Source organism: Serratia sp. NCCP-200 (genome assembly GCF_059697885.1).
The window spans coordinates 157,310-272,652 of the sequence record NZ_BAAKUJ010000006.1 but is presented as its reverse complement, the minus strand read 5'-3'; the positions used below and the strand labels follow the sequence as shown (position 1 = coordinate 272,652).

The following is a 115,343-nucleotide window of genomic DNA, read 5'->3' as shown; positions in this document are numbered from 1 at the left end:
CCGAAAGTGGGCAAGCAACTGATACGCAGCACGCCTTGCGGAGTCTCGTTTTGCGCTGCCAGTTCGGCGCGGATATCGATGATTTGCGTAAGCAACTGTGAGGCGCGCTTTTTCAGAATTTCACCAGCTTCGGTCAGCACCAGGCCGCGAGTTGAGCGCACAAACAGCATGACGCCAAGTTCACCTTCCAACGTATCGATATGCCGCACCAATGAAGAAGGCACCATACCCAGTTTTCGTGCGGCGGCAGAGAAGCTACCCAATTGGGCAACATCGAGAAAGATCGGCAAATGTTCGGCATAGCGTGCGTCATTCATCTTTGCATTATATGCAAAAGCATTTCTTATGAATACTCAGTTCTCTACCGGCTGAGTTAACGTTACTCTACCCCCTCAGTGAAGCAACGGCATCATGCTAAAAAAATTCAATTATCAAGATAAAAATCCTTAACACATTCTTTATGAGCTAAAAATAAGACATTGTTTAGTGAATTTATCTGCCGCGTTCATTTTCAAACTAATACCACATTAACCGAGAATGTGGTGTGTCACGGTTAAAATCATTAGAAGGTCTTTGTTTTACCTAGACTCTGGTTGAGTCCGGCACGTTGCCTGTTTGTGTCACTGTTTTTTGCCGTTGCCAGCTGAAGGGTTCTAAGTGAGCACTTTAGCAGCGGCAGGTTTGCTCATGTTTTAGAGCATTTAAACGCATCGTACCTTAGGTGCCGTGCGGGTGGAGGAGGTAGTAATGAATGAAAATCATGGCTGTTCATGTGCGCAGCAGCTGGCGCATGGTTTTGCCAGGCAAGTGCTGGATTGTGGTCAGGGGGAAATTTATCAGACCTCATTGATGAGCGCCTTGCTTGATGGTGTTTACGAAGGGGATGTCACTATCGCCGAGTTGCTCAAACACGGTAACTTCGGCCTGGGGACCTTCAACCATCTTGATGGCGAACTGATCGCTTTTGATCGGGAAGTTCATCAGTTGCGTGCAGATGGCAGCGCCCGTGCGGCCAATCTGCAACAAAGAACGCCGTTCGCGGTGGTCACTTTTTTTCAGCCTAGTGTGACGCTAAAGATTGAAAAACCGATCTGCAAAGCCGACCTGCACCGGTACATCGACCAGCAGGTAGCTTCACCTAATCTGTTCTGTGCGCTACGGGTTGATGGTCTGTTCAGCCATGTGGAAACTCGGACCGTACCGCGGCAAGAGCGACCCTACAAACCGATGCTGGAAGCGATCGAAGCGCAGCCGACCTTTGCATTTCAGCAACGCAGCGGCACATTGGTGGGGTTCCGCTCACCTGATTATATGCAGGGCATCAGTGTTGCGGGTTACCACGAACACTTTATCACCGACGATCGCATCGGTGGGGGTCATGTATTGGATTATCAGCTCGATCATGGCCGTCTGCAGTTTGGCGTGATCGCTCGTCTCAATCTTCAATTGCCGCACGATGCGGATTTCCTGCGCGCCGACCTCTGTCCAGAGGATTTGGATTGCGCCATTCGTTCTGCCGAGGGTTAATCGGCGTCGTTTTTTCAGGAGGTGGATTATGGTTGGTTCAGACAATCACTGGCGGTGTGGGGCAGATTTGGTGGTTAAAAATCTGCACGCGCAGGGTGTGAAACAGGTATTTGGTATCCCCGGAGCTAAAATAGACCGCGTATTCGATGCGTTGGAAGATGAACCTGAGATAAAAACCGTGGTGGTACGTCACGAAGCCAACGCGGCGTTTATGGCAGCAGCAGTTGGCCGCTTGACCGGCAAGGCAGGGGTCGCACTGGTGACCTCCGGGCCGGGCAGTTCTAACCTGATCACCGGGTTGGCCACCGCAACCTCCGAAGGGGATGCGGTGGTGGCCTTGGGCGGAGCGGTAAAACGTGCTGACAATCTGAAACAAACACACCAGAGCATGGATACCGTCAGCATGTTCCGGCCAGTAACCAAATATTGTGCCGAGGTACATACCGGCTCCGCCATTTCAGAAGTCATGGCCAATGCGTTTCGCAGTGCTGAATTTGGCCGTCCTGGGGCTGCGTTTATCAGCTTGCCGATGGATATCATCAATGAACCGGTTACGGCACCGGTGCTGACCGGATGCCGCTCACCCCGTCTGGGGGCCGCTTCAACCGAAGACATTCATGAGGCGCTTAAACTGATCCAGCAGGCGAAATGTCCGGTACTGTTACTGGGGCTGCAAGCCAGCCGCCCAGAAAACAGTGCCGCAATACGCCATTTGTTACAGCGTACGCATATGCCGGTGGTAGGAACCTATCAGGCCGCCGGAGTGATTGACGTTAATGATTTTTCCCGCTTTGCTGGCCGCGTCGGGTTATTCAACAATCAGCCTGCCGACCAACTGTTGCAAAAGGCCGATCTGGTGGTCAGTGTGGGTTATAGCCCGATCGAATACGACCCCTGCATGTGGAACAGCCAAAGGCGGTTGATGCTGGTACATATCGATGTACAACCGGCCGAAATTGATACCTGTTACCGCCCAGATGTGGAGCTTATCGGCAATATCAACGCCACTATCAATTTGCTGACCGAAGGTTTCAGCAATGTGCTCAGTATGCCTGCCGAGGTGGAACTGATCTTATCCGATCTCGGCCTACAGCGCGCAGAGCTGGCAGAGCGTGCTGCAGGCCGTGGCGGCATGCCGATTCATCCGTTGCGCATCGTCAAGGAACTGCAGGATATCGTCAGCGATGACGTGACGCTATGTGTGGATATGGGGAGCTTCCATATCTGGATCGCTCGCTATTTGTATTGCTTCCGCGCCCGCCAACTCCTGATCTCCAATGGCCAGCAAACCATGGGGGTTGCCCTGCCGTGGGCCATTGGTGCGGCGTTGGTCCGGCCGGGAGACAAAGTGTTATCCATCTCCGGCGATGGGGGATTTATGCAGTCGAGCATGGAGCTGGAAACCGCAGTGCGGCTGAAAGCCAATATTGTGCATGTGATTTGGGTGGATAATGCCTACAACATGGTGGAGATGCAGGAGGTGAGTAAATATCAACGCAAGTCTGGTGTAGAGTTTGGCCCGATTGATTTCAAAGCCTATGCAGAGGCATGCGGCGCCGTCGGATTTGCAGTGCAATCAGTGGAGGATTTGCGGTATATGTTGCGTAAGGCTATGGAAATTGAGGGGCCGGTGGTGGTGGCGATCCCGGTAGATTATGCTGACAATTACAAACTGATGGCTCAAATGAACTTTAGCCAAATGATTTAATTCGGGCTAGGGAAAACGTTCCCTTAGGCTATCCCTTGGAGACTGTAAACGTCGTTCACCTGACGGTGCACTAGGCTTGGAGGGCATTTGCCTTGCTGTTTCAATAACGTAAGTGCTCTGCTATAAGCCGTGCTTTATGCCGTGGCTATCAACAGCCGGCACAGATCGGTCGGATGGCGTCGGTACCAACACAGACGTTTTCCATCTCAGGTGCATAGCACTGAACCCAATGGTAAATCGTTTTGTAGCACGGAATGTGAGCTGAGTCGCTCGGCGGGCGCAGCCGGTGAAGACTGCGCCCAATCAGTTAAATCGAGTACATTTTACGCAGGTAATGAGGCACCGCGTCGTCAACGTTGGAGCCAATCACTTCCAGCTCCGGTAGTTTGTCTTTCAGACGCTGCTGGGCATCCTGCATGATGCAGCCTTTCCCCGCCATCGACAGCATTTCCAGATCGTTCATGCCGTCGCCAAAGGCGATGCACTCTTTGAGCGAATAGCCGATGATCTTGGCGACTTCTTCCAACGCATGGCCTTTCGAGACGCCACCGGCCATCACTTCCAGGCAGGTTGGGAACGAGAAGCTGACGTTGACCCGATCGCCCCAACGCGCGTTGATGGCATCTTCCAGCGGCAGCAGTTTTTCATGATCGTCGCAGGTGAAATACACCTTGCACACGCCATCGGTTTCCAGCAAGCCCGGCTCAAACAACTGATATTTAAAGATCGATTCCTGGAAAAAGGCTTCCTGCTCCGGGCTTTCACGGTTCATGAACCAGTCGTCGTTGCGGTAGACGTTGGTCAGGATCTCCTGGTTGTCGTGCATCATGTTGTACAGATCGCGGGCGATATCCTCATCCAGGTTGTGGCTGAAGATCAGCTCACCGGCGGTGTTATGTACCCGCGCACCGTTGGAGGTGATCATAAAAGCACTGATGCCGAGATTATCGCGGATCTGGGAAACGTCGATATGGTGGCGGCCGGTAGCGAAAACAAAGTGCACGCCCTGCTGCGTCAGCAGCTGCAGCGTTTCTTTGGCGTACGGTGTCAGGGTGTGCTCAGGGGACAGCAGAGTGCCATCTAAATCGGAAGCAACGACGTGATACATAGCGATATGTTCTAACCTCTAGTGGAATTTTCGGCGGCAGCAGTACCGCCTAAGTGCTGAGCAAAGAATCGCAGGATTGCGTTCAGTGCCTCGGCGCGCATCGCGTCCCGTTCAAACAGGATCTCATGGCGAGCGCCTTTGATAACCCACGGTTTTCCCCCTTCACAAGGGTGCCCCGCGTCTGACAGTGCCTGACAAAAAGCGCGCTGGGAACGGTTGTCTACCACCCGATCCTCACCGGCCTGCAATAATAAAATCGGCGTAGTGATGTTAGCAGCCTGGGCAATGATCTGCTGCCCGGCCTGAATACTTTCCTTAACCCAGTGATAAGTTGGCCCACCGACCCGCAGCTCTGGATGATCGGCGTAATAACGCAGGTTGCGGCGATAACGCTCGCGGCTGTGGGTCAGCGTATTGACCACAAAGGGCAAGGGACGCCAATGCCCGGTGCCTACCGCGTAATAGTCACGCAGCCCTGGGCGCTTTTCCGTCCAGTTCAAAATACCGTTGGCCATCCAGCCCGGCATCGGCAGATAAATACCCAACATCGGCGCGCAGAGTGCTACTGCGGCAAACGCCTGTGGCTCACGTGCCAAAAACTGAGCCAGTATCGCGCCCCCCATCGAGTGTGCCAGCGCGACGTGCTGCCGGTAACCCAAGGGTTTAACCTGCTGATGATAAAACTGGGCAAAATCGTCTACGTAGTCGGCAAAGTTTACCACATGCCCCCGGTGAGTATCTGCCAGCATCCGCCCGGATAACCCCTGACCACGATGATCGATGATCATCACGTCATAGCCGCAGTGAAACAGATCGTACGCCACTTCGGGGTACTTGATATAGCTTTCGATGCGCCCGGGGCTTATCACCACCACCCGCTGGTGTAACGGGGAAGCTAAGCGCACAAAGCGGATGGGTACGCCCCCGACGCCGGTGAACTCCCCTTCCTCACGTCCCCGCCAAAAATCCAGCAGTGGCCCGGTCGCGAAGGCAGAGAACTGCTTTTCACGGTTTAACCATTCAGCTGGATCGAGGGTGATTGACGACATGGCCTACCTTTTAACGGGATGTTCAGAGAGGTAAATGTGATCTCTGGCACGGGAAATCATACTAGCGTATTGTGGCACAAATTGGTGTATTCAGGGAGCATTGCAATGACCTTAGACTGGTGGTTAACCTATCTGCTGACAACCCTCATCCTCAGTCTTTCCCCCGGTTCCGGTGCCATCAACACTATGAGTACCGGCATCAGCCACGGCTATCGCGGGGCAGCGGCGTCAATTGCAGGCCTCCAGGTTGGCCTGAGTATCCATATCGTGCTGGTGGGGATTGGCCTCGGCGCGGTAGTCTCCCAATCGCTGTTGGCCTTTGAGCTGCTGAAATGGTTTGGTGCGGCCTATCTGGTGTGGCTGGGTATCCAGCAATGGCGCGCCGCAGGTGCGTTGGATCTGCACACTCTGGCAGGCACCATGCCACGACGTCGTCTGTTTCGCCGCGCCGTACTGGTGAATCTGACCAACCCCAAGAGCATCGTGTTTCTGGCGGCACTGTTCCCGCAGTTTATCATGCCCAACCAGCCCCAGGCCGAGCAGTATGTCATTCTCGGCGTCACCACGGTGGTGATCGATATTCTGGTGATGATTGGCTATGCCACGCTGGCCACCCGCATTGCCGGTTGGTTAAAGACCCCGCGCCAAATGCAGTTGTTAAACCGGATTTTTGGCTCGCTGTTTATTCTGGTGGCGGGATTACTGGCAACGGCTAGAAAGGCATGATCTACCGGGCCGCAGGGGTCGGCCCGGTAATCATTAACGCGTGAAGATCAGATGCAGGCCAAAACCGGTGAACAACACCCCGGCCAGGCCATCGATCCATTTCGCCATCCGCTGATAGCCCCGGCGCATAGCGGGTAACGCAAAGATGATCGCCACCAGGGTGAACCAGATAAAGGTTTCACCGGTGATCAGAGCGAACAATCCCCAGCGCGCTCCGGCCCCCACATCCTCACAGACAAACAGCGAGAACACGCTACCGAAGTAGATAACGGCCTTGGGATTGGAAAGGTTGGTGAGCAAGCCACGGATAAAGCTGCGGCCCGGCTTGGGTAACGCCACCTTCACTTCTGCTGCCGGAGCAGTTAGCGCATTCTGGCTACGGGCGGAGCGCAGCAGTTGCCAGCCCATCCAGCACAGATACAGACCACCGCCCACCATGATGATCTGGTGCAGCCAGGCCATCTTTTGCAGGATCAGGTTCAACCCCAGCAGCGCCACACCGGCCCAGACCATGACGCCAAGGGAGATCCCCACCACGCCCATCATCGCCTCGCGACGGGAACGGCTGGCCGCGGTTTGCGACACAAAAAAGAAGTCCGGGCCTGGGCTCATCAAAGCAATGATATGCACCATCGCCACCGTTAAAAACAACATCAGCATGAGTGATTATCCTTATTCGTCGTCACCGTCGAGGTGAGCGCGGATCAGCGCCATAAATGGCGCACCAAAACGTTCCAGCTTACGCTGCCCCACGCCGTTGACGCTCAACAACTCGCTGGCCCTGATCGGCATCTGTTCGGCCATCTCCAGCAGCGTTGCGTCGTTGAACACCACGTACGGGGGGATGTTCTCTTCGTCGGCAATCGATTTACGCAGCTTGCGCAGTTTGGCAAACAGCTTGCGATCGTAATTGCCGCCGTAGGATTTCTGATTGGCGCTGCTGCGTACCTTGAAGCTCTGAATACGCGGCACCGCCAGCTGTAACACAACTTCGCCACGCAGCACCGGGCGCGCGGCTTCGGTCAGTTGCAATGCCGAATGCATCGCTATGTTCTGGGTGATAAAGCCCAGATGGATCAGTTGGCGCAGCACGCTGGTCCAGTGTTCGGTGGTCTGATCGCGGCCAATGCCGTACACCGGCAGCTTTTCATGACCAAACTCGCGGATACGCTGGTTATTGGAGCCGCGTAGCACCTCCACCACATAGCCAATGCCGAAGCGTTGCCCAACGCGGCCAATCGCCGAGAGCGCCTTGCGGGCATCCTCCAGGCCGTCATAACGCTTGGGCGGATCGAGGCAGATATCGCAGTTGCCACAGGCCTGCTGCTTGCCTTCCCCGAAGTAGTTCAGCAGCACCAGGCGGCGACAGGTTTGCGCTTCGGCAAATGCCCCCATGGCGTTGAGCTTATGGCGTTCGATATCCAACTGCTGCCCCGCCGGTTTCTCTTCCAGGCAACGGCGTAACCAGGCCATATCCGCCGGGTCATACAGCAGGATCGCTTCCGCTGGCAGGCCATCACGCCCTGCACGGCCAGTCTCCTGATAATAGGACTCTATGTTGCGCGGAATATCGAAGTGCACCACAAAACGGACGTTAGGTTTGTTGATGCCCATACCGAAGGCGACGGTAGCCACCACCACCTGCAAATCATCACGCTGGAAAGCCTCCTGCACCTGGGAGCGGCGTTCGTTGTCCAGCCCGGCGTGATAGGCCCCAACGCTCAATCCACGGCTTTGCAGACGTGCGGTGGTGTCTTCCACCTTGGCGCGGCTGTTGCAGTAAATAATGCCGCTTTTACCGCGCTGATCCTGCACGAAGCGCCAAAGTTGGTCGAGCGGCTTGAACTTCTCCACCAGCGTGTAGCGGATATTGGGGCGGTCGAAACTGCTGATCTGGATTAGCGGCTCGTCTAGCGCCAACAGGCGAACGATATCCCCCCGCGTGGCTTCATCGGCGGTGGCCGTCAATGCCACTACCGGCATGGTCGGGAAACGTTGCTTCAACTGGCCCAGTGCGCGGTATTCCGGGCGGAAGTCGTGGCCCCACTGGGAAATACAGTGCGCCTCGTCCACCGCCAGCATCACCGGCGGGCAGTGATCCAACAGTTCGAGGAAGCTGTCCATCATCAGCCGTTCAGGGGCGATATACAGCATCTTGATCTGGCCGCTGCGGCAACCTGCCATCACCTCAAGCTGCTGCTCGCGCGTTTGCGTCGAGTTATAGCAGGCGGCGGAAACGCCATAGACCAAGAGCTGATCGACCTGATCTTTCATCAAGGAAATCAGTGGGGATACCACCAGCGTCAGTCCATCCATCACCAGCGCCGGGATTTGATAGCACAGCGATTTACCCCCGCCGGTCGGCATCACCACCAGGCAATCCTGGCCGCCGATAATTGCGTTGATAATCGTTTGTTGACCCGGACGGAACTGCTGGTAGCCGAAGGTATCGCGTAATACCTGCTCTGCCAGCAACTCTCTGTTTATCACTGCTGCGGTTGACACACACTTCCCCATTTATCGCTATCACGGTGCCTGACTGACACCGTTATTACCTAAACTACATAATATCGTTAAGCATGACACCAACACCCAGCCGTGTCTGCTTGAAGTTGTAATCAATCATCGATTCGCCGTAGCCGCTGAACACCTGGGTATAGAAACGAACATGGCTGGTAATTGGGTAGCTCCAGCCCACCTGCGCGCCGCCATAACCGCTATTCCAGTTGTACTGGCCTTCGGCACTGAACACGCTTTCCCCCAAGGCATAGCCCACCGTCAGACGGTAATAGCCCATATACTTGGTGATATCCGGGTTATCGTCGTTGCTGTCTCTTTCCGAGAAGCGGAACCAGGGTTTGACCTCGACCTGCCAGTCGCCGTTCTGCGCCATCAGGCGTGCATAGCCACGGTTCCAGCTGCGTGAGGTAGGATCTTCACGGCCATTGGACTCATGATTCAGACCCACTTCGATATCACGCAGCGTCCAGCCAGCAAACTTATACGCCGTAGCCCAGCCGACAAAAATTTGCGGTTCGTAGTTGGTTTCACGGAACGGTGAGGATTCGTCATGGTTGGATAGCTGCCACCAGGACCGCTGGGTGTAAGACGCCCCCAGGACCGAGTTTTCGCCAGCAATGCCACGCCAGATCGGGAAGGCCAGGCTGAGCTGGAACTTCACCTCATCCTTACGGGCATTTTCCGCCCAGCTATAGGATTCGATCGCTTCTTTATTCAGATCGCTGGTGTCGGTATAGATTAGATAGTTCGTTTCATAAGGATACAGAGTGAACGGATTATCATAGTGTTGCAGCATGTTACCGATGATGCTGCCACGAACCGCCGGTTTATTCAGATTCTTTTGCTCGGTGGCCTCATCGGCCTGCACCACTACTGGCGCAAACAGCATCGCCATCACAATCCCAGACAGAACGCGCATAATTTTTTCACTCTCGAAAGATAAGGAAAAACCCGGAAATAAAAGCAGGCTATTTTACACACATTGCTGGTTTTACCGCACTAGTGAATACATTTATCTGCCAGGCCTGGAAAGCAACAAAAGATAAGCATAAAATCCACAAGTCATTAACCTGGACTGACCAGTATATCGGCTGGCAAAACTCAAATGAAGAAAGGAACTATGTCACACACAACTTTGACCCTCGAGGCCGCCCGCCAGAAGATAGGCGAAATCTTCGTCTATCACATGCCGTTTAACCGTGAATTGGGGCTGGAGCTTCGCCGCTTTGAGGATGACTACGTTGAATTGAGCTTTACCAACCAACCTAAGCTGGTGGGTAATGCCGCCCAGAAAATCCTGCATGGCGGCGTGATCGCTTCCGTACTGGATGTTGCCGCCGGGCTTGCGTGCGTTGGCAGCGTGCTGATGCGCCAGGACCCGTTGATCGAAGAAGAGCTGGCGGCCCGTCTATCGCGCATGGGGACAATCGATCTGCGCGTCGACTATCTGCGCCCAGGCCGCGGTGAACATTTCGTCGCGTCCGCCAGCGTACTGCGCAGCGGTAATAAAGTGGCAGTAGCCCGCGTTGAGCTGCACAACCACGATGGCTTACACATCGCCAGCGCCACCGCCACCTACCTGGTGGGCTAAGGTTGCCAGCCGGTTGTGCTCCACAAACCACACAATTGTGGGACACGGCCGGTTATCTTCAGTAAAATCACCGCATCTCCTTTTCCCACCCGGTAACCGTCATGGACGCACAACAAACGCGGCAGGGCATTTTCTTTGCTCTGGCCGCCTATTTTATTTGGGGTATCGCCCCCGCCTATTTCAAGCTGATCCAACAGGTCCCTGCCGATGAAATCCTCACCCACCGGGTGATCTGGTCGTTCTTCTTTATGCTGGGGCTGGTGTCATTGGGCCGCAACTGGCCGCAGGTGCGGGCCGCCTGTAAAAACCGCAAGCGGCTACTGCTGCTGGCCGTCACCGCGCTGCTGGTGGGAGGGAACTGGCTGCTGTTTATCTGGGCGGTGAATAACCACCATATGCTGGAGGCCAGCCTGGGCTATTTCATCAATCCACTGGTGAACGTGCTGCTGGGGATGCTGTTCCTGGGCGAGCGTTTCCGCCGTATGCAGTGGGTGGCCGTCGCCTTGGCCTTTACCGGGGTGTTGGTACAGCTGTGGCAGTTTGGTTCGCTGCCGATCATCGGACTTGGCCTGGCCTTCAGCTTTGCCTTCTACGGCCTGCTGCGCAAGAAGATTGCCATTGATGCACAAACCGGCATGCTGATCGAAACCCTGTGGCTGCTGCCGGTGGCCGCCATCTACCTGTTCCTGATTGCCGATAGCCCAACCAGCCATCTGAGCGCCAACCCCTGGTCGCTGAATTTACTGCTGGTTGCCGCCGGGGTGGTCACCACCGTTCCACTGCTGTTCTTTACCGCAGCGGCCACCCGTCTGCGCCTGTCGACGCTCGGGTTCTTCCAATACCTCGGGCCAACGTTGATGTTCCTGCTGGCAGTCACCTTCTACGGTGAGACCATCGGCCAGGATAAGCTGGTGACCTTTGGCTTTATCTGGGCGGCGTTGGTGTTGTTCCTGTTGGATGCCTTATACCAGCAACGAAAGCTACGTTGATTGTACAGGCTGGGCATGGTTAGAGATGAATCTGGCCATCGCCGGGCCGGTCAGCAAAATAGTAAACAGCCGCAGCGTCTGCATCGCCATCACAAAGGTCATATCAACCCGGCTGCCTGCGGCGATGATCGCCACGGTATCCAATCCGCCGGGGCTGGTGGCCAGATAGGCCGTCAGCAGATCGACCGGCAGGAACAGGGTCAACATCCACCCCAGCCCGCCGCAAAACAGCATCAGCGCGACAATCGAGACCACCATCTGCGGCAAGGTGCGCAATGCCAGCAGGAAGATGGCCCGGGTAAAACGCAGCCCGACGCTCCAGCCAATCAACGTGTAGGCCAACGCCAGCAGCCATTCGGGCACCTGTAATGCCATGATGCCAGTGGAATGTAATGCTGCCCCCGCGATCATTGGCAACATCAGCGCTCCGGAAGGAATGCGCAGGCGCGGTCCTAACCAAGAGCCGATAACGGCCACGGCCAAAGTACCGGCAAAGCGCCAGTCGAGGGCGGGGAACCACTCCAGAGCGGCGCTCCCCTGCCCAGCTTCATCTCCCAGGCCGATACGCGCCACGACCGCTGCCGCCGTCGCGACAAACAGCACGCGCAGATACTGCATAAACGCCACCAGCCGCACATCTGCACCGAAATCTCCCGCCATCGCTACCATCGCCGATGCGCCGCCAGGGGAAGATCCCCAGGCACCGGTAGGGCCGGGCAGACCACTGAAACGCACCAGGCACCAGCCGGAAACGCCGCTCGCCAACAGCGTCGCGATCAGCACCAGCAATACCAGCGGCCAGTCGTCCAGCAAGGGAGTAAGAATATTGGGTGAAAGGCTCTGGGCAATCATACAGCCCAAGATTGCCTGTGCCGCAATAAATAAGGGGCCAGGGATGCGCACCGAAGCGCCGAGCAGCCCCATCGCGACGCCGACAATCATTGGCCCCAGCAGCAAGGCGGCAGGAACATGAAAGGCCTGTAGACCAAACCCCAACACCAGCGAAGCCAGCAGCAGGATCAGCCATTGAATGACGCGTGGAAACTTCTCCATTAAGACGCATGCCTTACGAGCCGATAAGCAGTGGGGATATTCTACCCCGGTTTAACGGGCGAAAGCGGGGATCATTGAAGATAAAATGGGGCGGTGGTGTAGACCACCACCCGAAGCGTACGAGAGCCGGATTTAAAGCCAGTTCTTGCGTTTGAAGTAGAGATAAGGTGCCAGCCCTGCCACGATCATCAGTGCAATCGCCCCCGGGTAGCCGAACGACCAACGCAGCTCAGGCATAAACTCAAAGTTCATCCCATAGCTTGAGGCCACCAGCGTCGGCGGCAGGAACACTACCGATACCACCGAGAAGATCTTGATGATGCGGTTCTGTTCGATGTTGATAAAGCCCATCGCCGCCTGCATCAGGAAGTTGACCTTCTGGAACAGCGATTCGTTATGCGGCAGCAGGGATTCGATATCGCGCAGCACTTCCCGCGCCTGTTCCAGCTGGCTGGTTGGTAAACGCGCCTTGCGCACCAGAAAATTCAGCGCGCGTTGAGTATCCATCAGACACAGGCGCACCTTCCAGCCGATATCTTCCAGCTCGGCCAGCGTGGAAAGCGCTTCATCATATTCGTCGCCCTGGTGCCCTTCCATAATCACCCGGCTGAGCTTTTCCAGATCGCTGTAGACGTTTTCAATCTCGTCGGCCAACTGCTCAATTTTGGTTTCAAACAGATCCAGCAGCAGCTCGTAGGCGTTGCCGTCCACCATTCTTAGGCTGCGCGCACGCATCCGGTAAAGCCGGAAAGCGGGCAGTTCGCGTTCACGCAGGGTATACAGGCGGCCATCGCGGATGGTGAATGCCACGGTAGAGTTGCCCGCGTGATCTTCGGCATCTTCGTAGTAGAAAAAGGAGTGGATATGCAGGCCGTCATCGTCTTCGAAGAAACGGGCCGAGGCTTCGATATCATCCAGTTCGGGGCGTGTCGCCAGGCTTTGGCCCAACTCATTTTGCACGCGCTCGCGTTCGCCCTCCTCCGGCTCGACCAGGTCAACCCACAGCGACGAGGTCAAATCATCTGAGTCATCCAACTCAAGACGGGATAAGCGGCTGTTATCTAATTTAAAAGCGCTTAGCATGTGCCAAAACTCCCTAATGGTAACGGGGTAGACAACGCATTGAAGCACAGAAAGCGAGGGAAGTATGCAATACCGGCTCGTTCCAGACCATGAAGAGATCTGACTCGGAGCGACGCTGGGGAGGGTCGCCGACAACCACGAAGGGTATCAGCGCAATGGGATAGCCTTAGAAGTTGTACCTGGTGTCCAGGTCTGTGAGCCAGTATCTACTGGGTGTGTCCAAGGCGTGTGTCCTCATTGATATTCGTGCGCGCATGTTACGCCGAGAAGAAAAAGCCTGTCAACCGGTTAGGGTGGATAATAGCGCAACAATTCAGCACGCTCGTGGCTGGTTTGTAACACTCCCGCAACCTTGACCACGCCTGATGGAAAACCGCGTCGCGATCTCTGACCGCAGCCACGAATCTTGCTAAGATTAGCGCACAGAAATATTGCGGATTGACGACATGAAACAGATTACCGCCCACGACTTGACGACCATGAGCGAACAGGCAGCCACACTGCCACGCCTGCGTGCCCACCGTACCTTACATGAAGAGTTGAGCGATCCGGTGCAGCGCCTGGCAATTGCCATGGAGCCTGGCACCTATATTCGCCCACACCGCCACCCGCAGACCTGGGAGTTACTCACCCCGCTGCGTGGCCGTTTCGTGGTGCTACAGTTCAATGACGAAGGCGTGGTCACCCAACGTACCCTGCTAGGCGAAGAAACCAAGGTGCTGGAGATGCCGGCGTTTACCTGGCACGCCGTGCTGTCTGTAGATCCGGGTGGCGTGGTGTTTGAAGTGAAGCAGGGCCCTTATCAGGCGCTCGGCGAGGAAGACTGTATGCACTGGGCTCCGCCGGAAGGTGGCGAGGGGATCGAAGCAGTGATGCGCTGGTATGCGACGGCCAAAGTGGGCGATCGTTTCGCACACTGAACCCCTCACCCTAACCCTCTCCCAAAGGGCGAGGGGATCGATCGAGCTGGCCTGAAAGAACGGTGATACATCATGGACTTTTGTTGACTCACCTTAGGTGAAGGTAAACTCAATTTTTGCTGAGATTATCTTCTTACTTCCAACAGAGCAGGGGCTATCAGCTCCCTCTCCCAAAGGGCGAGGGGACCGATCGAGTTGGTCTGAAAAACGGTGATACATCATGGACTTTTGTTGACTCACCTTAGGTGAAGGTAAACTCAATTTTTGCTGAGATTATCTTCTTGCTTCCAACAGAGCAGGGGCTATCAGCTCCCTCTCCCAAAGGGCGAGGGGACCGATCGAGTTGGTCTGAAAAACGGTGATACATCATGGACTTTTGTTGACTCACCTTAGATGAAGGTAAACTCAATTTTTGCTGAGATTATCTTCTTGCTTCCAACAGAGCAGGGACTTTGAGCTCCCTCTCCCTGTGGGAGAGGGTTGGGGTGAGGGGATGTTACACCGTTTCCAGCTTGGCGTAGGCTGCTACCAGCCACTTGATGCCTTCACCCTGAAACGCGATCTGCAACCGGCTGTGTTCACCGCTGCCTTCCAGGTTGACGATGGTGCCCTCGCCAAACTTGGCATGGCGCACGCGCTGCCCAAGCTTGTAACCAGTGTCGTTTTCACTGATCGGCGTCCCCATCCGGCGGTGGCTCACCGAGCGGGAGACGCTGGCACGCAGGCGCACCTCTTCCACACAGTCTTCCGGGATCTCACCGATAAAGCGTGATGGCCGGTGATACACCTCTTTGCCATACAGGCGGCGGGTTTCCGCATAGGTCAGCGTCAATTTTTGCATTGCACGGGTCAGGCCAACATAGGCCAGGCGGCGCTCCTCTTCCAGGCGGCCACCTTCGTCCAGCGACATCTGGCTTGGGAACATGCCCTCTTCCATGCCGACGATAAACACCTGGCGGAACTCCAACCCTTTGGCCGAGTGCAGGGTCATCAGCTGCACCGCGTCCTGATAGGCATCTGCCTGCCCTTCCCCCGCTTCCAACGCGGCATGGGACAGGAAGGCCTGCAACGGCATCAGATCCTGATCTTCATCCTGGTAGCTGTATTGGCGCGTGGCCGTGACCAGTTCCTCAAGGTTTTCGATACGCGCCTGGCCCTTCTCGCCCTTTTCCTGCTCATACATGATAAACAGCCCGGAATCGCGGATCACCCGGTCGGTTTGCACATGCAACGGCATTTCGGCGGTTTCGTGGGCCAGTGAGTCCACCAGCTCCAGAAAACGCTGCAGGGAGGACGCTGCACGGCCCGCCAGCACCTTATCTTGCAGCAGCGCACGCGTAGCCTGCCACAGCGTCAGTTGACGGTCTCGTGCCGCCTGGCGCACCACATCGAGGGTACGATCGCCAATGCCGCGCGTTGGGGTATTCACAACGCGCTCAAAGGCCGCATCATCGTTACGGTTGGCGATCAGTCGCAGATAGGCCAGAGCATCCTTGATCTCCTGGCGTTCGAAGAAGCGCATGCCGCCGTAAATACGGTATGGCATGGCGGTTTGCAGCAAGGCCTCTTCCAGCACGCGCGATTGGGCGTTGCTGCGATACAGGATGGCACAGTCGTTCAGCGCGCCGCCGTTGTCCTGCCAGGCCTTGATGCGGTTAACCACAAAGCGGGCTTCATCCAGCTCGTTGAACGCACAGTAAATCGAGATCGGCTCACCTTCAGCCCCTTCGGTCCACAGGTTTTTGCCCATGCGCCCGTCGTTATTGGCGATCAGGGTGTTGGCAGCCTTCAGGATGGTGCTGGTCGAACGGTAGTTCTGCTCCAGACGCACCGTTTCTGCACCGGGAAAATCCTTCAGGAAACGCTGGATGTTTTCCACCTGCGCACCACGCCAGCCGTAGATCGACTGGTCATCATCCCCCACGATCATCACGTTGGCCTTACCCCCGGCCAGCATGTGTATCCAGGCGTACTGGATGCGGTTGGTGTCCTGGAATTCGTCCACCAGGATATTGGTGAAGCGCTCACGATAATGATTGAGGATATGTGGCTTGTTCAGCCACAGCTCATGAGCGCGCAGCAGCAATTCGGCAAAATCGACCAGCCCTGCACGATCGCAAGCCTCCTGATAAGCCTGATAGATCCGTAACCAGGTGGCTTCCACCGGGTTGCCGTAGCTTTCGATATGCTGTGGGCGTAGGCCATCGTCTTTCTTGCCGTTGATGTACCACATCGCCTGGCGCGGCGGCCATTGCTTCTCGTCAATGTTCAGCGCCCGCACTATACGTTTCAGGAGGCGCAGCTGGTCTTCACTATCCAGGATCTGGAAGTCCTGCGGCAGGTTGGCGTCCATATGATGAGCGCGCAGCAGGCGGTGTGCCAAGCCGTGGAAGGTGCCGATCCACATGCCGCCCTGGCTGGTGCCAATCAGGTGTTCGATACGGTGGCGCATCTCTGCCGCCGCCTTGTTGGTGAAGGTCACCGCCATGATGGAGTACGGTGAGCAGTTCTCCACCGCCAGTAGCCAGGCAATGCGATGCACCAGCACCCGGGTCTTGCCGCTGCCTGCACCGGCCAGCACCAACAGGTTGCTGCGTGGCGCAGCCACGGCTTCACGTTGTTTATCATTCATGCTGTCGAGCAGGTCGGAAACGTCCATAGGCACCATTGATTGGTAAAGGGAAAACCCGTTGCCACGCGCTTTCCACTGGGAATTTATACAGAGTTCTGCTGGGATTATAACAATGCTGTCAGCGATGCCAACTGCGAAATCTCAATATGTGGCAGCAGGCGGCTGTCAGCTACCTGCATCAGGCTCCGCTGACGGTCGTTGATCCAGCAGGCTTGCAGGCCCGAACGCAGCGCCCCGGCAACGTCGGTGGTCAGGTCATCCCCGACGTGTAGGATTTGTTCCGGTGCCACGCCCAACCTTTCCACCGCCAGTTGATACATATCCTGATAAGGCTTGGCGCGGCCATCTGGCCCGGAGCGCAGCACAAACTGGAAGTATTGCTCCAACCCGCACTGGGCCGGATCGGCATTGCCATTGGTGATCGCCACCAGCGGATAACGTTGCCCCAGCGCCCGCAAGGTCGCGTGAGTGGCTTCTGGCACATCGATCCGGCTACGCCACAGGGCAAAGTTCTGCATGGCGGCATCCGCACCGATGGACGCTTCAGCATTGCGCAGCCCCTGACGGCTCAACGCCAGGTGGACCGCCCGCCAGCGCCATTGGGTAACGTCGTGGTAAATCTCCGGATCCTGTTCACGCAGTTCCTGCCGCAAACGGTGGAAATCCGCCGACTGAAAGTGGCTCAATCCAGGATGGTAGTTCTGCAAAAAGGCCACCGACTCATGCTCGGTCTGCTTGATCACCGGACGGTTGTCATACAGCGTGTCGTCCAGATCGAAAGTCAGCGCGGCCAGTGGGCGTAACGGACGGTAAAAGTGCATCAGGATTTCCCTCGTTTGGCGCGTGGATGCGCGGCATCGTACACGTTCGCCAGATGTTGAAAGTCGAGGTGGGTATAAATTTGCGTGGTGGTCAGGTTGGCGTGCCCCAGCAACTCCTGCACCGCGCGCAGATCGCCGCTCGATTCCAGCATATGGGTGGCAAAAGAGTGGCGCAGCTTGTGCGGATGGATATGGCTGTTGACGCCCTGCTTGACGCCCCACTCGGCAAAACGTTTTTGCACGTTGCGCGCCGAGATGCGCTTGCCCTGATTGGAGAGGAACATGGCATCATCCTGCGGTGCAAACAGATCGCGCAGCGCCAGCCAGTGCTCCAGCCAGGTAACCGCCGTACGGCCTATCGGCAATTTACGTTCTTTGCTGCCTTTCCCCAGCACCCATATCTCACCGCCGCCCAGATCGACATGGCGGCAATCCAACCCCACCAGTTCGGCCAGACGCAGCCCGGCCCCGTACATCACTTCCAGCATCGCACGATCGCGAACCGCTAGCGGATCGTTGAGATCGATGTTCAGCAGTTGGTTCATTTCGTCGACGTCGATATTCTTCGGCAAATGACGGCCACTGCGCGGCGTGCGGATGCCTTTGGCGGGGTTGGCGCTTATCACGCCCTGGCCGACCAGCCAGTCCAGAAAACTGCGTAATGCGGAGAGGCGTAGCGCCAGGCTGGAAGACTGTAATCCGGCGCGCTTACTGCGGGCTGCCAGCTGACGCACTCTGGCGGCATCCAGCATCGGCCATTCGCTGATGCCCAGCTCGATTGCCATGGCGATCAACGCCTGCAGCTGGCGCGAATAGCTGATCTGAGTCAGTGGGCTGAGTTGCCGCTCCACCTTTAAATAACGCAGGAAAGCGTCCACCGGCGGTTGCAGGTTGGCCGCTACGCCGGTCATGCCCGTTCTATCCAGCGTTCCAACAGTTTTGGCAACATACGCGCCAACTGGCCGAGCATCACGGTGCCCATCCCCTGTTGATAATGTTGAGTATCGCGGCTGCTGAAGATCACCATGCCAAGATCGCCCTGATCCCCCAGCAATGACAGCGCCACGGAGCCAACCTGTTTGGCCTGCGGCAGCAACAGCAGCAGTTCGGGGCCATTGAGGTTGCCGAGGTAGTGATAGCGATCGCCCAGGCGTTGAATACGCAGCGGCTCAAACGCCGAGCGCGTCAGGCCAAGATGGGTGAAATCCGACGGTGCGCCAATATTCCAGCGATCGGCAAACAGGCGGATATTCGCCCCTGCCAGCCCAAACCCGCGCGCCCAACGCTGCAAGCGGTTGAGCATATCCTGCAGGCTGCTGGCGGTGGCCAGGTCAGCCTGTAGATGCAGCAGGCTGCCAAACAGCGATTCGTTGGCACTGGCCTGCTCCATCAGCAAGGTGATCTCTTCTTCCAACTGGGTGATTTGGTTGCGCTGACGCGCCAGATGCCATTCCACCAACGATACCGTGCCCCGCACCGGGTGAGGCACTCGCATCTGTTCAACCAGCCGTGCATTGCGCATAAAGAAGTCCGGATTCTGCATCAGAAATTGCATCACCGTGTCATCATCAAGCTCAACGCCCGTGGCTATCCGATCGTCAACCTGCTTCATAAGTGAATAAATCCGTCATAAACATGGGTGGCCGGGCCGGTCATAAATAACGGCTCCCCTGGCCCCTTCCAGCGAATATGCAGGCTACCGCCGGGCAGTTCGACATGCACCTCTTCCGCCAGTAGCTCTTGTTGAATGCCCACCGCCACGGCGGCACAGGCACCGCTGCCACAAGCCTGCGTTTCACCGGCACCGCGCTCATAAACCCGCAGTTTGATGTGCTCACGGCTCACCACCTGCATAAAGCCGATGTTGGCGCGTTCCGGAAAGCGATCGTGCCCTTCCAGTACCGGCCCCAGCAGTTCCACCTTGGCGGTTTTCACGTCGTCCACCTGCAACACACAATGTGGGTTACCCATTGAGACCACGCCGCACAGCACCGTATGTTCCGCCGCGCGCATGATGTAGGTTTTTTCCGCTTTGGTGGCGCGAAACGGCACGATCTGCGGATCGAAATTCGGCTCGCCCATATTGACGCACACCAGGTCATCATCGGTGACGCTAAGGATCATGCGCCCGGTCTGGGTGCTGACACGGATATCACGTTTGTTGGTCAAGCCTTTCAAGCGCACAAAGCGGGCAAAACAGCGGGCGCCGTTGCCGCACTGGGCCACTTCGCTACCGTCAGCATTGAAAATGCGGTAATGGAAATCGAGTTCGGGATCGTACGGCGGTTCTACCACCAGCATCTGGTCAAAACCCACGCCCAAATGCCGGTCGGCCAGGCGGCGGATCAGCTCAGGTGAAAAATAGACGTTCTGTGTAACGGCATCGACCACCATAAAGTCGTTGCCTAAACCGTGCATTTTGGAGAACTGCATATCATACTCCGCTATCTGGACGACGTACCGTCTGATATTTATGGTGGCATTAACCACCATAAAGGCTCATTACTGATTGCTCATCGACGGTTGCTGCTGAGTGCCAGCGGGTTCTTGTTGGTTTTTGCTAACGGTGCCAGCACTGGTTACCGGTTGCTCTGCCGGTTTGTCCTGCGGTGGAAAATACAGCGGGCCCTTCAGGCCACAGCCAGAGAGCCCAGCCAGCAAAACGGCCATCAGCGCATAGCGTAGTTGTTTTTTCATTTGCATTAATGCCTGTAATTCATGCGTCCAAGCTCACTATAATCGCAGGTGGATCATGAAAAGCAATAGGAATCGAATATGAACGATAGCGAGTTTCACCAGTTGGCCGACCAACTGATGCTGAATATTGAACAGACCCTAGACGATTTTGATGGTGATGCGGATATCGATTACGAAACCAACGGCGGGGTGATGACGCTAAGCTTCGAAAACGGCAGCAAGATTGTGATCAACCGTCAGGAGCCGCTGCACCAGGTGTGGCTGGCCACCAAGGCCGGTGGCTATCACTTTAGCTATCGTGACGAGAGCTGGCATTGCGATCGCAGCGGCCGGGAATTTTATGAGTTGCTGAGTGAGGCGGCCAGCACACAGTCCGGCGAGACGGTCAGTTTTAGCTGAGTTTTGCTGAGGGGCGCAAGCTACTGCGCCCTCAAGCATTAATGCAGCTGGAACTGTTGCTTCAGAGGCTGTGCGGCATTGCCGTCGGCGACCGAGATACACAGGTTCGACAGCGCATTGCTGCGGAAAGGGATCACCTGAGTACGGCCATCGATATGCACAATCTGATAGAACTGCGGCAGGTTGAAGTTGATAAAGCTGGAGCCGTAGGTAAAGCGATCGTGTGAGGAGGAATAGAAGCGGCTGACGTCACGCACCAACTCCTCTTTGCTCCCTTCACAGTGGTGATAAACCTCAACCCGGTTCGACTCATCCAGAATGTAAATATTGAAGCCTTTATCATCTGTGGTGTCTTCAAAGAAGAACTGGATGATCCCCTCGCTGGCAAAACCATCAACCACCGGTGGCAAATGCACCTGATCGGTTTCCACCTTGATCGACAGACCATGCAGTTTGTTGTTGGAGATCGCCCCGTAGAACTCCACGGCGTTTTCCAGCTTCTGCACCGACACGCTCAGGCGTTCGAAGAACAGGCCCCAGGTTTGCCCGGCCACTCGCACCGCTTTAAACCGGCCCGGCTCCAGGCGAGTGCTGGAAAGACGCAGCTCGATACACTCGGAAACCAGTTGTTGAATGCGGGTACGGATCAGGCCACGTAAGTGCTGGCTATAGCAGAACACCTCCACCGATTCCGGCGGTGCCGCATCCTGATGCATCTTGCCCAGAATGGTCTTCAACGCTTCAAGCACCGACTGCTCACCGCTGAAATGCAGGGTACGCACTTCGTTCCATGAGTTGCGATACAGCAGATCGATACTGCCAACCAGGCATTGTTGCTGCTGGCCAAAGCTGAACACGTCCAGCTTGCGGAAATCGAAATGCACCACCTGATTACGGAAGGCCGCCGTCGGGTCATTTTCCAGGTTGACGATAATTGCCAGATGGCGGATTTCGCACGGGCTGTAGAGCGCTTTCGGCGTTGGAGCGGCCAAGCGCAGCGGGAAATGGTGCGACACGTCGGTAACCAATTCCTGCAGTTTGGCGGTGTCGCAGATATTGCCACTCTTGATATGCAAGCGGGTGCGCGAAGTGAGCAGGCCGTTGAAATAGGCCCAGGCCACCAGCTTGTTTAGATAGCGGTTATATTCCAGCGGCTGATGGCTGACGATCGAGCTCATCTCCGGTGCCTGGTTATACAGGTACCAGCCGGTGCGGTTGGCGCGGCCAATCGGTACGTGAATAAAGGTCAGGTCGTTTTCTGACAGGTCGGGTGAAATTTGCGGGTTCACCAGCGTCACCTTACCCGGCAGTGCCTCGAAGGCCGCGTACAGTTTACGGGTCAATACCCCGATATCCTGCGGGCTGGCACTGACGCTGAGGTTGTTGCGCCGAGCGAAGCGGATCAGGTTGCGATAGCTTTGCATCATCGCATCCAGCAGTTCGTTATGGGCTTCGCGCACCCGTTCGATCTTCCAGTTAGCCCGGTTATCGAGGATCTCCAACCGCTCTTCGTCCCAGCCCCACTCACTGACCAGTTGGCTGAGGATTTCCCGCCGCCAGCCGATAGTGGCGTTGTTGGACTGTGACAGCTTCTCGCAGACCTTCAGATAGAAGCAGCGGCGAACCAGGTCAAGGCGGGTGGTATCGTTGATTTCAGTCAGATAGTGGGTGACGCGCTCGAGCATCATGCAATAGGCATCAAGGCCAAAGCAGACGATCTCCCCCTGGTGCAGACGATGTTTGATCCCCATCGCCAGCAACTGAGTTTTCGGGTATTCCCATGAATAGGCTTCGAGCAGCAGCGTTTTCAGCACCGCCTTGTAGGGCGAATCAATGCTCTTATACAGCTGCCACAGGCTTGCACCGAAGTACTCTTCGGCAGAGAGCGTGCTCAATCCGCCGAGATCCAGCCACTCATTTGGGGTTAATACCCCCTGGGAATAGAGCGAAAGCACATATTCATCGTAATGCGCTTCCTCTTCGCCCGGCACCATGTTCCACAGGATACGTTTCCCTGCCAGGCGCACGGCCGTGCGGTAGAACTCATCAAGCAACAGAATATGTTGGGTTGAGCCGCAGTCTTCACCGCCCAGGCTGCCGCTTTCATTATGGCGGAAGCGGTTTTCGTCGATCAGGAAGAAGCTGACTTCCACCCCCATCGAGGCAGCCCATTTCTCCAACAGGCTGCATTTTTGCTGCAGGCGGCTGCGTTCTTCGTTGTCTAGCCAGGATTGGTGGCAGACCCAGATATCCAGATCCGAGGTGCAGCTCTGGCCGATCGAGGAGGTGCTGCCCATGGAATAAAGCGCCGTAATCGGCAGTTCGCCCGTGGCCATTTTTTCAAACGGGCTGCCCCATTTGTCTTCTAAATCATTGAGATAAGCTTGTTGGGTTTCATCAGGCGTGTAGATACAGATGCCATGGGGAACGTTACCGTTGAGGTAGCCCGGCATCAGTGGATGATGGTGGTGCAATAAGGTAGGCAGCAGACTGTAGACCCGTTGGAACGCGGGCTTCATGGCCGCCAGGGCACGATCGACACGTAGTTGGTTGATCGCATCCAGTCTTTGTTTCAGTGTCTCGATGTAGAGGTACAAGACGTCTCGCCTGATTATCCCGATGCTTGAAAAAAACCCGTATTCCCGCTGCGTCTTTAGTTTAGAAGAATTTTTGACGACTTATTGCTGGAAACGTGATCAATCTAACACCTTGCTGATTGACCGTAAAGGAGGTAAAGCGACACACTTATCCTAGCGCTTCTATAAATGATTTACCCGCAGTGTGAACTGCCACCAACTTCCCCTCACGCCCCTTTGATTCCGTTGTCCTTTCTCCGCCTGTGGCTTCTTGCACTGACAGTTTTGATCCTCAGTGGTAGGATGGACGGCGAATTATAAAAACGGTAACCAGCATGTTAGACAAAATTATTCGAATTGCCACCCGTCAGAGCCCACTTGCCCTATGGCAGGCACACTACGTTCAGCAGCGTCTGATGGCTAGCCACCCTGGCCTGCAGGTGGAACTGGTGCCTATGGTCACGCGCGGAGACATCATTCTGGATACGCCGCTGGCCAAGGTTGGCGGTAAGGGGCTGTTCGTCAAAGAACTTGAGCTGGCTCTGCTGGAAGGCCGGGCAGACATTGCCGTGCACTCGATGAAAGACGTCCCCGTCGACTTCCCCGCTGGCTTGGGGCTGGTCACCATCTGTGAACGTGACGACCCGCGTGACGCTTTCGTCTCCAATAACTTTGCCTCACTCGATCAACTGCCGCTAGGCAGCGTGGTCGGTACCTCCAGTCTGCGCCGTCAATGCCAGCTGCGTCGCCGTCGTCCGGACCTGATCGTGCGCGATCTGCGTGGCAACGTCGGCACAAGGTTGGGTAAACTGGATAACGGCGATTACGACGCCATTATTCTGGCCGTGGCCGGGCTAAAACGCCTGGGTCTGGAACAGCGTATCCGTTCCCCGTTAAGCCCCGAAGAATCCTTGCCTGCGGTCGGCCAGGGTGCGGTGGGTATCGAATGCCGCCTTGACGATGATGTCACCCGCGCCTTACTGGCTCCGCTCAACCATCGCGAAACCGAAATTCGTGTCCGCGCAGAACGGGCGATGAACACCCGCCTGGAAGGCGGATGCCAGGTTCCTATCGGAAGCTATGCCGAACTGACAGGCGATGAGCTGTGGTTACGTGCGCTGGTCGGGGCCCCCGACGGCAGCCAGATGGTTTGCGGTGAACGCCGTGGCCCATCAGCACAGGCAGAGCAAATGGGTGTAGAACTGGCAGAAGAACTGTTAGCTGCCGGTGCCCGTGAGATCCTGCATGATGTTTATCAGGGAAATCCTCCTGCATGACTATTCTGGTAACCCGCCCTTCTCCCGCCGGGGAACAACTGGTGAGCCGCCTGCGCGCACTTGGCCGGGTTGCCTTTCACGCGCCGCTGATCGACTTCGCCCCCGGTAACGATCTTATCCGCTTACCTCAGGGGCTGGCAGAGTTGCAGGCGGGCGACCTGGTGTTTGCCCTGTCGCAGCACGCCGTCAGCTATGCCAGTTCGGTCATCAATCGTGCCGGGCTTCAATGGCCTGGCCAGTTGTCCTATTATGCTATTGGCCGCACCACCGCACTGGCAATGCATCGCATCAGCAGCCTGCCGGTAGACTATCCGCGTGAGCGTGAAATCAGCGAAATGCTGCTGCTGCTGCCCGCGTTGCAACAGCTCACCGGTAAACGAGCGTTGATCATGCGGGGCAACGGCGGCCGCGAGCTGCTAGGCGAGACGCTGGCTGAGCGGGGTGCAGTGGTAAGCTATTATGAATGTTATCAACGCAGCCCGGTGCACTATGATGGCAGTGAGCAAAGCGCCCACTGGCAACGCGCCGGTATCAATACGCTGGTAGTGACCAGCGGCGAAATGTTACAACAGCTCTATACTTTAGTTCCTGATTACTATCGCTCTTCGTGGCTGTTACGTTGCCGCCTGATAGTGGTCAGTGAACGTCTTGCTACCCTTGCCCAGGAGCTGGGTTGGAGCAAGATTCGGGTAGCTGAAAACGCAGATAATGACGCGCTGATCCGCGCGCTACAATAACCTGACTATGGGATGTGCCACTATGACGGAACAAAACACTCCATCCGCCGCGGTTGAAGAATCAAACCCAGCGGTTGAGAGCCCCCAGCAGCCAGCCGCTGACCACCGGAAAGGCAAGAACACCGGCCCGGTATTGGGTGCGATTGCCATCGTGCTGGTCATCGCTCTGGGTGCTGGCGGCTATTATCACACGCACCAGCAGGCTCAGACATTGATCGCCGCCAACCAGGCCTTACAGCAACAGTTGGCCGAGCTTAAACAAAGCCAGCAGCAGGAAAAGAGCGCGCTGGAAGGCTTGCTGCAACAGCAGGGTAAAACGCTGGAGGCCACCGATCGCGAGCAAACCTCGCTGGTGCGTCAGCTCAATGAACTGCAAGATAAGGTTGCCACCATTTCCGGCAGCGATGCCAAAACCTGGTTGCTGGCACAGGCGGACTTCCTGGTGAAAATGGCAGGCCGCAAACTGTGGAGCGATCAGGATGTCACCACCGCGGCTGCGCTGCTGAAAAGCGCCGACGCTAGCCTGGCAGAGATGAACGATCCTAGCCTGATCGATATTCGCCGCGCCATCACCGAAGATGTCAGCACCCTTTCCGCCGTGGCGCAGATAGATTTTGACGGCATCATCCTGAAGGTCAACCAGCTGTCCAATCAGGTCGACGACCTGCGTCTGGCGGATAACAACCGTGACGAACGGCCAATGGATGAAGACGACGGCGAGCTGTCCAGTTCGTTGAGCGAATGGCGTCAAAACCTGACCAAGAGCTGGCACAACTTTATGGCGGACTTTATTACCGTCCGCCGTCGTGATAGCAGTGCTGAACCGCTGCTGGCGCCGAATCAGGATGTTTACCTGCGTGAGAATATCCGTTCGCGCCTGCTGGTTGCCGCACAGGCTATCCCTCGTCATCAGAACGAAGTGTATAAACAGTCGCTGGAAACGGTATCAACCTGGGTACGCGCCTACTTCGATACCACCGATCCGGCTACCAAGGCGTTTCTGGAAGAGTTGGACAACCTGAGCCAGCAATCGATCTCCATGGACGTACCGGGCCAGTTGAAAAGCCAGCCGATGCTGGAAAAACTGATGCAGACCCGGGTACGTAATCTGTTGGCCCAGGCCCCTGCCACTCACCAGGAGGGATAAGCCATGTTACGCGTGTTATTCCTGTTTCTGGTGCTGATTGCCAGCCTGGTGCTGGGGCCGATGCTGGCCGGGCACCAAGGCTATGTGCTGATCCAGACCGACAATTACAACGTCGAAACCAGCGTCACCGGTCTGGTGATTATGGCGGTGCTGCTGTTCCTGGCGCTGTTTGTCATCGAATGGATCCTGCGCCGCGTCTTCCGCACTGGCGCGCGCACCCGTGGCTGGTTCCTTGGCCGCAAACGCAGCCGCGCCCGTAAGCAAACCAAAGCGGCGCTGATCAAACTGGCGGAAGGGGATTACAAGCAGGTAGAGAAACTGCTGACCCGCAATGCCGATCATGCCGAGCAACCGGTGGTGAACTACCTGCTGGCGGCGGAAGCTGCGCAGCAACGTGGCGATGGCTTCCGCACCAATCAGTATCTGGAGCGTGCCGCAGAGGCTGCCGATACCGATCAGTTGCCGGTAGACATTACCCGCGTGCGTATTCAGTTGGCTCAGGGTGAAGCCCATGCGGCACGGCACGGCGTCGATAGCTTGCTGAATCAGGCACCGCGTCACCCGGAAGTGCTGCGGCTGGCGGAGCAGGCCTATCTGCGCACCGGAGCTTATGCCTCACTGCTGGAAATTCTGCCTTCGATGAGCAAAATCAACCTGCACAGCGAAGAAGAGCTACAGGCTTTACAGCAACAGGCCTATATCGGCCTGATGAATCAGGCCATGGCCGATGAAGGCAGTGAAGGATTAAAACGCTGGTGGAAAGATCAGAGCCGTAAAATCCGCCACGAAATCCCGCTACAGGTAGCGATGGTGGAACATCTTATTGAGTGTAATGACCATGAACTGGCACAAAGCATTGTGCTGGACGGTCTGAAGCGCCAATACGACGAACGGTTGGTGTTGTTGATCCCACGTATCAAGTCTGGCAACCCGGAGCAGTTGGAGAAAGCGTTACGCCAACAGATCAAGCAGCATGGCGCGACGCCGTTGCTTAACAGCACGCTGGGTCAGTTACTGATGAAGCACGGTGAATGGCAGCAAGCCAGTGATGCGTTCCATGCAGCACTGCAACAGCGGCCAGATGCCTACGACTACGCCTGGTTGGCAGATGCGTTGGATAAGCTGCACCGCAGCGACGAAGCCACACAGATGCGCCGTGAAGGGCTGATGTTAACGCTTAAGCAAAACGGCGAGTAACCTCCCCGGTTGGCTTGTCAGGGCTCAGCATGCCGTGCTGGGCCCTTTTTTTGCCTGAAACTTTCCTTGGGGCAAAAAAAAACACTTGCCGCGAGACAAGTGTATAAAAGAAGCAATCAGGTCTAGGACAACTGGGGTGGTGCCTCACTCAACGTTTTGCCCGGTGTGTGATGAAGCCGTTGCAAGCAACCCTTTCATCGTTCAGGTGGGCAATAGGCACCCTAAAATCGGCTCTGCATCATTCCTGGGTTTATGAGGCCTAAGGCGAACATAAGAAGTGGAATGAGCATCTACGATAGAGATATTGCACTTGGCGTGCCAACTTTTAACTACTGAGTGCCAACAGGCAAAAAATTAACTCATCATTTTGAATTTAAAAGATTTAAAATCATCTCCATTGACCCCTCTGATTTTTCCCTCCCGTTCGCTGCAATTTGCCCCTCTACGGATCCTGTCGCCTTAAAACGACGGGTTAATGAGAAGTCTTTTTTATTGATTAAAATCATCATGTTAAATGTCTCAAACTGACGACAACAGGCATGCCCATACAGGACAAAAGGAGACAGGTTGAAATTTCGTAGGGTTTGCCAAGATAACGCCGCTCGATAAAACGACTCACGGTAAAATAAAACGTCGGTTTAATATTTTTGTGATATTCATCACAAAATACTTGATCGCTTTGCCGGCCAGGTGTAGCCTGTTTGTGTGACGTGAATCACACTATTAATCACTCTCTGGGGACTACCACTATGAAACTGATCAACAAAATCATCACCGCTTTCAACAACGTAGACTTCTCATTCGGCACCATCAATCTCTGATTGCCGACGTAACGCCTGCCTGAAATAAAACGACTGTTATCTGGGGCAAGAACGGCATGATGCCGATATGCTCCAGAAGTCGTGGCGTTGTTTATCCTCCATTTTTGCACCCTGCCATTTTTCCAGCGCTTATCTCTGCTTCCTTTTGATCATTTCCTTGTAAGGCCAGCTCTAAAGTTGTCTGCTTCCCCTCACCCCAACCCTCTCCCACAGGGAGAGGGAGCTGCCCTGAGCCCTTGATTAGCCCGTACCGCTTCGGAAAGTGATGAGTAAGAAGAAAGGCCGGGCATTACGCAGAGAAATCAACGAACTCGATCGATCCCCAAGTCTGGAGTGCCCGATTAGCCCGTACCGCTTCGGAGAGTGATGAGTAAGAAGAAAAGCCGGGCATTACGCAGAGAAATCAACGAACTCGATCGATCCCCAAAAGAGAGGAAGTTGTCTGGAGCGCCCGATTAGCCCGTACCGCTTCGGAGAGTGATGAGTAAGAAGAAAGGCCGGGCATTACGCAGAGAAATCAACGAACTCGATCGATTCCCAAGTCTGGAGTGCCCGATTAGCCCGTACCGCTTCGGAGAGTGATGAGTAAGAAGAAAGGCCGGGCATTACGCAGAGAGATCAACGAACTCGATCGGTTCCCTCTCCCTGTGGGAGAGGGTTAGGGTGAGGGGCCAGCACGATATCTCAGGTATCGGACGCCCACCCTTTCCGCCAGTATAAAAAGCAAAAAACCCGCTCATTGCTGAACGGGTTGCTGAACGGGCGCGGCATGCAGCGCCCCTACAATAGACGTAAAAAAGCCCGCTTTAAAAGCGGGCTTTCTTGAAATTGGTCGGCGAGAGAGGATTCGAACCTCCGACCCACTGGTCCCAAACCAGTTGCGCTACCAAGCTGCGCTACTCGCCGATTTCTTGTTGCTGATACTACCGAACTTTACAGCCTATGTCTATGTAAATATTAAATTTATCAGACATTTTGTGTGTGGTGCGAAGAGAGGGACTTGAACCCTCACGTCCGTAAGAACACTAACACCTGAAGCTAGCGCGTCTACCAATTCCGCCACCTTCGCACTGTCACAAAACAGCTTTCAATTCTTTTACTTTACCCTAGGTAAAGTGGGGTGGCTAATGGGGCTCGAACCCACGACAACTGGAATCACAATCCAGGGCTCTACCAACTGAGCTATAGCCACCATAACTACTTTATCTACTGCTTACTTCACGCGGTAATCATACCACCGCAGCTCCTGCGCACAAAATTAATGGCGCGCCCGACAGGATTCGAACCTGAGACCTCTGCCTCCGGAGGGCAGCGCTCTATCCAGCTGAGCTACGGGCGCGTAGCGCCGTTGCGGGTGGGGATACTACGGTTTTATGCCCATCCTGTCTAGTGCTTTTTCTCAGAAATGTTGAGTTCGCTGACCCTTTGCTCACTCTTGCAGCAGAAAGGGCCCGGCAAGGCCCTTTTCTTATGGTTAACGCTGACTTTCTGTCCGCTTTTCAGGCTGATGATGGACTTTGTGCATCCCGAAGACAAAGTAGCACAGGCTCACCGCAGCCAGGAAAATCATCCCCACCACCAACGAAATCCGCGTATCCGGATTGATCCCCATGCCAACCAGCACACAAATCAGGAAAGCGATGGTCAGGTAGTTCATGTAAGGGAACATAAATGACTTGAAGCTGTGAGTCTTCATCGCTTCTTTGTGGGCTCGGCGGAAGTAGATCTGGCTGATCAGCACCACGAACCACGGCATCATGCCCGGCAGCACGCTGGCGCTATAGACATAGACGAACACCTGCTGAGGATTGGGAATAACGTAGTTCAGCGCAGACCCCGCCAACAGGCAAATGATGGTGATGGCAATACAGTTGACCGGCACGCCGCTGGCAGAAAGCCTGGTCAATGCCGCAGGCAGTTGACGGTTCTTGGCCAAGGCATAGAGCATGCGGCCGCCGCTATACATGCCGCTGTTGCAGCCGGAGAGTGCGGCGGTCAGCACCACAAAGTTGATGATACCTGCTGCAGCAACAATACCAATCTTGGCAAAGGTCAGCACAAACGGGCTGCCAGCGGTGCCGATACCGTTCCACGGGAAGATGGTGACAATCACGAAGATGGCACCGACATAGAAAATCAGGATGCGCCACAGGATGTTGTTGATCGCCCGTTTGAGCGTTACCTGCGGGTTCTTGGCTTCCCCGGCGGTAATGCCGACCAGCTCAACTCCCTGGTAAGAGGCCACCACGATACACAGCGCAAACAGGAAGCCTTTCCAGCCACCGGCAAAGAAGCCGCCGTGAGCCGTCAGGTTGGCAAACCCGGTCGGCTGCCCGCCGTTGCCGAAGCCGAAGAAGATAACCCCCAAGCCCACCAGGATCATCACGATAATGGTGGTGACCTTAATCATGGCAAACCAGAACTCCAGTTCACCGTACAGGCGCACCGCCGCCAGGTTGGCTAACGCGACCATAGCGACCGCAATTAACGCAGGCAGCCACTGCGGTATCTCTGGGAACCAGAACTGCACATAGACGCCGATAGCCGTGATTTCCGATATCCCCACGGCAAGCCACATAAACCAGTAGCCCCAGGCGGTGAGGTAGCCGAAAAAGGGGTTCATATATTTGTGCGCATAGACGGCGAAAGAGCCCGCCACCGGCTCCAGGAACAACATCTCGCCCATCGAGCGCATGATGAAGAACACAAACAGGCCGGCGATGATATAGGCCAGCAGCACCGAAGGCCCGGCCCATTTCAACGTACTGGCTGACCCCATAAACAGACCCACGCCGATCGTGCCGCCCAGGGCGATCAGCTCTATATGTCGCGCTTCTAACCCGCGATGTAAACCCGGTGGCTTTTCTTTGCTTGCCATAAATCCTCAGTTATATTTTTTATGATGTTGTTTGCCTGCCGATCGGTGCCGGTCATTATTGTTTTAGACAAGTTGAGTGTAATTCCCCCCCGCCGGGCAAAACGGAACTTAAGGAGTCATCCGCACAATTTAATGGCGGAGAAGTGCCGCTGCGGCCTGGGGAAATTTTCGGGCGCTATGGTTTCGCATTTTGCCGCCATAAGCAAACCGCAAATTAAAACCTTATGGAATAAGTGACGAGGGAATGATTAACCGAGGTTATAGCTTTGACCACGTTATGGCCGATAGGGAGATTATTTGCGCAAGACAGACGCTGGAGCAACGGAGTGGCTGCTCCAGCCGAAGGATCACATCTTGCCGGTATAGTAATAACCGACGAACTTGAGTAGCCGAAGTTGGCGGCGAATACGGCTCGGCTGGCTGAGCAGGCGATAGAGCCACTCCAGGCCCAGATTCTGCCACACCTTGGGCGCACGCTTCACATGGCCGGTAAACACGTCATAGGTGCCGCCAACCCCCATATACAGCGCCTGGGGATGTACCTTGCGGCAATCCCGCATCAGGATTTCCTGCTTGGGCGATCCCATTGCCACGGTCACGATAGCCGCGCCGCTGGCACGAATGCGTTCAAACAAGGCATCCCGCTGTTCTGGTTTGAAGTAGCCATCCTGGCTGCCAACCAGATTCACATTCCACTGACTACGCAGCTTCTGCTCGGTCTCTGCCAGCACCGAAGGCTTGCCGCCAACCAGAAACACTGGCGTACCTTCCTGCCCGGCGCGCTGCATCATGGCTTCCCACAGATCGGCCCCAGCCACGCGCGACACCTCCGCGCCAGGATACTTGCGGCGGATGGAGCGCACCATGCTGATGCCATCGGCATATTTGTACTCAGCCTCATCCAGCAAGGCATGTAGCGCCGGATCGGTTTCTGCATTGAGGATTTTCTCGGCGTTCATCGCTACCAGGGTGCCTTGCTTGACCCTGCCACCGTCGAACAGAAAATCCATGCACTGCGCCATGTTGCGAAAGCCCCACAGGCTGAAACCGCGCAGCTCATACTTGGGAACCGAAATGTTTGCTTCCATTGTCACTATTACCTTGGCACAAGGGAGTTGGCTGCTGGAGCCAACGCGCGCTTGCGCATAATTCGAGTCTTGATAAGCCCGGCAGCATCAAACAGCCAGTACAGTAATTTTGCCAATATCAGGCAGGCACCAAAAATGATGCAGAAGAACACTACGCGTGAGACAAACGAATCGACCCCCTCACGCGCCAGCACGATGATATTAAACACCGCACCAAAGCAGAACCCTTGCAAAATCGCCGCCTTAAAGCGGTTCTGTTCACTTTTGCCCAGCTCATACAGCCAGTCGAACCACTTGATGATCAGGCCCACCACAATGGCGCCCAGTGGGATAAACAGCACCCCACCCATCACCACCAGCGAGCCAATCAGCGTTGGGGAAATCGCCAGCCCGGAATGGTTGTCCAACACTTCCCAGGTAAAGTAGTTGGCAGTATTCAGCACCAGATCCGGCCGCCCCGGCCATAGCCAGGCAGGGATAAAGACATAGAAATCACGCACGATTGGGGCCAACCCCTGGAAATCGATCTTGTCGTAATTTTGCAGCAGTAGCCCCAGGTTCTCCCACGGCGAGAAGGTATCACGGGTCAGATACAGGAAAGTGTAGAACGCTTCCGGGCCGCTGACATCCAGGCTATAGCGTTTCAGCGCCAGCCAGAACATGCCGACGATGCCGAACACCCCGGCGGCTACCAACATCCACAGCGAGATCCAGCCGCGCACAATGCCGATAAACAGGAATAGAGCGAACGCGATGATGATGTTGGCACGGGTACCGCCCACGATCACGTAGGTCAGAATGCCAAACGCCACCGTGGCCGCCAGGAAGAAGAACCAGGCGCGCAGATCCTGCTTCAGGAAATAGACCACCAGCATCGCCGGGATGAAGAAGTAGAAGAAGCGCTTGAGCGCCACCCCTGACACATCGCTGGAGAAGATTTGGCTGTAGGAGTTGAGCTTGAACAGCAGGAAGCCGTTCTGCATAAAGAAGATGCCCACGGTGCCGATCGCCACCAGCGCCAGCAATATCCAGGTGATATGCGTCTCAACCCGGTTCATGGTGAACACCGGCTTATGCGGCTGGCCAGTGCGTTTACGCAACCGCGTCTTGTAGCTGACGTAGTAAATCGCGTAGAAGGCGGTAGCCGAAAGGATGGCGTATAGCAGGAACTCTACCGGCACCACGGCCACGTCAAACTGGAACACCAGCAGGCAGGTCAGCGGGAAGCCAAAGTAAAACGTCAGCAGATAGAGCAGGGAAAAGAAGACGTTAAAGTTGAAGCGGACGCGCCGAAACTCCTGATAGGTCAGGGTCAGCACAAACAGCGCCCCGATCAGATAGACGACAAACAGCCCGCCAAACTGTGCCAGCGTCATGGGTTTTCCCCCGCCGCCAGCGCCAATGCCTGCTGCCAGCCATCCACGTAGTTCGGATTGAAAAAGGCGATAGACTGCTTATCCAGCGTTGCCAGTTGGCGCTGTGATTCGCGCACCACGGCTTCATCCAGCGAGTCGCCATAAAACAGCACCGGCAAATGCTGCTCGGCCAAGTCCTGCCAGAACGGATTCTTGCGGCTCAGTACAAAAGGCACGCCAAACTGGATCAACAGGCACAGCGTACCGATCCCCTGCTGGCGATCGAAAATGAAGTAGCCGAGATCGCACTCACGCAGGATATTGAGATAATCGTCAAACGCCACCTGCTGGGTCAGCAGTTGCAGATTCTGTTCGGAGAACAGCTTCAGACCCGCCGCGCGCACCTGGGCAATATAGGCGTCGTTATTGGCCGGATACCCCATCGGCAAAATCACCCGCACCTTGTCACCAAATTGCTGATGGATCGCCTGCAACGCCTCAATATGGCGGTTGGTGGTATCACCAGAGTTGCCCACCAGGATAGTCATCGGCCCAGCCAGGTTCTTTTCGACTTCGATACCTGTCAACGCTGGGTCCATCCGCGTCGGGAAATACAGCAGCGAGGCCGGAACGCGTGCGTGCCGCTGCTGATAGTGGATCAGGTCGCCTCGGGTAGCAAACACGTGTCCCACCCGCCCTTGGGCAATGCGGCGCAGCACGTAGAACAGGCGGTATTTCCAACTGGTGGCGTTTTCATACAGATCGGCCCCCCAGATATGCCAGCTCACCTGGCGCGGCTTGATCTTGCCGCTCAGCAAGGCCAGCCACAACGTTGCGTTAAACTGGCCATGCAGGAACAGGCGAGTGTCACGGTTGGCCTTGGCACGGGCAATCACTGCCTCTGCCAGGCTCTTTTTGCCAGGGAAAGCCTCGATGGTCAGTTTGGGAAAGTGACCCAACGCGGCCACGTCTTTGGCTGCCACCATGAAGTGACACACTTGTTCTGCGGGCAGGCGGTCAGCCAGCACGTCATTAAAGAAGCGCAGCACCGTCTGATTATGATGCGGGATATCAGATCCCAGTACGTGGATTAGTATGGTCATACTCGTCTACGATAAAGAATAAATACGCAGCTACAGAGCGCAAAATACACGATGTAGGTTGCCATATAGGCCTGTGCCGCCCCTAATGCGCCGTGCAGCGGGATCAGCCAGTGCGAGAACAGCGTCAGCAAGGCAAACTGGCTGACCTCTGTCAGAATATAAAAACGGAGCGACGCCTTGGCGATCACCAGGTAACCGAAGACGTAGGCCCCGACTTTCAGCACGTCCCCCACCAGTTGCCAGGCGAACAGATCGCGCATGGCAACGAATTTCTCAGAGAACAGCAGCCAGATGGCGAAGTCACGCAGCAGCCAGACGGTAAAGCTGGCAGCGGCGACCGCAGGCAGCACAAACTTCAGCGAGCGCACGATCTCCCGCGAAATGGCGCTTTTCTCTTGCAGGCGCGACAGCGTTGGCAGCAGGTAAACGGTGAAAGAAGCGGTAATAAACTGCAGGTAGGCATCGGAGATACTGCTCACCCCTTGCCAGATCCCCACTTCGTCCCAGCCGTAATGTTCCGCCAACAGGTTACGCATCATTACATAGGCAACCGGCAAGGTCACGGAGGTGATCAGCGCCATCAGGGTAAACTTACCGAGATGGCTGGCCAGCGCCTTATCCCAGGCCAGCGCCAGATAACGCAGCGGCAGCGCCTTGCGCCGCCACAGCATGAAACCAGCAGGCAACACCACCAGGGCAGGAACCAGAGCCAACCCGGCCAACGCGCCTTCATAACCGCCCAGCTTAAAGCATAGCGTAAAGGCCACCACGCCGATCAGGCTACCGGCGATCACCGCCAGCGCGTTACCCATCGCATCGCGATAACCTTTGAGGATCGCCAGGAACAGGTTGGCGTAGGCAATCCCCATCTGGATAAAGGCCACCGCCCGCACCACGTTCACATAGTCGCCATGGCCAAACAGCCCACGGCTGATCGGCTCGGCAGCAAACAGGAACACCAGCGCCAGCAGGGTTGAGAAACCCAGCACGATGCTGGATGCGGTGCCCACCGCCATCCGCAACCGCTGCGGATCCTGATGATATTCCGCCACATACTTGGTAATACCGTTAAAAATCCCGGCCCCCGACAGCACGCCCAGCACGGTGATCAACTGGCGGAAGTTACCCGCCTGCCCAACCCCGCTGGGGCCGAAGGCCACCGCCAGCATTTTTACCACCAGCAACCCCACGCCAATTTTGATCAGCGTGGAGCCAGCGGTCCAAATCGATGCTTTTGCCAGTGACATATCAGGCGAGGAAGCTCAGGATGGTATTGATCACCGTACGTTGATTGACGTCTGACATGTTAAAGAACAGCGGCAGACGCACCAGACGCTCGCTCTCTTTGGTGGTGAAGCGGTCTTCGCCGGAGAAACGGCCAAACTTCTCACCCGCTGGGCAGGCGTGCAGTGGGATGTAGTGGAACACCGACATGATTTCGGCTTCTTTCAGGTAGTCGATAAACGCGGTACGATCCTGCACGTCTTTCAGCTTGATGTAGAACATATGGGCGTTGTGCACGCAGTTGGCCGGAATGACCGGCAAGGCGATACGCCCTGAGTCCGCCAACGGTTTCAATGCATCGTAATAGTTCTGCCACAGCTTCAGACGACGCTGGTTGATAGTCTCGGCGGCTTCCAGCTGCGCCCACAGATAAGCGGCTTGCAGATCTGACATCAGATAGCTGGAACCAATATCGCGCCAGGTATATTTGTCTACCTGACCACGGAAGAACTGGCTGCGGTTGGTGCCTTTTTCACGGATCACTTCGGCACGATCGATCAGGGCAGGGTCGTTAATCAGCGTCGCGCCACCTTCACCGCCAGCGGTGTAGTTTTTGGTCTCATGGAAACTGAAGCAGCCGATATGGCCGATAGTCCCCAAGGCTTTGCCTTTATAGGTCGACATCACGCCCTGCGCGGCATCTTCCACCACCATCAGGTTGTACTTCTTCGCCAGCGCCATGATGGTGTCCATTTCACAGGCTACGCCAGCGTAATGCACCGGCACGATGGCGCGGGTTTTATCGGTGATCGCCGCTTCGATCTTGGTCTCATCGATGTTCATGGTGTCTGGACGCAGATCGACAAACACCATCACCGCCCCGCGCAGCACAAAGGCGTTAGCGGTGGACACGAAGGTGTAACTCGGCATGATCACTTCATCACCCGGCTGGATATCCAGCAGGATGGCGGCCATTTCCAGTGACGCGGTGCAAGACGGCGTCAGCAGCACTTTCGGGCAGCCAAAATGCTGTTCCATCCACTGCTGGCAGCGACGGGTAAAACCACCGTCACCACAGAGTTTGCCGCTGCTCATCGCAGCCTGCATATAATCGAGTTCCGTGCCAACAACCGGTGGAGCGTTAAATGGGATCATGTAAACCTCTATAGAACCAATACGCGGTGCTTTCTAGGGTGGCACCGTGCCGTTGATAGAGCCGTAACGCGGCAATATTACTTATTTGAGTCGCGATCCGCAGGCGCTGCAGCCGTTGCTGCTGGCACCAGGCGATCGCGGCAGTCATCAGCCGAGAACCGGTCCCTTTACCTTGTACACCTGGGAATGCCGCCAGCAGGCCGATACGCGCCTCTTGCTGGCCAATATCACGCAGGCTGACAAACCCTTCTGGCTCCCCATCGCTACCCAGCACCAGCAGGCACTGATGGTCAAACGTCCCCAGCACCGCTTTTTCAATCCAGGTGGCGTAAAAACGCCCGCTGTCCTGCGGCTCATACCAAGGCGCGCGAAAACGGCTGGCGGCAAAAACCTTGGCCGCCACCGAACGCAACAGTGGAATATCTTCGGGCTGGGCGATGCGGATGGCCGGTAAATTCAATGCACAATCTGTGCCAATTGCCAGGGCAAAGTCCACTTCGCCCTCTACCAGCCGAAACCCCACGCTAGCCAAACCATCGGCCAAATCTAGACGCTGGGCCGGGATCTTGGCCTGAACCAGCGCAAACGCATCCAGTTCAGTTGCCGTAAGCGCAGGAGCAGCATCGTCAAAATGCAATTTGGCGCTGGTGAGTTGGAAATACTCGCTTTCCCAGCCCAAAGGCTCAATATTGGCGTGGACGGACATGCAGTAAATCCAGTAAGTATTTACCATAGCCGGTTTTGGCTAACGCCTGCGCCGAGCGTCTTACGCCATCATCATCCAGCCAGCCGTTACGCCAGGCGATCTCTTCCAGACAGGCAATCTTGAACCCCTGGCGCTTCTCTACCGTCTGCACAAAGGTACTGGCTTCGATCAGGCTGTCGTGGGTACCGGTATCGAGCCAGGCAAAACCACGCCCCAGCAGCTCGACGCTCAGCTCGCCACGCTCCAGATACATCTGGTTGATGCTGGTAATTTCCAGCTCGCCGCGTTCGGAAGGCTTCACCTGCTTGGCGAAATCCACCACCTGGTTGTCATAGAAATAGAGACCGGTGACCGCCCAGTTGGACTTCGGCTTCAACGGCTTTTCTTCAATCGACAGCGCGCGGAAGTTATCGTCGAACTCCACTACGCCAAAGCGCTCTGGGTCCATGACCTGGTAACCGAATACCGTGGCACCTTTCAGACTCTGGACCACGCTTTTGAGTTTCGGGCTGAAGCCCTGGCCGAAGTAGATATTGTCGCCCAGCACCAGGCAGCACGGCTCGCCGCCGATAAACTCTTCGCCAATCAGGAAGGCCTGCGCCAACCCGTCCGGGCTCGGTTGTTCGGCGTAGCTGAGGTTGATACCAAACTCTTCACCGCTGCCCAACAAACGGCGAAACGAGGGCAGATCTTCAGGCGTAGAGATAATCAGAATATCGCGGATCCCGGCCAGCATCAGCACCGAGAGCGGATAGTAAATCATCGGTTTATCGTAAATGGGCAGCAACTGCTTGGAGACGCCGCGGGTGATCGGATGCAAACGCGTCCCCGAACCGCCGGCTAGAATAATACCTTTCATCATGACTCCTGAACTTCCGCTAGCCGCACGGCGCTTATAGCCTTCCGTGCGTTTACCTAGATAGGATTATTGGTTTAGCCCTAAACGCTCGCCTGCATAGGAACCGTCTTGCACGCGGCGCCACCAGGTTTCATTGTTCAGATACCAGGAAACCGTTTTGCGGATGCCGCTTTCAAAGGTTTCCTGTGGGCGCCAACCCAGTTCACGTTCAATTTTGCCCGCGTCGATGGCATAACGCATATCATGGCCTGGGCGATCTTTAACGTAAGTGATCAGATCGCGATATTTCGCCACGCCCTGCGGTTTGTTCGGTGCCAGTTCTTCCAGCAGATCGCAGATGGTCTGTACCACTTCGATGTTTTTGCGCTCGTTGTGGCCGCCGATGTTATAGGTCTCCCCTATCACACCTTCTGTCACCACCTGATATAACGCCCGCGCATGGTCTTCCACAAACAGCCAGTCACGCACCTGCGCACCATCGCCGTAGACCGGCAGCGGTTTGCCGGAGATGGCATTAAGGATCACCAGCGGCACCAGCTTCTCTGGGAAGTGGTAAGGGCCGTAGTTGTTGGAGCAGTTGGTCACGACGGTAGGGAAGCCGTAGGTACGCAGCCAGGCGCGCACCAGGTGGTCGCTTGAGGCCTTGGAGGCAGAATACGGGCTGCTTGGCGCGTAAGGCGTGGTTTCGGTAAACAGATCGTCGGTACCGTGCAGGTCGCCGTACACTTCATCGGTAGAGATATGATGGAAGCGGAAAGCCTGCTTTTTCTCTGCCGCCAGCGCCTGCCAATAATGGCGGGCAGCTTCCAGCATGGTGTAAGTACCCACGATGTTGGTTTCGATAAAGGCCGCCGGGCCGTCGATCGAGCGGTCAACGTGGCTTTCTGCCGCCAGGTGCATCACGAAATCCGGCTGGTACTGGGCAAAAACGCGGTCTAGTGCGGCACGGTCGCAGATATCTACCTGCTCGAAAGCATAGCGCTCGTTGTCCGCTACACCCGCCAGCGACTCCAGGTTACCGGCATAGGTGAGCTTATCAACCACCACCACGCTATCGCGGGTCCCCTCGATGATATGTCTTACCACGGCAGAGCCGATAAATCCGGCCCCGCCGGTGACCAAAATACGTTTCAACGCCAAACTCCTTTGGTATCCACGATCCAGGACTGCTTAATCTCTTCCGGCCTGATGGCCTTGAATTCTTTATGATCGACCAGCATGACGATCACATCCGCCTGCTGTAAGGCCTCAGGCAGTTTTTTCAGCGTAACGTGGCCCGCCAGTGACTTCGGCAATTGCTCAACGTTAGGCTCGACCGCCAGGGTTTCACCCACGTGCCAATCGGCAATCAGGTGGGCTACTTCAACCGCCGGGCTTTCACGCAGGTCGTCGATATTAGGTTTGAACGCCAAACCGAAGCAGGCAATTTTCACTTCAGAAGCGCGCTTGTTGGTGGCCGCCAGGCAATCTGCCACGGCTGCCTTGACTTGATCGACCACCCAGAGCGGTTTGCCGTCGTTTACCAGGCGCGCAGTATGGATCAGACGAGCCTGCTGCGGGTTCTGCGCCACGATGAACCAAGGGTCAACGGCGATACAGTGCCCGCCCACGCCTGGGCCAGGTTGCAGAATGTTGACGCGCGGGTGGCGGTTGGCCAGGCGGATCAGTTCCCACACGTTAATGCCCTGCTCGGCACAGATCAGCGAAAGCTCGTTGGCAAACGCGATGTTAACGTCGCGGAAGCTGTTTTCCGTCAGTTTGCACATCTCGGCGGTGCGCGAGTTGGTGATTACACACTCACCTTCGAGGAAAATCTTGTACAGCGCGCTGGCGCGCTCGGAGCATTTTGGCGTCATCCCGCCAATCACGCGGTCGTTCTGAATCAGCTCAACCATCACCTGCCCAGGCAGCACGCGCTCAGGACAGTAGGCAATGTTCACGTCGGCCTGCTCACCGGCATCCTGCGGGAAGCTCAGATCGCTACGCGCCTCTGCCAGCCACAGGGCCATCTGTTCGGTAGCGCCCACCGGTGACGTGGACTCCAGGATCACCAGGTCGCCCTTTTTCAGTACCGGTGCCAATGACTTGGCGGCGGCTTCAACGTAGGCCAGATCGGGTTCGTGATCCCCTTTGAACGGCGTTGGTACGGCGATCAAGAACGCATCGGCCGCCAGCGGTTTAGTCACCGCCTGCAGGTAACCGCCTTCTACCGCTTCTTTTACCACGCGATCCAAATCAGGTTCGACGATGTGGATGGCACCGCGGTTAATGGTATCTACCGCGTGCTGGTTAACATCTACGCCCACCACTTTTTTCTTGCGGGAAGCAAACGCCGCCGCCGTTGGCAAACCAATATAGCCCAAGCCAATAACTGAAATAGTGTTAAAACTCATAGTGTCACCTGATGATTCTTTAAAGCTTCGAGGATACGTTGGCAGGCATGCCCGTCACCGTATGGGTTATGCGCCCGGCTCATGGCGTGGTATTCGCCTTCGTCTGTCAATAACCGGGTTACCGCATCAACAATTTTAGCTACGTCCGTTCCCACCAGCTGTACCGTGCCGGCATCTACCGCTTCTGGCCTTTCGGTGGTATCACGCATCACTAACACCGGTTTACCCAGCGATGGCGCCTCTTCCTGAATGCCGCCCGAGTCGGTCAGGATCAGATAAGATCGCGTCATCAGATAGACAAACGGCAGGTAATCCTGCGGATCGATCAGAATGATGTTATCGATCCCCTTCAAAATACGGTTAACCGGCTCGCTGACGTTCGGGTTGAGATGCACCGGATACACCACCTGCACGTCAGGATGCTGAAGAGCAATCTCGGCCAAGGCGCTACAGATGCGCTCAAACCCACCGCCGAAGCTTTCGCGGCGGTGCCCAGTCACCAGGATCAGCTTTTTGTTGGCATCCAGGAAAGGATAACGCTGGTCAAGGCTGCTGCGCAGCTCTGGGTTGTGCATGATGCGGTCGCGCACCCACAGCAACGCATCGATCACGGTGTTACCCGTGACGAAAATATGGTCGTCCCGCAGCGATTCACGTAACAGGTTCTGCCGCGAATTTTCGGTTGGCGAGAAGTGATACATCGCCAAATGCCCCGTCAACTTGCGGTTGGCCTCTTCAGGCCAAGGAGAATAGAGATTACCGGTACGCAGGCCCGCTTCGACATGCCCCACCGGGATACGCTGATAAAACGCCGCCAGGCTGGTCGCCATGGTGGTCGTCGTGTCACCGTGAACCAACACCACGTCCGGCTTGAAGTCCTCCAGTACGCCTTTGATCCCTTCCAGAATGCGGCAGGTGATTTCACTCAGCCCCTGGCCCGGTTTCATAATATTCAGGTCGTAATCCGGTACGATTTCAAACAAACGCAGTACCTGATCCAGCATCTCGCGATGCTGTGCCGTAACGCAGACTCTTGACTCAAAGGCATCATCCTGAGCCAGAGCATGTACCAGAGGTGCCATTTTGATGGCTTCCGGTCTGGTGCCAAAAACAGTCAACACTTTCACAGCGAATCTCTTTTGGTCGGTGAAGTGCAGGCGAACCTGCAAAGTTGGGCACTCAGTGCCCAACAGCGAAATTATTATATTATTGGTTAACTACGTGGCCGGCGTACCAAGGCAACGCCCGCACCAATCAGGCCACCGATTGCGCCCCACATAATCAGCCAGAATACCCGGCGTGGACTATCACGTTTCACCGGCTCTTCCGGCGTACGTAAATAGCGGTAGGTCTGGAATTTGGCATCCAACGTCGGGCCAACGTTCAGAGTTGCCAGCATCGCCCGGTTCTGATCGTAACTTACATCGTAAGCCGGGCCAGAAGCCTGTAAACCTTCCAGACGCGCCTGCAGCATAGGTTTGCCCAGCAGGAACAGATCGGAGTCTGGCAGTTGTTCGGCTGGCGTATCGGTCTGCGTACGGCTAATCCCCTGCTGCTCGGCGATTTTCAGCGCCTGCTGCACGGTCTTGAGCTCACGCTGATACACCGCATCGGCTACCGCTTCCTGGCGTTTGACCTGTGCACTCATCGAGGTGGTACGCGCCGCCCAGGCTCCCTGGATCTCTTCATTCAGATGCTGCGCCGCGCGGTGGCTGGCAAAGGCAACATACTGACGCAGCAGATGGTTGGAGTCTGGCGCGGTCTCGGCGGTGAGTTTCACGCTATCATTCAGCACTTTTTTGTCGTCGCGCGGCGTGAACTGGATATTGTTAATCAGGTCATCAAGCAACGCCGCATCGGCACGGGCATCCCCTTCCTGGCGCTGCTTGTAGTAATCGCTTTGCAGCCAGAAATCACGGCGCGTGTCATAGGCGGCCAACTGCATGATAAATTCATTATAGGCTTCATCGGCGATGCCTGGCTGATCGCTGGCAACCGCAGGCAGCGTGCGCTGATCCAGGTTACGCAGGAACTGCTGCTGAGAGTAATATCCCCCTAGCGCATTCACCGTTGGCTTATCGGTGATCGCCGTGGCGCTCCACTCCTGTTTCACCAGGTAAGAAACGATCAGCGCGACGGCAGCAAACATCACCGCAAAACCGATAATCCATTTTTTGCCGCGCCACAGGGTGCAGCACAGACCGCGGATATCGAGTTCGTTATCGACCACCGGGGTATTCTTGTCAGACGTTGTTTCAGGATTCATCACTGCCCTAAAGCCTCAGGTTAAGGTACTTGCTTATTGTTCGTTGCATTTCGCAGACGGCGCTTGAGACGTTTGATATAACGCGCGACCCGCCATGCACGTTTAATGCAATAGCCATACAAGAAGAATGCAAGCAAGAATAATGCCAACATAACCCATTCAGGTATGAAAGTCAGACGTTCGCCTATCACGCCAACCGCCGCCAACAGCGCTGCGGCCAAGGTGATAAGCACAAAAGCCTGACGAGGCGTAAAGCCCGCTCGCATAATCAAATGGTGGATGTGTTGACGGTCTGGCGAGAATGGGCTCATGCCCTTACGCAGACGGCGATACATGATGGCAATCATATCCATCAGCGGGATGGCGATAATCCACAGCGCGGTGACCGGCTTGATCGGATGGTTTGGCCCTTGCGAGCTTTGCACCAGCAGCCAGATGGCGGTAAAACCGATCAGCGTACTGCCGGCGTCACCCATAAAGACCTTATAGCGACGGCCAAGGATGCCGAGGTTGAGCAGAATATAGGGAACAATGGCCGCCAACATCGCGAAGCACCAGAAGGCAAGCTCGCTATGGCCGCCTTGATACAGCAGGATCCCCATCGCGCCGAACGACACGCAGGAGAGGCCGCCGAGCAGGCCGTCGATACCGTCGACCATGTTAAAGGCGTTAATCGCCGCCCAAACGGCAAACAGCGTCACCAAATAGCCAAACGGCCCCAACTGCATTTCCCAGCCACCAAACACATAGCCGAGGCTGCGCAGATAAAGGCCAGCAAACACCATCATGGCGATGCCGACCAGTGCCTGAATGGTGGCGCGGATCTTGACGCTGATATCGAAGCGATCGTCCAGCGCCCCGACGAAGACCAGGACACCGGCGCAGGTAAGATAGAGTTTGCTGTGCGCAATCGTCTGGTCGGTGATCAGGAAGGCAAAGCAGATGCCAGCGTAAACAGAAATCCCACCCACCAGCGGGATCAGCCCCTGATGACGTTTGCGATAATTAGGCTTATCAACCAAACCAATAGGTTTTGCTGCCTTGCGAGCAACAAATAAAAAAGCCAGAGAAAACAGAAAAACAAAAAGAATTTCAGTACTCATGGTGAGTAAGTTCACGGTTAACAAATCTCTGAAGAAGATGAGGCAGCTTAACATGGGTAAAAAACCGCGCCACATGACCAAGCGACCTTTCAGTCATTTCCTATGACATAGACACTTATCAATGCCCAAAACGTGTCTTGCTTCAACGCATTAATGCAAAAACTGGCGCAAATAAGATAAGTTCTCAATAAGTCACAAAAATAACTTACTTTCCTTTACTGTTACTTATCGTATCCGCCAAAAGCAAAAAACGCCACGACTAGGCGTGGCGTTCCTCGAATATTTTACTTATTTATGAGCGTTTCATCATGTCGAAGAATTCATCGTTGGTTTTGGTCATCGCCAACTTGTTAATGAGGAACTCCATCGCGTCGATCTCGCCCATTGGGTGAATGATCTTGCGCAGGATCCACATCTTCTGCAGTTCTTCAGAGGTGGTGAGCAACTCTTCTTTACGCGTACCGGAACGGTTGTAATCGATAGCAGGGAACACGCGCTTCTCGGCGATTTTACGCGCCAGATGCAGTTCCATGTTACCCGTACCTTTAAACTCTTCGTAAATCACTTCGTCCATCTTCGAACCGGTATCAACCAGTGCGGTAGCGATGATGGTCAGGCTGCCGCCTTCCTCAACGTTACGAGCCGCACCGAAGAAGCGCTTCGGACGATGCAGGGCGTTGGCGTCCACACCACCGGTCAGCACTTTGCCTGAGGCAGGTACTACGGTGTTGTAGGCACGCGCCAGACGGGTGATGGAGTCCAGCAGGATGATCACGTCTTTTTTGTGTTCGACCAGGCGCTTGGCCTTCTCGATCACCATTTCGGCAACCTGTACGTGGCGGGATGCGGGTTCGTCGAAGGTAGAAGCGATCACTTCGCCTTTTACCAGACGTTGCATCTCGGTCACTTCTTCCGGACGTTCGTCGATCAGCAACACCATCAGCACGCAGTCTGGATGGTTGTATGCGATGCTCTGCGCAATGTTTTGCAGCAGCATGGTTTTACCGGCTTTCGGCGGTGCCACAATCAGGCCACGCTGACCACGGCCGATTGGCGCTGCCAGATCCAGTACGCGAGCCGTCAGATCTTCGGTAGAGCCGTTGCCGCGCTCCATACGCAAACGTGAGTTGGCGTGCAGCGGCGTCAGGTTTTCGAACAGGATCTTGTTACGGGCGTTTTCCGGTTTGTCGTAGTTGACTTCGTTAACTTTCAACAGGGCAAAATAGCGCTCGCCTTCTTTTGGCGGACGAATCTTACCGGAAATGGTGTCACCTGTGCGGAGGTTAAAGCGGCGGATTTGGCTGGGAGAAACGTAGATATCGTCGGGGCCTGCGAGGTAGGAACTGTCTCCGGAACGGAGGAAACCAAATCCATCCTGCAATATCTCCAGCACGCCATCACCGAAGATATCTTCTCCGCTTTTCGCATGTTGCTTGAGTATAGAGAAGATAATGTCCTGTTTGCGCAGGCGGGCCAGGTTTTCCAGCCCCATATTTTCGCCGAGAGTAATCAGCTCAGAAACCGGCGTATTCTTTAATTCGGTAAGATTCATAGTGGGGGTTCTTAAACTCGGGGTGTGTCTCGAACTAGTATCGTGAATGGTATGGCAGCGTGTTATACCCATAACCTTTCAAGCTACAACGTGAAATTCATAGGGTATGCGTGCCTGTTACTGGACGTTCGATCGCCGGGCTGCTGGGCCACCGCAGTAAGAAATGGCTTAGCTGGGGCGCACACGCTGACGGTTTAAGATCGAAGGTGCCTTAAAACTGATTTTTTTGTAAAACCGCTTGATCGTCAAAACACGGGCTCGGTTCACAGTAAAATGCTAGTGCCGATGGTTCAACGTAGAGTAATGCTTAGATTCAGACTCTTTAGATTTAATACTTATGGCAAGTTCAGAATGCAGTATGGTTAAACTTAACACGCTTCTTGGCAGGCGTCTAGCGGTGAATGAAAATCCCCCTCCAGACGCCCGTCACGGGGCTTCCCGCCCTAATTACAGATTCGCGTCCAGGAACTCTTTGAGCTGGCCCTTGGACAGCGCGCCGACCTTGGTCGCTGCCACTTCACCGTTCTTGAACAACAACAGCGTCGGGATACCGCGGATGCCGTACTTAGGCGCGGTAAGCGGGTTTTGATCGATGTTCAGTTTGGTAATGGTCAGCTTGCCGGCGAACTCTTCGGCAATCTCGTCGAGGATCGGAGCAATCATCTTGCACGGACCACACCATTCAGCCCAGAAATCGACCAGGATTGGCCCTTCGGCTTTCAGCACATCGGAATCGAAGCTGTCGTCAGTCAGGTGAATAATTTTATCGCTCATGTTCTACTCCACAGGATTAGGTCTACCTTGTTGGTGTAGCATCAAACCAACTCAGGTGATTTTATTTCACCGCTTTTATTTCAACGGATATGCTTTCGTAAAGCAATAGTTAGCTGATATTCTACCACACTATGAGCAAAACACACTTGACCGAACAGAAGTTTTCCGACTTCGCCCTGCACCCGTTAGTCCTTGAAGCCCTTGAGAAAAAAGGGTTTCACAACTGCACGCCCATCCAGGCGTTGGCATTGCCGCTCACCCTCAGTGGGCGCGACGTTGCAGGTCAGGCGCAAACCGGTACCGGAAAGACGCTGGCATTTTTAGCGTCTACTTTTCACTATTTGCTGTCCCACCCGGCGAAAGAAGGTCGCCAGACCAACCAGCCGCGCGCCTTGATCATGGCGCCTACGCGTGAACTGGCGGTGCAGATCCATTCCGATGCAGAAGCGCTGTCGCAGTCTACCGGGTTGAAGCTTGGCCTGGCCTACGGCGGTGATGGCTACGACAAACAGCTGAAAGTGCTGGAAAGCGGCGTAGATATTCTGGTGGGGACCACCGGCCGTTTAATCGACTACGCCAAACAAAATTATATCGATCTGGGTGCTATCCAGGTTGTGGTGCTCGATGAAGCCGACCGCATGTACGATCTGGGCTTTATCAAAGATATCCGCTGGCTGTTCCGCCGTATGCCTGCGGTCGATCAACGCCTGAACATGTTGTTCTCTGCCACCCTGTCCTATCGCGTACGCGAGCTGGCCTTTGAGCAGATGAACAATGCCGAATATGTGGAAGTTGAACCGGAACAGAAAACCGGCCACCGCATTCAGGAAGAGCTGTTCTACCCTTCCAACGAAGAAAAGATGCGCCTGCTGCAGACGCTGATCGAGGAAGAGTGGCCGGACCGCTGCATCATCTTCGCCAACACCAAGCACCGCTGTGAAGACATCTGGGGCCATCTGGCTGCCGACGGTCACCGCGTAGGCCTGCTGACCGGCGACGTGGCGCAGAAGAAACGCCTGCGTATTCTGGACGACTTCACCAAGGGTAACCTGGATATCCTGGTCGCCACCGATGTCGCCGCACGCGGCCTGCATATCCCGTTGGTGACTCACGTCTTCAACTACGATCTGCCGGACGACTGTGAAGACTACGTGCACCGCATTGGCCGTACTGGCCGCGCGGGCGAAAGCGGTCACTCCATCAGCCTGGCCTGTGAAGAGTACGCGCTGAATCTGCCAGCCATCGAGACTTATACCGGCCACAGCATTCCTGTGAGCAAGTACAACAGCGATGCGCTGCTGAGCGACCTGCCAGCACCGAAGCGCCTGGTGCGCCCTCGTGGCAACAACGGCCCACGCCGTAACTCTTCCGCGCCACGTCGTGGTGGTGCGCCGCGTAACAACCGTAAACGTTCGGGCTAATAGACGACTATGCCAGGTTCCAGCACCCTCTATGCCGCCATCGATCTGGGTTCCAACAGTTTCCATATGTTGGTGGTACGTGAGGTGGCTGGGAGTATCCAGACACTGGCTCGCATCAAGCGCAAAGTGCGCCTGGCGGCCGGGCTGGATCAGCACAATCACCTGTCACAGGAAGCTATGCAGCGCGGCTGGCAATGTTTGCGGCTGTTCTCGGAACGCCTGCAGGATATCCCGCGCGATCAAATTCGGGTCGTCGCCACCGCAACGCTGCGCCTGGCCAATAACGCAGCCGAATTCCTGCAAACCGCCGAAACTATCCTTGGCTGCCCCGTTCAGGTCATCAGCGGCGAAGAAGAAGCCCGCCTGATTTACCACGGCGTTGCCCATACCACAGGCGGCCCGGATCGGCGTCTGGTGGTCGATATCGGGGGTGGCAGCACGGAGTTGGTCGTAGGTACAGGGGCGCAGGCCGCGCAGCTGTATAGCCTTTCAATGGGCTGTGTCACCTGGCTCGAACGCTTCTTCAGCGATCGTAATCTGGAGCGGGATAACTTCGAAGCCGCCGAACAGGCCGCGCGTGAAATGGTACGGCCGATCGCCCCACAACTTCGTCAACATGGCTGGCAGATTTGCGTCGGCGCTTCCGGTACCGTGCAAGCGCTACAGGAAATCATGGTGGCGCAGGGGATGGATGAACGTATTACCCTGCCCAAGCTGCGGCAGTTGAAACAACGAGCCATTCAGTGTGGCAAACTGGAAGAGCTGGAAATCGAAGGGCTGACGCTGGAACGTGCTTTGGTGTTCCCAAGCGGCCTGTCGATACTGCTGGCCATTTTCCAAGAGTTAGGCATTGAAAGCATGACGCTGGCCGGTGGCGCTCTGCGCGAAGGGCTGGTGTATGGCATGTTGCATCTGCCGGTCGAGCAGGATATCCGCAGCCGCACGTTACGTAATCTGCAACGCCGTTACCTGCTGGATATCGAGCAGGCCGAACGCGTCAGCCAGTTGGCCGCAAACTTCTGTCTGCAGACCACCAACGAATGGCAATTGGATACGCGATGTCGTGAGCTACTGCATGCGGCCTGCCTGATCCACGAAATTGGCCTGAGCGTCGATTTCAAACAGGCTCCTCAACACGCCGCCTATCTGGTCAGCCATCTTGATTTACCCGGCTTTACCCCGGCGCAGAAAAAACTGTTAGCCACCCTGCTGCAAAACCAGAGCAATGCCCTCGATCTGCCGCTGCTGAGCCAACAGAACGCCGTGCCACCCCGCGTGGCACAGCGCATGTGTCGTCTGTTACGTCTGGCCATCATCTTTGCCAGCCGCCGCCGTGACGATACCCTGCCCGCGGTACGCCTGCGTGCCAACGATGAAGAGTTGCATGTGATTTTGCCGCGCGGCTGGTTAGAGCGACATCCGCTGCGCGCAGAGGCGCTGGATCAGGAAAGCCACTGGCAGAGCTATGCCCACTGGCCGCTGTTTTTGGAAGAGCAGTCCTAAGAGCATTCCCCCCCTTTTTCTGCAACAGTCTCTTTAACCGTTTTATGTGAAAGCGCAACTCAATGGCTGGCTTCGTCCTAAGAGGTAGCGTGGTAACAAGGCTAATTAAAGAGACTTTTAATGACTCCCTATGTTATTAAAGAATAGTTTAATAACACACAATCTTATTAAAGGGGGTTTTAATGAAGCGTATTTCTGGTCGATTTGTGACAACTCAGAGTCATCAGGAAACAGTCAATGCCTTCGTACCAGCGCCTTTACCACCAACTGCTCCGCCCATTGTTGCCAAATCCTATCAGGAACTGAATAATCGAGCTGAATTGGCTTTAGCTAGACTATCGGCTATGTCCGGTCTGGTTACATCTGGAGAATGGTTAATTTACAGTGCAATACGTAGAGAAGCTTTACTCACCTCCCAGCTTGAGGGGACACAGGCAACACTGACAGACGTTTTTGATGAGGAAGCAGGGCTGGCCGTAACAAATGTGAATGATGTTGAGGAGGTCACCAGGTACCTGCAAGCATTCAAGTTTGTGCGTGAGCAGATACTCTCGCCAACAGGATTACCTGTATCAGTCCGGTTACTAACACAAGCCCACAAAGTTCTTCTGGCTGGTGTTCGGGGTACGGATAAGCAACCCGGTAGTGTACGAACCAGTCAGAACTGGATTGGTGGCACGCGGCCAGGTAACGCGTCGTATGTCCCTCCTCCTCCAGAGGAAATTACCAATTTACTCGCAGAGCTGGAGCTTTTTATTCACGACGAGCAACCAACATTACCCCCGTTGGTGAGGATAGCGCTGATACATGCCCAGTTCGAAACCATTCACCCTTTTCTTGATGGTAACGGACGCATAGGTCGTCTGTTGATTGCCATGTTACTCGAAACGTGGAAGCTTCTGCCTGAACCACTATTGTATGTATCAGGATATCTGAAGGCCAATCAGGCTGAGTATTATCGCTGTTTATCTGAAACAAGGAGAAATGGTGATTGGGAGTCTTGGGTATCTTTCTTCCTTGAAGGCGTTGAAATTGCCGCTGGGGAAGCACAACAGAGCATCATTCAGATAGCCTCGCTGATTGCTGCCGATCGGAAAAAAGTTCTCGATACGGCATCCAGTACATTACAAACGTTGCGTCTTTTTGAATTACTACCAACAATGCCAAAATTAACGGTAGAAAGAGCCCAGGCAGAGTTAGATGTCACGTTTCCTACAGCGAGCACGGCTATTAAAGCACTAGAGAATGCGGGGATATTGGTGGAAACTACAGGTCGAGTGAGAGGTAAAAGCTATGTCTATCAAGCCTACGTAGATACTTTACGTAATGAATAATAGCAACAGGGCGTTCTCCCGCCCCGAACCTCAGCTACCGCCCTTGGCCTTGGCCAACATCGCCTTCACGCTGGCCAAATGGCTTTGGCCTTTCTCCATCCGCTCCTGCGGGCTAACGACTTTGCGTTCCGACTCCCAGGCCAGATCGTCCTGCGGCAGTTCCAACAGGAAACGGCTGGGTTCCGGCCGCACCAACTCACCGTATTGGCGACGTTCGCGACACAGGGTGAAAATCAGCTCCTTCTGGGCGCGGGTGATCCCCACATAGGCCAAACGCCGTTCTTCATCGACATTATCCTCGTCAATGCTGCTCTGATGCGGCAATAACCCCTCTTCCATCCCCACCAGGAACACATAGGGGAATTCCAGCCCCTTGGAAGCATGCAGAGTCATCAGCTGTACCTGATCCAGCTCTTCATCGCTTTCGCCGCGCTCCATCATGTCACGCAACGTAAAGCGCGTGACCACCTGGGTCAGCGTCATCGGTTCGTCCAGATCGTTGCCTTCCAGCATCTCGGTCATCCAGCCAAACAGCGTGTTGACGTTTTTCATGCGCATTTCGGCCGCTTTCGGGCTGGGCGAGGTTTCAAACAGCCAGCTTTCATAGTCAATGCCGCGGATCAGATCGCGCACCGCTGCCACCGGCTCACGTTCCACCATCTGGATGATGCCTTCCATCCAATGGGTGAAACGCTGCAATGACTCCAGCCCCCGACCTGTCAGATACTGGCCCAGTCCAAGATCGAAGCTGGCGTGGAACAGGCTCTTGTTACGCTGGTTGGCCCACTCCCCCAACTTTTGCAGCGTCGCCGGGCCGATTTCCCGCTTCGGCGTGTTGACGATACGCAGGAAGGCGCTGTCGTCATCCTGGTTGGTCAAAACCCGCAGATAGGCCAGCAAATCCTTGATTTCCGGACGCGAGAAGAACGAGGTGCCGCCAGAAATCTTGTACGGAATGCGGTTCTGCATCAGCATTTTTTCAAACACACGCGACTGGTGGTTTCCGCGATAGAGGATCGCATAGTCGCCGTAATTGGTTTTCTTCACAAAGTGATGGGCGATCAGTTCCCCCACCACCCGCTCGGCCTCGTGATCTTCATTGTTGGCCGTGACCACCTTCAACTCTTCGCCGTAGCCCAGTTCGGAGAACAGGCGTTTTTCAAAGACGTGCGGGTTGTTGGCAATCAGGATGTTGGCGGCCTTCAGAATACGTTCGCTGGAACGGTAGTTCTGCTCCAGCTTGATCACCTGCAACGCCGGGAAATCTTCCTTTAGCAGTACCAGGTTCTGCGGACGAGCACCGCGCCAGGAGTAGATCGACTGATCGTCATCCCCCACCACGGTAAAGCGTGCGCGGTTACCCACCAGCAGTTTCACCAGTTCGTACTGACTGGTGTTGGTGTCCTGATATTCATCCACCAGCAGGTAGCGGATACGGTTCTGCCAGCGCTCACGCACCTCCTCATTACGCTGTAGCAACAAGGTGGGCAGCAGGATCAGATCGTCAAAATCCAGGACGTTACAGGCCCTCATGTGATCGTGATACAGCCCGTAGCAGTGGGCGAACAGTTTGTCCCGCTCAGAGCGCGCCAGCCCCATTGCCCGTTGCGGATCCACCAGATCGTTCTTCCAGTTGGAAATGGTCGAGATCAGCTGTGCCACCAGAGTCTTATCGTTTTCCAGCCACTTCTCGGTCAATTCCTTCAACAACGCGAGCTGGTCTTGATCGTCAAACAGCGAGAAGTTGGACTTCATCCCCAACGCGGCATATTCGCGTTTGATCACTTCCAGCCCCAGCGTATGGAAAGTGGAGATCATTAGGCCACGCGACTCTTTGCGCCCCATGGTTTGCGCCACACGCTCTTTCATCTCACGCGCCGCTTTGTTGGTAAAGGTTACGGCGGCAATATGCCGGGCCTGATAGCCACATTGATGGATCAGGTGGGCGATTTTATTGGTGATCACACGCGTTTTGCCGGAACCGGCACCGGCCAGCACCAGGCAAGGCCCGGTAACGAATTCGACGGCTTGTTGTTGGCTGGGGTTTAATCGCATGGCGCTTTATTGCTCAATATTGGAGTACTGGGGAGAAGGATTGTAGCAGAAAGCACCGAACAGATTTAACAGGTATAATGGCGGTAAATTCTACACGACTGATTGGATTATTAAGATGGCAAAGACCGCTAGCGCGCTGCACATCCTGGTGGATAACGAAACACTGGCCAACGAACTGTTGGCCAAACTCAAGCGCGGCGTCAGCTTTGATACGCTGGCGCGCAAATACTCGAGCTGCCCGTCCAAGCGCAACGGCGGCTCCCTGGGTGAGTTCAACAAGGGGACTATGGTCGCAGCCTTCGATAAGGCGGTGTTCAGCATCCCGTTGCTCAAGCCCTATGGCCCGGTGAAAACCCAGTTCGGCTATCACATCATCAAGGTACTTTATCGCAACTAGGCCCCTCACCCTAACCCTCTCCCACAGGGAGAGGGGACCGATCGAGCTAGCTATCAGTTACAGCGAATTACCTCGCCACAGTACCCAATCAGCTCCCTTTACGTAGGGAATTGAACGATCACGGCACCAATTCAGGCCCCTTTTACCTAGGGACAGATCGATCACAATACTTGACCACAACACCGGACCAGCCCCCTCTCCCTGTGGGAGAGGGTTGGGGTGAGGGGTCAATGATTACTGTGCGCTGGCTTCCGGTGCTGTAGTAGCCGCGTCCGCCGGTTTTGGCTCTTCGCTCACCACGGCCGGTGCTGGCGCCATGATGCCGTTATAGGTTTCCTGGAGCTGCTTCATATTCATCTCCGGCTCCCCCTTCGGCTGTAACAGCACCAAGGTGGCATTCTGCGACAGTTGCTGCTTCAGTTCCTGATTCAGCGATTCCAGCGTCAGCGACGACAAGAAGGCCTGACGCAGCTTCTGGTATTGCTCCGGAGCGATATCCACCACGCCACTTTGCTGTGAACGCAGACGCTGGCTCATAAGCACGTCGGTATCGGTGCGGGCATAGGTGGCAAACAGTTTGCTCAACTGATCGGTTTTCTGTGCCAGCAAGGCATTGAACTCATCCTGAGACAGGCCGTTGTTACGCACATTAGCCAATTCGCGAGCAATAAAGGCCAGGCCGCTGTTCAGATTATCATTCGGTGAATTCAGATGGATCGCACACTGGGCGCGTTGATACTGCACCCGGCAGTCGAAGCCCAGCTTGATGTTTTTCTGCTCGCTCTTTTGCAGCACCTGCTGAATGTGCCAGAACAGGGCTTCACGGGCCATATCACTGCGCCAGTAACGGCTCAGGCTTTGCGAATCGCGAATCGGATGCCATGGCGTATCCCACATGATCGACAGCGTATCCTGCTTCACCTGATCGCTGATCAGACTGACCGGCTGCGGCGGCAGTGGAGTCAGGGTTGGCATAGTTGCCGGCGCTTCGCGCTTGCCTTGGAGAGGCGAGAACGCCTTATTGATCTGTTCGGTCAGGCTGCGGCTTTCAACTTTACCCACCACGTATAACGTCATGGCATCTGGGGTATACCACTGCTGATAAAATTTCTGCAGTTGCTCGATATTGACCGGGCGCTTGACCGGTTGGCCCGGATCGTGTGCCAGTAACGTTGAGCCTTTCAGGCGATAACGCCACCAGCTGTCTTTGGGATCCGGCGGGAAGATACCGATAGGATCCATATTGGCATTCATCACCGCTTCTACCGTTGGCTCATCGATAGCCAGCTTACCCGTGGTATCCGCCAGCCAGGCCAGCGCCTCTTTCAACAGATCGGGGCGGTTATTGGGCAAGCTCAGGTTGTAGATGGTGAAATCATAAGAGCTGATGGCTGGCGGCAATGGCCGTTCACTGTCCACGCTCTGTTGCCACAGCGACTGTAGCTGCGGCTGGGTAAAACTCTCGCTGCGCGTAATCGCAATACGCGGCAACAAATGGGCAAAACCGATCTGCTGGGCAGATTCCACCAGCGATCCGGTATTGACCATCAACCTTAACTCAACGCGATCGCTCGGGCGCTGTGGTGTATCAAGGATCTGCCAAGAAAAACCGTTATTCAGCTGCCCCTGCTGCCAGGCAGGATCAGGTTGTAGCGCTTCAGCGTGCACGCTGCCGTTGGCCGCAACCAACAGCAGCCCACCCACTAAAAGACGAATTCTGGTGCCCTGCATGTGAACCCCTACTTAATGACTAGCCAATTTTTTATGCAAATACGGATATTCCGTTCATTGGAATATAAGGCATCGTCTCGCCGCGATGTTGACGAGTACGGCCTGAACTGTGCGTGGCACAGCAACGATCACACCCTGAGTTTCACCGTAGGGCGGAAAGCGCAAAGTGTACCATTCTGTTAGACCGCGCGCCTTGGCGGATGTCACTCATCACAGTGAAAAATAATAGCTGTAGGGTGTTATGGAGAAAAAATGAACAAGAAGCAAGGGGAAATGACATCGGCTGCCATGGCAGCCGATGTCGAGGGCAGGAAAAAACTTAGGCAGAAGGCAGCTGTTTGTCAGTAGCAACCTTATCATCTGTTCTGTTATTCAGCACGTCTTGCAGCTGCTTCTCGTCCAGTTGGTTACACCATTTGGCCACCACTACCGTCGCCACACCGTTACCAACCAGGTTGGTCAAGGCGCGGGCTTCGGACATAAAGCGGTCGATACCGAGGATCAGCGCCAGACCGGCCAACGGTAAATGCCCTACTGCCGAAATGGTCGCTGCCAGTACGATAAAGCCACTGCCAGTCACCCCTGCAGCCCCTTTCGAGGAGAGCAGCAACACCACCAACAAGGTCACCTGATGCATGATGTCCATATGGGTGTTGGTTGCCTGGGCGATAAACACCGCCGCCATCGTCAGGTAGATCGAAGTGCCGTCAAGGTTGAACGAGTAGCCCGTCGGGATCACCAGGCCCACCACCGATTTCTTGCACCCCAGATTCTCCATTTTATCGAGCATGCGTGGCAGCACCGATTCGGAAGACGAAGTACCCAATACGATCAGCAGTTCTTCTTTGATATAGCGAATAAATTTGAAGATATTGAAGCCGTTGTAACGGGCAATCGAGCCCAGCACTACCACCACAAACAGCACGCAGGTGACATAGAAGCAGACAATCAGCTGGCCCAGTTGCAACAGGGTACCCACACCGTACTTACCGATAGTGAACGCCATGGCACCAAAGGCCCCCAGCGGCGCCAGGCGCATGATCATATTGATGATGCCGAAAATGACACGAGAGAAGCTATCGATGACGTTAAAGATCACCTGGCCTTTCTCACCCAGGCGATGCAGAGCAAAACCGAACAGCACCGCAAACAGCAGCACCTGCAAGATGTTGCCGCTGGCAAAGGCACCTACCACGCTACCCGGGATAATATCCAACAGGAAAGGCACGATGCCCTGCTCAGAAGCCTTCTCGGCATAGACCGCCACCGCTTTAGCATCCAGCGTTCCCGGATCGACGTTCATCCCGGCACCGGGTTGCACCACGTTCACGATCACCAGGCCGATCAGCAACGCAATGGTACTGACGATTTCAAAGTACAGCAGGGCTATCGCCCCGGTACGGCCCACGGCCTTCATGCTCTCCATGCCCGCAATACCGGTCACCACGGTACAGAAGATCACCGGAGCGATAATCATTTTGATTAATTTAACAAATCCATCACCCAGGGGTTTCATCTGGGCACCGAGGTCAGGGTAGAAATGGCCAAGCAGGATCCCCAGCGTAATCGCTGTTAACACCTGAAAATAGAGGCTCTTAAATATAGTTGTTTTCATTAGCACATCCTTTGGGGGGAGACAACGCGGCAGGCGGGCAATCACTCGTCCGTCCTGTTTATCGCTTGCGCGGAAAATAACACCCCCATAACAACATGGAAATAACTTGTTGGAAAAATCCAGGCTTATTGGTGTGAATTTAAGAGCTGAAACGCGTCAGTCAGTGTACAAGTTCCGGCGTTACGTCAACTTTCCTCTGCATTAACTCAGATTAGGTAGCGGTAGAAACTATTTTTTGGCTGGGGAAATAAAGCGGACTCGTCCGCCTGAAAAGTACCGGGTGGGAGGTGAAAAACTCAGCGTCAGGTCACGCTTTGGCAACGGAGGCAAACTGCGCTTCAAACTCCTTGCGGGGTAAGGGCTTGGCAAACAGGAAGCCCTGGCCAGTGCGAATGCCGTGTTGTAACAGCCAGTCTCGCTGCGCCGTGGTTTCCACCCCTTCCGCCATTACCGGCAGATGAAGCACCTCGGAAATCGAGCTGACGATCCGCACCATCGCATCGTCCTCCGGCAGGCCATCAATAAAGCTTTTATCGATTTTAATCAGATCAATTGGTAGGGATTTCAGACGATTGAGGTAATTCAGGCTGGCATAGCCCATGCCAAAATCATCCAAGGCGATCGACACGCCTAAATCATGCAATTCCCGTAGCAATCCCAGCGCCCCATCAAGGTCGTGGATACGCACCGTCTCGGTGATTTCCAGCAGCAGCTTATGCGGGTCGATCTGGTGCTCGTCCAGCAGCTGTTTCAGCTGAGGCACAAAGTCTTTATGCTGCAGCTGGATCGGCGAAATATTTACTGCCAACGGCAACGTGATGCCCTGGGATTGCCACGCGGCCAGAATACGGCATGACTCTTCCAGCACCCAGTTACCCAGTGGCACGATCACGTCCAACTCCTCCGCCAGCGGGATCACATCCGCCGGAAGAATAATCTGCCCGTCGGGCAGTTGCCAACGCAGCAGGGCTTCCGCGCCGGTCACCTGATTGGTTTGCATATCCCACTGCGGTTGCAGGAATAGCGCAAACTGGCGTTGTTCCAAGGCCTGCAGGATCTCGCTTTCCTGCGTCAGACGCTTTTGGGTTTTTTCGGTCAGGCAAGGCTCGAAGAACAGGATCTGATTTTTACCCTCACGATGCGCCGACATCATGGCCGAGGTAGCACTACGCAGCAGTTGCTCCGCGCTTTCCCCCGAATTGGGATAATGGGCAATGCCGATACTGGCGCTTGGCCGCAGCGGCATCTTCTGTTGCAGGTTCAGCGGCGCATTGATGGCCGCCATCACTTTTCTGGCCAACTGCATGGCGTGAATGGGCTGCTCAATATTTTTCGCCAGGATGGCAAACTCGGCATTGCTCAGCTGTGCCAGCACGCAGTCCACGCCGATAACCTGACGCAGCTTTTTCGCCAGCGTAAGCAACAGCGCTTCACGCATGGATGGATTCAGCGCGCCGGAGGCTTCATGCAGGGTTTCGATCCCCACAACCAACAGATTAAAGCGCGGTGGCCGCATACTGGCAGCAATATGCTCTTCAAGCAGCGCAGCAAACAGCACCGGATTGGGTAATTCGGTCATCGAGTTATGGGTGCTCAGGCGGCTCATGGCAGTATGCGCCTTAGCCAGCGTTTGCTGGTTGCGGTTGTAATTGCGCACCAGCAAGCCTAATTCATCGTCCTGATGTTGGGCTGGCAACATCAGTTGGTGGTAAGGGAGATCTTCCTGAGGGACATTTTCCAGTTCGCGCGCCATGGCTCGCAATGGATACACCAGCAGCCGGTTCATGCACCAGCTAACGGCGATCGACAGGATCAGCGCCAACAGCAGATAGGTCGACAGCATGGTCGATAGCGTGCTGAGGATAAACTGATACATGCGGTACGAATCGGCCTGCAACACCAGATAGGCCAGCGGCTGAGGATTGGCAGGCACCCGCTCAAGCGAATAGAGCGGCACCGAAATCTGTACCGGCAGCTCAAAGATACGCGCCACTAGCGCAGGGACCGGGCGTTCCGGCGGGAAATTGGCATGCAGCGCCTGAAACTCGTTAGGCAGGACGATATCCGCTCGGGTGAGGATCCCCACCGGTTGCAGAGAGTTGAGCACGCGTTTGGTTTCCGGCACATCCATCCGCAGCACGGCTTCTGCCAGAGGTTGACGCACAGCCTGGGCCACATTCTCCAGTTGCTGAGCGTAGTCATCCCTGCGCTGATGCACAAAGTGGAATAACTGGATCACGATGAAGATACAGATCGTCACCAGTGCCACACCAGACACCGCCGCCATCTGCTTAATCGTTAATGAACGCCTGACCCGCAAAAACCTGCACTCCTAGATTGATAAGGACGGATAGAGAGTTATGCCCCCCTCACCCTAACCCACTCCCACAGGGAGAAGGGATTGAATGCTCTAAAATCTAACTCTTGTGCCTGACCGCAGCTCCGTATCAGTACCTGCCAGGTAGGACTGGGGTAAGGGGAAATATTGCTTGCTGGAAAAGCGGCTTGAGTATACTCGATTGCCCCACGTATTTTCCTTACCAACCGCTTGGTGGCAGCAGGAAAAACGCGGGTTTCGGTATTATCCTAGCCGGAATAGTCACAGGGTAGCAAAACTACCCTGTGGGCGACACCACGAATCGACCAATTTCACGTTACTTGAAGTCGGCGTACGGCGTCAGCGGCTGCGGTGGCAGATCGAGATCGCCCTGCCAACCGGCGAGCGAGTAACGCAGATAAATCAACGCATGGCTCGGGGTATAGTCTTTAGCCTGTTGAATATCGATGCCGGCCCCCAGCGTCCAATGGGAACTGAGGCGGCGTTCGATCAGAGCTCGCAGCGTGTAGCCCACGCCAGAGGAGGAGCCACCACTTTCCACTGCGTCCCTGTCTGGCAGGGAGCTTGGGATCAGTCCTTGCAGAGGATAGCGTTTTTCATCTTTGGTTTTTGAGTGCGAGATCGACACCGAGCCCCCCACTTCCCACGACCAGTTTTCCGTGCGCTGGCGATAGTTCACCGGCACCGCCAGCGAAACATATTGCTGCGGGCTGTAATAGCCCCCCTGCCCAAGAGAGTAACCGCTCAAGTCCTTCTGATAGTGCCAGAGCATGGTGCTCAGCCCAACGGTGGCACGGCGGTTATCTTCGTTTATCACCTTATAGTAATAACCGGCCATCAATCGCTGGCGCTGGTTATCCTCAACATTCTGCCCGGTAAGCTGATGAGCACTGAGATCGGCCCACACGCCGTTGGCTTCACCGCGATCGTAGCTGGCGCTCAGGTTGATACCGGTAGCACGCACGCCGCCCCAGGTAGTCCCGGTGTTCGGATCGCGCGTCCCGCCGAAGGCCAACAGCGAGCTGGTAATCGGCCGCCGCGAGGCGCCCAGCGTCCAACCGATATGGTTCCAGTCACCGCTATAAGCCACGCCGCCGACCCAGTCCACCACCTCAAATCCCATCGGGGTGGCGCCGATATCGGTTTGCCAATGGTCGTTGGCCCAACCGGCCGCCACGCTGGTGCCGGTGGTTTTTTGCCGTTCGTTACCGCTGCACCCCTGCGTGTTACAGGTGCCAAAGGTTTCGAAGTACTTGCCGTTATTATCGGTCGAGAAGCTGCCCGCGTTCAGTTGGACGGTGTCGGTACGCAGGAACGCCCGGCCGTCATACAGCGGCATATCCACCTGCAACATGGTGTCATGTGCCTGATAATCCGAGATGCCACCGGTGCCGCTCGAACGCCAGTAGTCGTGATCGAGCGTGACCCTGACGTCCTGTTGGCGATAAAGATCGGCGGCATCGGAGCGAATGCCGCGTTTTAGCCAGTCATCCGTCGCGTTATTGCGGGTCAGACGGGTATAACCGTCATTATCCTCGGGTACCGTTGGCGCAATGCCGCTGGCCACCATCGCCTGGCGATAATCCTGCTGCGCCGGTTGCGGTTGCAGCAGTGTTTGCTCCAGCCTTGCAGCATCACGATACACCAAGGCTTTGGCCTGTCCCGGCGGCTCTTGCTGGGCAGCCACTTTTAACCGTTTGAAGATATCGGTCGCTTTCTGCGGCTCACCCACCGCCGTCCAGGCATTGGCAACACGGCGCTGGCCATTGATCGACTCGTCCGGTTGCGCCGATGCCGTTTGCAGCCGTTGGCGGGCCTCGCTCAGCTGACCTTGAGCCACATAGGCTTCAATCTCCCCCAAACGCGCATCCGGATTATTCGGCTCACGTGCACGCACCCGCTGATAATCCGCCAGCGCCGCGTCATACTCTCCCCGCTCCAGCGCCCAGTCAGCCAAGGTCATGTCGATGCGCGTTGCCGGGGGCTGCTGGCGCAGATAGGCGATTGCTGCGGGTTCATCACCAGCAGTTCGGAGCCGTTCAGCATGATCGAGCGTGGCCTGCATCTGCAAACGCTGGGCCATCTCACGCATCCCGTCGTTCCACTGCGCTTTGGGCAAGGTATTCAACTGGGCCAACGCCTGGTTATCACGATCGCTGCCAGCCAGGTACAGCGCATAAGCGTAAACCTGCTGCGGATCGCCGGACTTCTTCGCGGCCAGTTGACGCATCAGCACGTCGGCCTGCTGCGGTTGCCCGGCCTGACGCAGAGTTTGCGCATAGTGATAAGTCAGCCAGACGTCATCAGGATCCTTCTGGTGCGCCTGCCGGTACTTTTCCGCCGCCTCTGGCCACTGCTGTCGCTGGGCCAGTTCGTCGGCCTGCTGTTTGAGCATATCCAATTGCAGCCCGTCGAGGGTGCTGCGCAGCTTGTTCTGCTGCCCGCGAGGTAGACCATTAAGGTAGGCCAGCGCTTTTTGTGGCGACTGCCGCTGGTAGATATTCACCAAGCCCCGCACCGCGCTACCGCTGCCCGGATCCAGGCTCAGAGCCTGCTGATAATAGCGCTCGGCGGCAACATCATCCTTACGGGCGACGGCAACGTCGCCCAGACCGATCAACGCATCGCTGTCGCTGTTATCAATCAGCCGTGCCTGCTGATATTGTTGCTGTGCCAACGGCAGGTTATTGGCCTTTAACGCCTTGTCGCCCGCATCGATCGCCAGCCAGTAACGGGTAGTTTTGATCAGACTCTGCCATTTGCTGCTGTCATAGTTATCCTTGTCTGCCTTCTGCGCCTGCTGGAACAGGCTCAACGCCTGCTGCCTGTTACCTGCGCGGGAATAGGCCAGGCCAAGCGCGCCAAGCACTTCGGCATCATTGGGCGCACTCGATAACGCTTTTTTCAGTTCCGGGATTGCCGCAAGGCTGCCGCCTTTATTTACCTGCGCCAGCCCGGTCATGCGTGCGCGATAGGCCGGATCGGCCAACAGCGTCCGCTGGCGCGCCAGTTCCTGTTGCGCGCCAAGCGCCTGCTCACCGCTTTCAAACACGCCGAGGAAGCGGTTCAACGCCGCCACGCTCTGCGGGCTGACCGGCAACGCTTTGACCTGTTCCAACCACAAATCCGCAGCAGAACCGCGGCCTGCGGGATCGGCCGCCACTTGCTGTAACAGTTCATAGGCCTGAGCGTCGCGATCCTGGCTGAACAGCATCCGCGCCAGCGCCATGCGCAGCGTGATGTTGCCGGGATATTGCCGATCCAGCGCCTGTAGTTGCTTTGTCGCTGCTAATTCCTGGCCGGGTAGCCTGGCCACCAGACGCCAATACTCCACCGCCAGATCGAGCGTTGGCAGATTGCCGTGGAACAGCTCATCGTACTGAGCTTTTGCCTCCGGCAAGCGCCCTGCGGCCGCCATCAGGCGTGCCTGTTGCAGCTTCTGGCGGGTTTCCGGCTGGGTCAGTAGCATGTTCATTTCTGCCTGGCGGAACACCGGCGATTGCGGTGCCACCCCCTTCAGCTTATCCAGCTGTTGCTGCGCCAAGACCTGATTACCCTGCCGCAGAGCCAGGCGCATACGCGCCGCTATCACGTCCGGATTATTCGGGTCCATCAGCTCAAGGCGATACAGCGATTGACGTACCAGCTCATCTTTGTTGCTGGCTTCGCCGATGCGTACCTGCTCAAGCAGCCATCGCTCTGGGGCAACGCTCTCGGCACTCTGCGCCTGCGGCAACAGAGCCAGGCTTAAAGGAAACAGGCTTAGCCAGCCTAGTGTGAAGTTGCGCATTGGCTACCCCAGGCGGGTTGAAGTTCACCCTGACGATTGAAACGATAGCGTTGCTGATCCCATCCCTGGCCGAACAACAGCAAAGAGGCGCTGAAATAGGCATCATTACCCAGAGGGTTATCCTGAATACGTTGGCGTTGCACCGCCAGGGCATCGGGCTGTGCGGCCAATAACGGCAACATCGCGGCGGAGAAGCCTACCGGGCCAGTACCGTTGGCTTTTCCGCTGGCGGTATCGACTTTCTCCGGCACTGCACCAAGCTGGGCGGTAAGGCGCACCATCGGTTGGAACTGCTTCACCAGCGCCGCTTTATGGGGATCGTCGTCCGCCAACATCCCAGCCCAGAGATAGACGCGAATGGCGTCATAGCTGCCGATATTGGGTTTGACGGGATCGGGCTGCCAGCCTTTACCCGATTGCCACTCGGCCCAGTCTGGTGAAAATCCTTGCGGAGCCGTTTCCAGCAGCAACCGCTGGCTGGTTTTCTGCATCGCTCGCCACGGCCCGTTCAATTGGGCAAAGCGGGCCAGCAACTGCGGCGGTAAATAGCTGGGGTTCAGGCGCCAGCGATCCTCGGCCACAAAACCCATCTTGCCCGGCAGCAGCATCAGCCCCAAACCGGGGATATTCGCCACCTCTTCACGGCCAATCCGTTGTAACAACAGCGTGCCCAATGTTTGATAGCGGCGGCTTTGCCACAGCCGCCCCGCCTCCAGCAGGTTGTAAGCGATCCACAGATCCGCATCGGCAGCCGAGTTGCTGTCCAGCACCTTCCAGGCTTTGTTATCGTCCAGCCCCCACAGCCAGGCCGGCAGATGTGCGCTCAGGTCACCAGAGGCGAGATTGTTCTCCGTCCACGCCAACAGCTTATCGAAAGCAGGCCGATCGTTGGCCACCAGCGCGAAGAACATCCCATAGCTCTGCCCTTCGGACGTGGTGATGCGCTTCGGGCTGCTGGGATCGATCACCCGCCCTTCCTCGCTGAGATAAAACTGTTGATATTGCTGCCAGGCAGGCCAATCACAGCTTGCCGCCGTGCTGAACGCACACAGCAGCATCAGGCCAGGCAGCAGGCGGTGCAGGCAGTGCAGGCAGTTCCCCATCATGGCAATTAATCCCGATCTTCCGGTGACAGACGACGACGGCTAAAGGTCTTCAGACCACGCCGCAGCAACAGGGCCACCATCACCACCACCAGCGCGGCTATCGCCCCCAGCAGCAGCGGATGCGTCGACAGCGCATACCAGATACGTTCCCACCATGGCAGATGGCCAACGTAGTAAACATCTCCCACACGCAAGCTATCGACGCCGGACTCACGGATCACCGCCACCGAACCAAACATCGCCGCACGCTTGCCGCTGTCTAGCTGCGCGTTATTCAACAGTTCATAACCCCGCGGGCTGTCCGCCAGCAGGGCCACAATGCTGCGCTGATCGTGGAACGGGGACTGCACACCGACCACCGCCGCCATCGCCCCTTCCGAGCTGATGGTGGTTTTGCTGTCTGGCGTAGCGTCATCCTGCTGCACATCCATACTCGGCAGCGGCAGTTGGCGCATCGGCATTCTCACCCAACTCAGCGTCGCTTCTACCAGTAAGTTGATTTTCTTGTCATCACGCAGCTCAGGTGGAATGGTGCCGATCAGCAGGATATCCGCGTCCTTATCCTTGGCCTGTGACCAGTCATCGGACAGCGAGAAAGCCAGCGCCGGATAGCCGGTTTGCGCCCCCATGTTACCCATGGCGTTGAGCAAGGCGCTCACTTGAGCGGGTTGCGGCTGTTTGTTCACCAGCACCAGCGTTTGCGACAGATCTGCCAGGCGGCTGAAAGGGAAACCAGCGTTGGCGAAAGCGCGCAGATCGGGCATGGTGATAAAGTGGCGATAGCCGGAGAAATCAATGGTGGAATTGCCGTCGATCACAGCATGGTTCGGTACCAAAGAATAGGTTTCGCAACGCCCTTCGGCACCGCTGGCCAGCAGCGTGGTGTAGTCGAAGTCAAAGCGCAGCTGGTTGGTCGCCCCCAACTTCAACGCCGGAATATTGACCGCCTTGTCGGAATCGAGCAATCCCTGAGCCAGCGGCAGGCGTAACAGCTGTGCGCCCTTCTCATGCTCTGGCACCAGGGCATAGGACTGCACAAACTGATTGTTCAGGCTGATGCTCAGGCGGGAACCATCCTCAATACGCGGCGAGGTGTAGCGGTATTTCAGCTGCATATCGATGCCGGTGCTGTGGATCAGGAAAAGATCCGGTGGCAGATTCATCGACAGTGAGATCGGCCCAGGTTCGACGCCGTTTGTCTGTAACTGCTCGGCATATTGCTGCAGTTCACTGAACTTCATTGCCCGATCGGTGCGCACCCAGTTTGGCGCATCGTACGGCTGACGGACGGCCAACTGCTCAACCTTATCCACGCTCAGATTCTGGCCACGGAACAGGATATTACCCTGCGCGATGCCCTTCACCGCCGTGATCAGGTCGTTATCATCACGGCCCTGTACCAACAACAGCTTCACATAGGGGTTATCCGGATGGCTGATCATCTCCACCGTCGGCCCGTTGACCGCCGGATAATCCTTCAGGAAGTCCGGGCGCTGTTTGTTGGTGGCAAACACGATGGCATGCTGGCTCGGCAAGCGGTTAAACAGCGTCGGGAAGGACTGACCACGCCACTGCGCCTGAGTGCCGAACCAGGAAGCCAGGATCCCCGCTGCCCGTTGTTGTTCCAGGTCCGGCTGCCCGGCAAACACCATCGGCAGCGTTAATGGCCGATCGTCGCGGCTGTCAAAGAAGGGTTCCGGGAAGTGGGAAAGCTCATTTTTCACCGGCAGCGTCTGGTAACGCAGGCTCAGCGAACTGGATTTGCTGACGTCCAGCCACAGCGTACTGTTGGCCGGGTTCTCACAGATGTTCTGGTAATGGCCGACAAACACCAGGCGAATGCGGTTAAAATCGGTGATATAGCGCGGATCGATCGGCAACTGGACACGATTAGGCTTACCCAACTGCTCCTTGGTGATGGTGGTGACGCCCATCAACTCATCGTTGAGGTAGATCTTGACGTGCGACTCCACCGGGATCAGCGACGGTGAAGGGGTAAACTCCAGATCCAGCAGCGCCTGCGAAACCACTTCGTCACTGCGCACGCCAAACTCGATCTGGCCTTCAGGGCGAGTGCCACGCAGGATAAAGGTGCCAGGCGGTGGAGCCACCTCGGTAAACGGCAGTTTTACATCACGCACCGGCGCATCGGATGCTTGCGGCACCGCCGCTCCCATAGGTACGGTGACCGGGACTTCGGCCACGGTGCTCGCAGGCGGAGTCGCGCCTGCCGCTGGAGTGGGGGCCGTTTCCGCCTGAGATAAGCTACTGATGCCTAAGGCCAGCGCGGTAAACCAGTTTATTTTTCTCGTCATCGTATCATCATCTTTTGGGCCAGTTCGCAGGGCATGCGAACGGGCGGTTGCGACACACAGCCTATGCCACCGTCTCTGGGGCCGTTGGAGCGCGGCCTCTTCCTACGCCATGCGGAATAAATGACAGGATCCAGGTAGCCAGCGAGGTCAGGCCGACCAGGATCTTGCGCATCGTTGGCGGCGCATAGTCCGCCATGCGCCGGTAGCCGTGAAAACCTAGCATCAGTACGTCCCGCAGGCTTTCCACCGGCCGGTCTTCCGGGAATCCGTCTTGCCACAGTGCCCAGGTATCCGCCCGGGCAAAGGTGCATTGAATAAATTCGATATGTTGGCGGGTCGAGAGTTCGACCAAGCGGACCCCCACCGAGCGGCCATGGGATCGAGTCACCACGCAAGGGAAGCTGAACTCCTGCTGGCCACGTTTAAGCAGCAGCGCAATCTGGTCATGCTCTTGCAACTGATCCGGTACGCGCATTTCGATACCCACACCACCGTCGGAGTAATCACGCAACGTACAGGGGAACAGATGTCCATCAGCCCGGGCTACCGCCGCAGGCATGGCGATCTCCACGCGATGCGACTGCCGTACCTGCCTGGCCTCCACCGCCACGGCCACCGCTCCTCCGAGGATGGTCATGTTGTAGATCACCCAAATCAGGCTGATCACCACCGTCATCATCTCGTCCGTCGGGCCGTAGAAAAAGCGCCACACGCCAAAACCCAGGCCTGCCAGATTGAGTGTCACCAACAGCAGGTAAGGCCGGGTGATCACCCAATCAACGTGCTCTTGCGTAACCAGCCCGCCTTTGGCGGTGACGTTGAACTTGCCTTTATGCGGGTTGAACAAGGCCACTGTGGTCGGCCGGGCGATATACCAGGCCAGCACGGTTTCGTAGATTTCACTCCAGAAGGAGTGGCGGTATTTACCCTGAATACGTGAGTTGGTCAGGCTGGCGTGGATCATGTGGGGCAGCACATACAACGCAATCGCCAAGGCTGGCGCGAAGATGATGTAAGCATGCAGCAACAAAAACGCCAGCGGCGCGGTCAGGAAGATCAACCGCGGAATACCGGACAGGAAGTGCAGCATGGCGTTGGCATAGCACAGGCGCTGGGCAAACTTCAGCCCTTTGCCCAGTAACGGATTATCCAACCGGAAGATCTGCACCATGCCGCGCGCCCAACGAATACGTTGGCCGATATGGGCAGACAGGCTTTCCGTTGCCAACCCGGCGGCCTGCGGAATACGGATATAGGCCGAGGTGTGGCCAAGGCGGTGCAGACGTAGCGAGGTATGGGCATCTTCGGTCACCGTTTCCACCGCGATGCCGCCGATCTCATCTAATGCCGTCCGGCGCAAGATGGCGCAGGAGCCGCAGAAGAAAGTAGCATCCCACATATCATTGCCGTCCTGCACCAGCCCGTAGAACAGGGTGCCTTCGTTCGGTGTCTGGCGAAAACGCCCCAGGTTGCGCTCAAACGGATCGGGCGAGAAGAAGTGGTGCGGCGTTTGCAGCATCGCCAGCTTCTTGTCTTTAAAGAACCAGCCCATGGTCAACTGCAGGAAAGAACGCGTGGGAACGTGATCGCAGTCGAAGATGGCAACAAAATCACCGCTAGCGTGCTTGAGCGCATTGTTGATATTGCCCGCTTTGGCGTGTTCATGGGTCGGCCGGGCGATATATTTCACCCCAACCTCTGCGGCAAAGGCTTTAAACTCTGGCCGGTTACCGTCATCGAGAATATAGATGTTGATTTTATCTTTCGGCCAGTCGATGCCCAGCGCCGCATAAACGGTGGGTTTCACCACGCCCAGATCTTCGTTGTAGGTGGGCACCATCAGATCGACGGTCGGCCAGGTGCTGTTGTCGGCAGGCATCGGCACCGGCTGGCGGTTCAACGGCCACACGGTTTGGAAGTAGCCCAACACCAGCACCACCCAGGCATAGGTTTCCGCCGCCAGCAACAGCAGGCCGCAGGTCAGGCTGAGCGGATCGTCCCAGTTTAGCGTTGAGGTATAGCGCCACCATAAGTAACGGCAGGAAACGGTCAGCGACAGCACAATCAGCATCAGGCTGGGTAACCGGCCCGGAATACGCCGCACCACCATGGCAATACACCACAGCAGCAGCACAAAAATAAACTGGGCGGGCAGTTCAAAGGGCTGAGAAATGCACAGCAGAGCCAGCAGCCCGGCCAATAGGCCAGCAATAATAAACAGCACCTGCCGTACCCGGTGATTCATCCGGTTGAGGCGCTGTACCGTACGCTCCTCCATACCGGCACCCTGCAAGCGCTGCGGTAAACTCTGCAACCAGTTAGCATATCGCAGTTGCAAACGGTGCCAGCCGGCAAAGTAGGAGCGCCCCATCGGGGCCGGGCCGCTGTGGGTCACCAGCAGCCAAAAACCCTGCAACAAATAACGCAGCGTGTCTGCCGGGCGTGGGCGATGGGGGGAAATATGGGGGAACCAATAGCTTTGGCCTGCCTGCACCTTTTGCCAACTAGGGGACTCAAACCGCAGCAACAGCCAGCCAATGGCCACCATCAGGGTCGTGAGGCCAGCGGTAAATGCCGGAGCCCCCGCATGGCGATAAGCGCGGTAGCGTTGTTGCACCGCCCGGTGAACGGGAGGTACCAGCAGCAGGCTCAATACCCTGCTCATACCTCGGCGTCCTGCAGGTTGAGCAGACACCAGTTGGCCAGCGTCAGCACTTCGTCGGCCGCCAGGCTTTCCGGCCGATACTCTCCCAAGGGCTGCTTGACCGCCATCGCTTCCGCCAGCGCTTCATCACGATGGATCACCAGCGGCAACAGACCTGCCAGCGTTTGCAGCCACAGCTGATGCAGATCTTGTTGCAACGGGCTGGCCGAGGAGTAGTGATTAATCAGCAGGTGGCAGCCCTTAGGCAACGGTTGCTGATGCAAGCGCGCATGGCAATTGGCATCGGGGTTAAGCAACAGGAAAACCTGGTCGGCCAACGCCAGCTGCTGTTCAATCAGGGGACCGTCACCCGCCGGGATATCCAGCAGGATCCAGCGATACTGCCCAGAAGCACGCAGCTGAGCCAGAAAATCATGCCAACGTTGCGGGGTATCACTCTGTTGCTGCCGTACTTTTACCCGTTCGGCCGCGCTTAACCGGCCAAACGGCAGAAAATCGAGTTTTTTGCAGTAACGCATTGCCCCTTGTTGCCAACCGATGCCATCCAGCTCTGCACGAGCCCAGCCCCGGTTCAGTTCGAAGGGCATATTAAAGTGTAATCGCAGCAGGTTGTCCGGTGACAGGTCAATCGCCAGTACCGACTCGCCCAACTGCTGTAGCGCCCAGGCAAACGCCGCAGTGATTGACGTGGTGCCAATACCGCCACGAACCCCTTGCAGTGCAATGACCGGCATGACTCAAGCACTCCCCGTCTTGTTGGCCAGCTCCGCCAACAGCGGCCAGCGGACCATCATTTGTGCTAGCCGTTCCTGGCGTGCAATATCAATGTAGTTTAACTTGGGCAACGAAAAAGCGCGGCTCAAGGCCTGCAGATCGTCCTGAAGTTCTTCTGGTGCTTTCTCCCGAAGCCCTCTTAACGCATCATTATTCATCTTGCCGCCTTATAAAATAGGCTAATGTTAAATGACTATAGCAACGTTCGGAAAAAATTGGGCCAATAAGATGAATCTTAACGGATAATATCCCTCTAATGGCTAGATTTGCTATGCTAACTCTGACATTACGCTTTTAAAGTGACCCGATCGGGTTTGGTCTACGCCACTTTCAACAAAAGTAGAATAAATCTATGGCGAACTCTTTTTCATTAGGTATCCGACGGATTTGGCAAGAATTGTCGGCTATGCAATCCCCAGGTTTTTACTGGGTGAATATCGATCGCCAGAGCGATGCCGCCCTGTTTTGCCGGCAGATCATCGCCGCACAGGAAGAAAATAGCCAGTTGGCACTGATTTGTAGCGGCAATCAGGTAGATACTTTATTGGCCACGCCTCTTTCCCCTGCGATTAAAAAGTTTCCTTTATATAGCCTGCCAGAAAAAAAGGCGGCGCTGCTGCATTTGGCCGACGATCTGATGCGTGAGCTAAAACCCAGCAACCGCTTACTGATCCTGTTGGCCCACGCCAGCCTGTGGCAAACCTTTACCAGCGATGAATTGCGCAACTGGGCCGCTCAACTCGGCCAATGGTTACACCAGCGGCAGTGCACGCTGGTGATACTCAGCCACGGCAGTGGCGTGAGTAAACTAAAAGGCCAGCTAGCCGCCGAGCACCGCATTCTCAACGGCTTGGCCAGCCTGCAGGGGCTGCAAGGCAGTGCCCAGTATCTGGTGCACTGGTGGAGCACGGCAAACGGCATCAATGCCAATCAGTTGTTCACCCTGACCGAAGGCCCCGAAGGCTGGCAAGGGGCGGACGACAGCAACCAACCCTCCCCTATCCCGGAACGCAACGACGAGAGCCTGTGCCTGGCGGAACAACGCATTCTCGAGGGCGCCCCGCCGCTGTCGGCCAGTTGGCAACTGTTTGAGAACAATACCAAGTTGATGCAGCGTGGCATGTTGACCATCGCCGCCACGCTGATCTTCGCCCTGTATCAAAGTGACGAAATTGACGAGTTGGCCCATCAGATCCATAGCCTACGCCGCAGCAGGGGCGACGGGCTAAAGATTGTGGTACGCGAGATGAGCGCCAGCCTGCGCTACAGCGACGAACGCCTGCTGCTGGCCTGCGGTGCCAATCTGATCGTGCCCCACGTGGCACCGCTCTCCAGCTTTTTGACCATGCTGGAAGGTATCCAGGGCCAGCGGCTATCGCGCCATATTCCGGCGGATATCGATAACCTGCTCGCCGGGCTGCGGCCACTGCAACTGAAAGGCTACCTGCCGCTGGAGGATTTCAACCGGGCGGTGACTTCGCTGATGGAAAATACCCTGTTGCCGGAGGATGGCAAAGGGGTGATGGTCGCCCTGCGCCCAGCACCGGGGTTGAGCGCCCGCCAGTCGATGACGCTGTGCCATTTGCGGCGTTTTGGGGACATCATGACCGTGGCGCAGAATCGGCTGTTCCTGTTCCTTTCCACCTGCCGGATTAACGATCTGGATACCGCACTGAAATTCGTCTTCCGCCTGCCAGTGAGTGAGGCGTTCAGTAATCGGGTGGTGTGGCATCAAGATGTGGATATTATCGATAAAATCAGGCTGTTGCGGCAGCATATCGAGTTTTCGCTCCCCGCCAGCAAGCTGCAATCTGCCGCTGTCACAACCCACGCCGTAGAAACGGAGCACCAGACCGAACGTCGGGAGCCCATTCCCTTCACTCTGATGAGCCTCGGGCAGGAGGAACAGCCATGAACACACTCGACGATATCGTGCAACTGGTGATCCTGTGCGCCATAGTGTTTATCCCTACAGGATACCTGCTGCATCGCCGTTTCCCCAACTGGCAGCGATCTTGGCAGAATTTGTTGTTATCACCGCGCTATTTAAAGTCGGCAGGGCTATGGGTGCGCACAGGTTCCACCTCTCAAATCAAGCGTAAAAAATAACCATGAGTGACGATAAAAAAACGCAGCCTGACAATACATTATGGCGATACTGGCGCGGTCTTGGCGGCTGGAACTTCTATTTCCTGGCCAAGTTCGGCCTGCTGTGGTTCGGTTATCTGAACTTCCATGCGCTGCCCAACCTGGTGTTTATGGCCTTTTTACTGATGCCAATCCCGTCGCCGCGCTGGCACCGCTGGCGTCACCTGATCGCCATTCCTATCGGTATCGGTTTGTTTTACCACGATACCTGGCTACCGGGGATTAACAGCATCCTTAGCCAGGGCTCGCAGCTCACCGGTTTCAGCGCGGATTACCTGCTGGAGCTCACTAACCGCTTCATCAACTGGCAGATGATTGGCGCCGCCTTCGTGCTGCTGATTGCCTACCTGTTCCTGGCCCAATGGATACGCATCACGGTGTTTACCGTGGCAGCACTGGTGTGGTTGAACGTGGTCAATATTGCTGGCCCGGCGGTCTCCTTGCTGCCTGCCACCAACACCGCAGCGGTGACGGATACCCCGTCAACACCGGCCACGGCAACGACACCAGGCGGCAATCTGCCTGCGGCCAATGGCCCGCCGACCAATGCCAACCTCACGGCCTACCTGGAACAGTTCTACCAGCAGGAAAAAGCTCGAGCGACCACTTTCCCGGCCACCTTACCCGCCGATGCCCAGCCGTTTGACGTGCTGATCATCAACATCTGTTCGCTGGCCTGGGCCGATCTTGACGCCGTCAATCTGCGCAACCATCCGCTGTGGGCCAAGATGGACATTATGTTCACCAACTTTAACTCGGCCACCGCGTACAGCGGCCCAGCGGCCATCCGCCTGTTACGCGCCAGCTGCGGCCAGCCTTCGCATCACGATCTGTATCAGCCCGCCAATCAGCAGTGCTATCTGTTTGATAACCTGGCCAAGCTGGGCTTTAAACAACAGCTGATGCTCGATCACTCCGGCGTATTTGGTAACTTCCTGAAAGAACTGCGTGAGCAAGGTGATATGCAGGCTCCGCTGATGTCACAGGCCGGGATCGGTAATCAACTGGCCTCATTCGACGGTGAACCGATCTATAACGATCTGCAACTGCTCAACCGCTGGCTCGATCAGCAGAAAAAGGGCGGCGATGCCCGCACCGCCACCTTCGTCAACCTGATCCCGCTGCATGACGGCAACCGCTTTGTCGGGGGTAAACAGACCGCCGATTACCAGCCCCGAGCGCAGCAACTCTTCGATCAGTTGAATACCTTCCTTGATGAGCTACAGAAATCCGGGCGTAAGGTGATGGTGGTGATCGTACCGGAGCACGGTGCGGCGCTGACGGGCGACAAAATGCAGATGTCCGGCCTACGGGATATCCCAAACCTGAACATTACCCATACGCCGGTTGGTATCAAACTGATTGGTATGCAGGCCCCGCATCAGGGCAGCCCGGTGGAAATTAAAACGCCGAGCAGCTATCTGGCGTTGTCTGAGCTGGTCTCGCGGTTGGTAGACGGCAAGGTGTTTACTGCGCCAAGCGTCGACTGGCAAGTGCTGACGCAGAACCTGCCGCAGACTGCGGTGATCTCTGAGAATGACAATGCCATCGTGATGCAGTATCAGGGCAAGGCGTATATTCGCCTTAATGGCGGGGATTGGGTGCCTTATCCACAGTAACTGGTGAGGGGAGTTTTGCGGTTATAAACTGAAACTGCAGACATTCCATCACCGGGCTCAAAATATAGGGGCGCGGCATGCTGCGCCCCGTTTTGAGTTGATTGGGGAATTTTTGCACTCTCCGGTTAATGAGATCTAGCGCAGGACCAAATCACCTTCGATCAGATATGGAAGACTCGCCCACCGCCTTCCGGCATCTCTACAGTCAGACTCAACTTCCCCCCCATAGCTTCAATATAGCGTTTTAGCGTCGCTAACTTTACGTCATTACCACGCTGCTCTATTTGTGCAACTGCGGATTGGCTTACGCCCATAGCTTCGGCCAGGCTTTTCTGTGACAGTTGCAGCTCATCACGCATCAGTTGCAAACCTGTTTCTAACATAATTTCGTCGGCCATTGCCTTGATCCGGGCTTGGCTCTCAAGAGAACGGGCAGCGACTGCATCACGTAACGTTTTCATTTGGATACCTCTTGTATGGCTAAATACGCCGTAAATTCATCATCCGCTATTCGGATCATTGTATCGTAAAACCGCTTATCATTACTTTTATCACCAGCGCACAACACAATGGCTTGGCGTTTGGGGTCGAAAACAAAAAAGGCACGGATTGGGCGGCCCGAATACTGAACACGTAGCTCTTTCATATTCTTGTATCTTGAACCTTTTACCGTGTCAGCGTAAGGACGTGGCAGTTGAGGCCCATACGTCTCCAGGTTCATCAGGTCAGCCAGTACCTTCTCCTGCATCCCTTCTTCCTGCTCTTGCAACCAGGAATCAAATGTCGAGGTAAAAATAACAGTCCACAAAGCCCTCTCCTTTATAAGCTACAACTTATAATTAATTCTATAAGTCATAACTTATAGTGTCAACAATATCGACTAAAAAGTAATCACCATGGGATTTGCTTCGCATCTATAAGTAAAAAAACGCCGGTATCGCTACCGGCGTCAGATTGAAGATCGAGTGATAATGTTGCTGAGGTAATCGGGCGCAGCACGCAGAGTATCTACGTTGCGAGCCCGGTTAATAGTCTCAAGACCCGGCAGCGTCGTCCTGGTCGACGGCAAAGCAGGCCACCATCTGATCGCCATACTGCTTGAGCTGCGGTTGCAGCTGGGTGCAGGTGCCAAAGGCACGGCGGCAGCGGGCGTTGAATGCACAGCCCGGCGGTGGATTCATCGGGCTTGGCAGTTCACCGGTCAGCTTGATGCGCTCCCGGCGCATATCCGGGTTCAGGCGCGGTGTAGCGGAAAGCAGTGCCTGAGTGTACGGATGGCGCGGATTGTTGAAGATGGCGTCTTTACTGCCCTTCTCCACGCAGCGGCCAAGGTACATTACCATCACTTCATCAGCAATGTGCTCCACCACCGACAGATCGTGGGAGATGAACACGTAAGACAACCCCAGATCCTGTTGCAGATCCATCATCAGGTTCAGTACCTGCGCACGCACGGACACGTCCAGCGCAGAGACCGGCTCATCGGCAATCACCACGTCCGGGTTGAGCATCAGCCCACGCGCAATGGCAATACGCTGCCGTTGGCCGCCGGAGAACATATGCGGGTAACGGTCGTAATGCTCGGTTTTCAGGCCGACCTTCGCCATCATTTCCAGCGCTTTCTCACGCCGTTCGGCGCTGCTCAACGAGGTGTTGATCAACAGCGGCTCCTCGAGGATCTGCCCCACCTTCTTACGAGGGTTAAGCGATCCGTAAGGATTCTGGAACACGATCTGGATCTTCTGGCGGCGCAGCTTCTCTGCCGTCACGTCCGGCTTAAGCAGATCTTGCCCCTGATAGTACAACTCACCACCGGTAGGGATTTCGATCATGGTCAGCAGGCGGCCCAGCGTGGACTTGCCACAGCCAGACTCCCCAACCACCGCCAAGGTTTTACCGCGCTCAAGGGTAAAGGAAACCCCGTCCAGCGCCTTCACCAGCCGTTCCGGGGCAAACAGCCCCTTCTTGACCGGGTAGTGTTTTTTCAGGTCAATGGCCTGCAATAAAGGGTGGTTCTGGCTCATACGGTCGGCCTCCCCGCATCATCCAGCGGTGTGTGACATTTAACCTGACGGCCGGGAATGCTGCGCAGTTCCGGCTCTTCTTCGCGACAGTGTTGGGTAGCATACGGGCAACGTGGGTTCAGCAAGCAACCTTGCGGCCGATCGTACTTGCCCGGCACCACGCCAGGCAGCGAGGCCAAACGCGCCTTGTCGGTAGCAAACTCCGGCAACGCACGCAGCAGCGCCTGGGTGTACGGGTGGCGCGGCGAACGGAAAATTTCTACCGCCTTGCCAGATTCCACCACCTGCCCGGCGTACATCACGATGATGTGGTGCGCCGCTTCCGCCACCAGTGCCAGATCGTGGGTGATCAGCAGCAGCGCCATGTTTTCGCGCTGTTGCAGCTCAAGCAGCAGCTCAATGATCTGGGCCTGAATGGTCACGTCGAGCGCGGTCGTCGGTTCATCCGCAATCAGCAGCTTGGGCCGGCAGGCGATCGCCATGGCGATCATCACACGCTGGCTCATCCCGCCGGAAAGCTGATGAGGGTAAACGTCCAACCGCGAGGCCGGATCGGGAATGCCTACCTGATTGAGTAGGTCGATAGCGCGTTGGCGACGAGTACGGCGGTTACCGCCCTGATGCACCTTCAGCGCTTCCATAATCTGGAAACCCACGGTATAGCACGGGTTCAGGCTGGTCATCGGGTCCTGGAAGATCATCGCTACTTCGGAGCCCACCAGTTGGCGGCGCTCTTTTTCCGAGATTTTCCGCAGGTCCTGGCCGTTGAACTCCAACTTATCGGCCATCACCTTGCCGGGGAAATCGATCAACCCCATGATCGCCAGTGAGCTGACGGATTTACCGGAGCCGGATTCGCCGACGATGCCAACCACCTGCCCCTGTTCTACGCTGTAGCTGATTCGGTCTACCGCGCGGAACGGCGCACCTTCGTCACCGAAGTGCACCGAAAGCTTGTCTACATTTAATAACGCCATTCTCTCTTCCTCTGTTACTGCTTGAGTTTGGGGTCGAGAGCATCACGCAAGCCGTCCCCCATCAGGTTAAAGGCCAAAACCGTCAGCAGAATGGCCACCCCTGGGAAGGTCACAACCCACCAGGCACTTTGCGCGAACTGCAACACGTCGGAGAGCATGGTGCCCCACTCCGGCGTTGGCGGTTGCGCACCCATACCCAGGAAGCCGAGAGCGGCCATATCCAGAATGGCGTTCGAGAAACCGAGAGAAGCCTGCACGATCAGCGGTGCCAGGCAGTTTGGCAGGATATTGACGAACATCTGACGCGCCGCCCCAGCCCCCGCCACGCGGGAAGCCGTCACGTAATCGCGGTTCACTTCCACCAGCACCGCAGCGCGGGTCAAGCGGACATAGTGCGGCAAAGCAACGAAGGTCAGCGCCAGCGAGGCGTTAACGATCGAGGGCCCAAACACCGCCACCAGCACCAACGCCAACAACAGGCTTGGCAGTGCCAGCATGATATCGACCACGCGCATGATGATGGCATCGACTACGCCGCCGAAATAACCGGCCAACAGGCCGAATACCACGCCCATCACCAGCGAAAGCACCACCACCAGGCAGCCGACCAGCAACGAGAGCCTGGCACCGTACATCAGCCGCGACAGCACATCACGGCCGACATCGTCGGTACCCAGAATAAACTTCCAGCTGCCGCCATCCTCCCAGACCGGTGGCCTAAGCAGGGCATCACGGAACTGTTCGGCAGGCGCATGTGGAGCCAGGACCCCTGCCCCCACTGCAACCACCAGCATGACCACGATATAAACCAGGCCAACGACGGCCCCTTTGTTGCGCTTGAAATAGTGCCAAAACTCCTGGAACGGGGTCATTGGCTTCGGCGCACCTTTCACTACAGACTCGGTAATTTGAGACATCAGAGCGCCCCTTATTTCTTGTGGCGAATACGCGGGTTGACCACGCCGTAGAGCACGTCTACCAGCAGGTTAACCAGAATAATCATACAGGCGACCAACAATACGCCGCCCTGAACAACCGGATAATCACGGCGTTGCAACGCATCCATCAGCCAGCGGCCAAGCCCCGGCCAGGAGAAGATGGTTTCTGTCAGGATCGCCCCGGCCAGCAAGGTACCGACCTGTAGGCCGATCACCGTCACCACCGGCAGCAAAGCGTTACGCAACGCATGCACCACGATCACCCGCATACGGCTCACACCCTTGGCGCGCGCAGTACGGATATAGTCTTCACCCAGCACTTCCAGCATGGAGGAACGGGTCATACGCACGATAACCGCCAGCGGGATGGTGCCCAACACGATGGCAGGCAGGATCATATGCATCACGGCGTCGATGAAATCACCCGGCTCCCCCCAGAACAGGGTGTCGATCAGCATAAAGCCGGTCAGCGGCAGACTGTCATCGAGGAAGACCGTATCGCTTATTCGCCCCGATACGGGCGTGAGGTTGAGCTGTACCGAGACCAGCATGATCAGCATCATGCCCCACCAGAAGATCGGCATTGAATAGCCGGTCAGGGAGAGACCCACGGCGGTATGGTCAAACACCGAACCTCGCTTGACGGCCGCCAGCACCCCCACCGGGATACCGACAATCACCGCGAAGAGCATCGCGCAAAGGCCCAGTTCCAGGGTGGCCTTAAAGCGCGGCACAAACTCTTCCCACACGGAGATACGGCTTTTGAGGGACGTCCCCAAATCGCCCTGCAGCACGTTGGTGACGTAATTGAAGTATTGGTGATAGAGCGGTTTGTCCAGCCCCATCTCTGCCATGAGTTGTGCATGGCGCTCTGCGGAGATCCCGCGTTCCCCGGCCATAATGGTCACCGGATCGCCGGGGATCATATGGACGAATGCAAAAGTCAGCAACGTTATGCCGATAAACGTTGGGATAACTAACCCCAAACGTCGGAGTATGAACTGCAACATATCCCGAACTCTCTGTATAAAGTGCCCGGCAGCTCATCGTCCGCCAGGCTTATTAAAACTCACACGCTTCACGACATTCTTCTGGGGACGGGAATGCAGGGGCGCAACGTATTACGCCCCTGCAGATTAACTATCCCAGTCCTTCAACCAGCCTTGGTAGGCTTAGTCCAGAGAAACGTTCTCAAAGTGATGTTTACCAAGCGGATCGACCACATAGCCCTTCACTTCTTTACGCACTGGCTCGTAAACGGTGGAGTGGGCAACAATCAGCGCCGGAGCCTGATCGTGCATGACTACCTGAGCCTGCTTGTAGAGTGCAACGCGTTTGTCGTGGTCTGCTTCGGCACGGGCCGGTTGGATCAGATCCTCAAACGGCTTGTAGCACCAACGGGAGTAGTTGGAACCATCTTTAGCGGCCGCACAGCTGAACAGCGTGGCGAAGAAGTTGTCTGGATCCCCATTGTCACCGGTCCAGCCCATCATGACCGTCTGGTGCTCACCGTCTTTGGCACGCTTGAGGTACTCGCCCCACTCGTAGGTGACGATCTTGGCATTGACGCCAATCTTCGCCCAGTCGGACTGGATCATCTCAGCCATACGACGTGCGTTCGGGTTATACGGACGCTGTACCGGCATCGCCCACAGATCGATGGAGAAGCCATCTGGCATGCCTGCTTCTTTCAGCAACTCTTTGGCCTTGACCGGATCGTAAGTGTAGTCTTTGACCTCGTCGTTATAGCCCCACATGGTTGGTGGGATCAGGTTCTTGGCAGGTTGACCCGCCCCCTGATACACCGCATCCACGATGGCCTGCTTGTTCACCGCCATGGTCAGTGCCTGACGCACCTTCACGTTATCCAGCGGCTTCTTCTCGGTGTTGAACGACAGGTAGCCGACGTTCAGGCCAGGCTGTTCCATCAGGTTGATGGTTTTGTCCTGCTTCATGCGAGCGATGTCTGCCGGGTTCGGGTACGGCATGACCTGGCACTCGTTTTTCTGCAGTTTGGCGTAACGCACAGAGGCATCAGGCGTGATGGAGAACACCAGGCGATCGATCTTCGGCTTGGTGCCCCAGAAACCGTCAAAGGCCTTGTAGAGGATTTTGGAGTCTTTCTGGTACTGCAGCAGTTGGAACGGCCCGGTACCCACTGGGTTCAGGTCCACTTTCTCTGGCGTACCGGCTTTCATCATCTTGTCGGCATATTCTGCAGACAGGATGGAAGCGAAGTCCATGCCCAGATCAGCCAGGAATGGCGCTTCTGGACGGGTCAGCGTGAAGCGAACGGTGTTATCGTCCACTTTCTCGACTTTGCTGATCAGATCCTGCATGCCCATCCCCTGGAAGTATTCATAGCTGCCGCCAGAAACCTTGTGGTAAGGGTGGTTTGGATCGAGCTGACGCATGAAGGAGAACACCACGTCGTCGGCATTCAGTTCACGGGTAGGTTTGAAATCTTTGCTGTCCTGCCACTTCACGCCTTTGCGCAGGTGGAAGGTATAGGTTTTACCGTCTTCGCTGACGTCCCACTTCTCTGCCAGGCCGGGTTCCAGTTCGGTGGTGCCCAGTTTGAACTCAACCAGACGGTTATAGATTGGCACTGAGCTGGCATCATAGGTGGTGCCGGAGGTGAACAACTGCGGGTTGAACCCTTCAGGAGAGCCTTCAGAACAGTAAACCAGCGTCTTTGCCTGCACGCTGGCCGCAACGGTCAGCGCAATCAGGCCGATACCGAATTTCAGAATCCCTGATTTACCCAAGGAACTTGTCATCGCTAGTGCTCCGTATGTGATGTGGTGTGTGTATTACCGCCAGAGCCTAATATTTTTTGTTACGCGGCCTGTGCGGTCAGTGCCCGAAGGCAGGAGGAATAAAAAGCGCGAGAATGCCGGATGGAACGCATCACGGCAGGGCGTTTGAGCGAGTGAATTCCACTCATACACCTCTCACTCTTATCCCTGAGGGTACCAAATTGCCAACTGTTTGGGGTGCCGTCAATATAACCAGTAGGGATTTACCTAGACTGTGAGAAACAGCAAGCAAACATAAAAAAAACCTTTCAGCAACATTTACAGCATTAAAACTTGTGCTACGGGTTAAATCTTGGCGACATGAACCAGCGTTAAGGACCTATCCAGCATTAACCTCCAATAAAAAACCAAAAAAGATTATTGCTGAATGATGAATATCTGAGCGGTTATTTTTGTGATCCCGGTAAAAGACAGGAGGAAATGCTGGGGCACTACCCGAAAGAGGGAGCTGGGTAGAGGGGTTGTGCACGGGGAATTTCTTACCATTTCGCTGGCTACTGACCCCACGTTGCGAGTGGACTCGCAACCATTAAAAGAGCCCTCTTGCCAGCCTCTACTTCCCCTCACACTATTGATGCCTAGCTAGAGGTAGACATTTTTTGCCATACGGGCAGGAGTTGCTCGTCGCGTTGAGCGGGATGTCAAAGCTGTGCATACGGATCTTCAGGCGTTGTTGGCTTGCGGCATCGTTGATAAGGGTACAGCCGGAGTGATATTCCCCTACGACCAAATCCATTTCGATTTTGTCATTGGCAAGGCAGCCACTCCAGACGTAAAAAAGCCCGCTTAAAAAAGCGGGCTTTCTTGAATGTGGTCGGCGAGAGAGGATTCGAACCTCCGACCCACTGGTCCCAAACCAGTTGCGCTACCAAGCTGCGCTACTCGCCGATGCGGGGCGCATCTTACTGCCGGGCCGTATACGCGTCAATCTCTTTTTCACCACCGCACACCAAGTGGCGCTAAAAGCGCCAAACAGGCCAGTATCTGAGCGGACACGGCCCTTCTGGTTCGGTTTACAGCGCTTTGGCGTCCGCTTTGCTCTGCGGGAGGCGGCACCAGTTATTGCTCTCAACAATACCGCCGTCTGGCGAGGTATAACCCAGGCAACCGAGGATAGAGTCAAACAGTTCTACGTGACGGTGCGGCTGGCCAACCCGCTGTTGAGTCTGCAACTGCTCAAACGCACTCTTATGCTGTGGGTCTTCGAGGTATTTATCGGAGGCCCAGACGATCATCGGCACACGGAACTGCTCCGGCGGGGCCATTTCACGCGGCGTACCATGCAGGTGCGAGTTTTCACCAATGGATTCGCCATGGTCGGCCGCGTAGAACACGATAGCCTTCTTATCGCGCACCTGGTCAATCACGCTGTCGATAAAGGTATCGGTGTACAGCACCGAGTTGTCATAGGCGTTAATCAAGCGCTCTTTGGAGCAGAACTCATCCACGCCCATGCATTCCGGCTGATAACGAGCAAAACTGCGCGGGTAGCGCTGTGAATAGAGGTAATGCGACCCTTTGGTATGCAGGATCACTAGATGCTTGCCGTCTGGATGGCGAGCCAGCGACTCTTTCATCTCATCCACCAACAGCATATCGTCCACCGATTTACCGTCGTTACGCTTCTCTGAGGCGATCATTTCACGGAATGAGTAGTTATCCACATCGGTATTGTTGTAGAACCACACCTCGCTCTGCATCGCGAACAGCTCGGAACTGAAGCCCAGCTCTTTCAGTACGGCAAAGATATTCTGCTCTTTCAGGGTTCGCTGCGGGTTATCCGAGGTGCCATGCTCGCGCACGAACATACAGCGTAACGAAAGCTTGGTAGAGGTATCACAAGATTCCCCACGGAATGCCACCAGGTTTTTCTCCTGCGAGAGCTTTGGCGTGGTATCACGCTCATAGCCCAGGATGCCCATATGATCCCAGCGGGTGGTTTCACCGATGATAAACACCACGTAGGTGTCATCAATGCCCTCTGGGGCAACATAGGTAAAGTTCTTGCTGGGATCGAACATGTTGGCTGCGTCCGAGCTTTCATCATAACGGGTGTAGGCAAACAGCCCCAGAGCCGAAAGCCAGTTGGAAGGCAGATAAGAGTGCGCAACCACCCCACCATAGCTCGGCAGATCGATATTGGTGATCTTTTCCTGTGCGCTTTGCTCTTTATCCAAGGTACGCAGCGGCAACCACACCAGCGCGACCACCGCCAACATGATCAACAGTGGCTTAATCCGCTGCCCTGGCGTTTTCATTTGTTCGATCAGGGTATCGCGCAGGTTATTGCTCCAGATGCACAGCAGCGGCAAAGCGCTGACCACGATCATCCACAGCACAAAATTCAGCCCGACTACCTCTTTGGAGAGATCGATATCGGTGGTCATCACCGAAACGATAATCCCATAGCCAATCACCACGTTGAAGAACGTCATGTAGTAACTGGCAGCGACGGAGATCAATACCAGCAAAGAGGCGACGATGCGGTAAAACAGCCGGCCTCCCAGGGATACCAGCCGCATGATAAAGAAGGTGAACAGGACAATGGCGATGACTTCTGTCACCGCAGAAACCACCTTGATCCCCTGAATGCCGTGCGCAAAGGAATCAAAACGACGATAGAAAACGGAAAGGTTTAAAAAGATGCCGATATAGATCGCTAACAATAACGATAAATTCTGCTGTGATAGCGATTTAACTCTGTTCATGTAACGCAGTGGCTCCGGGCTTCAAGTTCTGAAACCATCAGACAGTCGATATGCCCTCAGGTTCAGCCGATGGGCAATAAGCATCATTCTGCAGAACAGAATCAAGAAAAATCTCACTAAACGAGCATTTTTTGCCAATTCTGTGAGAAAAATAGCGGGGAGACAGGACTTGTGAATGGGGGAGCATTGCCCCCCTCTTTCACCGGTTTTTGGCAGGAAACATTATTTAATGTTAAGGGTTACATCGATATTGCCGCGCGTGGCATTGGAGTAGGGGCAGACCACATGGGCTTTCTTCACCAAGTCTTCCGCGACGCTACGCTCTACGCCCGGCAAGCTGATATCCAGCTGAACCTCAATACCAAAACCGTTGGGGATCTCACCGATACCGACGGTGCCCTCGATGGAGGCTTCAGCAGGGATTTTCACTTTTTCCTTCGAGGCGACAAACTTCAGTGCCCCCAGGAAACAGGCCGAATAGCCCGCGGCAAACAGTTGCTCAGGGTTGGTAACCTCCCCACCGGCGCCGCCCATCTCTTTCGGCACGCCTAATTTCACGTCCAACACGCCGTCGGATGAGGTTGCACGGCCGTCTCGGCCACCGGTTGCCTTGGCATGGGCGCGATAAACCACTTTCTCAATAGACATAGATCGTTCCTTTTCGGGTTGGTGACCCGATCCAGTGTAGACCATTCTGCGCGTAGCCCAGGCTCGCACAACCGACGTTAAGCACGGTATGCTAAGTTCTATCCATCGGATGCCGCAGGGAAATCAAAGCATGACTGACACATTGGCCGAACGCGCCCGCCGCTATGCCACCAAAGCGCATGGAGCGATCGATCAGCGCCGCAAATACACGAACGACCCGTATATTGTGCATCCGCAGGCAGTGATGGAGATTGTCAGCAGCGTGCCGCACAGCGAAGAGATGCTGGCTGCGGCCTGGTTGCATGACACCGTGGAAGATACCCCCTCTACGCTGGCCGATATCGAAAGCCATTTTGGCCTGCAGGTTGCCAGCCTGGTCGCTATGCTGACCAACGTCAGCGTCGGCAGCGCGGAAAATCGCTATCAACGCAAGAACCGCGATCGTCGCCACAGCGCCAATGCCTCCCCACAGGCCAAAACCATCAAGCTGGCCGATTTGATCGACAACACCCGTTCCCTGTTGCAATACGATAACCACTTCGCCAAAACCTACCTGGTGGAAAAACAGCGCCTGCTGGAAGTGCTGACCGAAGGCGATCCACAACTGTGGCGGCAGGCTAGCTATATCATCGAACAGGGCTTGCAGGCGCTGCAGCGGCCTCCGCATAACGTCCCGGCCCGTTGGTTTGACCATGCCCGGCAGCGATATCAGGCAAACGAGGTGGTGTAAGCTTGAGATAGGTGGGAGAGATAAGCACTGCTATGGCCCCTCACCCTAGCCCTCTCCCACAGGGAGAGGGGACCGATCGAGTTGACTATCAGTTACAGAAATTACCTGGCCATTGCACCCAATCCGCTCCCTTTTAGGCAGGAAACAAAACGTTCGCAGCCCCCAACCGCAACACCGTGACAGCCCACTCTCCCTGTGGGAGGAGACCGTTCGAGTTGACCATCAGTTACAGCCATTGCACCCAATCCGCTCCCTTTTGGGCAGGATAAAGCGATCGCAGCACCCGACCGCAACACCGTGGCAGCTCCCTCTCCCTGTGGGAGAGGGTTGGGGTGAGGGGCCTATTTCCCTGAGTAATTACTTGATCTTCAAGCTGCTGCCGTTGCTGTGGATCACATCACGATACCAGTAGAAACTCTTCTTGCGGCGGCGCTCCAGGCTGCCGTTACCTGCATCATCGCGATCGACATAGATAAAACCGTAGCGCTTCGCCATCTCCGCTTTGGAAGCGCTGACCAGATCGATCGGCCCCCAACTGGTGTAACCCATCACCTCAACCCCATCGTCGATCGCTTCCGCAACCTGCACCAGATGATCGTTGATATAGTCAATGCGGTAATCGTCGTTGATGCTGCCGTCGGCCTCAATGCGATCTTTCGCCCCCAGGCCGTTCTCGACGATAAACAGTGGTTTCTGATAGCGGTCATACAGCACGTTGAGCAGATAACGCAGCCCCACCGGGTCAATCTGCCAGCCCCATTCCGAGCTTGCCAGATGTGGGTTAGGCACCATGTTGAGGATATTGGCCCGGGCGGTCTTGTTCTGCTCTTCATCGGTGGTCACGCAGCCACTCATATAGTAACTGAACGAGATGAAATCGACGGTTTCGCGCAGTGCCTGCTTGTCTTCCTCAGTGATCGTCACCTGAATGTCGTTCTCACGGAAGAAGCGCTTCATATAGGCCGGGTACGCACCGCGTACCTGCACGTCACCGAAGAACATCCAGTCGCGGTTCTGACGCTGGGTTTCCAACAGGTCTTCCGGCTTGCAGCTCAGCGGATAAAGAATACCGCCCAGCAACATATTACCGATCTTACCGTCCGGCACGATCTCATGGCAGGCTTTGACCGCCTTGGCGCTGGCTACCAACTGATGGTGGATCGCCTGGTAAATCTCGCTTTTGCTGCTGTCTTCAGGCAGGCCCACGCCGGTAAACGGCGCATGCAGCGACATGTTGATCTCATTGAAGGTCAGCCAGTGTTTGACCTTGTGCTTGTAACGTTCGAACACCGTGCGGGCATAACGCTCGAAAAACTCAATAAGTTGGCGATTGCCCCAACCGCCATACTTTTGCGTCAGGGCATAGGGCATTTCGTAATGCGACAGGGTGATCAATGGCTGAATGCCGTATTTTGCCATCTCATCGAACAGCCGATCGTAAAACGCCAGCCCGGCTTCATTCGGCACCTCTTCATCCCCTTGTGGGAAGATACGCGTCCAGGCGATCGAGGTACGCAGGCACTTGAAGCCCATCTCGGCAAACAATGCGATATCTTCAGGGTAACGGTGGTAGAAATCGATCGCCACATCCTTGATACCGCTGTCTCCGGCAACGCGCGGCGTCAGCCCGCCAAAGATCCCTTGGGGTTGCAGATCTGACGTCGAAAGGCCTTTGCCATCTTCCAGATACGCGCCTTCAACCTGATTTGCCGCGACCGCGCCGCCCCATAGAAAATGCTGTGGAAATTTGCAACTCATCGCTTTCTCCTCAATAAACCTGATTAACGTAATAGTGTCAGCAGCGGTGCCTGTTCCTGCACCGGACTTTGGCCGCTGGTAAGCACATCGACATAGTCGTCGCTATTGCTGATGATGATCGGGGTGGTGGTATCGAAACCTGCGGCACGGATCGCCTCTTGGTCAAACTCGATCAGCAGATCGCCCTGTTTAACGCGATCGCCCTCTTTGATATGGGCGGTAAAATGCAGGCCGTTAAGCTTGACGGTATCGATACCCACGTGGATGAGCACCTCGGCACCCTCATCCGATTCAATGCCGATGGCGTGCTTGGTTTTGAACAGCGATGCCACACAGCCATTGACTGGGGCCACCACTCGGCCCTGGTGCGGCATAATGGCCACGCCTTTACCCAGCAGGCCGCTGGCAAAGGTGGCATCCTGAACCTGTTCCAACGGGATGATGTCGCCAGCAATCGGGCTGGTGACCTGCTGCTTGCGGTTGAGAGATGCCTGTGGAGCTGGGGTCGGGGCCGCTTCAGCCGGTTGTTCCGCTGGCGGTACGATGCCGAACAGATAGCTGGCAATAGCCGCAAACACAAACGACACCAAGGTACCGGCAATCGCCCCCAGGACCGTCGCATCAAAGCCGCCCGCCGGAATGATCTGGGCAAAGGTGAAGATACTGACCAAACCAAACGAGTAGGTTGCCGTGTGGAAGTAACCGATCACCGCACCACCCAGCGCTCCGCCAATACAGCCGAAAATAAATGGCCGTTTGTTTGGCAGCGTGACCCCGTACACTGCAGGCTCGGTAATACCGAAGATACCGGCGGTAACGGCAGAGCCCGCCATCACCCGCAGCTTGGCATCGCGGGTACGCAGCATCACGCCCAATGTAGCCCCCACTTGCCCCATCACCGCAGGCAGCAGCAGTGGAGACAGGGTGTCGCGCCCAAATACGCTCATATTGTTGAGCATCAGCGGTATCAGCCCCCAATGCAGGCCGAAGATCACACAGACCTGCCAGGCCGCGCCCATAAAGGCACCGGCCACGATCGGGTTGAAGGCATAGATAGCCTGATAACCGTTGGCCAACATCAGGCTCAGCCAGGTAGCCGCCGGGCCAATCAGCAGGAAGGTGAGCGGCACGGTTATCACCAGGCACATCAACGGCGTCACGAAATTACGCAGTGCGCTGTGCAACACGCGGTTAAATAGCGGCTCCAGGCGGCAGGACACCCAGGCGGCAAAAATGATCGGAATAACCGATGAGCTGTAGTTGATAAAGGTGATAGGGATGCCGAGGAAATACTCCGGCTGGGCACCCGGAAGCTGAGCCGCCTCAAAAGCCCCCATCATCAACGGATGCGTCAACGCCCCACCAATAGCCATGGTGACAAAAACGTTACCGCCAAATTTCTTACCAGCGGTGTAACCCAGCATGATCGGTAAGAAATAGAACAGCGCGTCACTCGACGCAAACAGCAGCTTGTAGGTGCCGCTACTCTCCAACAGCCAACCACAGGCCAGGCTCAACGCAAGGAAGCCCTTGAGGATCCCCGAAGCGGCCATCACGCCGAGCAACGGGGTAAAAATGCCGGAAACCACGTCGATAAAGCGGCTGAGCAGATTTTCCTGTTTATCTTCTTGTGCATTGGCGGGCGTTTCCTCACCCGCACCAAGCTGCGCATTCAAGGCGTTAAAAACCTCCCCGACGTGGTTACCTACCACCACCTGAAACTGGCCACCGCTTTCCACGACCATGATGACGCCCGGATTTTTCTTCAGCGCCTCCGCATCCGCCTTACCGTGTTCTTGCAGTTTAAAACGCAGGCGGGTGGCGCAATGCACCAGGCTTTTCACATTGTCGCGGCCACCGACGCCGGCCAAGATCTCACTGGCTAATTCCTGATATTTCATGGTTGCATCCTTAACGCTTAACCTTGCTGCTCCCTAGACACGGCGATGGCCAATCGTCGTGGAGGAATTCAGCGCAAAAAAAAACCTAAACCTCGCGGCCTCTGATCCCAACATGGGGAAACAGAAACTCGAGGTTTAGGTTTTGCCTGCCAAAGCAGTGACAACCCTAAATCGGTTGAGCTATGACGGTAACATTCTGTTTTTCAGTGCGGCAAGGCTTTCCGCCACAAAGTTGCCGAAGTGTGATCCGGTAGACAAAATCCCCTGTCATCCCCTCAGCGCTTTTGTACCGTTAGCTAGCCATAAAAAACATTACTATTTTTAACCTATTTCCGTAGTGTAATTTACCGTAAAGGCATGTCTTAATACGCAACAAAACATAATCAATAAAGACTAAAGCCATTAAATAACATTGAATTACGATTTAATTTCGACCTGTTTGTTTCATCGAATTTATCATTATACTCATTTTTGAGTAGCCAAAAAACCCTCTACAAACCCCAGCAAATGCTAAGCAAAATCTTAATCAATCCAGAAAATACATCAGAAAAACTAACTAAAAGATGGACAAAAATAGTTCAGAGTATTATTACTAGTCTCCAGAAAATTTGCTTTAGGGAAAGTAGTCGCCATGGCATTACGTACAGAACTTGGGCGGGTGTTAATTACCGGTGCCGGTGGCCGAGTGGCGACCGCGTTCAGGCAGTTTGCTGGCCACCGTTACGACTTTCGCCTGGCGGAAAAAGAAGCTGGCCTGATCTCTCATTTGCGGCCCAATGACGAGGTACTGACGTTCGATATCACCGATATCGAGGCTTGCCGGGCAGCCTGCGCCAACATCGATACCGTGCTGCATTTGGCTGCCGATCCTTCGGCGGATGCCGATTTCTGTTCTTCACTGATGAACAACAACATCCTTGGTACATTCAACATCTTCCGGGCAGCGAAAGACGCAGGCTGCCAACGCGTGGTGTTTGCCAGCAGTGCACAAGCGGTGGAAGGCTATCCGTTGGATTACCAGGTGCGCCCGGACGATGCGCCGAAGCCGAAGAATATGTACGGGGCCAGCAAGGCGTTTGGCGAAGGTATCGCCGCCTATTTTGCCCATCAGGAAGGGCTTTCTGCACTGTCGGTGCGGATTGCCAACTTCACGACGTTGGAAGCGGGCCAGCAGATCAGCGCACGGGATCTGAGCGCCTTTCTGAGCCACCGGGATGCCGCCGATCTGCTCGATCGCTGCATCCGCGTTACAAAAGTGCAGCATGCGGTGGTGCATGGCATCTCTAACAACCGCTATAAGCGACTGTCGTTAGAGGAGACCACGCGACTGCTGGATTACTACCCCGAGGACGATGCGTTTACCCTGCTCGGGTTTAGCTGAGCGGGCGCAGCACGCTGCGCCCGTTGAACCCAGCAACATTGCCACTTTGTCATCAATCTGACGTCGTATATCTGCCCTTTCCGCTTTGTGATTTTTTCGGGCAGGCTTCTGTCCGTCCTGGAAGAGACTTTCCATTATCGGGTAAAGTAGGAAGATAAACACTGCCGGGGCCTTTTAGGTTTTAATGTCCTCTGAATTCTGAGAATTGCATCTGTAGTTGAGCATGAAAAAGTTTATTAAACATACGGAAATAATAGATGAGATGGTGGGAAAGGATGAGGTAGTTAAGGAACTACTTATTGTGATGGTAAGTCAATGTTGATTTGAAAATTGAATGAATTATTAACAGAATCATCACAAAGCAACAGCCGATGATACAATTATTTCATTGCTTTTAAAAAATGAAGTCCTGAAGAACCACTCCTCTTTATTTAAGATTCAGATTAGCGCTGGGCTATGCAGAGTTAACCTGAAATATATTCATAGCCAAAATTTATTTTGACATCACTATTCAAGTTTTTATCACTGTGATTTTTAAATGGGAGGGTTTGATGGAAAACGCCTCCCACTACACCTATTCTTCATGGCGCAATTAACTTTTAAAAATAATTAATGTACTAAGTTACCAATCCCTATGTAGCATTATGATTAATTATATGCTTTCATATAATATAATCTTCTCTCTAATCGGCCATATATCAAATATGTTCCGCCCTCCCAATTTGTGCAATGCATTTCTTCTGTGTGAATATACTGTTTTTATAGAAATTTTTAAAAATCGGCCAATAGATTGTGGGTTCATGCCGCTGATGGTATGCAGAAGGATAGTTTTCTCTCTACTCGTTAACGAAGATTTTATTGGCGGTTCAGGTAATTTACCTTTCTGCTGACCTTCTTTGATTTTTTTTAATATTCCTTCGGCATCCGTGTTAGCATCAAGGAAGCATTGTTTTTTAAAAGCAAAATTAAACCTCACCTTATTATTGGTAGGAATGAAAATCAACTGGCCAGTAAGTTGTTCCGTTGAAATTAAGTAAGAAAGTTCAACGCTATAATAAGATATGTAAAAAATGAATACATCTGCCTTTCTTATTTCATCTTTTGTTTCTTCGAACAAAGTTTTTGGTTCTACTTTCCTGATTTCATTTTTATCGTTTTTTATTTTTTCTTGAAGCCCTAAAAAGAAGTAATTATTATCAGTTATTATGTTGATTTTCATTTCTCATACTCCATTATGATACTTACTTTATTAGGTTGAATTTGGGTGGCTAAAAACAGATCTATAAGGCCTCAAAATAACTGAGACCTTAAGCAGTATAAGGTTCTAATAATAATTGATAGTAAACGTCATTTTACCATCCGCCCGGCCGCCTACCAGCTGTGTATTAGTTTTTATATAACGAGCGGCTAACGGGATCTTCAATGTTGTAGTTCCATCTTTGGGCGCTATCACAGTCTGAACTTGACTAAAGTTAAAGGGGGTTGGTGTTCCTGAAGAATTACCGTACCCGATTTGAATACCTATCCCTTGTGCTGCGGGATCAGCTGTTGATGAATTTACTGCCATAATACCTTGAAGAGGATCAATGACTGGATTCATTGGTGTCAGCCCTAATGTCAGCGCGTTAGGATCAGAGCTGCTTATGCTGGTAGTGACCACTCCATTTCCTGACCTTCTTAACGAGGTGTTACTCATGTTATAAGTGCCATAGAACGTAGGGCAGTTGTTTAATGTTACGGACGCATCCACCCACGGTGTTGCAGAATTGGCACTTGTAAATTCAGTTGAAGCATATCGACCTAAATCTACATTAACATCAGGGGTTGCGCAGGTAGTCGACACTACATTGAGACTTCCATTAAACTGCAGGTATTGAAGCGGAAGAGGAAGTCCAGCAACACCTGCTGCGATTTTCGTTACGGCTACTGTTGGGAAATTTGCCGCATTAATAATTCCCGGCGTGACAGGGCCTGTTTTCACCAGCCAAACACGATAAGATCCGCTATTGACTACGGGCTTTTCTACCTCAAAAAAATCCGTCCTTTCTATGCGTGGTAATTTTTCATTGAAGCCATTTGTTCCTGTGATAAAGACACCGATCCCAGGCAGTCCACTCTCATATACCGTGCCGCTAAAGCCCCCTATCGTTACAGGAACAATAGGTAAGGGTGTAGTGTTATATTGGGCATATTGTTGCAATGTCACATCTGCATCACAGATTAATACCGCCCCCATATTCTGGAAGGTGTAGTCAGCTCTATATAAAGCGGTGCCGACAGGCGTGTCGGGGCCAACGGTAATATTGCCAGAAAGCGTTAAGATGCCTTGAAATGGAACCACACCCGGAACCGGGGAGCACGTTACTGCCTCTGCATGCTGACTAAAAACAGCACTCATGATGAGGATAGTACATATCGGCAGTGTAGATAACACTGAAAATATATTTTTCAGTGGGTTTGAATTTTTTCGTTTCATTGATTTATCTCTCATGCTGAGAAAGCCTGGATAATGAGGTAAGAAGCTGATAAATAAAATTCGTTTAGCATTCAGTGAAACGAGTCTTATCACCACATTTCCTACCTATCTAGGTTATCTAACTAGTATTAAATATCGTGGCTCATGCCATGTTTGTTTAACTTTCGCCTGCGGGTGCATCTATACCTGCGTTGGCCAGTATTTTGTTCCCCGGCACCGGAGCGTCATTCGGTGAACAAGCTGAGTTAAACTGTTGAATCTGCGATTGCTTCTGCCCTTTGGCTACCGGCATCAGGACATAGCTGACGGCGCATTGCATCTCGCGGCCTTCCCCCCATTTCACGCGCAGTTGCCCCCGGTCTTCCACTACGCGGGCATACAGTTGCCCACCCTGGCCGACGGAGCCCACGCTGTTTCCCTTGCTGTCAAAGATATCGGCCCCAAACGGCACCGGCTCACCCCGGTAGGTGGCGTTGACGAGAATAGGGGTGCCTTGCTTGGTGGCATATTTCACCTTCACCACCGCCCCGGAGTACGGCGCCACCTTCTGGCTGGTGTTGTCCAGCTCCACATCGGACGCGGTGCCTTTCGGATCGATACTGATGTCGTTCATCTGGTACGGGTTCAGGTATGGCACCACCGCGTAGCCGCGTGAGTCGATCTTCACCCCAGGGTATGACGACACGCTGGCCCCTTCGGCTCCCTTGGCCTCGACCAGGGCAAAGGTATCCGAGGTATAGGGGGTAAAGGTCACGCCGCCAGAGTGTGCAATCACCGTGCCGTTCAGGCCGGCGGACGCACTCTGATAGCCTTTGCCGGTACTGTAGGTGCCGCTCAGTGCGGTCACCGGACTGCGGTAGTTGCCGCTCAGCGAGCCGCTGGTGCCCATGCCCTGGTTGGCATTCATCGCCGTCACGCCGTAGCTGTACTGATTCTCTGCCCCGGCGGTACCGGAGACGGTGGCCTGCTGGCCATAACGCCCGGTGCTGTCATGGGACAGGTCCATGCGCAGCTGTGGTGTGTGGGTCTGGTCATTCCGACCCAGCGGCAGACTGAAGCTCAGCAGGTAGTTGGTCTGCGAGCTGCCCAGGCTGGAGAACGTCCGGTTGGCGCTGATCCCATAGGACAGGCTCTTGTAGCGGTTGTTGTAGCCCACCTGATACTGCTTCTCGCTGCCGTCCTTGTTCCAGTAGTTCTGCAGGGAGCCACTGACATACAGCTGCCCCCAGTTGTCGGGCAACCCCTGACCGGCGGTCAGGGTGAGGCGGTTCTTGGCCCGCCAGATCGAGTCGGGAGAAAACCCCTGCGCCACGGCGTCGCGCGTCTGCATCGCCGTCATGAAATCCATGTAGCCATCGGTCGAGAAGCGGTAGGCCGCCAGCGACAGGTTGCTGTTGGTCTCGCTGATCAGTTTGCTGTAACTGACCTGATAGCTTTGGCCGCTGAGGCTGTTGCCTGACTGATGTCGGCCATTTTCATCGGTGCCGTTTTGCAGATGGGTACGTGCCTGGGTGACATCAAACGCCAGTGCGCCAATCGGGGTGCCCACCGCCGCCCCCAGCTGCAGCGCATAGTAATCCTGGCTGAGCTGCAGGCCGCCGTAGCCGGTGATGGCGTTGGTCAGCCCCAACTGGTAGGTCGCCTGGTACAAAGCGGGTTTATCACGCAGGTTGTCGCTGCGAACTTCACCCGCGGTGATGGAATAGCGCGATGCACCTGGGCGCAGCAACTGGGCCACCGACGCATAGGGCACGCTGAAAGTCTGCTCGGTGCCGTCGGATTCCCGTACGCTCACCTCCAGATCGCCACCGTAGCCGGTCGGGTAGAGATCGTTGATCAGGAACTCTCCCGGGGTGACCGTGGTTTCATACAGCACCTGGCCGCTCTGACGTACGGTGACACGGGCATTGGTACGGGCAATGCCGCGGATTTCCGGCGCGTAACCGCGCAGGGATTCGGGCAACATCCGTTCGTCGGTGGACAGTTGGATACCGGTAAACGGCAGCGTATCGAACAGTTGGCCGGTGGTGTTTGACTGCCCCATCAAGACACGGGCCTTGAGCGCGGGGATATCGCGCTGCAGGTAGGTGTTGATGTTGCTGTACTGGTTCGGCCCGTTATCCATGCGGGTATAGGAGCCGTTGTGGCGCAGGTACCAGGCCCCGACGTTCAGCCCGGCATTCACCCCGGCGAACAGCGAGTTGAAGGTTTCACCGTGTGAATCGCTGGTATAGCCGTTGACGTTGTAGCCAAGCAGTAGCGCTGGTACACCGCTGTCCCAGAGTTCCGGGCTGACCGTACCCCGGGCGGTGTTCAGCATGTACACCTGGGGAATGACAATATCCAGACGTTGTTCATTACTGTCGTAATTAACCTGGGCTTCAGGAATTTTTTGCTGCAGGTCGAGACACTGCTCGCCTGCTTGTTGCTGGCTTAAAAAGTCCGAGGGTAATTTTTCGTAATTGAACGCGATGTTCTTGATCAGCTCGCTGGTCAGGCAGGGATATACAGTTTTATCCGCGCGCGCCTTGAATTCGATATCGGTATTGCTGACCAACTGTTCGTTAACGAATACCGCCGTCTTATAGACACCGGGCAGGGCCGACGAGCCATTGGCAAAGCGGCTGAGGTCAACCGATTTTTCATCATCAACATTCAGGAAAGACGGATCAAACTCCAGGTTCTTTGCGATCTCTTGTGGCGCGGAGGGGGGAGTCTCAGCCTGGACGCCGCCAACAAAAAAGGTCGATAAAATGGCCAGTGTCAGGGGGGAAAGTCGCCTCTGGTGGCCGGGTTGCAAAGATGTAGACATAAGAGATCCTTTCAAGAACGTATTTCCTGAATAATGGTGGATACTGCAATAAGTTATGCTGACTACAATCGAAGCTATTTCATGACCGCATCGAAAGGCAGTACGGCACCGTAGTCGTTCACATAGGTTCCGCTGATTTTGCTGCCAGCCTGGCCCGGCAATTCCAGCGTCATAGTGCTATTCGGGGCGATCATCGCACTGTCGAGCTTCTTGCCGTTGATGGACAGATTGACCAGCGAGGCATAGAACGGTGTCGGGTTGGTGGCCTGCACCTTGTTCCCCTGGGTACTCCAGGTGACCGCCTTGGCGGCATCGTTGGCATTGCCTGCCAGACCAGCCGGGCGATAGAACAGCTTGATACGGGTACGGAACGCCATTTGCAGCTTGTTTTCGTCGGTTTTGGCCTGACTCTTGGCCGGCACTTCCAGCACGTTCAACCAGAACACCGACTCTTTATCCATCGGTAATGCACCGCCGGAGTAGCTGATACGCAGCGTCTGACCCTTGCCGGCCTCGACACGGTTCATCGGCGGGGTCAGGACGAAGGGCACCTTGATGGCTGATGGTTTGGCATTGGCATCGCCACTGTCGATCCAGCTTTGCAGCAGTACTGGCGATGGGCCGCCGTTGCTGATTTTGACGCTGATTTCCTTTGCATCCGACGGGTAAATCACGCGGGTACCGCTGATGACCACGCTGGCGAGGCTGCTGGTATTGAACAGGGTTAGAGCCGCCAGCATGCCAGCCTGAAAAGTCGTAGGTGAGAAAAGCTTCATGATTAACTCCGAACGGGCAGGCGAATCGGGAGGGGGATATTCCCCTCCCGCAATCCATTACTGGTACTGGATGGAGTACACTACGTTGCTGTCTACCAGACCGGCCGTGGTCGGTGCTTCGGCGTAGTAGCGAACGATGTAAGACAGGTCGGCGCTTCCGCTAGAGATGTCTTTATAACCTGCCGTGGTGCGCTGGATCTGGTTGCCGGCATTGATCACTGTTGGCGTTGTGTTGTTGGCATCAAGCAGTTGCAAACTAACCCCGGAAGCACCAGCACCGTTCAGGTTTTTCAGGCGACCAGTAGTCAAATCAACAGAAGAGCCCGCTTCGAAGAACGCGGAAGCCGTCTGCAAGGTGCCAGCACAGTTGTTCAACGCCATCACGAAGCCGGTATCACCAGCGGTCTGGGTTGCCGCAGTCAATTGGTTGGTACCGATAGTTGGCAGAGTCACGGTGGCGTCCGCTGTCTGGCCGTCAACAACAACGTCACAGGTAGTAGCGGTCAGTTCCCCGTTAAAGGTGATGGTACCGGTAGAGGCAGCTTGAGCCAGACCAACAGAACCGAATACTGCGACCAGGGATGCAACGATTGCTAACTTTTTCATATCTATTCCTTCAATTCTTAATGTTGTGTCATTTCAAATTCCTTTAAAATGACGATTTAATATCCAAGGATTTTATGGATATAGTTTTATTAACTAAGTGAAAACTCAGTTAAAGTTTTTATAAAATAAAGGCGTGACATCTGGACTATTCAATGAATATCCTGCCCCCCTTGTATTTAATATGAAATCGTGGGGTAAGCCGAGGGAACTCAGCTTTAACCTTAATTCGTTTATCGCTTGCCATAAACGTTGGTTAGAAGAAGAAAGATTAGCATCCTCCCAAACGTATTTAAATATTTCATCTTTAGATAGTCTCTCTCCTTTTTCGTGCTGGAGTATAAATACCAACAAGCGTAAGGTGACCTCACTCAACTCAATCGAGCCAAATAAAACAGCCTTACCCATTTTTCCTGACGAAATTGTACTGATGCGAATCAGTCTTTTATGGGGTATATCAAGTTGAATGTCATTATCAATAAGAAATCCAAATAGGTTATTCTCCATATTAACCCTTGAGATGATGGTGAGCGTATTCACGATAAAGACGAACTATTCCTTTTGGTCGCATTATAAATACAACGTATCCCACAGCAACCCCAAAAAATAAAAAAGGCAAAGCGTTTTTAAGATGTTAAATTTAGCATTTAATCCTTCATGACTATGCAAGTTCGTTCTTTTCAACCAAGCTACTACTCCTGGTAGAGAAATATTTTTTTCTGCCTATGCGGTTTTTTAGTAGCATTAGCTCCTGTTGTTCTTATGTTATTGATATTTGATAACAAGCAAGGCATTAATGTGTTGTTTTAACATGTTAATTTTAAAAGAGAAAATTCTTAGAAAGAGCCTAGGGATCATTATCATTCATCTCCTTGATAGGTCAAATATCTAGATTAGAGGAGGTGGGATGCCTCGACCTTCTCTTGTTGCTACTCATATTAGGAAGAAACCGAGAAAGGTAGTAGTGACGTTTCCTTATTGTTTCTGAAAAAACAGTGAGTACCTCAGCTAAGAAAATCGCTGAGGATAAAAAATACAGCCCAATAAAAATTACCATAACCAATTGATTAATAACAATATTAAACTTTACATGGTCGCCATGCTTGTTGGTGACGCATTAGCTTATTTTCATCTATACTTGTATAAGAAATAAAAGTGCGAGTATAAGAAAAAGCGTAAGCATATGAATAAAATAGAAAAATATAAATTAAGCGATATGGTTTTCTTCTTTCCAGAAGAAAGCGTTCTTATACCGATAACTGACCATGGGACACAGGTTTCATTGACTTCACATGCTTGCGCTTGCCTTTTGCTGCTTCTAGAAGGTCGTGGGGAATTAGTCAGTCAAAGTGAATTTTTTCTTCATGTATGGGAAAGTAAAGGACTTTATGTAACGCCAAATACCTTTTATCAGACTATGTCTATTCTTAGGAAAGCATTAAGAACCTCAGGGATAAATGAAAACGTTGTTAGGACCGTATCGAAGCAAGGCATCAAATACATCGGGAAAATTGAGGTCATCGTTGAGGAGTCCCCATCTCAGCATCTTGACGATGAGAGGGGAGACGGAGCAGTGGCAACTTCTGCTGTTCCAGAGAGTGATCCTCCCCAAAATGATATGGATGTAAGTGAAAGTTATAGCTTTGTTATAAATTCAAAACACATTGAATTCATAGTTTTTTTGACTGCATGGCTGTTCTTTATTATTTTTCTATCTTTATTTTTTAGGAATCTAAATGTAAATGGTGATTTTTTTTCAAATTATGTAAAGATTGGTAGAATTAATGAATGTCTTGTCTATGCTGATGCATCGACTTCCCTCAGCAATCGAAATTATTTTTCTGACTATTTGGTAGAAAAAAAATTCTCTTGTAAAAAAAATCAGATTGCCTACTTAACAAAGAGTCTATCTCGTCTGAAAACATCCATTGTTCTGTGTGATGACAATGTACAAAAAATTTCTTCCTGTGTAACACATCATTTTATCGAGAATAATGATGGAAAAACTGACTAAGTTGATAATGTATGCATTACTTGCTGGAGTGATTTTGTCTCCTTTTATTGCCAATATTTATTTAATTTATAATAAAAATAATTTTTCCTGTGAGGCTAAAACTAATACTCAACGAGGGGACGTGCACTATTTGGCCAGGATTGTCTTTCATTTTAAGGGAGGGGCGGGTGAGTTTCATATGGTTGGTACGTATATTGGGCTAGATAATGTTCTGCGGAAGGTAGAATGGAATGCTCCGTTTACTTATACCCGAGATGAAACAGGCAGAACGTTGCTGCTCTCCTCTGAAAGTATTAAGGATAATGAGCTTGCCATGCTTCTTAAACCTGTTATTTCCGATTTTTATTTATTTAAGGACCGAGAATTAAATATTATGTTATCTCCTCAGGGAAATGAGGGTTATGTGTTCATTACTGATGGAATCCCTGTACTTTTATGTGTGAAAGTAAACACATGACATATTTTTATTCGTGCCGGGGATCTTTCGTTTTTTGGCATTACAGGACGCTGAACCTCATTCTGGCAGGTTGGCATAGAGAGCCGTCAACTTACATACGAGGCGTTGCGACAGACCTGTTGTATAACACATTAACGCTAAGATTTCACAAGTATGCTTTGCCGTCAGTACTATTCCTGCTAACTGGTATCTTGATGACAAAGTGGCAATGTTGCTGAATTTGTAGAAATCGAGCTGTACCGACCTGGCTAACCCACTGATTACCCCGACAGGCGCAGTACGCTGCGCCTCTGCGTTGTGAGCCCCATGAGGGCATGTCTGCCGTTCACCACATTACGGCTTTTCAGCAATCTTGCGTAGGTACTCGTTATTTTTGAAGGCGATGATCACCATTTCAAAACAGACACGGGTAAAGACACCGCCAATGATCATGCCCAGTAGCCCACGGAAAAACTCACCATAGAACATCGACCCGATGCCACCGACCAGGATGCCCAGCAGGCAAAGCCAATAAACGCCGGTAATGATTTTCGGCGTCAGCATCGCATCAAAAAAGAAAATATTTTTCATTGTGTATCCCTTCATTGGTTAAGGTTGACCGTTCCTGAGCGGCAAAGTGCCCTCAAGCTGGAATTAAGTATACTGGCCAAAGATGACAAAAGGTAAGAAGATGTGATGGATTGTTATCCCTACGTTTAAGGACGTAACGATGCTCAAGTCTGCTCTACTCGGAAATAACTCCCAAGTGAGAGCAGATAGCCTAACCTACCCCTTCTGAATACTAATCTGCCAGCGGGCATCACCGGTCTGCTGGAAATCCGTCACGCTGTGCCCTGCTTCAACCGCCCAGCGCGGCAGGTTTTCCGTGGCTTGAGCGCAGTCATATTCAATCACCAGCATGTCGCCAGAACCCAATTGTTCAATGTGCTTTTTGGCTTCCATCAGCGGGAACGGGCAAAGTTTACCGGTAGTATCCAGAGTGATCGTTTTCATAGTCCTCAAGCCTCTTTTGTTTTATTCGATTGGTTCGGAAGAATAATGGTGAAATAGCTGACCAGCCAGCTGCCTAACAGGATGCACGGAATAAACAGCCAGCCCTGCCACGAGAACCAGGCGGTGTTGACGATGGTATTACCCAGCATACAGCCGCCAGCGAGGCCGCTGCCGATCCCCATTAGCCCTCCCCCAAACAGACTTTTGACCATGGTCGGGAGGCCGGGCGAACGCAGCCGCAACTCCTGACTACCCCAGGCAGCCACCAGCGCACCGGCAAAAATCCCGATCAGCAAGTAGCCCGCCCAGCCAAAGAAGCCGGTTTTACCCTCGGTGATTAACGAGAACAGCTGTGCGCTAGGGCCGCTGATGCCCAAACCGCCGACCCTGCCCGACTCCAGGCTGGAAGGCCATGCCAGCAGAGCAATCACGCCGATCAGTACGGCACTGACGAAGGGATGCCAGCGTGCTTCGAACAGCCAGTGGGCAATGCCCTGCTTGCGCGGTTTGGGTTGTGGAACGGGGAAGGATTTACGTTGCAAATGGCGCCAGACCAGCACGCCCGTCAGCACGGTTAACACCACCACCGCAGGCCAGGGAGACATGCCGAACGTCTGCATCAGCGAAGCGTCCGGCAAGGCCGGGGCGTTGATGGGGGCGAACAGTTGTTTGCCATCCGGCTGGCGGATATACCAGCTAGCGACCACAAAACCGACCACGGCAATCATGCTGCCAGCCAGCCCCTCAGCAGCTCGGTAGTAAGCGCCGGTGGAGCAGGAACCCGCCAGGCCCATGCCGATACCGAAGGTGACGCCACCGACCAGCGTCGCCAACCAGCGGAAATCCCCTCCGGGGATCTTGGCCCAGCCGAGGGCAACGAAGGCGAACAGACCGATGCTTTGCAGGGTGATGATAATGAGGATAGCGAGGGTCATGCGCCCGTCGCGGAACAGATAAAGGTCTCTCAGACCGCCAGCCATACAAAAGCGCCCGCGTTGCATGATAAATCCAAGAAGGAACCCCAGAAACAGACCTGTCATAAGGGAAAAGCTCCTTTTTTATGGCTTATGCCATATCCAGATTGTAAACAGCGTGCCCTGGGTAGGGCGCAGGCATTTTACGCGCTAGAAATCGAGAAGTCATACAAACAGAAGGGATATTGAGGGCGCGATCGAATTATTGGATTTTAGATCCCAAGGCTCTACCACTGCGTGTGTAGCGTTTTTGCATACACAGTGTATAATTGTATATCACTTTACTACACGGATACGACGATGAAACCTGAAACTAGAGAAGCCCCGATCAATATTCGGGCAAAAGCGTCTCAACGCGACCTGATCGATATGGCTGCAAGTCTCTTGTCGAAATCGCGTACCGATTTCATGCTTGAAGTGGCTTGCCGCGAGGCGCAGGACATCCTACTGGACCAGCGTTTGTTTATCTTAGACGACGAACAGTATGATGCGTTTCTGACCGAACTGGATGCGCCTATCACCGCTGAACGCCAGGCCCGTATTAACGACCTGATGAGCCGCAAATCGCCATGGGAATGAAAGCTCCCGAGCCCTTGTCATCCGGGCATAACCTCGCTGACTTTTGCAGTTCAGAGCCGATGCTTAATGAGTGGCTGAGAAAGAAAGCGCTTAAAAATCATAGCGCAGGAATTTCCCGCGTTTATGTTATTTGCGCAGAGGAAACCCATAGGGTCATTGGATACTATTGCCTAGCAACGGGTAGCGTTCAGAGGAATACCGCCCCCGGAGCTTACAGACGCAATGCGCCAGAGTCACTTCCAGTTATCGTTCTTGGCAGACTTGCTATCGATCAGGCGTACTCAGGTAAGGGTCTGGGGGTCGCATTGTTAAAAGACGCGATATTTCGGACAAATAATATTGCTCAACAAGTTGGCGTGAGAGCGTTAATTGTTCATGCATTGAATGAAGAGGTGCGAAACTTCTACATCAAGTTCGCCTTCTCCCCCTCCCCTGAACACCCACTGATGCTGTTTTATCCAATAAAGCTTTAGTGCCAAAATACCTTATCGGCATCATTCGTATAGCTTTTGGGTTCTATAGTCTAGCGTTGGCAAAAATTCAGCCTGCGGGGGAGTTCTGCTATCATCCACCAGATTGGGAAAACGCCCGGTATTGCACAGTAGAGGTATGATTTAAAAATGGATACAGAGGCAAGTCGTACAACGCAAGTTTTGTCGGTTTTTGATTTTGACGGAACGCTGACTCACCACGACAGTTTTATCCCATTCCTGCGTTTCGCTTTTGGCCGGCGCGTATTTGCCCGTCGCTTATTGCGGCTGGCGCAGCCTGCATTAAAGCATATGCGCAAAAAACTCACCCGCGACGAGCTAAAAGAAACCCTGATTAAGGTTTTCCTGACCGGGGTTGATGAGCACTGGTTCCGTCAGCAGGCGGAAGCATTTTGTTCGGCCTATTGGACCAGGCTGATGCGCCCTTCCGGGCTGATTGCGGTTGCCATGGAGGTCAGTTCCGGCGCTGAAGTCACGATTTGTTCTGCTTCACCAGCCCTGGTGCTACAGCCGTTTGCCGATCGTTTGGGCATCAAGCTGATTGGTACCCAGTTGGAAGTGGTCGACGGGAAACTCACCGGGCGCATCACCGGCCATAACTGCCGCTGTGGGCAGAAGGTAGAACGCCTGGAAAGTATCTACGGCCCATTGGGGAACTATCATCTCAGAGCCTGGGGCGATACCCGTGGGGACTACGAACTGTTGGCGGCGGCCCAGGACGCGCACTGGCGGCATTTCCATCCGGCCTGGTCAAAGCGTCGCTCTGCGGTCAAAAGGTTGCGCGTCGTGGAGCCTAATGTCATCAGCAAGACCGATCAGTAAACGTAAGAACTCCCAGCTCCAGCGATCCCTATTTGCCCCTCACCCCAACCCTCTCCCACAGGGAGAGGGAGCTGGAATGGTGCAGTAATCAGGTATCTTGCTCGACCTACTCCCTGAGCAAAAAAAGCTGGTACGGTGACGAGAACGATAAAAGAGATCTGATTCAGTGCGGTGGTCAGGTAGATTTCTGCAATCAATTGCTCACTCATCGATCCCCTCTCCCTGTGGGAGAGGGAGTTGGAATGGTGCAGTAATCAGGTATCTTGCTCGACCTAATCCCTGAGCAAAAAAAGCTGGTACGGTGACGAGAACGATAAAAGAGATCTGATTCAGTGCGGTGGTCAGGTAGATTTCTGCAATCAATTGCTCACTCGATCGATCCCCTCTCCCTGTGGGAGAGGGTTAGGGTGAGGGGCACCACTGTACGTATATATTTTACTTAACCAACTGTTATTACTAAGTTAAATAATAATCCGGTCCGCCTTGGCCGCGTCATACCACTCTTTAAACTCTTCCAGCAGCAGATCGTACAAACGATCTTCTTTCATCGTGGCAAAGTCGTCAATCGCGAAGAAGTTGGTGTTATCCACCCGGCGATCGGTGAAGGTATCCAGCTTTTCCAGCACGCCGTAGTTCGAGCCACCCAGGCCGACAAACTTCCAGAAAATCGGATAGTTGGCCGAACGCTTGATCGCCTCTTTGATCTGGCGTGTTTTACTGATGCCACCGTCGGTAATAAACACCACGTATACCGGCATATCGCTGTGTTTAAACGTATCGATCAGCTCCTCCATCACCGGCGGCTCATTATTGGTGCCGCCCAGTTTTGGCAGGATCTCCCACATTGAGCGCTTGCCGCTGCCCTGGATCGCCTTGATATAGCCATCAAGATTATCCAGCGTCACATCGGGATATTTGGCGTGTTTTTCGGCAAAGCCCCAGACGTCCATCGAGCCGTCATCATCAAACTGCACGGCCAGCACGGCGATGCGATCCAGTACCGCCTGCACATTGCCCTTTTTGAACTGCCCAGTCATCGATCCTGAAGCATCCAGTACGAACGCAACCTTGGCTTTTACCGACTGCAGATTGAATTTTGCTAGGCTGACGGTGACGTTCTTCGCCAGGCTCACCAAATGCGGTGCTTTGTCCTGTAGTTTTTTCTCTAGGCTGACGGTCGGCGGCGGAGAAGCAGGCACTGCTGGCTGAGCCACATCAACGCCATAGTTTAACGCCAGCGGCTCCAGGCCACCGTTAAACCCTTGCCCCAGCGCGCGCAGCTTCCAGTTACCGGCATGGCGATAAATTTCAGCGACAATCAGCGCTTTCTCCTGGCGGCCCGGGGTTTCTACGCTGTATTGGGCAACGTTCTGCGCATCCATTTTCAGGTGTTGCAGCCCAGAAATCGCATCAGCACCATCAATCACCAAAGTGATGGCAATCTTGCTGACATCAGCGTCAATTTTGCTTAGATCTAACGAGAGGGTACTGCTTTGATGGGTGGTTTGTAAAACGACGCTGCGGTTGGGGGTAGCGGTTTGATTGAAGAAGATAAAATCGGCATCGCCACGGACTTTGCCCTCGGCATTCAGCAGGAATACTGCGGTATCAGGCTCACTCTTAAAACCAGGGTTGGCGGGGTACTGCAGGGTCAGGTTGAGCTGGGTGCCATTGACCACCAAGTTCTGGCCGGACTGTAAAATCATCAGGATAACCTCCTGTTAAAATAGCTTTTCCATAACGGGGATATTGATGGTGGGACTGGGCAAGGGGAGTGTGTAATCCCCCTCACCCCAACCCTCTCCCACAGGGAGAGGGGCTGATGCGGAGCCATAATCAGATGCAGGGGTTTATCTGTAGCCCCTGACCTCGGTTCTCACACTGGCAACGAGCCTATCTTAGATATTCACGCCATGCTGTGAAGCCAGAGCGGACAGGCCACCGGCAAAGCCTTGACCTACTGCCTTGAATTTCCACTCGGCACCGTTGCGATACAGCTCACCGAACACCATCGCGGTTTCGGTAGAAGCATCTTCGGACAGGTCAAAGCGGGCGATTTCGGTGCCGTTATCGTTGTTGAAGATACGCATGTAGCTGTTGCTGACCATGCCAAAGTTCTGTTTACGCGCTTCAGCATCATAGATGGTGACGGCGAAAACCAGTTTCTTGACTTCAGCAGGCACTTTGCTCAGCTCAATTTTGACCTGCTCATCGTCGCCATCGCCTTCACCGGTGCGGTTGTCGCCCTGGTGCTCAACGGAACCACAGGCACTCTTCTTGTTGTTGAAGAAGATAAAGCTGCTGTCGCCCAGCACCTTACCGTCATCACCAACCATAAATACGGAGGCGTCCAGGTCAAACCCTTGGCCATCGGTGACACGTGCATCCCAACCTAAGCCAGCCATGGCAATGTTCATGGTGGGTGCTTCTTTGGTCAGGGATACGTTACCGCCTTTTACGAGAGAAACTGCCATTTTAAAGCTCCTGCTTTGTAGGGGATGGTACGGGCAGTAGTGTACTGCCCGTCATATTAACTAGCTTGTCGATCAGGAGGCGTTGATGCCGTACTGAGCACACACGGAAGCCAAGCCACCGGCATAACCCTGACCTACCGCGCGGAATTTCCACTCGGCGTTGTTGCGATACAGCTCACCAAACAGCATGGCGGTTTCGGTGGATGCATCTTCTGTCAGGTCATAACGGGCCACTTCGGTTTGGTTGTCATCGTTCACCAAACGGATAAAGGCACCGGATACCTGGCCGAAGCTCTGACGACGAGCCTGCGCATCGTGGATAGTGACTACAAACACGATTTTGTCGACATCAGCTGGGATCATATCCAGTTTGATTTTCAGAGATTCGTCATCGCCGTCGCCTTCACCCGTACGGTTGTCACCGGTATGGGTAACGGAACCGTCAGAAGAAGTCAGGTTGTTATAAAAAATGAAGTCAGCATCACCGCGCACTTTCCCGTTTGCGGCCAGCAGGAATGCAGAGGCATCCAGGTCAAAGTCTTGACCATCGGTGGAGCGTGCGTCCCAACCCAGACCAATCAACACATTCTTCATGGTTGGGGCTGCTTTACTCAGGGAAACATTGCCGCCTTTAGATAAAGAAACACTCATTGTTCTAACCTCTCAAAAAAGTAAACTCATGCGAATTGATTTCAGCTGGATAGGAGATCAGCTCTCCTTTTTCTCCTCGGCGTCGGGTTTGCCTGGGAACATGACGCTCGCGATAATACCGACCGCAAGAACGCCCAGCACGACAAACAGGCTCGCCGTTGCTGAAATGCTGTACCCATGATGCCAGATGTGGTCGGTGGCATTAAGACCCAGTTTCACCGCAATGAAGAACAGCAACACAATAACGGCTTTTTCCAGATGCGTCAGGTACTGCTTCAGGGCTTCCAGCACAAAATACAACGTACGCAGGCCGAGGATGGCGAACATCATGGCGCTGTAGACAATCAGCGGCTCACGGCTCACGGCGATGATGGCCGGTACCGAGTCAAACGCAAACATCACGTCGGAAAGCTCAACCACAGCCACACACAGCATCAGCGGTGTAGCGTACCGCCAGGCTTTGGCACCACGGCCAATCGTCACATCTTTGTTTTCCGGTTTAGCCAACTCTTCATCAACTTCTTTCTGGCTTAACAGGAAAGCGTGGCCTCTGAGCTTCGGCCAAATCGGGAAGAACCGTTTCACCATGCGATACGCCAGGTGCTGCGAGTAGTCTTCGATCTCATCACCGTCATCGCCGCTGCGCAACATCATCACCGCCGTCCAGGCCACGATCAGCGCAAAGACAATTTCAACGTATGGCCCGAGGCTGAGCAAACCGGTACCGATGGCAACGAAGATGCCGCGGAACACGATAGCCCCGATAATGCCCCAGTAGAGCACGCGGTGACGGAAACGATCCGGCACGGCGAACCAGGAGAAGATCGCCATCATGACAAACAGGTTATCAACCGACAGCACTTTCTCTAAGGCATAACCGGTGACAAACAGGCTGGCCACTTCGGCGCCGTGGTGGATATACAGGAAACCGGCAAAGGCCATCGCTATGGCAACCCAGAACACAGACCATAGGGCTGCGCTCTTCAGCGAAATAGGCTTGTCATCGCGGTGCATAAACAAGTCGATAAAAATGGCCCCGACAGCCAATACAATGAAAACAATGACGGTTTCGGTCGGGAAGCCGATGTGCGTGGATACCATATTAACCTTCTGAAGATATTACATTAAAGACCGAATTCGGCCGCATCAAAGCCCAGAGCAGCCACGATTTCGCGTACCGCTTTTTGCTCATCCTGGTCGAAGTCACCGTCGCTTTTGGCTACGGCGATACCCACACGGATGGCCAGTTGGGCCGCTTCCGGCTGATCTTTCAGCGCCAGGATGTACTTCATGGTTTCACCTTTGCCGATTTCGACATCGAACTCGAAGCTGGCGATCAGCTTGTTAAAGAATTCGATGACTTCAGAAGTCTCGAACACTTTCAGCTCATCAGATGCCTGGAGGAACCCAATCATCTTCTGTTTTTCTTCAGCGCTGACACCGCCGCTGGCCACGGAGATACGGGCGCACACGGCCACGGTACCCTGCATGAACTTTTTGTTCTTGAAACGGCTAACCTGCTTGGTCAGCTCGTCGCGGCTGGCACTGAATGCCCCTTTAACCTTGTTGAAAAAACTCATGGTGGAATCCTCTGTGAAATTGATTACTTTGACCCTGCTCTCCAGCTGAAACCCCAGCCGAAAGCCTGATCCATGTCACTGTGACCGTTAAAGAAGCGGTTAACACGCTCAACCTTGATGCTACCGTTCTCGTTAACCAGGCGCGCAATCGCACACATGTTGCGGTTGTTCTGGCCTTCCGACATGCGGGTTTCAATCGGTGGCTGGTCTGGCACGTGCAACGTCACCACGCCGTCCGTTTTATCCCAGCTCGCGACCCCTTCGTAGATGAAGGCATAAACCAGCACTTCGCGGATATGTTTCCATTCGCGCCCGTTGATATGCAGCCATTCGCCGTCCGAGATATCACCGGTGCGGTCATCGCCTTGCAGTTGGACAAACGGCTCGCGGTTGTAGTCACCAAAACGCTTACCGAGCGCCTGGATCACCGTTTTTTCCCCGTTGGCCATTTCAACAAACGCCCCGAGATCGAGATCGACGCCCTTGTTCGAACTGAACATCGCCCGTAAACCCGTCGGGCCGCTGCCGCGATGCCAGTTCAGGTTGATACGGATTTCCCCAAAGTTATCCCGCTTGGTCAGGCTGATAGCCGGTTTTTCTTTGGTTAACGATACTTTGCTCAGGCTGATTTTAGCTGGCTCCGGCGTTGGGGCCGGTGCAGGAGCCGCTGCCGGGGCAGGAGCATCCGCCACATCCACACCAAAATGTTCAGCCAGCGGTTTCAGCCCGCCGTTGAAGCCCTGAGCGATAAAGCGGAACTTCCATTCGCTGTTGCGACGATAAAGCTCACCCAGGATCAATGCGGCTTCCTGGCGGCCATTCAGCTCAACGGTGCCCACCAGCAGCACTTCGTTATCCGCTTCAATCTGGATCAGCAAACGTTGCAGGCCCGAGACGGTCTGAGCCCCTTCACAAGTCACCGTAAAGGCGACTTTCTGCACGTCTGGGTGCAAGCGGCTGACGTCTACCGCGAAGTTGGAGTTATGACCTTCTTGGGTCAGGGCAACCGTGGCGTCATCGCTCTTGGGCTGACCATAAAAGATCATGTCCGCGTCGCCCTTCACTTTGCCATCGGCATACAGGCGGAAAGCGGAGGCATCAACCGGTGCGCCGGAAAGCACGCGCACCTTCAGTAATTTAGATGGAACTGGGGCATTGGCCCCCGGAGTCATATTCATTAGCGCACCACGGTAGCTTTGATGTCTGCATGCATGTCATCAATGGTTCTGCCACTGCAGGCTTTGCCATGCGCGGTAAAATCCCATTGGCCATTGTTACGACGAAGTGAAGCAATCACGATGCCGGTATGAGCGCCCTGCTCTTTCAGCTCATAACGCGCCAGTTCCTTTTTGGCCTGATCGACCACGCGGCAAAACGCGTTTTCCACATCGTTGAACGACTGCCCACGGAAGCTGTTGACGGTAAAGGCCAGGTATTCCACCTGAGCAGGCAGTTTTGCCAGCTCGACCAGGATGACTTCGTCATCGCCATCGCCTTCACCGGTCAGGTTGTCGCCGCTGTGCACCACTGCGCCGCAGCGAGACTTAAGCTGGCGGAACCAGATGGTGTCGAGGGTATTGCCATCTTTATCCAGCAATACGCAGCCAGCATCGAGATCGATGGCATCACTGCCGCCGCCGAACATCTTGCTCAACAGGCCGCCTTTCTTCTTGATCGGATCCCACCCCAGGCCGAAGTGCAGCTGGTTGATGGCAGATGACTGCTTGCTGAGCGAAACGGTCTGGTTCTTGGTTAATGACACCATGGTTTAAGTTCCTTCAAGTTGGTATTGAAAACAGTGATTTTTTTACACCAAATTCCATGAGTAGAAAATCATATCATGATGGTGTTCACGCACAACCCCATTTTTGCTGACTATCGAGCTAACTTTAGTTAAGCCTATATTTTTAATGAATTTATTTTTTATTACACAGGGTAACTTTTTGGCTACAAAATTCATTTTACGCCACTTTTCAACGTATTTTTTCACTTCTAGACTGACATCATGTTATGATTGACATCGCCATCGGGTGGCCTCAACCCACAGCGATCCTTTTAACCATCAAGCCTTGAACGGAAAAAAACAAAAATGACACTCAAAATGTGGCTTATGGAAGGTTTATCTTCCCAGCGGGATATTATTCAGGGCATCGTTTCATTGGTGAAAGCCAAGCAAACTGCCGTGACGGTGGTTGCCTCACACCGTAATGAACGTAACGAGATCCTCTCCCAGGCAGACATCGCCTTGTTCGAACCGAAAGAAGACGAACAGCGGCTACCCTTCATTCTGTCTACGGTGAAACAGTGCGGTATCAATGCCATCCACACGGGCCGTAACACGCAGTGGTTCGAAGCTCATCGCCAACAAATCGAGGCTGCCGGAGTCACACTGACCACCGGTGCCACCAGCCAGGCGATGTTTGAGCTGGCCGATGACAAAGTGGCATTTGCCCAGGCCATGGAGCGGCATGGGTTGCCGGTCGTCCCCTCTCTGCGTATTGAGTCGGTAGCCGAGCTGCGCGATCTGATTAGCCGTTCCCCTTTCTCTGGCGCGCAGCTGTGCGTCAAACCGGTGAAGGGTATTTATGGCATGGGATTTTGGCGTTTTGATGAAAGCGTGGGCCCGATGGCTGCCTTTACCCATCCGGAAAACCGCAAAGTGAACCCGCAGCGCTACCTCAGCGCGCTGGCGGACGCTGGCGAGTTTGAGCCACTGGTGCTGATGCCTTACCTGCCTGGCCCTGAATACTCCGTCGACATGTTGGTTGATCGGGGCACGGTTCTGGCTGCCGTCGCACGTAGAAAAGAAGGGGCGCTGCAATATCTGGAAAACCACGGCGAGGCGTTTGAACTGGCTAAAGCCTGTGCCACCGCGATGCAGGCCGATGGCCTGGTCAACGTGCAAACCCGCAACGACACCAGCGGGCGCCCGGTACTGCTGGAAATCAACCTGCGCCCGTCTGGCGGTATCGGCTATACCCGTTTCAGCGGCGTCAATCTGCCGGGCCTGTTCGCCCTGTATAAGCTTGGCGTAATGAGCCAGCAGCAAGTGATTGATGAGGCTAAATCTGCATTCTCCCCAGCGATCGTCCGTTCTATTACCGATGTCGTCAGATATCACCCCGAGCTCGACAACCTGCTGGTGAAGGACTAACCCATGCTAAATACCTATTCCCGCACGCTGTCCTGCGGCACGCTGAAAGTAACCCCAACGGGCGGCACGATCGCGCTGGATGAGCTGTTTGACATAGCCGAAAGGCGCAACCCGAAACGCGCGTTTCTGTTCGTCAGCAAAGTGTTGGGCCGCCATATTCCGGTGAAGCCGAGCGTCATGCGCGCCGTTTATCAACAATTGGCCGCGTTATTCCCGGCCTGCGATCAAGGCCCGGTGCTGTTTATCGGCATGGCGGAAACCGCCGTCGGATTCGGTGCAGGTGTGTTTGACGAAGTCCGGGGCAACGTTAGCGACCCGGTATACCTCACCTCTACCCGCCATCCGGTAGAGGGGGGTGAGCTGCTGTGCGAATTCAAAGAAAATCACAGCCACGCCACGGACCACCTGCTTTATCTGCCACAGGATGCCGAACTGCGCCGCCGCGTGCTGGAAGCCAAAACCGTGGTACTGATCGACGATGAGGCCACCACTGGCAACACCTTCATCAACCTGCTCCAGGCTTTACAGCAGGATGCCGGGTTACACAACATTGCCCGCGCCATCACCGTCACGCTGACCGACTGGAGCGGCGATGCCCTCGCCCAACGCAGCCCAATCCCGATCCAGTATGTGTCACTGGTTCAGGGTGACTGGCACTGGGAAAAAAATCCCGATGCTCCGGTGCCGGTGATGCCCGCAGTCAACGTTACCGCCACCGGCAGCGTGCCGATCACCGGTAAACAAAGCTGGGGCCGCTTGGGCATCTCATCGCCAAGTGCGGATTTGGGGCGCGATATTCAGACGCATCCAGGGGAGAAATTGCTGGTGCTGGGCAGCAGCGAGTTTGTCTGGGAGCCCTTCCTGCTGGCTGAACGCCTGGAAAAACAAGGGGCCGAGGTTAAATTCAGCTCCACCACCCGTTCGCCGATTGCCACCGGGTTCGCCATCCAGTCCGCCATCGCCTTTGGCGATAACTATGGGCTGGGCATCCCCAACTTTGTCTACAACGTGGCCCACCAGCAGTTTGACCGGATCCTGTTGTGTATCGAAACTCCTGTGGCAAGCGTTGATCCCGCGTTAATTGAGGCGTTAAAACAGGTCGCCCCAACCGTTGAGGTCGTAAGCTATGAATAAGCCGGTCATTTTCTCCGATCTGGACGACACCCTGTTCCAGACGCGCCGCAAGATGGTCGATGAGCTCGACCTGGCCCCGTATCGCACCGGTGCCTTGGATCGCAGCCTGGAACCACGCAGCTTTATGACCGAAGAACAGTCGATGCTGGTGGACTGGATGCTGGAACATGCGGAGCTGATCCCGGTCACCGCACGTGGAACGGAAGAGATTGCCCGGGTGAGTATCCCGTTCAAGTCATGGGCGGTTACCACACACGGTGCAGTGATCCTCAACCCGCAGGGGCAGCCAGACCCGGCATGGCAGGCGCTGATGCTGGAAAAACTGCAACCTTATGCAGCTGACCTGCTGGCGATGCAGCGCAAGATCACCGAGCTGATGGCCGAACGCAACATCAATGGCTGGGCGCGTATCAACTATGAATACGGCGACACGCCGGTCTATCTGGTGATGAAGCACCGCGATAGCACCCGCCTGGACGAGCTTTACGCCATCGCCGATGAGATTGAGCAGTTGTTCCCTACCGACGGCTATTACGTCCACCGTAACAGCAACAACGTGGCCTGGTTGCCGACCGTGGTAGAGAAAGGGCTGGCCGTGACCTTCCTGCTGGAAAAACTGCGCCTTGAGCGCGGCGTGTTCCCGGTTATCGGGTTAGGCGACAGCCTCAGCGATCATCGTTTTATGAAGCTTTGTACCTGGTTTGGCCTGCCGCGCCAGAGCCAGTTTGCCGAAGCGATCTCCCGCCATATTTTCGGAGAGCAGTAATATGTCTGATTTTGTGCCCTTTTCCGGCTCATACCTGCCCGAGGACGTTCACTTTCTGCTGCAACCGGTAGAAATGGAAATGACGCCGGTCGATCAGAAAGAACAGCTGATCCAGTCCGGTGCCCGTCACTACTCGGAGATGTTGAGCCAGGAACCGGAGCCGACCCCTTCACACCTCGACCTGTTTGCCCGCGCACTCGATCAGGGAGCAGGACGCCTGGCGAAAGAAGTCTCGATGCTGGCCCTTGCGCTGATTGAACGGTTCGGTGATACGCCGATTGTGCTGGCCAGCCTGGTACGTGCCGGTGTCCCACTGGGGGTGATGCTCCAGCAAACGTTGCGAGCCATGGGCAAAGAGTCGTATCACTACGGCATCAGTATCATCCGCGACCGGGGCATTGACTCGGTGGCGCTCGACTGGATTGAAGCGCGCCACGGCACCGAAGGGATAGTCTTTGTCGATGGCTGGACGGGCAAAGGAGCCATTACCGGCGAACTGATCCGCTCCCTCAACAACCGGCCTGGCTATCCTGCCCAGCCCCGTCTGGTGGTGCTGGCCGACCCGTGCGGGTGTTCGTGGCTGGCCGCCAGCGACGACGACTGGCTGATCCCGTTTGGCATTATGGGCGCGCCGGTTTCCGGCATGATCTCACGCTCCATCTGGTCAAACGAAGGCCTGCACGGCTGTGTACAATGCGATCATCTCGCCCAGTTTGAATGCAGCCGTCTGCTGGTAGATACCGTGGCGCAGTATCGCGCGACGCTAGACACAGCGGCGCTTGAGCCCTGCACACAGGATGCAGAGAGAAAGGCTTACCTGAAACAACAAAGTGAGAGGGTGGTTAACCACCTCGCCGAAAAATATCAGGTTGCCAGCATTAACCGAATTAAACCAGGGATCGCAGAGGCTACGCGCGCTGTGCTACGCAGAGTACCGGATCACGTTTTGGTCCGTGCGGTAGACGATCCCGACGTCGCGCTGCTGGTCTATCTGGCACGCGAAAAGGGGCTGACCATTACCGAAGTCGGTGATGAGATCGGGCAGTACCGTGCGGTAACTATTATCAAGAAGGTGCTCTAATGAACCAACGACTTTCCCCTTGGCGGCTGGGTGCTTCACTCTATATGCCCGCCACCAGAACCGATATCGCCGATACGATCCTCAATAACAAGATCGCCGGTTTACGCTCGCTGATCGTCTGCCTGGAAGACGCGGTCAGCGACGAAGATATTCCCCAGGCGCTGGACAACCTGCGCGAACTCACCCAGACGTTGGCCCAAGCCAAGGCAACGGAGGGCAATGACCACTGGCCGCTGGTGTTCGTACGGCCTCGCCATAAAGAAATGGGTAAACAGCTGCTAGCGAGCATGGATTTCAGCGCGGTGGACGGCTTGGTGCTGCCCAAATTCACGCTGGCTTCGCTGCCTTACTGGTGGAACATGATGCAAGATTCGCACCTGTGCATGATGCCCACGCTCGAGACAGAAGAAGTGTTTGATGTGGTGCAAATGCGTGAGTTAGCCAACACCCTGCATCACCATCCGTGCTATCGGCGCATCATCGCCCTGCGTATCGGTGGCAACGATCTGATGAACGTGGTGGCACTCAGAAGGCCGCGCAACCTGACGCTGTATGACGGCCCGATGGGCTATGTGATAAAAATGCTGGTTGCCGTGTTTTCCCCGCGTGATTTCGCCCTGACGGCACCGGTTTGTGAGCATATTGACGATCATCAGATTATGGATAGAGAATTGGCGCTCGATATCGCCCATGGCCTGGTCGGCAAGACGGCGATCCACCCGAATCAGATCGGCAAGATCGAAAAGGCGTTGATGGTGCAGGCAAACGATCATACCGATGCGCTGCGGATCCTCAACTCCTCACAGGCGGTGTTTAAATCGCAGGGAACCATGTGTGAACCGGCAACGCACCGCCGCTGGGCGTCAGAGATCCTAGCGCGTGCTCAGGTATATGGAATTGCCAACGAGTCATCTCAGGAAAGCCACCGGTTTAGCATCAACGCAGGCAGTCATTAATCATGCAACTCAATACGCGACAGGCACGGATCTATAAGCTGGCCATTTTACTCAGTGCGGGTAAACCCGTATCCGCTGACAAGATCATCACTGAGTTAGACTGCTCGGGGCCAACCCTGACACGCGTGCTTAAGGAACTGAGAGAGTCCTACGAGGCGGAGATCAAATACCGCAAGGCCACCCATTCCTATCAGTTGACGCAGCCAGGCCATCTGGACAAGAAGAACTTTCGCCGTATGCAGGATGCGTTAGCGGCCAATTCTGAGCTGAAAACCGGTGAAGTCGTCAGCCGTGTCTATCTGGATAAAGAGAAGAAGAAAGCCGTGTCGCTGTCATTAAAAATGTCGGTGCTACGCAAAATCGATCGCTTATCCAGAGTGACGGAAACGACCCGCAGCGAAGCGGTGGATATGGTTGTCGAGCGCTGTATCGATGACCTGGTGCGCAGCATTCAGGCCAGCAAGCAAAAACCGTAATACCTTCCCCTCACCCTAACCCTCTCCCACAGGGAGAGGGGACCGATCGAGCAAGTCTGAAAACTCGGAAACGCACCTTGGATAAGGGGACCGATCGAATTTCCTCTTTACTTCCAAGTTAAAGATCAACTCCCGCCCACGACCACGACTCCGCGCTGGCTCCCTCTCCCTGTGGAAAAGAGGATGCCGTGCTACAACTCAACGACATCCACTCTATCAGCCCTGTTACAGATCAACTCCCGCCCCCGACCATAACTCCGCGCTGGCTCCCTCTCCCTGTGGAAAAGAGGATGGTCCGTGCTACAACTCAACGACATCCTCTCTATCAGCCCTGTTACAGATCAG

Annotated in this window: 101 protein-coding genes and 5 tRNA genes (1 of these 106 cut by a window edge); 32 read left to right on the top strand and 74 right to left on the bottom strand. The window is 54.7% G+C overall.

Features of this window, described 5'->3' with window-relative positions; translation table 11 throughout:
• A protein-coding gene (locus tag AC6HVW_RS19925) for a LysR family transcriptional regulator (protein WP_071681772.1) crosses the window boundary here: on the bottom strand, positions 1–317 show its 5' portion. Its footprint begins 586 nt before the window's first position; only the first 317 of its 903 coding nucleotides appear in the window; its start codon is at positions 315–317; its stop codon lies off the left edge, out of view.
• A gap of 430 nt (positions 318–747) precedes the next feature.
• On the opposite strand from AC6HVW_RS19925, the gene budA reads away from it, so the two are divergent.
• Positions 748–1,527, top strand: a complete 780-nt coding sequence (budA, locus tag AC6HVW_RS19920) for an acetolactate decarboxylase (protein WP_071681770.1) — start codon at positions 748–750, stop codon at positions 1,525–1,527.
• 28 nt (positions 1,528–1,555) lie between these two features.
• Positions 1,556–3,235, top strand: a complete 1,680-nt coding sequence (gene alsS, locus AC6HVW_RS19915) for an acetolactate synthase AlsS (RefSeq protein ID WP_186486931.1) — start codon at positions 1,556–1,558, stop codon at positions 3,233–3,235.
• 307 nt (positions 3,236–3,542) lie between these two features.
• Here the strand turns inward: alsS and yigL are convergent, their stop codons facing one another.
• Positions 3,543–4,343: a sugar/pyridoxal phosphate phosphatase YigL gene (gene yigL, locus AC6HVW_RS19910; RefSeq protein ID WP_021181522.1), complete on the bottom strand. Its 801-nt coding sequence runs from the start codon at positions 4,341–4,343 to the stop codon at positions 3,543–3,545.
• An 11-nt stretch (positions 4,344–4,354) separates the two neighbouring features.
• On the bottom strand, positions 4,355–5,392 hold the full coding sequence (pldB, locus tag AC6HVW_RS19905; RefSeq protein ID WP_071681766.1) for a lysophospholipase L2: 1,038 nt from the start codon (positions 5,390–5,392) through the stop codon (positions 4,355–4,357).
• Between the two features lie 105 nt (positions 5,393–5,497).
• Between pldB and rhtB the strand changes: the two genes are divergently transcribed.
• The gene (rhtB, locus tag AC6HVW_RS19900) at positions 5,498–6,118 is read left to right on the top strand and encodes a homoserine/homoserine lactone efflux protein (RefSeq protein WP_021181524.1); all 621 of its coding nucleotides are present in this window, start codon (positions 5,498–5,500) and stop codon (positions 6,116–6,118) included.
• A gap of 33 nt (positions 6,119–6,151) precedes the next feature.
• Here the strand turns inward: rhtB and rhtC are convergent, their stop codons facing one another.
• Genes rhtC through pldA form a run of 3 tightly spaced genes read right to left on the bottom strand, consistent with a single transcriptional unit; the run spans position 6,152 to position 9,557 of the window.
• Positions 6,152–6,778, bottom strand: a complete 627-nt coding sequence (gene rhtC / locus AC6HVW_RS19895) for a threonine export protein RhtC (protein ID WP_186486932.1) — start codon at positions 6,776–6,778, stop codon at positions 6,152–6,154.
• Positions 6,779–6,790: 12 nt separating this feature from the next.
• The gene (recQ, locus tag AC6HVW_RS19890) at positions 6,791–8,623 is read right to left on the bottom strand and encodes an ATP-dependent DNA helicase RecQ (RefSeq protein WP_186486933.1); all 1,833 of its coding nucleotides are present in this window, start codon (positions 8,621–8,623) and stop codon (positions 6,791–6,793) included.
• A gap of 55 nt (positions 8,624–8,678) precedes the next feature.
• Positions 8,679–9,557 carry a phospholipase A gene (gene pldA, locus AC6HVW_RS19885; protein WP_071681763.1) on the bottom strand — a complete coding sequence of 293 codons (879 nt, stop codon included), beginning with the start codon at positions 9,555–9,557 and terminating at the stop codon, positions 8,679–8,681.
• A 201-nt stretch (positions 9,558–9,758) separates the two neighbouring features.
• Here pldA and AC6HVW_RS19880 point away from each other — a divergent pair, with 201 nt between their 5' ends.
• Together AC6HVW_RS19880 and rarD are read left to right on the top strand one after the other, a co-directional pair.
• Positions 9,759–10,229, top strand: coding sequence for a thioesterase family protein (locus tag AC6HVW_RS19880; protein WP_071681761.1), 471 nt, complete (start codon positions 9,759–9,761; stop codon positions 10,227–10,229).
• A gap of 101 nt (positions 10,230–10,330) precedes the next feature.
• Complete coding sequence (gene rarD / locus AC6HVW_RS19875; RefSeq protein WP_021807769.1) at positions 10,331–11,218, top strand: EamA family transporter RarD; 888 nt, start codon at positions 10,331–10,333, stop codon at positions 11,216–11,218.
• Here rarD and AC6HVW_RS19870 read toward each other — a convergent pair.
• The 3 genes from AC6HVW_RS19870 to ysgD form a co-directional block, all read right to left on the bottom strand.
• Entirely contained in the window at positions 11,210–12,271 is a 1,062-nt protein-coding gene (locus tag AC6HVW_RS19870) for an AbrB family transcriptional regulator (protein WP_071681759.1), read from the bottom strand. The two genes, rarD and AC6HVW_RS19870, sit on opposite strands and share 9 nt — an antisense overlap.
• 132 nt (positions 12,272–12,403) lie before the next feature.
• Positions 12,404–13,354, bottom strand: a complete 951-nt coding sequence (gene corA / locus AC6HVW_RS19865) for a magnesium/cobalt transporter CorA (RefSeq protein WP_021807767.1) — start codon at positions 13,352–13,354, stop codon at positions 12,404–12,406.
• A 166-nt stretch (positions 13,355–13,520) separates the two neighbouring features.
• Positions 13,521–13,592, bottom strand: coding sequence for a YsgD/CorL family protein (gene ysgD, locus AC6HVW_RS19860; RefSeq protein WP_363136375.1), 72 nt, complete (start codon positions 13,590–13,592; stop codon positions 13,521–13,523).
• 208 nt (positions 13,593–13,800) lie between these two features.
• Here ysgD and AC6HVW_RS19855 point away from each other — a divergent pair, with 208 nt between their 5' ends.
• Positions 13,801–14,274 (top strand): WbuC family cupin fold metalloprotein, encoded by a 474-nt coding sequence (locus AC6HVW_RS19855; protein ID WP_024484664.1) that lies wholly within the window; start codon positions 13,801–13,803, stop codon positions 14,272–14,274.
• Positions 14,275–14,770: 496 nt separating this feature from the next.
• Here AC6HVW_RS19855 and uvrD read toward each other — a convergent pair whose 3' ends face one another.
• The 6 genes from uvrD to lptM form a co-directional block, all read right to left on the bottom strand.
• Positions 14,771–16,933: a DNA helicase II gene (uvrD, locus tag AC6HVW_RS19850; protein WP_021181533.1), complete on the bottom strand. Its 2,163-nt coding sequence runs from the start codon at positions 16,931–16,933 to the stop codon at positions 14,771–14,773.
• Positions 16,934–17,010: 77 nt separating this feature from the next.
• Positions 17,011–17,727: a 5-amino-6-(5-phospho-D-ribitylamino)uracil phosphatase YigB gene (yigB, locus tag AC6HVW_RS19845; RefSeq protein WP_071681753.1), complete on the bottom strand. Its 717-nt coding sequence runs from the start codon at positions 17,725–17,727 to the stop codon at positions 17,011–17,013.
• Entirely contained in the window at positions 17,727–18,638 is a 912-nt protein-coding gene (xerC, locus tag AC6HVW_RS19840) for a tyrosine recombinase XerC (RefSeq protein ID WP_021807764.1), read from the bottom strand. The genes yigB and xerC overlap by 1 nt, the downstream gene beginning before the upstream one ends.
• Positions 18,635–19,339, bottom strand: coding sequence for a DUF484 domain-containing protein (locus tag AC6HVW_RS19835; protein WP_186486905.1), 705 nt, complete (start codon positions 19,337–19,339; stop codon positions 18,635–18,637). Before AC6HVW_RS19835 ends, xerC begins: the two co-directional genes overlap by 4 nt.
• Entirely contained in the window at positions 19,336–20,160 is an 825-nt protein-coding gene (gene dapF / locus AC6HVW_RS19830) for a diaminopimelate epimerase (RefSeq protein WP_021181537.1), read from the bottom strand. The genes AC6HVW_RS19835 and dapF overlap by 4 nt, the downstream gene beginning before the upstream one ends.
• A 69-nt stretch (positions 20,161–20,229) precedes the next feature.
• Positions 20,230–20,424 (bottom strand): LPS translocon maturation chaperone LptM, encoded by a 195-nt coding sequence (gene lptM / locus AC6HVW_RS19825; RefSeq protein WP_301178823.1) that lies wholly within the window; start codon positions 20,422–20,424, stop codon positions 20,230–20,232.
• 78 nt (positions 20,425–20,502) lie between these two features.
• Here lptM and cyaY point away from each other — a divergent pair, with 78 nt between their 5' ends.
• Positions 20,503–20,823 (top strand): iron donor protein CyaY, encoded by a 321-nt coding sequence (gene cyaY, locus AC6HVW_RS19820; RefSeq protein WP_021807760.1) that lies wholly within the window; start codon positions 20,503–20,505, stop codon positions 20,821–20,823.
• A 38-nt stretch (positions 20,824–20,861) separates the two neighbouring features.
• On the opposite strand, the gene AC6HVW_RS19815 is transcribed toward cyaY, so the two are convergent.
• The gene (locus AC6HVW_RS19815) at positions 20,862–23,420 is read right to left on the bottom strand and encodes a class I adenylate cyclase (RefSeq protein ID WP_021181540.1); all 2,559 of its coding nucleotides are present in this window, start codon (positions 23,418–23,420) and stop codon (positions 20,862–20,864) included.
• A 314-nt stretch (positions 23,421–23,734) separates the two neighbouring features.
• Here AC6HVW_RS19815 and hemC point away from each other — a divergent pair, with 314 nt between their 5' ends.
• The 4 genes from hemC to hemY are packed head-to-tail and all read left to right on the top strand — an operon-like array spanning position 23,735 to position 27,757.
• The gene (hemC, locus tag AC6HVW_RS19810; protein ID WP_071681749.1) at positions 23,735–24,676 is read left to right on the top strand and encodes a hydroxymethylbilane synthase; all 942 of its coding nucleotides are present in this window, start codon (positions 23,735–23,737) and stop codon (positions 24,674–24,676) included.
• The gene (hemD, locus tag AC6HVW_RS19805) at positions 24,673–25,413 is read left to right on the top strand and encodes a uroporphyrinogen-III synthase (RefSeq protein WP_071681747.1); all 741 of its coding nucleotides are present in this window, start codon (positions 24,673–24,675) and stop codon (positions 25,411–25,413) included. The genes hemC and hemD overlap by 4 nt, the downstream gene beginning before the upstream one ends.
• Before the next feature lie 22 nt (positions 25,414–25,435).
• A complete protein-coding gene (hemX, locus tag AC6HVW_RS19800) occupies positions 25,436–26,560 on the top strand; it encodes a uroporphyrinogen-III C-methyltransferase (protein ID WP_071681745.1) in 1,125 nt (374 codons plus the stop codon).
• 3 nt (positions 26,561–26,563) lie between these two features.
• Positions 26,564–27,757 carry a protoheme IX biogenesis protein HemY gene (gene hemY, locus AC6HVW_RS19795; protein WP_024484173.1) on the top strand — a complete coding sequence of 398 codons (1,194 nt, stop codon included), beginning with the start codon at positions 26,564–26,566 and terminating at the stop codon, positions 27,755–27,757.
• A 1,650-nt stretch (positions 27,758–29,407) separates the two neighbouring features.
• Here hemY and AC6HVW_RS19790 read toward each other — a convergent pair.
• From AC6HVW_RS19790 to trxA, 19 genes are all read right to left on the bottom strand, one after another.
• Positions 29,408–29,484 (bottom strand) — tRNA-Pro (locus tag AC6HVW_RS19790).
• A gap of 76 nt (positions 29,485–29,560) precedes the next feature.
• A tRNA-Leu gene (locus AC6HVW_RS19785) sits at positions 29,561–29,647 on the bottom strand.
• Positions 29,648–29,694: 47 nt separating this feature from the next.
• Positions 29,695–29,770, bottom strand: a tRNA-His gene (locus AC6HVW_RS19780).
• Positions 29,771–29,840: 70 nt separating this feature from the next.
• A tRNA-Arg gene (locus AC6HVW_RS19775) sits at positions 29,841–29,917 on the bottom strand.
• Between the two features lie 135 nt (positions 29,918–30,052).
• Positions 30,053–31,456, bottom strand: coding sequence for a bifunctional threonine/serine APC transporter ThrP (thrP, locus tag AC6HVW_RS19770; RefSeq protein WP_071681743.1), 1,404 nt, complete (start codon positions 31,454–31,456; stop codon positions 30,053–30,055).
• Between the two features lie 347 nt (positions 31,457–31,803).
• Positions 31,804–32,544, bottom strand: a complete 741-nt coding sequence (wecG, locus tag AC6HVW_RS19765; protein WP_021807753.1) for a lipopolysaccharide N-acetylmannosaminouronosyltransferase — start codon at positions 32,542–32,544, stop codon at positions 31,804–31,806.
• Positions 32,545–32,552: 8 nt separating this feature from the next.
• Entirely contained in the window at positions 32,553–33,920 is a 1,368-nt protein-coding gene (wzyE, locus tag AC6HVW_RS19760; RefSeq protein WP_021807752.1) for an ECA oligosaccharide polymerase, read from the bottom strand.
• Positions 33,917–35,002, bottom strand: a complete 1,086-nt coding sequence (locus AC6HVW_RS19755; RefSeq protein WP_037376579.1) for a TDP-N-acetylfucosamine:lipid II N-acetylfucosaminyltransferase — start codon at positions 35,000–35,002, stop codon at positions 33,917–33,919. The genes wzyE and AC6HVW_RS19755 overlap by 4 nt, the downstream gene beginning before the upstream one ends.
• Entirely contained in the window at positions 34,999–36,249 is a 1,251-nt protein-coding gene (gene wzxE, locus AC6HVW_RS19750) for a lipid III flippase WzxE (RefSeq protein WP_059199111.1), read from the bottom strand. Before wzxE ends, AC6HVW_RS19755 begins: the two co-directional genes overlap by 4 nt.
• A 1-nt stretch (position 36,250) precedes the next feature.
• A complete protein-coding gene (rffA, locus tag AC6HVW_RS19745) occupies positions 36,251–37,381 on the bottom strand; it encodes a dTDP-4-amino-4,6-dideoxygalactose transaminase (protein ID WP_037376578.1) in 1,131 nt (376 codons plus the stop codon).
• Entirely contained in the window at positions 37,368–38,087 is a 720-nt protein-coding gene (gene rffC, locus AC6HVW_RS19740; protein ID WP_071681739.1) for a dTDP-4-amino-4,6-dideoxy-D-galactose acyltransferase, read from the bottom strand. Before rffC ends, rffA begins: the two co-directional genes overlap by 14 nt.
• Complete coding sequence (gene rfbA / locus AC6HVW_RS19735; RefSeq protein ID WP_021807749.1) at positions 38,065–38,946, bottom strand: glucose-1-phosphate thymidylyltransferase RfbA; 882 nt, start codon at positions 38,944–38,946, stop codon at positions 38,065–38,067. Before rfbA ends, rffC begins: the two co-directional genes overlap by 23 nt.
• Positions 38,947–39,012: 66 nt before the next feature.
• Positions 39,013–40,080 (bottom strand): dTDP-glucose 4,6-dehydratase, encoded by a 1,068-nt coding sequence (gene rffG, locus AC6HVW_RS19730; protein ID WP_021807748.1) that lies wholly within the window; start codon positions 40,078–40,080, stop codon positions 39,013–39,015.
• Positions 40,077–41,339 carry a UDP-N-acetyl-D-mannosamine dehydrogenase gene (gene wecC / locus AC6HVW_RS19725; protein WP_024484184.1) on the bottom strand — a complete coding sequence of 421 codons (1,263 nt, stop codon included), beginning with the start codon at positions 41,337–41,339 and terminating at the stop codon, positions 40,077–40,079. The genes rffG and wecC overlap by 4 nt, the downstream gene beginning before the upstream one ends.
• Positions 41,336–42,466: a non-hydrolyzing UDP-N-acetylglucosamine 2-epimerase gene (gene wecB, locus AC6HVW_RS19720; protein ID WP_021181555.1), complete on the bottom strand. Its 1,131-nt coding sequence runs from the start codon at positions 42,464–42,466 to the stop codon at positions 41,336–41,338. Before wecB ends, wecC begins: the two co-directional genes overlap by 4 nt.
• 86 nt (positions 42,467–42,552) lie before the next feature.
• Positions 42,553–43,605 carry an ECA polysaccharide chain length modulation protein gene (wzzE, locus tag AC6HVW_RS19715; protein ID WP_071681737.1) on the bottom strand — a complete coding sequence of 351 codons (1,053 nt, stop codon included), beginning with the start codon at positions 43,603–43,605 and terminating at the stop codon, positions 42,553–42,555.
• A 20-nt stretch (positions 43,606–43,625) separates the two neighbouring features.
• On the bottom strand, positions 43,626–44,723 hold the full coding sequence (gene wecA / locus AC6HVW_RS19710; protein WP_024484187.1) for a UDP-N-acetylglucosamine--undecaprenyl-phosphate N-acetylglucosaminephosphotransferase: 1,098 nt from the start codon (positions 44,721–44,723) through the stop codon (positions 43,626–43,628).
• 277 nt (positions 44,724–45,000) lie between these two features.
• A complete protein-coding gene (gene rho / locus AC6HVW_RS19705; RefSeq protein WP_021181558.1) occupies positions 45,001–46,260 on the bottom strand; it encodes a transcription termination factor Rho in 1,260 nt (419 codons plus the stop codon).
• 447 nt (positions 46,261–46,707) lie between these two features.
• Positions 46,708–47,034: a thioredoxin TrxA gene (gene trxA / locus AC6HVW_RS19700; RefSeq protein WP_021181559.1), complete on the bottom strand. Its 327-nt coding sequence runs from the start codon at positions 47,032–47,034 to the stop codon at positions 46,708–46,710.
• 131 nt (positions 47,035–47,165) lie between these two features.
• On the opposite strand from trxA, the gene rhlB reads away from it, so the two are divergent.
• From rhlB to AC6HVW_RS19685, 3 genes are all read left to right on the top strand, one after another.
• Complete coding sequence (gene rhlB, locus AC6HVW_RS19695) at positions 47,166–48,455, top strand: ATP-dependent RNA helicase RhlB (protein WP_024484189.1); 1,290 nt, start codon at positions 47,166–47,168, stop codon at positions 48,453–48,455.
• A 9-nt stretch (positions 48,456–48,464) separates the two neighbouring features.
• Entirely contained in the window at positions 48,465–49,958 is a 1,494-nt protein-coding gene (gene ppx, locus AC6HVW_RS19690; RefSeq protein WP_186486906.1) for an exopolyphosphatase, read from the top strand.
• A gap of 182 nt (positions 49,959–50,140) precedes the next feature.
• On the top strand, positions 50,141–51,292 hold the full coding sequence (locus AC6HVW_RS19685; protein WP_071681733.1) for a Fic family protein: 1,152 nt from the start codon (positions 50,141–50,143) through the stop codon (positions 51,290–51,292).
• Between the two features lie 30 nt (positions 51,293–51,322).
• Here AC6HVW_RS19685 and rep read toward each other — a convergent pair whose 3' ends face one another.
• Positions 51,323–53,347 (bottom strand): DNA helicase Rep, encoded by a 2,025-nt coding sequence (gene rep, locus AC6HVW_RS19680; RefSeq protein WP_497569646.1) that lies wholly within the window; start codon positions 53,345–53,347, stop codon positions 51,323–51,325.
• Between the two features lie 115 nt (positions 53,348–53,462).
• Here rep and ppiC point away from each other — a divergent pair, with 115 nt between their 5' ends.
• Complete coding sequence (ppiC, locus tag AC6HVW_RS19675) at positions 53,463–53,744, top strand: peptidylprolyl isomerase PpiC (protein ID WP_021181563.1); 282 nt, start codon at positions 53,463–53,465, stop codon at positions 53,742–53,744.
• 234 nt (positions 53,745–53,978) lie between these two features.
• Here the strand turns inward: ppiC and AC6HVW_RS19670 are convergent, their stop codons facing one another.
• The 9 genes from AC6HVW_RS19670 to bcsR all read right to left on the bottom strand — a co-directional run bounded on the left by AC6HVW_RS19670 (position 53,979) and on the right by bcsR (position 70,236).
• Entirely contained in the window at positions 53,979–55,475 is a 1,497-nt protein-coding gene (locus AC6HVW_RS19670; protein WP_071681729.1) for a M16 family metallopeptidase, read from the bottom strand.
• A gap of 319 nt (positions 55,476–55,794) precedes the next feature.
• Positions 55,795–57,090, bottom strand: coding sequence for a dicarboxylate/amino acid:cation symporter (locus AC6HVW_RS19665; RefSeq protein WP_071681727.1), 1,296 nt, complete (start codon positions 57,088–57,090; stop codon positions 55,795–55,797).
• Between the two features lie 307 nt (positions 57,091–57,397).
• Entirely contained in the window at positions 57,398–59,410 is a 2,013-nt protein-coding gene (hmsP, locus tag AC6HVW_RS19660; RefSeq protein ID WP_071681726.1) for a biofilm formation regulator HmsP, read from the bottom strand.
• A 334-nt stretch (positions 59,411–59,744) separates the two neighbouring features.
• The gene (bcsC, locus tag AC6HVW_RS19655) at positions 59,745–63,218 is read right to left on the bottom strand and encodes a cellulose synthase complex outer membrane protein BcsC (RefSeq protein WP_497569645.1); all 3,474 of its coding nucleotides are present in this window, start codon (positions 63,216–63,218) and stop codon (positions 59,745–59,747) included.
• Positions 63,200–64,321 (bottom strand): cellulose synthase complex periplasmic endoglucanase BcsZ, encoded by a 1,122-nt coding sequence (bcsZ, locus tag AC6HVW_RS19650; protein ID WP_071681853.1) that lies wholly within the window; start codon positions 64,319–64,321, stop codon positions 63,200–63,202. The genes bcsC and bcsZ overlap by 19 nt, the downstream gene beginning before the upstream one ends.
• Positions 64,322–64,329: 8 nt before the next feature.
• Positions 64,330–66,639, bottom strand: coding sequence for a cellulose biosynthesis cyclic di-GMP-binding regulatory protein BcsB (bcsB, locus tag AC6HVW_RS19645; RefSeq protein WP_071681722.1), 2,310 nt, complete (start codon positions 66,637–66,639; stop codon positions 64,330–64,332).
• Between the two features lie 61 nt (positions 66,640–66,700).
• Positions 66,701–69,304, bottom strand: coding sequence for a UDP-forming cellulose synthase catalytic subunit (gene bcsA, locus AC6HVW_RS19640; RefSeq protein WP_071681720.1), 2,604 nt, complete (start codon positions 69,302–69,304; stop codon positions 66,701–66,703).
• Positions 69,301–70,038, bottom strand: coding sequence for a cellulose biosynthesis protein BcsQ (gene bcsQ / locus AC6HVW_RS19635; protein WP_071681716.1), 738 nt, complete (start codon positions 70,036–70,038; stop codon positions 69,301–69,303). Before bcsQ ends, bcsA begins: the two co-directional genes overlap by 4 nt.
• Positions 70,039–70,041: 3 nt before the next feature.
• Positions 70,042–70,236: a cellulose biosynthesis protein BcsR gene (bcsR, locus tag AC6HVW_RS19630; RefSeq protein WP_071681714.1), complete on the bottom strand. Its 195-nt coding sequence runs from the start codon at positions 70,234–70,236 to the stop codon at positions 70,042–70,044.
• A 194-nt stretch (positions 70,237–70,430) separates the two neighbouring features.
• Here bcsR and bcsE point away from each other — a divergent pair, with 194 nt between their 5' ends.
• From bcsE to bcsG, 3 genes are read left to right on the top strand one after another with little or no spacing between them, the layout of a single operon-like run.
• A complete protein-coding gene (gene bcsE / locus AC6HVW_RS19625) occupies positions 70,431–71,993 on the top strand; it encodes a cellulose biosynthesis protein BcsE (RefSeq protein WP_071681712.1) in 1,563 nt (520 codons plus the stop codon).
• Positions 71,990–72,187 (top strand): cellulose biosynthesis protein BcsF, encoded by a 198-nt coding sequence (bcsF, locus tag AC6HVW_RS19620; protein ID WP_071681710.1) that lies wholly within the window; start codon positions 71,990–71,992, stop codon positions 72,185–72,187. The genes bcsE and bcsF overlap by 4 nt, the downstream gene beginning before the upstream one ends.
• A 2-nt stretch (positions 72,188–72,189) precedes the next feature.
• On the top strand, positions 72,190–73,845 hold the full coding sequence (gene bcsG / locus AC6HVW_RS19615) for a cellulose biosynthesis protein BcsG (RefSeq protein ID WP_071681708.1): 1,656 nt from the start codon (positions 72,190–72,192) through the stop codon (positions 73,843–73,845).
• 161 nt (positions 73,846–74,006) lie between these two features.
• On the opposite strand, the gene AC6HVW_RS19610 is transcribed toward bcsG, so the two are convergent.
• From AC6HVW_RS19610 to dppA, 7 genes are all read right to left on the bottom strand, one after another.
• Positions 74,007–74,306, bottom strand: a complete 300-nt coding sequence (locus AC6HVW_RS19610) for a helix-turn-helix domain-containing protein (protein ID WP_071681707.1) — start codon at positions 74,304–74,306, stop codon at positions 74,007–74,009.
• Positions 74,303–74,653 (bottom strand): type II toxin-antitoxin system RelE/ParE family toxin, encoded by a 351-nt coding sequence (locus AC6HVW_RS19605; RefSeq protein ID WP_071681705.1) that lies wholly within the window; start codon positions 74,651–74,653, stop codon positions 74,303–74,305. The genes AC6HVW_RS19610 and AC6HVW_RS19605 overlap by 4 nt, the downstream gene beginning before the upstream one ends.
• A gap of 226 nt (positions 74,654–74,879) precedes the next feature.
• Complete coding sequence (dppF, locus tag AC6HVW_RS19600) at positions 74,880–75,869, bottom strand: dipeptide ABC transporter ATP-binding subunit DppF (protein WP_071681703.1); 990 nt, start codon at positions 75,867–75,869, stop codon at positions 74,880–74,882.
• Complete coding sequence (dppD, locus tag AC6HVW_RS19595) at positions 75,866–76,846, bottom strand: dipeptide ABC transporter ATP-binding protein (RefSeq protein WP_021181581.1); 981 nt, start codon at positions 76,844–76,846, stop codon at positions 75,866–75,868. The genes dppF and dppD overlap by 4 nt, the downstream gene beginning before the upstream one ends.
• A 14-nt stretch (positions 76,847–76,860) precedes the next feature.
• The gene (gene dppC / locus AC6HVW_RS19590) at positions 76,861–77,763 is read right to left on the bottom strand and encodes a dipeptide ABC transporter permease DppC (RefSeq protein ID WP_071681701.1); all 903 of its coding nucleotides are present in this window, start codon (positions 77,761–77,763) and stop codon (positions 76,861–76,863) included.
• Between the two features lie 11 nt (positions 77,764–77,774).
• Positions 77,775–78,794 carry a dipeptide ABC transporter permease DppB gene (gene dppB, locus AC6HVW_RS19585; protein WP_071681699.1) on the bottom strand — a complete coding sequence of 340 codons (1,020 nt, stop codon included), beginning with the start codon at positions 78,792–78,794 and terminating at the stop codon, positions 77,775–77,777.
• A gap of 162 nt (positions 78,795–78,956) precedes the next feature.
• The gene (gene dppA, locus AC6HVW_RS19580) at positions 78,957–80,564 is read right to left on the bottom strand and encodes a dipeptide ABC transporter periplasmic-binding protein DppA (RefSeq protein WP_021181584.1); all 1,608 of its coding nucleotides are present in this window, start codon (positions 80,562–80,564) and stop codon (positions 78,957–78,959) included.
• Positions 80,565–81,207: 643 nt separating this feature from the next.
• On the opposite strand from dppA, the gene AC6HVW_RS19575 reads away from it, so the two are divergent.
• Complete coding sequence (locus tag AC6HVW_RS19575) at positions 81,208–81,393, top strand: HVO_A0114 family putative DNA-binding protein (RefSeq protein WP_437437128.1); 186 nt, start codon at positions 81,208–81,210, stop codon at positions 81,391–81,393.
• Positions 81,394–81,414: 21 nt separating this feature from the next.
• On the opposite strand, the gene AC6HVW_RS19570 is transcribed toward AC6HVW_RS19575, so the two are convergent.
• From AC6HVW_RS19570 to AC6HVW_RS19560, 3 genes are all read right to left on the bottom strand, one after another.
• Positions 81,415–81,491 (bottom strand) — tRNA-Pro (locus AC6HVW_RS19570).
• A 125-nt stretch (positions 81,492–81,616) separates the two neighbouring features.
• Positions 81,617–83,311, bottom strand: coding sequence for a kdo(2)-lipid A phosphoethanolamine 7''-transferase (eptB, locus tag AC6HVW_RS19565; RefSeq protein WP_071681697.1), 1,695 nt, complete (start codon positions 83,309–83,311; stop codon positions 81,617–81,619).
• Positions 83,312–83,533: 222 nt separating this feature from the next.
• Positions 83,534–83,959: an organic hydroperoxide resistance protein gene (locus tag AC6HVW_RS19560; protein WP_024486966.1), complete on the bottom strand. Its 426-nt coding sequence runs from the start codon at positions 83,957–83,959 to the stop codon at positions 83,534–83,536.
• Positions 83,960–84,089: 130 nt separating this feature from the next.
• On the opposite strand from AC6HVW_RS19560, the gene AC6HVW_RS19555 reads away from it, so the two are divergent.
• Complete coding sequence (locus AC6HVW_RS19555; protein WP_071681696.1) at positions 84,090–84,689, top strand: HD domain-containing protein; 600 nt, start codon at positions 84,090–84,092, stop codon at positions 84,687–84,689.
• A gap of 357 nt (positions 84,690–85,046) precedes the next feature.
• Here AC6HVW_RS19555 and AC6HVW_RS19550 read toward each other — a convergent pair whose 3' ends face one another.
• Both AC6HVW_RS19550 and bglF read right to left on the bottom strand, forming a co-directional pair.
• Positions 85,047–86,447, bottom strand: a complete 1,401-nt coding sequence (locus tag AC6HVW_RS19550; protein ID WP_071681695.1) for a glycoside hydrolase family 1 protein — start codon at positions 86,445–86,447, stop codon at positions 85,047–85,049.
• A 23-nt stretch (positions 86,448–86,470) separates the two neighbouring features.
• Positions 86,471–88,348 carry a PTS beta-glucoside transporter subunit IIABC gene (gene bglF / locus AC6HVW_RS19545; RefSeq protein ID WP_071681693.1) on the bottom strand — a complete coding sequence of 626 codons (1,878 nt, stop codon included), beginning with the start codon at positions 88,346–88,348 and terminating at the stop codon, positions 86,471–86,473.
• A gap of 631 nt (positions 88,349–88,979) precedes the next feature.
• On the opposite strand from bglF, the gene AC6HVW_RS19540 reads away from it, so the two are divergent.
• On the top strand, positions 88,980–89,729 hold the full coding sequence (locus AC6HVW_RS19540) for an NAD-dependent epimerase/dehydratase family protein (RefSeq protein ID WP_071681691.1): 750 nt from the start codon (positions 88,980–88,982) through the stop codon (positions 89,727–89,729).
• A 652-nt stretch (positions 89,730–90,381) separates the two neighbouring features.
• Here AC6HVW_RS19540 and AC6HVW_RS19535 read toward each other — a convergent pair.
• The 6 genes from AC6HVW_RS19535 to AC6HVW_RS19510 form a co-directional block, all read right to left on the bottom strand.
• Positions 90,382–90,948, bottom strand: coding sequence for a helix-turn-helix transcriptional regulator (locus tag AC6HVW_RS19535; RefSeq protein WP_071681690.1), 567 nt, complete (start codon positions 90,946–90,948; stop codon positions 90,382–90,384).
• A gap of 105 nt (positions 90,949–91,053) precedes the next feature.
• Positions 91,054–92,298, bottom strand: a complete 1,245-nt coding sequence (locus AC6HVW_RS19530; protein ID WP_137751107.1) for a fimbrial protein — start codon at positions 92,296–92,298, stop codon at positions 91,054–91,056.
• Between the two features lie 64 nt (positions 92,299–92,362).
• The gene (locus AC6HVW_RS19525) at positions 92,363–95,017 is read right to left on the bottom strand and encodes a fimbria/pilus outer membrane usher protein (protein ID WP_081367021.1); all 2,655 of its coding nucleotides are present in this window, start codon (positions 95,015–95,017) and stop codon (positions 92,363–92,365) included.
• Positions 95,018–95,091: 74 nt separating this feature from the next.
• Entirely contained in the window at positions 95,092–95,757 is a 666-nt protein-coding gene (locus AC6HVW_RS19520) for a fimbrial biogenesis chaperone (RefSeq protein ID WP_175415643.1), read from the bottom strand.
• A 93-nt stretch (positions 95,758–95,850) separates the two neighbouring features.
• Positions 95,851–96,399: a fimbrial protein gene (locus tag AC6HVW_RS19515; RefSeq protein ID WP_071681687.1), complete on the bottom strand. Its 549-nt coding sequence runs from the start codon at positions 96,397–96,399 to the stop codon at positions 95,851–95,853.
• Positions 96,400–96,504: 105 nt separating this feature from the next.
• Positions 96,505–96,903 carry a winged helix-turn-helix domain-containing protein gene (locus tag AC6HVW_RS19510; protein WP_071681685.1) on the bottom strand — a complete coding sequence of 133 codons (399 nt, stop codon included), beginning with the start codon at positions 96,901–96,903 and terminating at the stop codon, positions 96,505–96,507.
• 676 nt (positions 96,904–97,579) lie between these two features.
• Between AC6HVW_RS19510 and AC6HVW_RS19505 the strand changes: the two genes are divergently transcribed.
• Positions 97,580–98,410 carry a winged helix-turn-helix domain-containing protein gene (locus AC6HVW_RS19505; protein WP_071681683.1) on the top strand — a complete coding sequence of 277 codons (831 nt, stop codon included), beginning with the start codon at positions 97,580–97,582 and terminating at the stop codon, positions 98,408–98,410.
• On the top strand, positions 98,394–98,867 hold the full coding sequence (locus AC6HVW_RS19500; RefSeq protein WP_071681681.1) for a YqeJ family protein: 474 nt from the start codon (positions 98,394–98,396) through the stop codon (positions 98,865–98,867). The genes AC6HVW_RS19505 and AC6HVW_RS19500 overlap by 17 nt, the downstream gene beginning before the upstream one ends.
• A gap of 333 nt (positions 98,868–99,200) precedes the next feature.
• On the opposite strand, the gene AC6HVW_RS19495 is transcribed toward AC6HVW_RS19500, so the two are convergent.
• From AC6HVW_RS19495 to AC6HVW_RS19485, 3 genes are all read right to left on the bottom strand, one after another.
• Positions 99,201–99,437, bottom strand: a complete 237-nt coding sequence (locus AC6HVW_RS19495; protein ID WP_021181593.1) for a DUF4282 domain-containing protein — start codon at positions 99,435–99,437, stop codon at positions 99,201–99,203.
• Between the two features lie 195 nt (positions 99,438–99,632).
• On the bottom strand, positions 99,633–99,860 hold the full coding sequence (locus AC6HVW_RS19490) for a sulfurtransferase TusA family protein (protein WP_071681679.1): 228 nt from the start codon (positions 99,858–99,860) through the stop codon (positions 99,633–99,635).
• 5 nt (positions 99,861–99,865) lie between these two features.
• Complete coding sequence (locus tag AC6HVW_RS19485; RefSeq protein WP_071681677.1) at positions 99,866–100,900, bottom strand: YeeE/YedE family protein; 1,035 nt, start codon at positions 100,898–100,900, stop codon at positions 99,866–99,868.
• A gap of 234 nt (positions 100,901–101,134) precedes the next feature.
• Between AC6HVW_RS19485 and AC6HVW_RS19480 the strand changes: the two genes are divergently transcribed.
• The 3 genes from AC6HVW_RS19480 (at position 101,135) to AC6HVW_RS19470 (ending at position 102,726) form a co-directional block, all read left to right on the top strand.
• Positions 101,135–101,413 carry a type II toxin-antitoxin system TacA family antitoxin gene (locus AC6HVW_RS19480; RefSeq protein ID WP_059199145.1) on the top strand — a complete coding sequence of 93 codons (279 nt, stop codon included), beginning with the start codon at positions 101,135–101,137 and terminating at the stop codon, positions 101,411–101,413.
• Complete coding sequence (locus AC6HVW_RS19475) at positions 101,404–101,886, top strand: GNAT family N-acetyltransferase (protein WP_059199146.1); 483 nt, start codon at positions 101,404–101,406, stop codon at positions 101,884–101,886. Before AC6HVW_RS19480 ends, AC6HVW_RS19475 begins: the two co-directional genes overlap by 10 nt.
• A 147-nt stretch (positions 101,887–102,033) precedes the next feature.
• Entirely contained in the window at positions 102,034–102,726 is a 693-nt protein-coding gene (locus AC6HVW_RS19470) for an HAD family hydrolase (protein WP_497569644.1), read from the top strand.
• On the opposite strand, the gene AC6HVW_RS19465 is transcribed toward AC6HVW_RS19470, so the two are convergent.
• From AC6HVW_RS19465 to AC6HVW_RS19430, 8 genes are all read right to left on the bottom strand, one after another.
• Positions 102,720–102,935: a hypothetical protein gene (locus AC6HVW_RS19465; protein ID WP_186486913.1), complete on the bottom strand. Its 216-nt coding sequence runs from the start codon at positions 102,933–102,935 to the stop codon at positions 102,720–102,722. The genes AC6HVW_RS19470 and AC6HVW_RS19465 overlap by 7 nt on opposite strands.
• Before the next feature lie 252 nt (positions 102,936–103,187).
• Positions 103,188–104,432, bottom strand: coding sequence for a vWA domain-containing protein (locus tag AC6HVW_RS19460; RefSeq protein WP_497569643.1), 1,245 nt, complete (start codon positions 104,430–104,432; stop codon positions 103,188–103,190).
• Positions 104,433–104,624: 192 nt separating this feature from the next.
• A complete protein-coding gene (locus AC6HVW_RS19455; RefSeq protein WP_021807716.1) occupies positions 104,625–105,200 on the bottom strand; it encodes a TerD family protein in 576 nt (191 codons plus the stop codon).
• A gap of 72 nt (positions 105,201–105,272) precedes the next feature.
• The gene (gene terD / locus AC6HVW_RS19450) at positions 105,273–105,851 is read right to left on the bottom strand and encodes a tellurium resistance membrane protein TerD (protein WP_021807715.1); all 579 of its coding nucleotides are present in this window, start codon (positions 105,849–105,851) and stop codon (positions 105,273–105,275) included.
• A gap of 57 nt (positions 105,852–105,908) precedes the next feature.
• Positions 105,909–106,952: a TerC/Alx family metal homeostasis membrane protein gene (locus tag AC6HVW_RS19445; RefSeq protein WP_021807714.1), complete on the bottom strand. Its 1,044-nt coding sequence runs from the start codon at positions 106,950–106,952 to the stop codon at positions 105,909–105,911.
• A 23-nt stretch (positions 106,953–106,975) separates the two neighbouring features.
• Complete coding sequence (locus tag AC6HVW_RS19440) at positions 106,976–107,431, bottom strand: tellurite resistance TerB family protein (RefSeq protein WP_046808047.1); 456 nt, start codon at positions 107,429–107,431, stop codon at positions 106,976–106,978.
• Between the two features lie 23 nt (positions 107,432–107,454).
• Entirely contained in the window at positions 107,455–108,609 is a 1,155-nt protein-coding gene (locus AC6HVW_RS19435; protein ID WP_021181600.1) for a TerD family protein, read from the bottom strand.
• On the bottom strand, positions 108,609–109,196 hold the full coding sequence (locus tag AC6HVW_RS19430; RefSeq protein WP_021181601.1) for a TerD family protein: 588 nt from the start codon (positions 109,194–109,196) through the stop codon (positions 108,609–108,611). Before AC6HVW_RS19430 ends, AC6HVW_RS19435 begins: the two co-directional genes overlap by 1 nt.
• A gap of 324 nt (positions 109,197–109,520) precedes the next feature.
• Here AC6HVW_RS19430 and AC6HVW_RS19425 point away from each other — a divergent pair, with 324 nt between their 5' ends.
• Genes AC6HVW_RS19425 through AC6HVW_RS19400 form a run of 6 tightly spaced genes read left to right on the top strand, consistent with a single transcriptional unit; the run spans position 109,521 to position 114,998 of the window.
• The gene (locus AC6HVW_RS19425) at positions 109,521–110,585 is read left to right on the top strand and encodes an ATP-grasp domain-containing protein (RefSeq protein WP_071681667.1); all 1,065 of its coding nucleotides are present in this window, start codon (positions 109,521–109,523) and stop codon (positions 110,583–110,585) included.
• 3 nt (positions 110,586–110,588) lie between these two features.
• Positions 110,589–111,719: a phosphoribosyltransferase domain-containing protein gene (locus AC6HVW_RS19420; protein WP_368439088.1), complete on the top strand. Its 1,131-nt coding sequence runs from the start codon at positions 110,589–110,591 to the stop codon at positions 111,717–111,719.
• On the top strand, positions 111,712–112,485 hold the full coding sequence (locus tag AC6HVW_RS19415; protein ID WP_071681663.1) for an HAD family hydrolase: 774 nt from the start codon (positions 111,712–111,714) through the stop codon (positions 112,483–112,485). Before AC6HVW_RS19420 ends, AC6HVW_RS19415 begins: the two co-directional genes overlap by 8 nt.
• 1 nt (position 112,486) lies before the next feature.
• Positions 112,487–113,566 carry a cysteine protease StiP family protein gene (locus AC6HVW_RS19410; RefSeq protein WP_071681661.1) on the top strand — a complete coding sequence of 360 codons (1,080 nt, stop codon included), beginning with the start codon at positions 112,487–112,489 and terminating at the stop codon, positions 113,564–113,566.
• Entirely contained in the window at positions 113,566–114,522 is a 957-nt protein-coding gene (locus tag AC6HVW_RS19405; protein ID WP_071681659.1) for an HpcH/HpaI aldolase/citrate lyase family protein, read from the top strand. Before AC6HVW_RS19410 ends, AC6HVW_RS19405 begins: the two co-directional genes overlap by 1 nt.
• Before the next feature lie 2 nt (positions 114,523–114,524).
• Complete coding sequence (locus tag AC6HVW_RS19400) at positions 114,525–114,998, top strand: HTH domain-containing protein (protein ID WP_368439085.1); 474 nt, start codon at positions 114,525–114,527, stop codon at positions 114,996–114,998.
• The last annotated feature ends 345 nt before the right edge of the window (positions 114,999–115,343 follow it).

Coding starts and splice junctions, on each gene's coding strand:
- AC6HVW_RS19455 (WP_021807716.1), bottom strand. CDS start 105,200: ATGGCAGTTTCTCTCGTAAAAGGCGGTAACGTATCCCTGACCAAAGAA.
- rho (WP_021181558.1), bottom strand. CDS start 46,260: ATGAATCTTACCGAATTAAAGAATACGCCGGTTTCTGAGCTGATTACT.
- wecG (WP_021807753.1), bottom strand. CDS start 32,544: ATGGAAGCAAACATTTCGGTTCCCAAGTATGAGCTGCGCGGTTTCAGC.
- xerC (WP_021807764.1), bottom strand. CDS start 18,638: ATGACCGGCGTAGCGGCCAACCTGCAACCGCCGGTGGACGCTTTCCTG.
- dppF (WP_071681703.1), bottom strand. CDS start 75,869: ATGAGCCAGAACCACCCTTTATTGCAGGCCATTGACCTGAAAAAACAC.
- AC6HVW_RS19415 (WP_071681663.1), top strand. CDS start 111,712: ATGAATAAGCCGGTCATTTTCTCCGATCTGGACGACACCCTGTTCCAG.
- yigB (WP_071681753.1), bottom strand. CDS start 17,727: ATGCACTTTTACCGTCCGTTACGCCCACTGGCCGCGCTGACTTTCGAT.
- AC6HVW_RS19480 (WP_059199145.1), top strand. CDS start 101,135: ATGAAACCTGAAACTAGAGAAGCCCCGATCAATATTCGGGCAAAAGCG.
- AC6HVW_RS19560 (WP_024486966.1), bottom strand. CDS start 83,959: ATGTCTATTGAGAAAGTGGTTTATCGCGCCCATGCCAAGGCAACCGGT.
- wzzE (WP_071681737.1), bottom strand. CDS start 43,605: ATGAATCCTGAAACAACGTCTGACAAGAATACCCCGGTGGTCGATAAC.
- AC6HVW_RS19550 (WP_071681695.1), bottom strand. CDS start 86,447: ATGAGTTGCAAATTTCCACAGCATTTTCTATGGGGCGGCGCGGTCGCG.
- rep (WP_497569646.1), bottom strand. CDS start 53,347: ATGCGATTAAACCCCAGCCAACAACAAGCCGTCGAATTCGTTACCGGG.
- rhtC (WP_186486932.1), bottom strand. CDS start 6,778: ATGCTGATGTTGTTTTTAACGGTGGCGATGGTGCATATCATTGCTTTG.
- bglF (WP_071681693.1), bottom strand. CDS start 88,348: ATGAAATATCAGGAATTAGCCAGTGAGATCTTGGCCGGCGTCGGTGGC.
- AC6HVW_RS19755 (WP_037376579.1), bottom strand. CDS start 35,002: ATGACCATACTAATCCACGTACTGGGATCTGATATCCCGCATCATAAT.
- trxA (WP_021181559.1), bottom strand. CDS start 47,034: ATGAGCGATAAAATTATTCACCTGACTGACGACAGCTTCGATTCCGAT.
- AC6HVW_RS19445 (WP_021807714.1), bottom strand. CDS start 106,952: ATGGTATCCACGCACATCGGCTTCCCGACCGAAACCGTCATTGTTTTC.
- hemC (WP_071681749.1), top strand. CDS start 23,735: ATGTTAGACAAAATTATTCGAATTGCCACCCGTCAGAGCCCACTTGCC.
- eptB (WP_071681697.1), bottom strand. CDS start 83,311: ATGAACAGAGTTAAATCGCTATCACAGCAGAATTTATCGTTATTGTTA.
- AC6HVW_RS19465 (WP_186486913.1), bottom strand. CDS start 102,935: ATGAGTGAGCAATTGATTGCAGAAATCTACCTGACCACCGCACTGAAT.
- AC6HVW_RS19490 (WP_071681679.1), bottom strand. CDS start 99,860: ATGAAAACGATCACTCTGGATACTACCGGTAAACTTTGCCCGTTCCCG.
- bcsZ (WP_071681853.1), bottom strand. CDS start 64,321: ATGGGGAACTGCCTGCACTGCCTGCACCGCCTGCTGCCTGGCCTGATG.
- AC6HVW_RS19555 (WP_071681696.1), top strand. CDS start 84,090: ATGACTGACACATTGGCCGAACGCGCCCGCCGCTATGCCACCAAAGCG.
- AC6HVW_RS19515 (WP_071681687.1), bottom strand. CDS start 96,399: ATGAAAAAGTTAGCAATCGTTGCATCCCTGGTCGCAGTATTCGGTTCT.
- pldB (WP_071681766.1), bottom strand. CDS start 5,392: ATGTCGTCAATCACCCTCGATCCAGCTGAATGGTTAAACCGTGAAAAG.
- hemY (WP_024484173.1), top strand. CDS start 26,564: ATGTTACGCGTGTTATTCCTGTTTCTGGTGCTGATTGCCAGCCTGGTG.
- AC6HVW_RS19405 (WP_071681659.1), top strand. CDS start 113,566: ATGAACCAACGACTTTCCCCTTGGCGGCTGGGTGCTTCACTCTATATG.
- rffC (WP_071681739.1), bottom strand. CDS start 38,087: ATGTCCGTCCACGCCAATATTGAGCCTTTGGGCTGGGAAAGCGAGTAT.
- AC6HVW_RS19475 (WP_059199146.1), top strand. CDS start 101,404: ATGGGAATGAAAGCTCCCGAGCCCTTGTCATCCGGGCATAACCTCGCT.
- AC6HVW_RS19420 (WP_368439088.1), top strand. CDS start 110,589: ATGCTAAATACCTATTCCCGCACGCTGTCCTGCGGCACGCTGAAAGTA.
- AC6HVW_RS19505 (WP_071681683.1), top strand. CDS start 97,580: ATGAATAAAATAGAAAAATATAAATTAAGCGATATGGTTTTCTTCTTT.
- AC6HVW_RS19400 (WP_368439085.1), top strand. CDS start 114,525: ATGCAACTCAATACGCGACAGGCACGGATCTATAAGCTGGCCATTTTA.
- dppA (WP_021181584.1), bottom strand. CDS start 80,564: ATGACAAGTTCCTTGGGTAAATCAGGGATTCTGAAATTCGGTATCGGC.
- rffA (WP_037376578.1), bottom strand. CDS start 37,381: ATGATCCCATTTAACGCTCCACCGGTTGTTGGCACGGAACTCGATTAT.
- dapF (WP_021181537.1), bottom strand. CDS start 20,160: ATGCAGTTCTCCAAAATGCACGGTTTAGGCAACGACTTTATGGTGGTC.
- bcsF (WP_071681710.1), top strand. CDS start 71,990: ATGAACACACTCGACGATATCGTGCAACTGGTGATCCTGTGCGCCATA.
- AC6HVW_RS19440 (WP_046808047.1), bottom strand. CDS start 107,431: ATGAGTTTTTTCAACAAGGTTAAAGGGGCATTCAGTGCCAGCCGCGAC.
- AC6HVW_RS19855 (WP_024484664.1), top strand. CDS start 13,801: ATGAAACAGATTACCGCCCACGACTTGACGACCATGAGCGAACAGGCA.
- hemX (WP_071681745.1), top strand. CDS start 25,436: ATGACGGAACAAAACACTCCATCCGCCGCGGTTGAAGAATCAAACCCA.
- dppD (WP_021181581.1), bottom strand. CDS start 76,846: ATGGCGTTATTAAATGTAGACAAGCTTTCGGTGCACTTCGGTGACGAA.
- dppB (WP_071681699.1), bottom strand. CDS start 78,794: ATGTTGCAGTTCATACTCCGACGTTTGGGGTTAGTTATCCCAACGTTT.
- AC6HVW_RS19665 (WP_071681727.1), bottom strand. CDS start 57,090: ATGAAAACAACTATATTTAAGAGCCTCTATTTTCAGGTGTTAACAGCG.
- AC6HVW_RS19610 (WP_071681707.1), bottom strand. CDS start 74,306: ATGAAAACGTTACGTGATGCAGTCGCTGCCCGTTCTCTTGAGAGCCAA.
- bcsB (WP_071681722.1), bottom strand. CDS start 66,639: ATGACGAGAAAAATAAACTGGTTTACCGCGCTGGCCTTAGGCATCAGT.
- corA (WP_021807767.1), bottom strand. CDS start 13,354: ATGCTAAGCGCTTTTAAATTAGATAACAGCCGCTTATCCCGTCTTGAG.
- AC6HVW_RS19870 (WP_071681759.1), bottom strand. CDS start 12,271: ATGGAGAAGTTTCCACGCGTCATTCAATGGCTGATCCTGCTGCTGGCT.
- uvrD (WP_021181533.1), bottom strand. CDS start 16,933: ATGGACGTTTCCGACCTGCTCGACAGCATGAATGATAAACAACGTGAA.
- lptM (WP_301178823.1), bottom strand. CDS start 20,424: ATGAAAAAACAACTACGCTATGCGCTGATGGCCGTTTTGCTGGCTGGG.
- bcsC (WP_497569645.1), bottom strand. CDS start 63,218: ATGCGCAACTTCACACTAGGCTGGCTAAGCCTGTTTCCTTTAAGCCTG.
- cyaY (WP_021807760.1), top strand. CDS start 20,503: ATGAACGATAGCGAGTTTCACCAGTTGGCCGACCAACTGATGCTGAAT.
- ppiC (WP_021181563.1), top strand. CDS start 53,463: ATGGCAAAGACCGCTAGCGCGCTGCACATCCTGGTGGATAACGAAACA.
- rhlB (WP_024484189.1), top strand. CDS start 47,166: ATGAGCAAAACACACTTGACCGAACAGAAGTTTTCCGACTTCGCCCTG.
- AC6HVW_RS19485 (WP_071681677.1), bottom strand. CDS start 100,900: ATGACAGGTCTGTTTCTGGGGTTCCTTCTTGGATTTATCATGCAACGC.
- thrP (WP_071681743.1), bottom strand. CDS start 31,456: ATGGCAAGCAAAGAAAAGCCACCGGGTTTACATCGCGGGTTAGAAGCG.
- AC6HVW_RS19425 (WP_071681667.1), top strand. CDS start 109,521: ATGACACTCAAAATGTGGCTTATGGAAGGTTTATCTTCCCAGCGGGAT.
- AC6HVW_RS19835 (WP_186486905.1), bottom strand. CDS start 19,339: ATGAAGCAGGTTGACGATCGGATAGCCACGGGCGTTGAGCTTGATGAT.
- rfbA (WP_021807749.1), bottom strand. CDS start 38,946: ATGAAAGGTATTATTCTAGCCGGCGGTTCGGGGACGCGTTTGCATCCG.
- bcsA (WP_071681720.1), bottom strand. CDS start 69,304: ATGAGCAGGGTATTGAGCCTGCTGCTGGTACCTCCCGTTCACCGGGCG.
- AC6HVW_RS19540 (WP_071681691.1), top strand. CDS start 88,980: ATGGCATTACGTACAGAACTTGGGCGGGTGTTAATTACCGGTGCCGGT.
- AC6HVW_RS19470 (WP_497569644.1), top strand. CDS start 102,034: ATGGATACAGAGGCAAGTCGTACAACGCAAGTTTTGTCGGTTTTTGAT.
- AC6HVW_RS19520 (WP_175415643.1), bottom strand. CDS start 95,757: ATGCTGGCGGCTCTAACCCTGTTCAATACCAGCAGCCTCGCCAGCGTG.
- wecC (WP_024484184.1), bottom strand. CDS start 41,339: ATGAGTTTTAACACTATTTCAGTTATTGGCTTGGGCTATATTGGTTTG.
- bcsR (WP_071681714.1), bottom strand. CDS start 70,236: ATGAATAATGATGCGTTAAGAGGGCTTCGGGAGAAAGCACCAGAAGAA.
- bcsG (WP_071681708.1), top strand. CDS start 72,190: ATGAGTGACGATAAAAAAACGCAGCCTGACAATACATTATGGCGATAC.
- alsS (WP_186486931.1), top strand. CDS start 1,556: ATGGTTGGTTCAGACAATCACTGGCGGTGTGGGGCAGATTTGGTGGTT.
- rarD (WP_021807769.1), top strand. CDS start 10,331: ATGGACGCACAACAAACGCGGCAGGGCATTTTCTTTGCTCTGGCCGCC.
- wzyE (WP_021807752.1), bottom strand. CDS start 33,920: ATGACGCTGGCACAGTTTGGCGGGCTGTTTGTCGTCTATCTGATCGGG.
- bcsE (WP_071681712.1), top strand. CDS start 70,431: ATGGCGAACTCTTTTTCATTAGGTATCCGACGGATTTGGCAAGAATTG.
- AC6HVW_RS19495 (WP_021181593.1), bottom strand. CDS start 99,437: ATGAAAAATATTTTCTTTTTTGATGCGATGCTGACGCCGAAAATCATT.
- yigL (WP_021181522.1), bottom strand. CDS start 4,343: ATGTATCACGTCGTTGCTTCCGATTTAGATGGCACTCTGCTGTCCCCT.
- terD (WP_021807715.1), bottom strand. CDS start 105,851: ATGAGTGTTTCTTTATCTAAAGGCGGCAATGTTTCCCTGAGTAAAGCA.
- pldA (WP_071681763.1), bottom strand. CDS start 9,557: ATGCGCGTTCTGTCTGGGATTGTGATGGCGATGCTGTTTGCGCCAGTA.
- hemD (WP_071681747.1), top strand. CDS start 24,673: ATGACTATTCTGGTAACCCGCCCTTCTCCCGCCGGGGAACAACTGGTG.
- dppC (WP_071681701.1), bottom strand. CDS start 77,763: ATGTCTCAAATTACCGAGTCTGTAGTGAAAGGTGCGCCGAAGCCAATG.
- AC6HVW_RS19510 (WP_071681685.1), bottom strand. CDS start 96,903: ATGGAGAATAACCTATTTGGATTTCTTATTGATAATGACATTCAACTT.
- budA (WP_071681770.1), top strand. CDS start 748: ATGAATGAAAATCATGGCTGTTCATGTGCGCAGCAGCTGGCGCATGGT.
- bcsQ (WP_071681716.1), bottom strand. CDS start 70,038: ATGCCGGTCATTGCACTGCAAGGGGTTCGTGGCGGTATTGGCACCACG.
- AC6HVW_RS19880 (WP_071681761.1), top strand. CDS start 9,759: ATGTCACACACAACTTTGACCCTCGAGGCCGCCCGCCAGAAGATAGGC.
- wzxE (WP_059199111.1), bottom strand. CDS start 36,249: ATGTCACTGGCAAAAGCATCGATTTGGACCGCTGGCTCCACGCTGATC.
- AC6HVW_RS19525 (WP_081367021.1), bottom strand. CDS start 95,017: ATGTCTACATCTTTGCAACCCGGCCACCAGAGGCGACTTTCCCCCCTG.
- AC6HVW_RS19410 (WP_071681661.1), top strand. CDS start 112,487: ATGTCTGATTTTGTGCCCTTTTCCGGCTCATACCTGCCCGAGGACGTT.
- AC6HVW_RS19535 (WP_071681690.1), bottom strand. CDS start 90,948: ATGAAAATCAACATAATAACTGATAATAATTACTTCTTTTTAGGGCTT.
- AC6HVW_RS19430 (WP_021181601.1), bottom strand. CDS start 109,196: ATGGTGTCATTAACCAAGAACCAGACCGTTTCGCTCAGCAAGCAGTCA.
- ppx (WP_186486906.1), top strand. CDS start 48,465: ATGCCAGGTTCCAGCACCCTCTATGCCGCCATCGATCTGGGTTCCAAC.
- AC6HVW_RS19435 (WP_021181600.1), bottom strand. CDS start 108,609: ATGAATATGACTCCGGGGGCCAATGCCCCAGTTCCATCTAAATTACTG.
- AC6HVW_RS19670 (WP_071681729.1), bottom strand. CDS start 55,475: ATGCAGGGCACCAGAATTCGTCTTTTAGTGGGTGGGCTGCTGTTGGTT.
- AC6HVW_RS19685 (WP_071681733.1), top strand. CDS start 50,141: ATGAAGCGTATTTCTGGTCGATTTGTGACAACTCAGAGTCATCAGGAA.
- AC6HVW_RS19460 (WP_497569643.1), bottom strand. CDS start 104,432: ATGATTTTACAGTCCGGCCAGAACTTGGTGGTCAATGGCACCCAGCTC.
- rhtB (WP_021181524.1), top strand. CDS start 5,498: ATGACCTTAGACTGGTGGTTAACCTATCTGCTGACAACCCTCATCCTC.
- AC6HVW_RS19500 (WP_071681681.1), top strand. CDS start 98,394: ATGGAAAAACTGACTAAGTTGATAATGTATGCATTACTTGCTGGAGTG.